This is a genomic window from Robinsoniella peoriensis (genome assembly GCF_000797495.1).
Classification (GTDB): domain Bacteria; phylum Bacillota; class Clostridia; order Lachnospirales; family Lachnospiraceae; genus Robinsoniella; species Robinsoniella peoriensis.
The window spans coordinates 1-112,885 of record NZ_JTGN01000020.1; the positions used below are offsets into that span (position 1 = coordinate 1).

Annotated in this window: 93 protein-coding genes, 2 tRNA genes, 1 rRNA gene and 1 other RNA gene; 22 read left to right on the forward strand and 75 right to left on the reverse strand. The window is 41.7% G+C overall.

Translation table 11 applies throughout. The features are described from left to right. The 4 genes from QR40_RS26730 to QR40_RS26745 all read right to left on the reverse strand — a co-directional run. Positions 1–620, reverse strand: a 16S ribosomal RNA gene (locus QR40_RS26730); the annotation flags it as partial. Between the two features lie 512 nt (positions 621–1,132). Next, complete coding sequence (locus QR40_RS26735; protein WP_044297601.1) at positions 1,133–1,924, reverse strand: CvpA family protein; 792 nt, start codon at positions 1,922–1,924, stop codon at positions 1,133–1,135. A gap of 11 nt (positions 1,925–1,935) precedes the next feature. Then, the gene (locus tag QR40_RS26740; RefSeq protein ID WP_027295839.1) at positions 1,936–3,201 is read right to left on the reverse strand and encodes a DUF5711 family protein; all 1,266 of its coding nucleotides are present in this window, start codon (positions 3,199–3,201) and stop codon (positions 1,936–1,938) included. 67 nt (positions 3,202–3,268) lie between these two features. Further along, a complete protein-coding gene (locus QR40_RS26745; protein WP_044297602.1) occupies positions 3,269–4,675 on the reverse strand; it encodes a LysM peptidoglycan-binding domain-containing protein in 1,407 nt (468 codons plus the stop codon). A 248-nt stretch (positions 4,676–4,923) separates the two neighbouring features. Between QR40_RS26745 and yyaC the strand changes: the two genes are divergently transcribed. After that, complete coding sequence (yyaC, locus tag QR40_RS31145; RefSeq protein ID WP_242849152.1) at positions 4,924–5,568, forward strand: spore protease YyaC; 645 nt, start codon at positions 4,924–4,926, stop codon at positions 5,566–5,568. Here yyaC and QR40_RS26755 read toward each other — a convergent pair. The 6 genes from QR40_RS26755 to QR40_RS26780 form a co-directional block, all read right to left on the reverse strand. Next, on the reverse strand, positions 5,460–6,107 hold the full coding sequence (locus QR40_RS26755) for an HDIG domain-containing metalloprotein (protein ID WP_063837258.1): 648 nt from the start codon (positions 6,105–6,107) through the stop codon (positions 5,460–5,462). The genes yyaC and QR40_RS26755 overlap by 109 nt on opposite strands. Before the next feature lie 237 nt (positions 6,108–6,344). After that, entirely contained in the window at positions 6,345–7,283 is a 939-nt protein-coding gene (locus tag QR40_RS26760) for a transketolase family protein (protein WP_027295838.1), read from the reverse strand. Continuing rightward, the gene (locus tag QR40_RS26765) at positions 7,271–8,110 is read right to left on the reverse strand and encodes a transketolase (protein ID WP_027295837.1); all 840 of its coding nucleotides are present in this window, start codon (positions 8,108–8,110) and stop codon (positions 7,271–7,273) included. The genes QR40_RS26760 and QR40_RS26765 overlap by 13 nt, the downstream gene beginning before the upstream one ends. A gap of 266 nt (positions 8,111–8,376) precedes the next feature. After that, entirely contained in the window at positions 8,377–9,030 is a 654-nt protein-coding gene (gene fsa / locus QR40_RS26770; protein WP_027295836.1) for a fructose-6-phosphate aldolase, read from the reverse strand. 283 nt (positions 9,031–9,313) lie between these two features. Continuing rightward, entirely contained in the window at positions 9,314–10,402 is a 1,089-nt protein-coding gene (locus QR40_RS26775; protein ID WP_027295835.1) for a LacI family DNA-binding transcriptional regulator, read from the reverse strand. 68 nt (positions 10,403–10,470) lie between these two features. After that, positions 10,471–11,040 carry a sugar O-acetyltransferase gene (locus QR40_RS26780; protein ID WP_044297604.1) on the reverse strand — a complete coding sequence of 190 codons (570 nt, stop codon included), beginning with the start codon at positions 11,038–11,040 and terminating at the stop codon, positions 10,471–10,473. A gap of 363 nt (positions 11,041–11,403) precedes the next feature. On the opposite strand from QR40_RS26780, the gene QR40_RS26785 reads away from it, so the two are divergent. Together QR40_RS26785 and QR40_RS30370 are read left to right on the forward strand one after the other, a co-directional pair. Next, on the forward strand, positions 11,404–12,117 hold the full coding sequence (locus QR40_RS26785; RefSeq protein WP_027295833.1) for a response regulator transcription factor: 714 nt from the start codon (positions 11,404–11,406) through the stop codon (positions 12,115–12,117). Beyond that, complete coding sequence (locus QR40_RS30370; protein WP_052431077.1) at positions 12,086–13,702, forward strand: sensor histidine kinase; 1,617 nt, start codon at positions 12,086–12,088, stop codon at positions 13,700–13,702. The genes QR40_RS26785 and QR40_RS30370 overlap by 32 nt, the downstream gene beginning before the upstream one ends. A 96-nt stretch (positions 13,703–13,798) precedes the next feature. Here the strand turns inward: QR40_RS30370 and QR40_RS26795 are convergent, their stop codons facing one another. Together QR40_RS26795 and QR40_RS26800 are read right to left on the reverse strand one after the other, a co-directional pair. Beyond that, on the reverse strand, positions 13,799–14,938 hold the full coding sequence (locus QR40_RS26795; protein ID WP_027295832.1) for a uroporphyrinogen decarboxylase family protein: 1,140 nt from the start codon (positions 14,936–14,938) through the stop codon (positions 13,799–13,801). Between the two features lie 12 nt (positions 14,939–14,950). Continuing rightward, positions 14,951–15,973, reverse strand: coding sequence for a uroporphyrinogen decarboxylase family protein (locus QR40_RS26800; RefSeq protein ID WP_044297605.1), 1,023 nt, complete (start codon positions 15,971–15,973; stop codon positions 14,951–14,953). 155 nt (positions 15,974–16,128) lie between these two features. Between QR40_RS26800 and QR40_RS30375 the strand changes: the two genes are divergently transcribed. Continuing rightward, positions 16,129–17,037 carry an AraC family transcriptional regulator gene (locus tag QR40_RS30375; RefSeq protein ID WP_052431078.1) on the forward strand — a complete coding sequence of 303 codons (909 nt, stop codon included), beginning with the start codon at positions 16,129–16,131 and terminating at the stop codon, positions 17,035–17,037. Here the strand turns inward: QR40_RS30375 and QR40_RS26810 are convergent. The 25 genes from QR40_RS26810 to QR40_RS26930 all read right to left on the reverse strand — a co-directional run bounded on the left by QR40_RS26810 (position 17,034) and on the right by QR40_RS26930 (position 53,110). Next, positions 17,034–17,870: a carbohydrate ABC transporter permease gene (locus tag QR40_RS26810; RefSeq protein WP_052377953.1), complete on the reverse strand. Its 837-nt coding sequence runs from the start codon at positions 17,868–17,870 to the stop codon at positions 17,034–17,036. The two genes, QR40_RS30375 and QR40_RS26810, sit on opposite strands and share 4 nt — an antisense overlap. 9 nt (positions 17,871–17,879) lie before the next feature. Further along, positions 17,880–18,806, reverse strand: coding sequence for a carbohydrate ABC transporter permease (locus QR40_RS26815; RefSeq protein ID WP_152614299.1), 927 nt, complete (start codon positions 18,804–18,806; stop codon positions 17,880–17,882). 75 nt (positions 18,807–18,881) lie between these two features. Beyond that, positions 18,882–20,219 (reverse strand): ABC transporter substrate-binding protein, encoded by a 1,338-nt coding sequence (locus QR40_RS26820; protein WP_044297607.1) that lies wholly within the window; start codon positions 20,217–20,219, stop codon positions 18,882–18,884. A 336-nt stretch (positions 20,220–20,555) separates the two neighbouring features. Then, complete coding sequence (locus tag QR40_RS26825) at positions 20,556–23,714, reverse strand: glycosyl hydrolase family 2 protein (RefSeq protein WP_044297608.1); 3,159 nt, start codon at positions 23,712–23,714, stop codon at positions 20,556–20,558. Between the two features lie 69 nt (positions 23,715–23,783). Further along, positions 23,784–25,271, reverse strand: a complete 1,488-nt coding sequence (locus QR40_RS26830; RefSeq protein ID WP_044297609.1) for a response regulator transcription factor — start codon at positions 25,269–25,271, stop codon at positions 23,784–23,786. Positions 25,272–25,291: 20 nt separating this feature from the next. Then, a complete protein-coding gene (locus QR40_RS26835) occupies positions 25,292–27,064 on the reverse strand; it encodes a sensor histidine kinase (protein WP_044297610.1) in 1,773 nt (590 codons plus the stop codon). A gap of 135 nt (positions 27,065–27,199) precedes the next feature. Continuing rightward, positions 27,200–28,030, reverse strand: coding sequence for a carbohydrate ABC transporter permease (locus QR40_RS26840; RefSeq protein ID WP_027295823.1), 831 nt, complete (start codon positions 28,028–28,030; stop codon positions 27,200–27,202). A 1-nt stretch (position 28,031) separates the two neighbouring features. After that, positions 28,032–28,934 carry a carbohydrate ABC transporter permease gene (locus QR40_RS26845; RefSeq protein WP_242849150.1) on the reverse strand — a complete coding sequence of 301 codons (903 nt, stop codon included), beginning with the start codon at positions 28,932–28,934 and terminating at the stop codon, positions 28,032–28,034. A gap of 307 nt (positions 28,935–29,241) precedes the next feature. After that, positions 29,242–30,621: an ABC transporter substrate-binding protein gene (locus QR40_RS26850; protein ID WP_044297611.1), complete on the reverse strand. Its 1,380-nt coding sequence runs from the start codon at positions 30,619–30,621 to the stop codon at positions 29,242–29,244. 270 nt (positions 30,622–30,891) lie between these two features. After that, complete coding sequence (locus QR40_RS26855; RefSeq protein ID WP_044289628.1) at positions 30,892–31,986, reverse strand: glycoside hydrolase family 172 protein; 1,095 nt, start codon at positions 31,984–31,986, stop codon at positions 30,892–30,894. Between the two features lie 180 nt (positions 31,987–32,166). Beyond that, positions 32,167–32,991: a carbohydrate ABC transporter permease gene (locus QR40_RS26860; protein ID WP_027295820.1), complete on the reverse strand. Its 825-nt coding sequence runs from the start codon at positions 32,989–32,991 to the stop codon at positions 32,167–32,169. Between the two features lie 38 nt (positions 32,992–33,029). Beyond that, the gene (locus QR40_RS26865) at positions 33,030–33,911 is read right to left on the reverse strand and encodes a carbohydrate ABC transporter permease (RefSeq protein ID WP_044297612.1); all 882 of its coding nucleotides are present in this window, start codon (positions 33,909–33,911) and stop codon (positions 33,030–33,032) included. A 75-nt stretch (positions 33,912–33,986) separates the two neighbouring features. Beyond that, on the reverse strand, positions 33,987–35,336 hold the full coding sequence (locus QR40_RS26870; protein WP_027295818.1) for an ABC transporter substrate-binding protein: 1,350 nt from the start codon (positions 35,334–35,336) through the stop codon (positions 33,987–33,989). 336 nt (positions 35,337–35,672) lie between these two features. After that, entirely contained in the window at positions 35,673–37,178 is a 1,506-nt protein-coding gene (locus QR40_RS26875) for a response regulator transcription factor (protein WP_044297613.1), read from the reverse strand. Positions 37,179–37,196: 18 nt separating this feature from the next. After that, the gene (locus QR40_RS26880; RefSeq protein ID WP_044297614.1) at positions 37,197–38,942 is read right to left on the reverse strand and encodes a sensor histidine kinase; all 1,746 of its coding nucleotides are present in this window, start codon (positions 38,940–38,942) and stop codon (positions 37,197–37,199) included. A 182-nt stretch (positions 38,943–39,124) separates the two neighbouring features. Continuing rightward, the gene (locus QR40_RS26885) at positions 39,125–39,853 is read right to left on the reverse strand and encodes a hypothetical protein (RefSeq protein WP_044297615.1); all 729 of its coding nucleotides are present in this window, start codon (positions 39,851–39,853) and stop codon (positions 39,125–39,127) included. Next, positions 39,846–41,249, reverse strand: a complete 1,404-nt coding sequence (locus tag QR40_RS26890) for an AAA family ATPase (RefSeq protein WP_044297616.1) — start codon at positions 41,247–41,249, stop codon at positions 39,846–39,848. Before QR40_RS26890 ends, QR40_RS26885 begins: the two co-directional genes overlap by 8 nt. 92 nt (positions 41,250–41,341) lie before the next feature. Continuing rightward, positions 41,342–42,304, reverse strand: a complete 963-nt coding sequence (locus QR40_RS26895) for a phosphoglycerate dehydrogenase (RefSeq protein WP_052431079.1) — start codon at positions 42,302–42,304, stop codon at positions 41,342–41,344. Positions 42,305–42,405: 101 nt separating this feature from the next. Beyond that, positions 42,406–43,326 carry a dihydrodipicolinate synthase family protein gene (locus tag QR40_RS26900; protein WP_242858594.1) on the reverse strand — a complete coding sequence of 307 codons (921 nt, stop codon included), beginning with the start codon at positions 43,324–43,326 and terminating at the stop codon, positions 42,406–42,408. Further along, on the reverse strand, positions 43,307–46,507 hold the full coding sequence (locus tag QR40_RS26905; RefSeq protein WP_044297618.1) for a hypothetical protein: 3,201 nt from the start codon (positions 46,505–46,507) through the stop codon (positions 43,307–43,309). The genes QR40_RS26900 and QR40_RS26905 overlap by 20 nt, the downstream gene beginning before the upstream one ends. Then, positions 46,497–48,041, reverse strand: a complete 1,545-nt coding sequence (locus tag QR40_RS26910) for a response regulator transcription factor (protein WP_027295807.1) — start codon at positions 48,039–48,041, stop codon at positions 46,497–46,499. The genes QR40_RS26905 and QR40_RS26910 overlap by 11 nt, the downstream gene beginning before the upstream one ends. Continuing rightward, on the reverse strand, positions 48,041–49,822 hold the full coding sequence (locus tag QR40_RS26915) for a cache domain-containing sensor histidine kinase (RefSeq protein WP_044297619.1): 1,782 nt from the start codon (positions 49,820–49,822) through the stop codon (positions 48,041–48,043). Before QR40_RS26915 ends, QR40_RS26910 begins: the two co-directional genes overlap by 1 nt. A 48-nt stretch (positions 49,823–49,870) precedes the next feature. Beyond that, positions 49,871–50,704: a carbohydrate ABC transporter permease gene (locus QR40_RS26920; protein WP_027295805.1), complete on the reverse strand. Its 834-nt coding sequence runs from the start codon at positions 50,702–50,704 to the stop codon at positions 49,871–49,873. Then, entirely contained in the window at positions 50,704–51,579 is an 876-nt protein-coding gene (locus QR40_RS26925; protein WP_044289626.1) for a carbohydrate ABC transporter permease, read from the reverse strand. Before QR40_RS26925 ends, QR40_RS26920 begins: the two co-directional genes overlap by 1 nt. Positions 51,580–51,685: 106 nt before the next feature. Further along, positions 51,686–53,110 (reverse strand): ABC transporter substrate-binding protein, encoded by a 1,425-nt coding sequence (locus QR40_RS26930; protein WP_044297620.1) that lies wholly within the window; start codon positions 53,108–53,110, stop codon positions 51,686–51,688. Between the two features lie 451 nt (positions 53,111–53,561). Between QR40_RS26930 and QR40_RS26935 the strand changes: the two genes are divergently transcribed. The 4 genes from QR40_RS26935 to QR40_RS26950 all read left to right on the forward strand — a co-directional run bounded on the left by QR40_RS26935 (position 53,562) and on the right by QR40_RS26950 (position 56,725). Next, a complete protein-coding gene (locus QR40_RS26935; RefSeq protein ID WP_044297621.1) occupies positions 53,562–54,182 on the forward strand; it encodes a TetR/AcrR family transcriptional regulator in 621 nt (206 codons plus the stop codon). Beyond that, positions 54,179–55,060, forward strand: coding sequence for an ABC transporter ATP-binding protein (locus tag QR40_RS26940; RefSeq protein WP_044297622.1), 882 nt, complete (start codon positions 54,179–54,181; stop codon positions 55,058–55,060). Before QR40_RS26935 ends, QR40_RS26940 begins: the two co-directional genes overlap by 4 nt. 13 nt (positions 55,061–55,073) lie before the next feature. Next, on the forward strand, positions 55,074–55,868 hold the full coding sequence (locus QR40_RS26945) for an ABC transporter permease subunit (protein ID WP_044297623.1): 795 nt from the start codon (positions 55,074–55,076) through the stop codon (positions 55,866–55,868). A gap of 62 nt (positions 55,869–55,930) precedes the next feature. Further along, positions 55,931–56,725 (forward strand): ABC transporter permease subunit, encoded by a 795-nt coding sequence (locus tag QR40_RS26950; protein ID WP_027295799.1) that lies wholly within the window; start codon positions 55,931–55,933, stop codon positions 56,723–56,725. Here the strand turns inward: QR40_RS26950 and QR40_RS26955 are convergent, their stop codons facing one another. The 12 genes from QR40_RS26955 to QR40_RS27010 form a co-directional block, all read right to left on the reverse strand. Beyond that, entirely contained in the window at positions 56,726–59,851 is a 3,126-nt protein-coding gene (locus QR40_RS26955; RefSeq protein WP_044297624.1) for a glycosyl hydrolase, read from the reverse strand. Positions 59,852–59,974: 123 nt separating this feature from the next. After that, positions 59,975–61,327, reverse strand: a complete 1,353-nt coding sequence (locus tag QR40_RS26960; RefSeq protein ID WP_044297625.1) for a GH1 family beta-glucosidase — start codon at positions 61,325–61,327, stop codon at positions 59,975–59,977. Next, positions 61,324–64,029, reverse strand: a complete 2,706-nt coding sequence (locus tag QR40_RS26965; RefSeq protein WP_044297626.1) for a hypothetical protein — start codon at positions 64,027–64,029, stop codon at positions 61,324–61,326. Before QR40_RS26965 ends, QR40_RS26960 begins: the two co-directional genes overlap by 4 nt. Before the next feature lie 9 nt (positions 64,030–64,038). After that, positions 64,039–64,935 carry a carbohydrate ABC transporter permease gene (locus tag QR40_RS26970; protein WP_027295795.1) on the reverse strand — a complete coding sequence of 299 codons (897 nt, stop codon included), beginning with the start codon at positions 64,933–64,935 and terminating at the stop codon, positions 64,039–64,041. A gap of 11 nt (positions 64,936–64,946) precedes the next feature. Further along, on the reverse strand, positions 64,947–65,882 hold the full coding sequence (locus tag QR40_RS26975; RefSeq protein WP_044297627.1) for an ABC transporter permease: 936 nt from the start codon (positions 65,880–65,882) through the stop codon (positions 64,947–64,949). A gap of 81 nt (positions 65,883–65,963) precedes the next feature. After that, positions 65,964–67,550 carry an extracellular solute-binding protein gene (locus tag QR40_RS26980; RefSeq protein WP_044297628.1) on the reverse strand — a complete coding sequence of 529 codons (1,587 nt, stop codon included), beginning with the start codon at positions 67,548–67,550 and terminating at the stop codon, positions 65,964–65,966. A gap of 131 nt (positions 67,551–67,681) precedes the next feature. Continuing rightward, the gene (locus QR40_RS26985) at positions 67,682–68,494 is read right to left on the reverse strand and encodes a response regulator transcription factor (protein WP_081999071.1); all 813 of its coding nucleotides are present in this window, start codon (positions 68,492–68,494) and stop codon (positions 67,682–67,684) included. Further along, a complete protein-coding gene (locus QR40_RS26990; RefSeq protein ID WP_044297630.1) occupies positions 68,464–70,104 on the reverse strand; it encodes a sensor histidine kinase in 1,641 nt (546 codons plus the stop codon). The genes QR40_RS26985 and QR40_RS26990 overlap by 31 nt, the downstream gene beginning before the upstream one ends. Positions 70,105–70,306: 202 nt before the next feature. Further along, on the reverse strand, positions 70,307–70,903 hold the full coding sequence (gene recR, locus QR40_RS26995; protein ID WP_027295790.1) for a recombination mediator RecR: 597 nt from the start codon (positions 70,901–70,903) through the stop codon (positions 70,307–70,309). Beyond that, positions 70,903–71,259, reverse strand: a complete 357-nt coding sequence (locus tag QR40_RS27000) for a YbaB/EbfC family nucleoid-associated protein (RefSeq protein ID WP_027295789.1) — start codon at positions 71,257–71,259, stop codon at positions 70,903–70,905. Before QR40_RS27000 ends, recR begins: the two co-directional genes overlap by 1 nt. 24 nt (positions 71,260–71,283) lie before the next feature. Continuing rightward, positions 71,284–72,978, reverse strand: coding sequence for a DNA polymerase III subunit gamma/tau (dnaX, locus tag QR40_RS27005; RefSeq protein WP_044297631.1), 1,695 nt, complete (start codon positions 72,976–72,978; stop codon positions 71,284–71,286). An 18-nt stretch (positions 72,979–72,996) separates the two neighbouring features. Continuing rightward, positions 72,997–74,070 (reverse strand): 6-phosphofructokinase, encoded by a 1,074-nt coding sequence (locus QR40_RS27010; RefSeq protein ID WP_027295787.1) that lies wholly within the window; start codon positions 74,068–74,070, stop codon positions 72,997–72,999. Positions 74,071–74,254: 184 nt separating this feature from the next. Here QR40_RS27010 and QR40_RS27015 point away from each other — a divergent pair. The 5 genes from QR40_RS27015 (at position 74,255) to QR40_RS27035 (ending at position 77,508) form a co-directional block, all read left to right on the forward strand. Continuing rightward, positions 74,255–74,342: transfer RNA gene (locus QR40_RS27015), tRNA-Ser, on the forward strand. A gap of 1,169 nt (positions 74,343–75,511) precedes the next feature. Continuing rightward, a complete protein-coding gene (locus QR40_RS27020) occupies positions 75,512–75,853 on the forward strand; it encodes a hypothetical protein (RefSeq protein ID WP_152614301.1) in 342 nt (113 codons plus the stop codon). Positions 75,854–75,937: 84 nt separating this feature from the next. Continuing rightward, positions 75,938–76,327 carry a hypothetical protein gene (locus QR40_RS27025; protein ID WP_044297633.1) on the forward strand — a complete coding sequence of 130 codons (390 nt, stop codon included), beginning with the start codon at positions 75,938–75,940 and terminating at the stop codon, positions 76,325–76,327. 74 nt (positions 76,328–76,401) lie between these two features. Beyond that, positions 76,402–76,611 carry a helix-turn-helix domain-containing protein gene (locus tag QR40_RS27030; RefSeq protein WP_027295784.1) on the forward strand — a complete coding sequence of 70 codons (210 nt, stop codon included), beginning with the start codon at positions 76,402–76,404 and terminating at the stop codon, positions 76,609–76,611. A 216-nt stretch (positions 76,612–76,827) separates the two neighbouring features. Further along, positions 76,828–77,508, forward strand: a complete 681-nt coding sequence (locus QR40_RS27035; RefSeq protein WP_044297634.1) for a cysteine hydrolase family protein — start codon at positions 76,828–76,830, stop codon at positions 77,506–77,508. Here QR40_RS27035 and QR40_RS27040 read toward each other — a convergent pair whose 3' ends face one another. From QR40_RS27040 to QR40_RS27065, 6 genes are all read right to left on the reverse strand, one after another. Then, on the reverse strand, positions 77,509–78,678 hold the full coding sequence (locus QR40_RS27040; RefSeq protein ID WP_027295782.1) for an iron-containing alcohol dehydrogenase: 1,170 nt from the start codon (positions 78,676–78,678) through the stop codon (positions 77,509–77,511). Between the two features lie 192 nt (positions 78,679–78,870). Beyond that, the gene (locus tag QR40_RS27045) at positions 78,871–80,127 is read right to left on the reverse strand and encodes a glycosyltransferase family 2 protein (protein WP_044297635.1); all 1,257 of its coding nucleotides are present in this window, start codon (positions 80,125–80,127) and stop codon (positions 78,871–78,873) included. After that, positions 80,114–80,821: a TVP38/TMEM64 family protein gene (locus QR40_RS27050; protein ID WP_044297636.1), complete on the reverse strand. Its 708-nt coding sequence runs from the start codon at positions 80,819–80,821 to the stop codon at positions 80,114–80,116. The genes QR40_RS27045 and QR40_RS27050 overlap by 14 nt, the downstream gene beginning before the upstream one ends. A 148-nt stretch (positions 80,822–80,969) precedes the next feature. Beyond that, on the reverse strand, positions 80,970–82,163 hold the full coding sequence (locus QR40_RS27055; RefSeq protein ID WP_052431080.1) for a HAMP domain-containing sensor histidine kinase: 1,194 nt from the start codon (positions 82,161–82,163) through the stop codon (positions 80,970–80,972). Further along, on the reverse strand, positions 82,151–82,825 hold the full coding sequence (locus tag QR40_RS27060; protein ID WP_027295780.1) for a response regulator transcription factor: 675 nt from the start codon (positions 82,823–82,825) through the stop codon (positions 82,151–82,153). The genes QR40_RS27055 and QR40_RS27060 overlap by 13 nt, the downstream gene beginning before the upstream one ends. A 283-nt stretch (positions 82,826–83,108) precedes the next feature. Continuing rightward, positions 83,109–85,163: a TIM-barrel domain-containing protein gene (locus QR40_RS27065; protein ID WP_044297637.1), complete on the reverse strand. Its 2,055-nt coding sequence runs from the start codon at positions 85,161–85,163 to the stop codon at positions 83,109–83,111. A 171-nt stretch (positions 85,164–85,334) separates the two neighbouring features. Between QR40_RS27065 and QR40_RS27070 the strand changes: the two genes are divergently transcribed. Continuing rightward, positions 85,335–86,216, forward strand: coding sequence for an AraC family transcriptional regulator (locus QR40_RS27070; protein ID WP_052377950.1), 882 nt, complete (start codon positions 85,335–85,337; stop codon positions 86,214–86,216). Between the two features lie 78 nt (positions 86,217–86,294). On the opposite strand, the gene ffs is transcribed toward QR40_RS27070, so the two are convergent. Beyond that, positions 86,295–86,556: signal recognition particle sRNA large type (gene ffs / locus QR40_RS30620), an RNA gene on the reverse strand. A gap of 117 nt (positions 86,557–86,673) precedes the next feature. Then, positions 86,674–87,183 carry a tRNA adenosine(34) deaminase TadA gene (gene tadA, locus QR40_RS27075; protein ID WP_044297638.1) on the reverse strand — a complete coding sequence of 170 codons (510 nt, stop codon included), beginning with the start codon at positions 87,181–87,183 and terminating at the stop codon, positions 86,674–86,676. 295 nt (positions 87,184–87,478) lie between these two features. On the opposite strand from tadA, the gene QR40_RS27080 reads away from it, so the two are divergent. Next, complete coding sequence (locus QR40_RS27080; RefSeq protein WP_044297639.1) at positions 87,479–88,177, forward strand: anaerobic ribonucleoside-triphosphate reductase activating protein; 699 nt, start codon at positions 87,479–87,481, stop codon at positions 88,175–88,177. A gap of 102 nt (positions 88,178–88,279) precedes the next feature. Here QR40_RS27080 and QR40_RS27085 read toward each other — a convergent pair whose 3' ends face one another. The 5 genes from QR40_RS27085 to QR40_RS27105 form a co-directional block, all read right to left on the reverse strand. Beyond that, positions 88,280–89,878 (reverse strand): DUF6128 domain-containing protein, encoded by a 1,599-nt coding sequence (locus QR40_RS27085; protein ID WP_044297640.1) that lies wholly within the window; start codon positions 89,876–89,878, stop codon positions 88,280–88,282. Positions 89,879–89,966: 88 nt separating this feature from the next. After that, complete coding sequence (locus tag QR40_RS27090) at positions 89,967–92,198, reverse strand: glycosyl hydrolase family 95 catalytic domain-containing protein (RefSeq protein ID WP_044297641.1); 2,232 nt, start codon at positions 92,196–92,198, stop codon at positions 89,967–89,969. 197 nt (positions 92,199–92,395) lie between these two features. Further along, positions 92,396–93,214, reverse strand: coding sequence for a carbohydrate ABC transporter permease (locus QR40_RS27095; protein ID WP_044289622.1), 819 nt, complete (start codon positions 93,212–93,214; stop codon positions 92,396–92,398). Continuing rightward, positions 93,214–94,092: a carbohydrate ABC transporter permease gene (locus QR40_RS27100; protein WP_027295772.1), complete on the reverse strand. Its 879-nt coding sequence runs from the start codon at positions 94,090–94,092 to the stop codon at positions 93,214–93,216. Before QR40_RS27100 ends, QR40_RS27095 begins: the two co-directional genes overlap by 1 nt. Positions 94,093–94,181: 89 nt before the next feature. Further along, complete coding sequence (locus QR40_RS27105) at positions 94,182–95,624, reverse strand: ABC transporter substrate-binding protein (protein ID WP_044297642.1); 1,443 nt, start codon at positions 95,622–95,624, stop codon at positions 94,182–94,184. Between the two features lie 213 nt (positions 95,625–95,837). Here QR40_RS27105 and QR40_RS27110 point away from each other — a divergent pair, with 213 nt between their 5' ends. Further along, a complete protein-coding gene (locus QR40_RS27110) occupies positions 95,838–97,652 on the forward strand; it encodes a sensor histidine kinase (protein ID WP_044297643.1) in 1,815 nt (604 codons plus the stop codon). Between the two features lie 134 nt (positions 97,653–97,786). Next, a complete protein-coding gene (locus QR40_RS27115) occupies positions 97,787–98,551 on the forward strand; it encodes a response regulator transcription factor (protein WP_027295769.1) in 765 nt (254 codons plus the stop codon). Between the two features lie 269 nt (positions 98,552–98,820). Here QR40_RS27115 and QR40_RS27120 read toward each other — a convergent pair whose 3' ends face one another. From QR40_RS27120 to QR40_RS27160, 9 genes are all read right to left on the reverse strand, one after another. Beyond that, positions 98,821–100,758 carry an oxidoreductase gene (locus QR40_RS27120; RefSeq protein WP_044297650.1) on the reverse strand — a complete coding sequence of 646 codons (1,938 nt, stop codon included), beginning with the start codon at positions 100,756–100,758 and terminating at the stop codon, positions 98,821–98,823. A gap of 57 nt (positions 100,759–100,815) precedes the next feature. After that, entirely contained in the window at positions 100,816–102,747 is a 1,932-nt protein-coding gene (gene baiCD, locus QR40_RS27125; RefSeq protein WP_044297644.1) for a bile acid Fe-S flavoenzyme BaiCD, read from the reverse strand. A gap of 107 nt (positions 102,748–102,854) precedes the next feature. After that, the gene (locus QR40_RS27130) at positions 102,855–104,054 is read right to left on the reverse strand and encodes an AraC family transcriptional regulator (protein WP_027295766.1); all 1,200 of its coding nucleotides are present in this window, start codon (positions 104,052–104,054) and stop codon (positions 102,855–102,857) included. Positions 104,055–104,138: 84 nt separating this feature from the next. Continuing rightward, complete coding sequence (locus QR40_RS27135) at positions 104,139–104,582, reverse strand: GNAT family N-acetyltransferase (protein WP_027295765.1); 444 nt, start codon at positions 104,580–104,582, stop codon at positions 104,139–104,141. 87 nt (positions 104,583–104,669) lie between these two features. Then, positions 104,670–104,942, reverse strand: a complete 273-nt coding sequence (locus QR40_RS27140) for an acylphosphatase (RefSeq protein WP_027295764.1) — start codon at positions 104,940–104,942, stop codon at positions 104,670–104,672. A gap of 11 nt (positions 104,943–104,953) precedes the next feature. Next, the gene (locus QR40_RS27145) at positions 104,954–105,739 is read right to left on the reverse strand and encodes a M15 family metallopeptidase (RefSeq protein ID WP_152614302.1); all 786 of its coding nucleotides are present in this window, start codon (positions 105,737–105,739) and stop codon (positions 104,954–104,956) included. Between the two features lie 108 nt (positions 105,740–105,847). Then, positions 105,848–106,798 carry a hypothetical protein gene (locus QR40_RS27150; protein WP_027295762.1) on the reverse strand — a complete coding sequence of 317 codons (951 nt, stop codon included), beginning with the start codon at positions 106,796–106,798 and terminating at the stop codon, positions 105,848–105,850. Further along, complete coding sequence (locus QR40_RS27155) at positions 106,795–108,213, reverse strand: sensor histidine kinase (RefSeq protein WP_052431082.1); 1,419 nt, start codon at positions 108,211–108,213, stop codon at positions 106,795–106,797. Before QR40_RS27155 ends, QR40_RS27150 begins: the two co-directional genes overlap by 4 nt. Beyond that, positions 108,214–108,867 carry a response regulator transcription factor gene (locus QR40_RS27160; protein ID WP_027295760.1) on the reverse strand — a complete coding sequence of 218 codons (654 nt, stop codon included), beginning with the start codon at positions 108,865–108,867 and terminating at the stop codon, positions 108,214–108,216. A 220-nt stretch (positions 108,868–109,087) separates the two neighbouring features. On the opposite strand from QR40_RS27160, the gene QR40_RS33995 reads away from it, so the two are divergent. Both QR40_RS33995 and QR40_RS31980 read left to right on the forward strand, forming a co-directional pair. Further along, a complete protein-coding gene (locus tag QR40_RS33995) occupies positions 109,088–109,213 on the forward strand; it encodes a DUF6783 domain-containing protein (RefSeq protein ID WP_416389807.1) in 126 nt (41 codons plus the stop codon). Positions 109,214–109,312: 99 nt separating this feature from the next. Next, positions 109,313–109,855: a hypothetical protein gene (locus QR40_RS31980; protein ID WP_027295759.1), complete on the forward strand. Its 543-nt coding sequence runs from the start codon at positions 109,313–109,315 to the stop codon at positions 109,853–109,855. A gap of 37 nt (positions 109,856–109,892) precedes the next feature. On the opposite strand, the gene QR40_RS27170 is transcribed toward QR40_RS31980, so the two are convergent. From QR40_RS27170 to QR40_RS27185, 4 genes are all read right to left on the reverse strand, one after another. After that, complete coding sequence (locus tag QR40_RS27170) at positions 109,893–110,978, reverse strand: hypothetical protein (protein WP_044297646.1); 1,086 nt, start codon at positions 110,976–110,978, stop codon at positions 109,893–109,895. Positions 110,979–111,170: 192 nt separating this feature from the next. Next, positions 111,171–111,398 (reverse strand): HPr family phosphocarrier protein, encoded by a 228-nt coding sequence (locus QR40_RS27175; protein WP_027295757.1) that lies wholly within the window; start codon positions 111,396–111,398, stop codon positions 111,171–111,173. A gap of 163 nt (positions 111,399–111,561) precedes the next feature. Then, positions 111,562–111,774: a hypothetical protein gene (locus tag QR40_RS27180; RefSeq protein ID WP_052431083.1), complete on the reverse strand. Its 213-nt coding sequence runs from the start codon at positions 111,772–111,774 to the stop codon at positions 111,562–111,564. Positions 111,775–111,929: 155 nt separating this feature from the next. Continuing rightward, positions 111,930–112,003, reverse strand: a tRNA-Pro gene (locus QR40_RS27185). A 306-nt stretch (positions 112,004–112,309) separates the two neighbouring features. On the opposite strand from QR40_RS27185, the gene QR40_RS34000 reads away from it, so the two are divergent. The 3 genes from QR40_RS34000 to QR40_RS27190 are packed head-to-tail and all read left to right on the forward strand — an operon-like array spanning position 112,310 to position 112,882. Further along, positions 112,310–112,375 (forward strand): DUF6783 domain-containing protein, encoded by a 66-nt coding sequence (locus tag QR40_RS34000; protein WP_394910230.1) that lies wholly within the window; start codon positions 112,310–112,312, stop codon positions 112,373–112,375. A gap of 36 nt (positions 112,376–112,411) precedes the next feature. Next, positions 112,412–112,504 (forward strand): hypothetical protein, encoded by a 93-nt coding sequence (locus QR40_RS34005; RefSeq protein ID WP_465231376.1) that lies wholly within the window; start codon positions 112,412–112,414, stop codon positions 112,502–112,504. 24 nt (positions 112,505–112,528) lie between these two features. Continuing rightward, on the forward strand, positions 112,529–112,882 hold the full coding sequence (locus tag QR40_RS27190) for an IS5 family transposase (protein ID WP_027292274.1): 354 nt from the start codon (positions 112,529–112,531) through the stop codon (positions 112,880–112,882). Positions 112,883–112,885: the final 3 nt, after the last annotated feature.

The window sequence follows — 112,885 nt, forward strand, 5'->3', positions numbered from 1 at the left end:
GTCCAGGGGTTGAGCCCCTGCCTTTCACACCAGACTTGCCATGCCGTCTACGCTCCCTTTACACCCAGTAAATCCGGATAACGCTTGCCCCCTACGTATTACCGCGGCTGCTGGCACGTAGTTAGCCGGGGCTTCTTAGTCAGGTACCGTCATTTTCTTCCCTGCTGATAGAAGTTTACATACCGAAATACTTCTTCCTTCACGCGGCGTCGCTGCATCAGGGTTTCCCCCATTGTGCAATATTCCCCACTGCTGCCTCCCGTAGGAGTTTGGGCCGTGTCTCAGTCCCAATGTGGCCGTTCACCCTCTCAGGCCGGCTACTGATCGTCGCCTTGGTAAGCCGTTACCTTACCAACTAGCTAATCAGACGCGGGTCCATCTCATACCACCGGAGTTTTTCACACTGTGCCATGCAGCACCGTGCGCTTATGCGGTATTAGCAGACATTTCTGTCTGTTATCCCCCTGTATGAGGCAGGTCACCCACGCGTTACTCACCCGTCCGCCGCTCAGTCATAAAAATTTCATTCCGAAGAAATCTGTTTTTATGCTTCGCTCGACTTGCATGTGTTAAGCACGCCGCCAGCGTTCATCCTGAGCCAGGATCAAACTCTCAAATAAAGTTTTGATCTTAGTTCAAAAATCAACTACTAGCTAATTTTATCCCTTTATTACTGTTTTAAGGTTGTATCATTTCTGATACGGTTCTTAATTTTGAAATCTCTTTTAATAGAATCTTTCAAGGTTGTTTCACTGTTCAATTATCAAGGTTCTGCTTGCTTTTCTTTGCTGTTGTACTCTTTAGCGCAACTTCTATATCTTATCACATTGCCAAGTGTTTGTCAACAACTTTTTTAATTTTTATTTTTCTCAATCTTTCGATTGAGCTGTGCTGTTTTTTAACAGCTTTGATATATTACCATTTTTGTCAAAAGATGTCAATACCTTTTTCAAAACTTTTTAAATATTTTTTTCAAGGCTTCCTCTGACACAAAACAATCCACCGCAATCACTTGCAGTGGACTGTTATAATATCATTTTTCAAAAAAACTGTCAAGATAAATCTCCCATTTTTTTAATTATTTTTTTAAGCTTTATTCTTTCCACTCAAATTGCTGCTGCATGTACTTTTCTTAGGTAAAATAAGACATGGCATCTGTCAATAATTTAAGGAATATATTGTTGTCGTATATGAGGCTTAATATCTTACTGTTGTGTATCATAAGCATAAGTTCTCTTCCCAGATCGACACTGCTGAATACGGTAATGATTAAAAATGCGATCCAAACAAACACCAGCCCCTGTACCAAACCTAAAACCAATCCCAGGATTTGATTTATCCCATGAAGAATCGGAAGATTTGCAATTACATCCAGAGTCATAACCGTAATCCATAAAAAGCTTACTACTAACAGGAAGGTTGCAACAAAAGAAATGATGTTCAATATAAGTGTAGCCATATAACTGGGTATATACTCCTCAAAACTTTGCACCGCCAGCTTTTCGTATCCTGTCTTATTGTTATTGCTTTCCAACATTTTTTGGATTGCACCGGGAAGTTTTAGGTCTTCAATCAGCTTTGCCTGTTCCAGCATTGAAATACTATTGCTGCTTTTCTGGCTTTCGGAATTCTGGCCCTCACCACTCTCCGTATCCCGGGTATCCCGGATATCCTGGATATCTTTGGTATCTTTATTCTGTTTATTAGTAACACCAAAGGCTGACTGGCATTTTTCTTCAATCATGCTGTATAAAGGGGTCTGTGTTTTTAGAAACTCCGTTACGTATGGAGTTGCTATGGAAACCAAAACAATTGATACAATTAATGAAACCATTGATACAAAAGTCTTAATAAATCCCTTTCTAAATCCATTTAATATAAAGAATAATAGCACTAACAGCACTATAATTGTAAGTAAATTCATGATGTTTTCTCCTATTTAAGCCTTATCTGATCTGTGCTGTTCTGTGTAATCATCGTGTATTTCCGAAATCCCTTGGCACTCATAACATTTATAACAGGCTTGCTATAGCTGCCGGAAAATTTTTCTTTTCCACCAGTGCTATATATCGCAAACTTACCTTCATTAAACATAATGATCTCATCGCCGTCAATCTTTATCTCCTTATAATCCAGATCGAAATATTTCTGCATTGTCTTTCTGCCGCTCAGATTATAGAGACGCATCAGATACTTATGTTCCGGGTCATCGCTTCCTACCACTACCCCAATACTATTATCACTGTAAAAGATGCTGATAATCTCTTCTTCCAGATCTACCCTGGCACTTTCCTGGGGCACCTGATTCCCTTTGAAAATTGTGAACCCGTCATTTCGAAAAGCTACTGAAGCAGAATCATTCATAAATAACGTTTTGGGAACTATCGTATTATCATAAGTTACACTGCTCACTTCATTATTAATCTGGGTCTGCCCTACAGAATCAAAATTATAGAATGCTATCTTGGTACTCATCTTTTCTTTTGCCACATTCAGATAGGATACCATCATCTTTAATCCATCCGGTGATAACGCAACATCCATTGGATATCCAAAGTCATTTACCGTAGTACGGTTTTCTGCAATTGGATTTCCTTTGGTATCATAAAAATTGATCCAGGTTGTGTCTCCTTCTTCCAGCACTGCTGCCACTACACCTTGCTCTGCAACTTTAACTTTTAAAATCGGAAGTGATGTCTGAAATGATCCGATTTGCCCATTCTCATCAAAAATATAGATCTGGGTACCCTTTTGGTCACCTACTACAGCTGTTGTTCCGCAAATATCAATTATAGGGCTCTGCATACTGAATGTTGCACTGAATAACACTTCGTTTCCGGGACTGACACAACTCACTCCATCGGGGCTGTATTTCAGCAGATTGCCGCCTAACTGCGCATATTGTGTCGCAGTTATGTCAGATCGTTTCTCGCTGCTCAGTGTGGTATAATGGTGGAATACTCTGACATAGTTATATATAGAATACCCAATTATCAGAATGGCTATTACTCCGATTATGATTCCCCAACGGGAAAAAATTAATTTTTTATGTTTCTTAATTTTAGTTGTTAAATCCAGCATTTCATCACTTTGCGTTTGAAGCTGCTTTTTTTCCAGCCTCTTATCCTTTATTTTTTGCCATTTTTCCCTGATCTTAATAAACTTAAACTTGTCCTTAAAAAAGTCTTTTATCTTTCCCATCTGTACTCTCTTTCGTATCTCCAAGTGTTATTTTGATTTATCGTTTGAAACAGTATAACATATTTTTTTATGGGAGTACAATTTTTTGTCCGGGTAAAATCGTATTTTTATCTGTAATTCCATTTAAGGAGCAGATATCTTCTACTTTATCAAGCGTTCCATAATACATTTCACTTATGGTTGCCAGAGTGTCGCCTACCTTTACTACATAAGAAGCTCGTCCCAATGTCTCTCTTGCCGGCTGCTTTGCGGGGTCTGCCTGTCCCTGCGCTTCCGGCTCTTCTGACTGGCTTGTCTTATCCTGCTGGTCTGCCTGATTTGCCTGGCTGTTCTGGCCCGCATTGCTTTCCTGACTCTCAGATACTGCCGCATTGGACTCCTTGGAAGCCTCCGTACTATTTGCTGCATCCGATTTTGACTGCCCGTTAGCTTCTGATACCTCTGTTTCTTTGTTTCCCTTTGCTCCATTGGCTTCTTCCGTAGCCGGCTGTGGTTCTGTTTCCTTAATGCTGCCTTCTTTATTTTTATCAATTGCTGCATTTTTTTCAGAAACACTTTGTTCTTTATCTGTCTTTGTCTGAGCAGGTGCCATTGCAGATACGGAATCATCAGCGCCTTCTGCCGCAGCGTCTTTGCCTCCCATGGATTCAGAAATCCCGGCAAGTGCCATCTCCATGTCTTTCATTTTATCATAATTATTAATCAGCGTAACACCTATTATAAGAACGGTAAGCACAAGAAAAGAGCTGGCTGCATACAAAAGCTTTGTAGTAATTGGCTGCTTGTCCGACTCTTTCTTTTCTTGTTTTTCTTTTTTCTCTTTTTTCTCTTCCGCTATTTTCTTTCGGAAGCTTTGTACTGCATCATCTTTTACCTCTGTCTCTTCTTCTACTGAACGATCCTTGTTCATAGCCACCATGTACTCCTGCATCATGATGTTTTTTTCATAATAAATATAGTAACCGCCCTGAGCCACGAGCCTGCCGCTTTCAACTGCAAATACCGCTGATTCATTCTCTGTAAAATCTCTCAGTATAAGTACCTGGTCTTCTCCGGGGAACTGGCTTTCATGTATCCGCTGCATCTCTTCCGTTGCGATCAGCGTGGATTCTTCCTCTCCCAGATACCAGCCGACGATTTCCCTGCCGTCAAAGTACTCCATCATCTGCTGCTGGACTTTGTCCCACATTTCTTCCCCGAAATCTAATTCGTCTACCGCCAGTGCTCCATTTATAAATATATAACGGTTCTTACCTGCCCTTTGTACTTCCCCAAGAAGAATTGCCGCTGCCCGCTGCGTCCCTTCTTTTCTATCGTTTGCTAACTGATGCATGTAAGTTACCGCGTAATCCTCAATGTAAATTTTCCTGTCTTGTCCGCCTTCTCCGATCTGCCTGATATTTTTTGGCAGTGCTACCTGTGCTTCTCCATCTTTATCCCCTTTGTGTTCCCCTTTGTAAATGACTTCTATCATACCCCTGTTCACTCCTTTATTGGTTCCATGATATTACAGAGATTATCATATTTTGAATGCAGATTTTATCAATTCGTGGTAAGGAATTCCAGAGATTTCCGACATAATATGAATTTTGGCGGCATGGTTTTTTATATTTATTTAATTAATCTCGAAATACGGTATCACATTGAGTGAATAATTTAAAAAGAATGAGGATAAACTTTAGAAAAGCATCAGAAAGGGTAAAGAACATGCATTCCGACTCATTGAAAAAAACACAATATATTAACTCAAAAGAAAAAAATGCCCCGATTGTTTTAGGCGAGCATTTACTGGATTTTTTACAAAGCCCCGATTTTAGCCAGGCTCCCCCCGTATTTGTCTGCATCGGAAGCGACCGTGTAACCGGTGACAGCCTGGGTCCTCTAATCGGAAGCCGATTAAAAAAACAATTAGGACGTCATTTTCCGGTATACGGAACTTTAGATTCGCCAATCCACGCCCTCAATCTGGATGAGGCTATACAAAATATAAAAAAGCGCCACAGCAACAATACAATCATCGCTATAGACGCTTCTCTGGGCACGAAACGGCATCAGGGATACATTTCCATTGGTAAAGGCAGCCTGCTTCCGGGAGCCGGTGTAGAAAAGAAATTAAATGCCGTAGGAGATGTATTCATTACCGGAATCATTAATACTGCAGGACGCTTCGCTCATCTGGCTCTGCAGACAACCAGGCTCTCTACTGTAATGCACCTGGCGGACTGCATGATCGACGGCATTCTGCTTGCCTGCCGTTATTATGCCCTGGATACAGACTCTCTGGAAGCTCTGTGGGATTTTGAAGACTTATACTCCCCTATGACTGCCCTGGCTCCCACTACAGGTGCTACCTTAGACGCTAACTGATACATGGTACGATAACCAAAAGGTAGTTTGATCCTCTTGGGCATTATCTTCCCGGAGTAGTGGTCGGTGATCTCGCATGCTCCGCAATATTTATCTGTAAGGCAGATAATATAAGATTCAAAATACTTTGGCGGTATGATGGTTAGCGGCCACATATGCTTTAAAATGATGTCTTTCTCCATATCATTCAGGTCAAAGTATTTTTCTGCCCTTCTCAAAGCCACTTTGGGATGCGTAAGCCCGTGGAAACGGTCGCCGGTTTTTGCTGCATGTTCTCTCCAGTCATATAGAAACAGATCATGCAGCATACCTGCCCGTGCTGCCGCTTTGGCATCCAGTCCCAGTACTTTACATATCTGATAATTATAATAAGCCACATTCATGCAATGCTGATAACAATTTGTATCACAATGATGCGGAAATTTCTTCATCAGCAGAACCACCGGATGTTCCATAATATCCCTGATACACTCGTAAAATTCCTGATTCATATCATTACGGTGGCTTCTTGCTCTCCTGGCTCTTGCATCACGTGTCATAATATCCCTTCTTTCTAAACAATAATTTTCTTTCATTTATTATACCCAAAAGGACGTTTAAATACCAGAGTGTGTTTGAATTTACCTTTATAAAGATGTGGTAATGGCACATTCAGATCCCAAAGCGGCACGTGCTGATGGCGAAACACCTCTTCTGCAGACAAAAAAATATGCCATACGGCAGCCGGATTCCATACTAATGTACAAAATCTGACTTCCATATGACATTATGATTGATTAAACAAAAGATTTAATTTTTGTATAAATTCCTTCTGCATCAAGGCCGTATTTATGCAGTAACGCTACAGCCGGACCTGATTCACCAAAGACATCGTTTACACCGATTTTCATAACCTTTGTTGGAGCATTTTCACTTAAGCAGTCACATACTGCACTGCCAAGTCCGCCGATCACAGAATGCTCTTCCACTGTCACTACTTTACCGGTTTCTTTTGCAGCTGCAATGATTAATTCTTCATCCAACGGTTTGATTGTATGGATATTAATCACTTTTGCCTCTATGCCGTCTGCTGCCAGTTTTTCTGCTGCCTCCAGACATGCCGATACCGGAAGTCCGCTTGCTACGATAGTAAGGTCTTTGCCTTCTCTTAAGACAACACCTTTTCCTAATTCAAATTTATATTCTGGTTTATCATTGATTACCGGAACGGCTAAACGGCCAAAACGTAAATATACCGGTCCATCGTATGTGGCTGCTGCAGCAACTGCTGCTCTTGCTTCTACATCATCGGAAGGATTGATTACGACCATTCCCGGAATTGTTCTCATTAACGCAATATCTTCGTTGCACTGGTGAGTTGCTCCATCTTCTCCAACGGAGATACCAGCGTGTGTTGCACCGATTTTTACATTTAAATGGGGATACCCAATGGAATTACGAACCTGTTCAAATGCGCGTCCTGCTGCGAACATTGCAAAAGAACTCATAAACGGTATTTTACCTGTTGCAGCAAGTCCTGCTGCGATTCCAGCCATGTTGCATTCTGCAATACCACAGTCAATATGACGTTCTGGAAACGCCTTTTTGAAGATACCTGTTTTGGTAGCTGCTGCAAGGTCAGCGTCGAGTACTACGAGATTATCGTATGTTGCTCCTAATTCTGCCAGAGCATTTCCATAGCTGTCTCTGGTTGCAATTTTCTTTACTTCTGACATAATGCTTCACCTGCCTTTTCTAAATCTGACATAGCCACTGCATACTGCTCATCGTTCGGAGCAGTTCCATGCCAGGCTACTGAATTTTCCATGAAGGAAACTCCCTTGCCTTTTACTGTCTTCATAACAATCGCCGTTGGCATTCCCTTTACTGTTTTTGCTTCATCGAATGCTGCTTTTAACTGATCGAAATCATTTCCGTTGGCAACATTGATTACATGGAAATTGAATGCTTCAAACTTTTTGTCAATGGGATAAGGAGAACAAACATCTGCAACATTTCCATCGATCTGCAGTCCGTTGTTATCTACGATTACAACCAGATTATCTAACTTTCTGGCACCTGCGAACATAGATGCTTCCCATACCTGTCCTTCCTGGATCTCACCATCACCAAGCAGGGTATATACACGGTAGTCTTCCTTACTTAATTTTGCAGAAAGAGCCATTCCAACTGCTGCGGAGATTCCCTGTCCCAAAGATCCGCTGGACATATCTACACCCGGAATATGTTTCATATCCGGATGCCCCTGTAAATAGGAACCAAGATGACGCAATGTTTTTAAGTCTTCTACTGGAAAATATCCTCTGTTTGCCAAAGTGGAATAGAGTCCCGGAGCGGTATGTCCTTTTGATAATACAAAACGGTCTCTGTCTGCTTTCTTTGGATCCTTCGGATCAATATTCATTTCTTCAAAATATAAATAAGTAAACACATCTGCTGCTGATAAAGATCCGCCCGGATGTCCTGCTTTAGCGCTATGCACTGCAGTTACGATCCCTTTACGGACTTCATTGGCAGTTTTCTGAAGCTCTAATTTGTTCATATAATCCTCCTGAAATTTATTCCTGCGAGCAAAGAGCCAGGCGGACATAACTGTATGTCCATCTGGCGCTGCTGCGAAGGTCAATACCCCACAGCCTGCTGCGCTGCTAATTTGAGCCCCGCCAGTTTAAGCGGGGTATTGGACCGGATAGTCACATTATAACCTTAATATATACAATATGTAAAGTACTTAATTTGATACGAATCTCCTCCCGGATGTCCGCTTTTAAATACTTCAGAACGGTTCCATATATCAGTGACCTTCTATTATTCTCCGAATACTGCTTTGTAATCTGCCTGGAATTTTTCAATACCTGCATCTGTTAACGGATGTTTTGTCATCTGTTCAATAACAGAGTAAGGAACTGTTGCAATGTCTGCACCGGCTAAAGCACAGTCAGTTACATGAATCGGGTTACGAACGCTTGCTGCGATAATTTCAGTGTCAATTCCTGCTACTGCAAACATCTCAGCAATTTCAGAGATTAGGTCAACACCTCTTACTGAGATATCATCCAGACGTCCAAGGAAAGGTGATACATAAGATGCTCCTGCTCTTGCTGCCAGTAATGCCTGGTTAGCTGAGAAGATCAATGTTACATTTGTCTTGATTCCTTCACTTGCTAAAACCTTTGTAGCTTTTAATCCTTCTACAGTCATTGGGATTTTAACTACCATATTTGGATGGATTTTCGCAATTTCTCTTCCTTCTGCGATCATTCCTTCTGCATCTGTTGTAGTAGCTTTTACTTCTCCGCTGATCGGTCCGTCTACGATGGATGTGATTTCTTTGATTACTTCAACAAAATCTCTTCCCTCTTTTGCGATCAGGGATGGGTTTGTAGTAACACCACAGATAACGCCCATATCATTTGCTTTTTTAATGTCCTCTACCTTTGCTGTGTCGATGAAAAATTTCATTTTGTTTCCTCCTTTGGAATGTGTGGTTATGAGATTTATTTTTATGAATCACTGTTTGGATTCATTTTTTCTTTGTTATTAACAGTATAGCATATGTTTTTAAATGTTCAATAGGTCCAGAATTTTATTAATTATTTTATCTATTAATAATTATATTTTTATTAATAGAAATATCATGCTTTTTCTGAGATTTACAGTTGTTCTTGGGTTTTTTGGAGTATTTTTGCAGCTATTCTTCATTTTTATTAATAATAATTTTTAAAAAAGTATTTAATTTATTTTTTTAATTCCTGGCATAGGAGGTTGTTCCCCGAACAATCAATCTGGGTTCGTACTCTACGTGATAAATACTGGTTGGCTGCAGTTCCAGGGCATCCAGGCTGTTTTTGGAATGAATTTTCCGAATAATAATATCGCAGGCATCTCTTCCCTTCAAAGGCACAAAATGTTCAATTGTAGTAAGGGACATCCGCTTCATTTTCGAAAAAAGTATGTTATCGCAGCCAATCACGGATACATCCCCCGGGACCTTTAGCTTGGCTTCATATAATGCGTCCATAATGCCAAAGGCAATCATATCATTCAGTCCTGCAATAGCCGTCAGGTCATCATGCTCTTTTAGCAGCTCCTTAGTCAGGTCGTAGCCCATCTTGTATTCCGAATCAATACTGGGCATGACGGTATCCATGTCCTCATCGGCTGATTTCACATATACCGTATCCCCAAATCCTGCTGCCCGAAACTCTTTTACAAATCCCTCTACACGCTTAAACCGCTGCCTCTGCCGGTCTGTCAGCGGAGGGGACACGAATGCCGCTCTCTGATGACCAAGTTCCAGCAGATGTTTTGCCATCAGCCTGCCTGGTTTCGAATTGTTCAGTTCTACAGCATCTACTTCCATGATATCTTCCCGGTTATTAATTACCACAAACGGAATATGTTCCGCTAATTCCTTTACCTGTTCCATAAAACAGGTACTTGGATTGCTGGTATAGATAATTCCAAGAGGCTGTACGCTATCCATCATTTTTAAATAATATTCTTCCATTTTCAGATCTCTCTGGGTATTGCAAACAAATACCGCGTAACCCTCTTCTTTGGCAACCCCTTCAATTCCCTGCAACAGCATTACATAATAGGGATTGGTCAGCGTCGGGCAGAACACGGTAATGAGCTTCCTGGCTTTATTATCTTTTCTTACTCTGCGCTTTGGAATATCATACCCCAGCTCACGGGCTGTGTTCTCCACTTTTTCAACTGTTTCTTTGGAAAAAGATACATTGTATTTCTTATTTAATATCATGGAAACAGTTGCCTGGGAAACCCCGGAAGCTTTTGCTACGTCTGATGAGGTTACTTTGTTCTTTTTCACTCTGGTTCCTTCTTTCTTTATATTTACAATACTGCTATAGAGCGTGAGTCCGGATGGAGTACCAGGTATTAATCAGCGATATCCTCATTTACTTTGCGGATTACCCTGCACGGATTGCCAACTGCCAGACTGTTTGGCGGAATGTCTTTCGTAACAACACTGCCTGCACCGATTACGCTGTTTGCACCAATCGTTACGCCAGGCAGCACCATCACCCCTGCGCAGATCCAGACGTTGTCACCGATATGAACCGGATGCGTGTATTCAAGACCTTGAATCCTCCGGGCTGCATCCATTGCATGTTCTTCTGTTATAATACATACATTGGGTGCAATAAATACGTTGTTTCCAATGGTAATCTTTCCGCTGTCCATGAGTTTGCAGTTGACGTTCAGGAAAAAATTATCGCCCACCGCAGTGTTATACCCATATGTACAGAAAAGCGGCTGCTCCACGACGCAGTTAGCACCGGTACTGCCAAGCAGTCCCTGTATGGCAGCCTGACGTGCTTCACGGTCAAGCGGGTGTATGTTGTTATAGTCATATAACTTTTTTACAGTCACGTCGCGGTCTGCCGCTAATTCAGGATCCCCCGGCTGGTATAGCATACCTGCATGTGATTTTTCTTTTTCTGTCATAAAAAACTTACTCCTTCATTATTATTGTCGTTTCTGCCCCAAGCATTGTTTTAGAATCGTTTAAATACACCGCATCCGGCTTGACTGCAGACGTAATCATTTACTTTGAAATCATTATACCAAACGAATGCAAAAAAGGCTACTTACTGCATGAATTTTATTTTGTAAGAAAAATTTCAGAAATAACACTTAAAAATGACGGTATTATGGGCTATAATAAATTTAATGAATTTTAAAACACGCTCTGGGAGGAAAGGTTGATAGAAAATTACGATTCAGAAAGGACGCCACGATGTGATTCTTTCAACCTGTTTGATTGTGGCAGTATTGCAGGCTTGCCTGCAATATGCAGTGGGAATAAATATGGAGTTTGGAAAAATACTGGTCGTGGATGACGACCGGGAAATTGTACGTGCAATTGCAAAGCTTTTAGAACTGGAGGGTTATCAGGTGCTTCGCGCCTATGATGGGATGGAGGCTCTGGATCTGGTTATGAGTAATGAAATCCATCTAATCCTGCTGGATGTGATGATGCCCCGCCTAAACGGCCTGTCGGCAATGATGAAAATCCGGGAGAGCAAAAACATACCGATTATCATTCTGTCTGCAAAAACGGAGGAGAGTGATAAAGTTCTCGGTTTATCTATGGGCGCTGATGACTATGTTTCCAAGCCCTTTAATACGGCTGAACTGATCGCAAGAGTAAAATCACAGCTTCGCCGGTATCTGGCACTTGGTACAATCGGTACAGGGGAACAGACAAATGATAATATCATCGCACTTGGGGATCTCGTTCTGGATAAGAACGGTAAAGAAATCCAGGTGAATGGCAGAAATGCAAAGCTCACTGCAACAGAATATAAGATACTGGAGCTTCTGATGAGCAATCCAGGCAGAGTTTTCTCTGCGGAAGAAATTTACAGCCGGGTATGGAACGAAGAAGCTTACTCGGTGGAGAACACGGTAATGGTGCATATCAGGCGCATTCGGGAAAAAATCGAAATTAATCCGAAGACGCCTCAATATTTAAAGGTGGTATGGGGAATTGGATATAAAATTGAAAAATTGCAACACTGACAAAGATTATAAATATGTATGGTTTGGTATTCTGACACTTGCATTGTCCGGAATCAGCGCGTCTTCAGCAGAACTTTCCTTATCAGACTCGGCTCCCGGTTTTTTAGTGTGGCTGGCTGTTTATGCCTGCGGCGCCGCAGCTGTCTTAGCTGTTATTGAATTGGTCCGGCGTTTAGGTGCAGATAGGGAAGATATGTTTATTGACTATTTTGATAACTGGAAATTAGAGACACCGATTATTCTTTTGCTGGTCTTCTACTTGTTTTATAAGGCATTTATTTTTCATGGATGGTTCTGGAATATTGTTGATAATGCCGGCAGCCTGGGTATGAGCTTTACTTTTCTGCTGACTTCCCTGAACCTGTTTTTACTTTCTATACCGTTTATGCTGGTAATCTCCGGCTTGATTCTGGTTTTCATCCGGCATATTAAAATTCTGGAATTGAGGAACAACAACCGTTACAAGACATTATTGCCAAAACTCAAAGAACGCTACCGGCAAAACAGATCTCTATATGAGCAGAATTATGATTTTCAGAAAAAACAATTCCGTCATACCGTAACCGGAGTGATCTCTATAATCATACTAATGATTACCATGCTTATATTTTTAGGGGCCTCTGATTTTATAATGTATACGGGAGGTCTGGGAGTTGCATTCATTTTCGTGTTATATATTTGCGGTTTTGTTGGTATTTTCCAATATATAGGGGGACAAAAGACGGTTGGACGTATGGGGAAAGTTCTGGATGCGGTAGAACTGATTGAATCCGGCGGCGCTTATCATCCTGATGGCACTTTAAAGAAAAATCCTGCATTTGAAAAAGCTTCCGTTCAGTTGGTCTCCATTCAGAAGCAGATGCAGAACAGCGCCACGGAACAGAAGAAAAGCGAGCGGATGAAGGTGGATCTGATAACCAATGTGTCTCACGACCTGAAAACTCCGCTGACATCGATTATCAGCTATATAGACTTACTGCAAAAGGAAGAAGGTCTCTCTGAAGAAGCAAATGATTATCTGAAGATTCTGGCACAGAAATCTGACCGGCTTAAAGATATGGTGCAGGACTTATTCGAAATTTCGAAAGCCACCAGCGGAACCATCGAACTGGAACTGGAATGCCTGAATATGAGAAAACTTCTGGAACAGACCCTGGGCGATATGGATGATCAGATCCAAAAATCCGGTCTGGTAATCAAGAAAAACTTCTGTAAAGAGGATGCCTATTTCCTGGGTGATGGAAAAAGAATGTACCGGGTTTACCAAAACCTGATTGAAAATGCACTGAAATATTCTCTTACCGGAACCAGGATCTACATTGACCTTACGGTAGAAAACACACGCGTAACAACGGTTATCAAAAATATTGCCGGATACGAAATGAACTTTACGGATGGCGATATCACCGAGCGTTTTGTACGCGGAGACAAGGAACGAAGTTCGGAAGGAAACGGGCTTGGTCTTTCCATCGCTAAGAGTTTTACGGAAATGTGTTACGGCAACCTGGATATTGATGTTGACGGTGATTTATTTAAGGTTACGGTTTCGTTCCCGGAAACGAATAAGGAATTAGGAGAACATTAAAAGGGCACAAGGTATTTGGAGTAAATTAAAAGAACAGCATGCACCGTTTGATTCAGGTCTGCTGTTCTTTTTCATTTTATGCTGTATTATGCCCGTTTAGGCTTTGGATAATGATATTTTCTGATTATATTCATCTACGATTCTGCCTACCAGGCGGATACGTTCGATATCGCCGGTTGAAGATAATTCATCGGATATCCCCAGTATCAGCTTTGGCGCAAACAACCGGATACATTCCTGAACCTGATCTGTTAATTCTTCCTCGGTAAACTCCTTGTCAAATAGGATAGCTGCGATACCATCTATCAGCCACAAATCATCACCCAGTGCTTCTTTCACTTCCTGTAATGTAACATCTCCCTGTGGTTTAGGCGTGATTGCTTCTATGCCATCTAATCCTGTCATTTTAGCGTATCTCAGAATATCTTTTGTATCACCGTCCCAATGGGAGTAGACAAACTTTCCCGCTTTATGAAGCAGCTTACACCTTTTTTGGTATGCGGGAAGTACATATTTTTCAAAATAATATGGTGGCAAAGTTTTACAATGAAGGTTATCCCCGAAATTGATCATCTCAATGGGTGATTGGTTGATAACCGCAATCATGCGCTCCTGGTTTTGTTCCAGTGCAAGAAAAAACCGTTCTACTGCTTCCGGGAAATCAGCCAGCGCATAGATTGCATTTTCCACCCCCATTAAGTCTATATACAGATACTGAATATTTACCCTGGGCATAAAAATAGCAGGAGCGCCAATTCTATTCCATTTTCCATAGATTTTATCAAATGTTTCCTGGTCCCATTCCCACTCCTGGTGGTTCACCACATAGCACATTACATCCAGATCTTCTTCCGTTTCTGCCCACCACTTTTTTGGAAAGCTTCCGGAATTTGAAGAGTTTGAGACCATAATACAATTGAGAATCCCCAACGGTGTTTCGATGATCTGCTCTGTTTCCATTTCTGATATTTTGTTTTCACTTCTTTTAATACTGCTGTCTTCCTTTATTTTAAAGCAGTCGTTATATTCATAAATCCTGTTGGAACATCCCAGTTCCCGGTAAATATCCGGAAGCTTGGCCCCCTTGAACCTGCCTGGCAGTTCTTCCTTTGCAAAATTTTTATCATCATACCAGCACCCGATTCTTGGCTGCCAGAGGATTCTTCCATTTGTCTGATTATGTATCACATCCAGTTGATACTGATAAAGATCCAGATTACAGTGGTCTGTCTGCATATAGAACCCCTCCTATTCCATTGCCTTGTTTAATCTGTCCCAGGTCTCAAAAACCGTATAAACATTCTGGGGATCAGCACCGGGTCCAAATTCACATTGTGCAATACATCCCCCATTTTTCCAAAGCTTCCGGTAAACCTGCTGAACTGCCTCTGTAACCTCTTCTTTGGTACCATCCGGTAAAATATGCTGACGGTCTATCTCCCCCCAAAACGTAATTTTTCCCCGGTATTTTTCCAGCTCATCCAGTCCAATGCAGAAAATCTGTGAATTGAAAGCGTCAAGCCCCAAATCTATCATTCTGGGATATATTTCTTTTGTGTTCCCGTCTGAATGCATAAAAGACTTTTTGCCATACTTTCTGGCTATTTCTATGTAATCTTTATACATTGGGCGAAATATCTTATCCCAGATCCTGGGATTGATTAATAAGTTATTCTGGCTTCCCCAATCATCCATAAACATGATTCCGTCAATCTCTGTCTGTGCCCATTTTTCTACCAGTCTGCAGTAAAAGTGATGCATTTTGGAAATAAACTCCGTCATCTTTTGGGGCGGATACATTAAATCCATATACAACTCTTCTGTGGTTCTTAAAAACTGGAGCTGCTCGAATGGGCGCGGACAACAGCCGCTCAGAACAAATTGATCTGTATTCCTGCAAAACCGGTTTACCGCTTCCTTATCAAAATCAAGCAATTCTTCCGGAATATGGACCCTATCGGCATCCAGCCAATCCTCATCCTTAATTAATGCTTCTTTTACTTCACCGATAATTCCCTGGTGGATATTAATAAATCTGCAGCCCCAGTCATCCACATATTCTCCCACTTCGCAGGAATTTCCCCTGGACTGCGTTGGCGTCTTTAAAATTGTGGGCGCCTCTACGATGTCATCCCGGTATTCCTTATGGATGCGTTCCACCATCTCCCGGTGATTCATATCTGCCCAGGGCAGATACCATAACTGTCTCGGAATCCTTCCATTTGTATTTCGAAACTCCAGGGTTGCATTTACTAACTCTCTTGATGTCATGTGATATCTCCTTTATTTTTAGCTCATTGCGTACTGACTGAAGCATTGATTTCTCCAGACAGTCATTACGCAGCCTTTATGTAATTATTGGATATTGCAAAAATGATTTCCATACCTTATATTAAGTCATAAGAAAACCCTTTATGGAGGTACCTATGACTGAATGCTTTGACGATGACTATATCTGGGAAAAGGATTTTAAGAAACTGAACAAACAGCATATTCAGATTCCATCTTTACACATGATCGCACGGGCTACGCTAAACCGGGCTTCTGCTCCCTTATCTGAACATTATCATAAAAACCGTTTAGAATTTGTAACCATAATTAACGGTCATCAGCAATATTCTGTCAACGGACATACCTATCATCTGTTCGGACAGGATGTATTCACTACCTTTCCTGATGAACCTCATGGTAATAACAATTCTCATCAGGCTGTTTGTGAATTCATCTGGTTTCAGATCGATATGACGAAATGCAGTAACTTTCTTGGCTTATCACCACCCCTGAGCGATATACTATATCAAAAGTTATCCTGCTACAAAAAGAGGACGAATAAGGTTGGCAATTCAGAACTTTTGCTGCTGATGCAGTCTTTTGACTACTTCTGCTCGGAAGATCCTGCCTGGAAACTTTTGGGTCACAGCCTGTTTCTTTCGTTCCTGACCAGACTCACCCTTACCGAAAACATTTCCCAGGATATTTCCTGTGATATTCAGAAAGCGATTGACTTCATTAAGGAAAATATAACCGAATACATCAACTTTTCATCCATCAGCGAAGTATGCAATCTGTCTGTTTCCAGATTAAAAACAAAGTTTAAGGAGCAGATGGGCATAACCCCCAGAGAGTATATCAACTCTCTTAAAGTGGAGTATGCAAAAAATATGCTGCTGGATGAGAACTATAATATTACAGATGTTGCTTTCGATCTGAATTTTTCCTCCAGTAATTATTTTTCTTCGGTCTTTAAACAGTTTACAGGTTTTACGCCTTCTCAGTACCGGGATCTGATCTCTCATGGTTCTGCTGCTGATGGCTCCTATCATGAGCCTGCTTAACCTTTTACCCCACCTGCCAGATTGTCCGTGAACATTTTTCTGGAACACAGGAATAATACTACTGCCGGAATAGAGATCAGAACCGCACCAGCCATAATGCCGCCCCAATCAGTTCCATGGGGTCCCTGAAATTTTGCCAGAGCCATAGAAACGGTGTATAACTTTTCGTTAGAAATAAATGATACTGCCACCAGATATTCCTGCCATATGGTGATAAATATAAATATCGCTGTAGATATTATTCCCGGCATCGCCAGGGGAAACACCACGTAGAACATAACCTTAAAATTAGAGCATCCATCAATACATGCCGCTTCTTCCAGTGAAACAGGTACATCATTAATATAATTAATCAGCAATACTACCGCGATAGGAAATGCTATTCCCAAATAGGTAATCCATAAGGATGAAAAAGTATTCAGCATTTTTAATTTACTCATGATCAGATACAACGGAATAATGTATGCAATCATCGGTATAAACTGCGTTAATAATATCGTTGAATTTAAGAACCGCTTTCCACGAAAATTTTTCCTTGCAAAGGCATATGACATTAATAATCCGGTCAGGATGCTGATGACTACCGTAATACAGGTGATAACGAGACTATTTGTTAAGCATTTCAACAAGTCAACTTTGATAAATGCATCCTGAAAATGTGCTATCGTAAAAGACTGTGGGATTAACGACAAACTACTGTTAAAAATTTCTTTGTCTGTTCGAAAGGCAGTAGAAACAATCCAATATAAGGGAAAAACTAAAAAAAGCAGCAGACCGATATATATGATATACTTCAACAGGAGATATCCTTTCTTTTTTTTCATTCCAACCATAAGCACCTCCTATAAGTCAGCGGATCTTTTTTTTAGCATCCCTGGAATTGTATTCATTGCTAATACAACTACCAGTAACACAAGTATCATCATAACAGCAAAAGCAGATGAATCCGAATAATCAAAGAATTTAAATGCTTTTCTCTGCAGCAAAACCGGCAGTGTTTCAGTAGCGCCTGCCGGTCCGCCTCCTGTCATAACATGTACTAAACCAAATGAATTAAATGTCCAGATAAAACACAATGTAAGAACAGAAGTAAACGCCGCTGCAATATGCGGCATCTCAATGGATTTAAATAAAACCCATCTGTTCGCTCCATCGATCACTGCCGCCTCCACCTGATCAGATGGAAGGGTACGAAGTTTTGCAAAAACGGTTATGGCTACTACGGGAAATCCCCGCCATATATTAGCAAAGGCAACCGCAAGCATGGCGTACACGCTGTTTGAGAATATATCTTCCCCCGCTGGAATGATATGTAATGTTTCCAGTAGATTATAATATGGTCCTGTCTGATAGTTTAAAAGCAATTTCCAGGTATATCCGGTAACAACCTCTGGTAAAATCCATGGAATCAGTAAAAAAACCTGTAATGCTCCTACTCCCTTCATAGTTCTGGAGTTTTGTAAAAATGCAGCAATTAAACCGAAGAAAGCAACAAAACTAATTACGATGGCCACATATATAAGGCTCTTGACCAATGCCCCCGCAAACTCATCTCCCTGGATAATATTGGTGTAATTTTCAATTCCAATAAGCGTAGTATCCGAATTCAGCAGGGAATAATCTGTAAAACTATAAAATATATTCTGCAAAAATGGCAGGAAAATAACCAGCAGAAGCAATAAGATACCTGGTATTATAAGTAAATAGGGAAACATTCCCCGGAATCTCTTAGATTTGAACAAAACTTCATACCCCTTTCCATCACCCACAATTTGTTATAGCCCCTATAAATATTTACCGGCCTCACGACTTTGCGTCGTCATAAACTGACGCAGTCATAAGTTTTATTTGTTTTTATCCAGGAGCTTTTGAACGCTGTCCTGCGCTTTACTGCAAGCCTCATCTACCGGTATCTTTCCATACAGAACATCGGTCCAATAGGAAAAGAAATCTTCTGACACTTCATTTAAATTAGGCACAGGTATTCCGGCAAGGTAAGCGGTTTCCAACTGATCTCTGAAAATATCATATTTTTTATCTGTATAAGGTGCCACTTTATATGCATCTTCCATTGTGGGCAGATCCGTTGCTGCCATACTTGCCATAGCTTCGGGAGTTGTAGTTATATACTTCATAAGGTTCCATGCTTCCCCTGCATTTTTCGAACCGCTTCCAATTGCCATCTGGAATCCGCCTGACGTAGATGCCTGCTCTTTTGTGCCGCTTGGAATTTTAATTAATTCATATGTGAAATCTACTTCCGGCATTAAGGAGTATTCCCAGGGGCCAAATACATACATTCCGATATTTCCGGTGGCAAAGGCTTTTCTTCCATCGTCCTCTGTCATAGTAAGGCAGTCTTTTGGCATATATTTTAGAAGTTCTACATTAAAATTCAGGAAATCTTTCATTTCCTGTGTGTCAATTTTTGCCACTGGATGTCCATCTTCTATTTCATACAGCCTACCCCCGTTACCCATTAAAAATACGCCTTGTTCATAGGTTGGAACGTATGAATTACGACACATGGAATTTACAAAACCAAAGTTTCCGTCTTTGGTCATAGCAGCTGCCGCTTCTAGCATTTCTTTCTGGGTTTCCGGATATTTCTGTCCATATTTTTCAAATAGTTCTTTATTAACCGCTAATACTCTTGTTCCCGTATTGATTGGTATTGCAAATAGCTGTCCATCAGATTTGCCCTGTTCCAGTAAAGAGGTAAATATGATATCCTCGTAATTGATTCCATCCGCCTTCACAAATTCATCTATGGGTTGTATAATATCTCCTTTTACATAAGCAAGGGTATCAACGTGATTAACGGTAATCAAATCGTAGTCATCATCCGCCTGATGGGCTGCAATTGCATTTTGATTCATTGCCACAAAGTCAGGCGCTTTTACCAGCTCCACATTCACATTGGGATTCTGTTCCAAGTATGGCGCTATGGCTGCTTCTACCGAATCAGCAGATGTTTCCTGTATTAAAATCCTTAGATTTACTTCTTCCGGTGATGCACTGTTCGTATTTTCCGGTGTTTCAATGTCTTCTGATTTCCCCTGATCTGTCCGGGCTGTATTTTGGGTACCTTTTGCTGTACCGTCCTCTCCCTGTGAGCCTCCGCAAGCGCACAGTCCGGTTGCCATTGTTAATGCCAGAACTACTGCTAATGTCTTTTTCATTTGTACCTTCCTCCATGATCTTAATTTATATTTCTCCGCATTTAACTTTTTTCTGTCAGCTATTTCTTGTTCCGCCCTCCTTTTATTGTTATTTTTTACTAATTAATTAATCTTTTCATCTCTGTTTATGATAATATTGTACACTTATCTATCCTACTTAGCATTTAAAATCGTACATAGTACTAATTCGAACATCACCCGGTCCAATTCCATTGTAAGTTATTTTACTCAATCGTGCAGGAGGTCAATTGAACCATAAAAAAAGCCCGGATTCCTTTTATCATAAAGAAATACGGACTTTTTATCTTATTCAGCTGTTAAAACAAAACTGCATACTCATGCGTTCTTATCTGTAATCACATAAATCTCCGGCGCTTTTAAAATTCCGGTCTCTTTGATAAAATATTCATAAGACCACTCTTCCTTCGTACTCCTCCATGCATTTGGACCAAACCACCGTTCCACCTCATTGCAGTTGTGTATAGCACCAAAGGTATTGACCCGGTTTCCAAAGCTGGTTATTTGAAACAGGTGAACTCCAGACGCTGCTTTCCCCAGCGAAATACGGTACGGAGAAAATGCTATATACCCTGCCTTCTCCCCATCCAGTTCCACTTTTAGTACCGGACTTCGGAATCTGGAGATCTCCATGTACACTTCACCTTCGGGAAGCGTCAGCGGAAGTTCATAGGTTACATTCCCCCCATAGAAAGGAAAGCCCTGCCGGGTGATGTCACCGAACACAAGTGTTTCCGGCTTTTCTCTCAGCACACTTCTGCTGCCTTCCACAGATACCGCAAATTCTCCCAGAAGATACATGGCTTCTATATTTCTTTTTTCATTGTAAGGTATCCTCACCAGAATTTCATTTGTGCCTTCCTGCAGTCCTCCAATGGGTACCGTACGGATATCCCGGTCCACATACCATCCGTCCAAACTTCCGGATACGAATCTTTCGTTAACCCGGATTTCAACATCCCCTGCATCTTCCAGGGAGAGATGAAGATCTTCCAGGGCCGTCAGGCACCGGACGGAAAATTTCAGAGTCAGGCTATGGTTATAGGGGTACTCTGTTTGGTCTGTCCAGGGCTGGGCAAAAGCTTCCATCCTCTTTGGATATCCCAGTTTTTCCCGGAACAGATTGTCAATACGCAGTATTTCCTCCCTGGAATGCCACGCCTCCCCGTCCATCTGATACTCTGCCATATCCAAAATGCACACATTCGGTTCTGACAGAGTATACTTCATGGGTGAATCAGGTGTAATGAAAATGTTCTCCAATTCTGCTTCTTCTCCCAAAGATAAGGTCTTTCCCCCATCGTGTGCGGTGTCCGCTTGATCCGTAACTGGTGCTAAAGGCTCCATATACAGAAGAAGACTGTCATGTTCATAGAGTGTCATTGTAATATTTGTCTTTCCCCGGTATTTGACCGATTCCAGTTTTCTGGTTTCTCCTGTGAGTGTGTCATACAAGGTCAAGTCCCAATAGCCGTCAAGAATTATGGTATTTTGCACCGGTTTGGGGATATCCTGGTTTTTCATGCGGTTCACATGGGACAGGAACAGCCAGCGGCCGGAACCGTCATTTCGCATCTGATAGATCAGATTATCCGCCCGAATCCCCCTTGCATCTCTTACTTCTACCAGTCTGCAGTTCTCCAGGCTGTTTAGCAGTTCATTGGCGCAAAATGCGGCATACCTGCATTTTTCTGCCAGCTGCCCCGGGCGGCTGTCCTTCTTTGCATCCATGTATTTTGGAAGCCTGCCGGTAAAAATCACCTGTCCTCCCTGTTCCCTGAATTTCTCCAGGCGTTCCACTGTGGTCTTTCTCAAGGTTATACAGTTTGGAACCACTACTGCATCATACTTCATCTTTCCTACCGGAAATTTACCATTTTCAATCTGTCCTGTTTCCATTTGTTCGGGAAGCAGGGATTCAGATATAAAGTCAAAGTCCTGAAGGCCGTACAGCAGCCACTCGATCACTGACCGGAAGCCGTCTTCCAGTTCCCGTCGGATTCCGCTGGTCTTTTCCTCTGTTCCCCAATATAGCCAATATGATTCGATGGGATGAATGACGCCGATTTTTACTTCCGGCGTACCACGGGTAACAGCGGTATTTACCCTTGCAAAGTGATCCTCAATCAGCTTATACTCCCTGTACCAAGGGGACTGGTAACCGATTGCGGCAGGATAATCCCGCTTGGCTTCCCCAGCCATGCTTGCCCAGTTCAGATGAGGTACGCGGACTGTGACTCCCAGGGCCGCCTGCCAGTCTCCCTGTAATTTGTGCCCCCGGAAATCAAAATCCCAGTTTGTCACACCATATAGTTCACTTGCCATGCCCTCTCGTCCGTATTGATGAACCGCACTCTGCGCCTGCTTTGCTGTAGAGAGCTCCCGGCTGTCACAGAGTATATCAATCCCCGGAATATCGAAGGCTTTATAAGACCGCATCGCCTCCCCCAGAGCTGCCGTCTGGGACATCAGCTCCGGTTCCTCCATCATATGTCCGGTCAGACGGATGCCGTGGGCTTTACACCAGTCCCCCACCTGCACTGCATAGGACTGCACAAAACGATCACAAATATGATCGTGGTACTGGTATCTGGTCTCTGACACCTGGTCTTCTCCTGCCTCCCAGAATAATTCCGGGAGCTTTTCCAGCAGGCTGTGACCATATTTCATCCGGAAGGAATCCTCCAGGTCATCCGTATAAGGAATAATAACCTGTTCCCTGGCATCAGCATAACCCAGTCTGCCTTTATGGCAGAACTGGGGCTCGTCTGTGAAGATGGCGGGTATCCGTTTTCCGAATTCCCCTCCCACTTTCTCAGCGTATTTTTCATGGGCCGCAAGAAGAAATTGTTTTACAGCCTCCGGATTCAGAGTGTCCAGATATGCCTGGTTATTGAACCAGGGATTATCTCCTGACACTTCCATGTAAGCATACCACTTTTCATATCCGGGTGATGGTTCCTGTTCCTCTTTCAGCATAACGTAATCTTCCAGCCATCCGTCCTGCAGTTTTACCCCGTAGCACTGCAAAAGCTCCCGTTCCATGCTTCGTACTGCCTGTGCACCGGATATATAGACCGGCTTAAAATACCTGCCGGTAAGATTCCACGGGCTGAACACGAGAAAACGGCTACGGTACTGATGGTCGCCTGTGACAAATCCCCCGCCATATCCCGATGGCCAGCGGTCCTCGTCATACAGCCACAGAAGCATATTCCTCTTTTTGGCCTCCTCCAGGCTGTGTTTGACCAGTTCCATAAATTCTTCACCCATATAGGGGACGTTCATTCCCGTCCGGCAATGAAGATGGGCTCCTCCCATCCCCATTTCTTCCAGCTCTGCATATGCATGTTCCACATGTTCCTGGGTCATTTTACAGTTCCACGCCCAGAATGGTGCTCCCCTGTATTCAGACGGGGGATTTTCAAATAATTCCTTAGATAAACGCTCTTCTTTGCTTTTTTCGTATAGTTTCATGCTGCCTCCCTGACATTTTCCTGTTTCTGTTTATTCCCATAGGCTATTTGACTGCCTCACTGTATGAATTCAATCATTTTTTAGTTCTTCCATGTACTCAGTAGGACTAATACCGGTCACGGACCGGAAAATCCGGCTGAAATAAAACTGGTCTCCGTAACCCACTCTGGAAGCAATATCTTTGATATATAATTCTCTTTTATCCCGCATAATCTGCTGGGCTTTTTCCACCCGGAGTATGGTAAGCCTCTTACTGAAGCTTACCGTACTGTATTTTCTGAAAAGCCGGCTCAGATATGCCTGTGAAATGCCGAAAACATCACATATCTTCTGGGGTGACAAAGGTTCTGTAAGATGTTCTTTTAGATATTTTTCTACTTTATCAAAAAATTCCGGGGTGTCGATCTTCCAGGTTCTGGATTCCTCCAGTATATTCCTGCACAGAATCTGCCGGATATCTTCTGCCAGCTTCTGCATATTTTCCGCATAATAGAAAGCCTCATCGATAAAGTACTCACACATGGCAACCGGCTCATCCAGCAGATCGGCTCTTCGGAAAACACTGAACATCTCCCGGACTTTTTCCTCTGTCCAAAGCTGAGTGTACTCTTCCCTGCTCCATTTGGCAAAACACCGGGATATCTCATCGGGAATATCCTGTCTGTTATGCTCCTTTATTAAAAATTCCAGCCTGCTCAGAGACGAATTGTCAAATTTATGTCCACCTTTTTCTGCCGCATCGAAATCTTCGTCCCGGATAATCTGATTTTTCCCGATGACCAGCTGATAATCCATCGTCTGGTAAAGCTGCCGAATCATTTCCGGAAGCTTCTCCGCCGGTACCGGCCGTTCCTTTAATACTAACGTGTGAAACGCAGCGGTATTTTTCTGCTTTTCCAGAATATGCATCATAAATTTTTCAAAGCTGCTGTGAACCATTAATTTTACCGGGCATATGTACAAGGCTTCCATTTCATCTCTCCCGTATACCATCAGCTGCTCCTCTTTGATGGAAAATATCTCAACGCCTCTGAACTCTGCAAATCTTCTCGGCAGGCTGTTTTTTCTTAACAGTGCAATATAATATCCGTCATCAGAAAAGATACGACGGAAGCGTACCGGGTCCGAAATATTTCCCAGATACATCTCCCTGATCGTCCTGTTACGCAGGCCATAATAGTACTCATCCAGCCTGCCCTGAATCATATACATACTCTCCTGGAGCGTGGATGGCTTTACCGGCTTTAAAATGTAATCGCACACCCCATAGTGCAGTGCGGACTGGGCATAATCAAATTCCTGATATCCGCTGATTATAACTGAAAGAATATCCGGATACTTCTCTTTCACCCTTTTGATGAGAAATATTCCATCCATGACAGGCATCTTTACATCCGTTATCAGCACATCCGGGCGGAGATATTCTAACTGTTCCAATGCACTTTTTCCTTCCTCCGCTGTCCCTACCACCTGAAAATTCGGGCATTTGTTCTGAATAATCGTACAAATATGCTCCAACGCAGCCGGTTCATCCTCTGCAATAAATACCTGATACATATGCTTTCATCTTTCCTTTCCTATTTTAGCGCCGCCCCAATGATAATCTCGGCTCCGCCTTCCTCCTTATTCTGAATCCGGAAGACCAGGTCATCACCATTCAGCAGATACAGCCGGGCAAAGGTGTTCAAAAGTCCCATTCCCCCGATCCTCATCTCTACATTCTGGAAATTATCTGCCAGGTCTTCTTTTAACTGATTCATCTTGTCATCCAAATCTCTTTTTACACCCGGAGAGAATCCCTCTCCGTTGTCACTGACTCTGATATACCATCGGCTTTCGTCTTTGTAGCTGCTTACCGAAATCCTCATGATCCCGCTGATATTCTGAAAGCCGTGATTGATGCTGTTTTCCACCAGCTGCTGGATAACCAGCTTGGGAAGTATCTGGTTTTCTACGGTCTTATCCAGTTCAAGGGTGTATTCCAATTTGTGCTTATACCTGTATTTGAGCAATGAGAAATATAATTCCAGGTAAGTGATCTCCGCTTTCAACGTGGCATATTTTTCTTTCGTATCGGTGGAATACCGCAGCATTCCCGCCAGTTCATCACAGATATCACAGATCACTTCATCGTCGTTCAGACTGCCTCTGCCGGAAATGACATTCAGAACATTATAGATAAAATGAGGATTCACCTGAGCCTGCAGTACGTCAAACTGGGTCTGCAGCTGCAGGGTGGACAACTGTTTTTCCCGCTGAATCGCCGTGTGCAGACGGCTCCTCATATCCTCGTACACCTGTCCCATTTTCCGGAATTCATCATTGCCGTCCTTCAGATCCAGATCCATGGACTGGGTCAGGGTTTCCAGACTGGTATTCTGAAAAGCCTCCTGCAGACGGATCATGGGTTTTGTAAGATGCCTGGTGGATACGGTTACATACAGCAGCGAAAACAGCAGCATCCCTCCTATAAGGAAAAAGCTCATATATATCACATAGGAGGAATCTTCCTGAATTACGGAACTGTTTTTATAGACCATAACCGTAGTTCCCGCATCCACGTTATATTCTCCCACAGCCAGATATCTGGCTCCCTGACTTCCTTTAAAAGTATCCGCCGGAATGTTGTCCCGCTGCAGAAGACTTCTGCAAAAATCCAGATCCACATCCCCATTCTGGTAAATAACCTCACCCTTGTCGTCCAAAAGGCATACGTTTAAGTCTGTGTCACCCAGCTGAAGTTTGTTCCGGACATCTTCCAGGCTCATCTGAACTTCGATATACCCCATATTTCTTCCCTGTATTGCCTTTACAACAGATAATACCTTCAGGTTATCCTTATCACCCCAGGTATCCGGATGCATTCCAAGTATAGTAAATGTGTCCTGGTTGTCCTTTGCCCTTTCATACCATGGCATTTTTTTATAATCAAGATGCCTGCGGATTTTCCTGTCATCCATATTGTGGTTGGCAATCGGTTCACAATTATCGTTGCAGAATACCACCCGGTAAAATTTCTTACTGATATAGTCATTGTTTTCCTGAGATAAAATCGTATCCTCTGAATTCAGGAAATACCTTTCTGTCCGCTCAGACCTTTCCATTGTAGAAATGGTAGTGATCGCCGTCAAAGTGTCCGCATCGCTGAGCAGATAGTAACTCACATCTTTCATGGACTGAATCAGCTCGTCATACTGCTGGCTCAGCTGCCGGACGCTGATGGAAAGATTCTGCATCTCCCTCTCTTTTATTTTCTCCATACTGATGGAATAATAGATATATCCTGCTACAATTGCGGTCAATATCCCCAGTATGGCATATACGGTTCTCATTTTTGTCTGAAACTTCATGCCGTTCCCTCCTCCCGGAGTGTATTCATGCAGGCTGCGGGACTGATTTTACAGACACACTCCTGGAATTATTGTATCACGAAAGCAGCTCCCGGGATAGAATCATTCCAGATACCTTTCCGGTAAATTTCGCGCTCACCCTTTAACGGAACCTGCTACCATTCCATCCATGATCTTCTTATTCAGAAAAATAAATATTATCAGCAGCGGAATTGTAACTACAAGAGCATCCGCAAACAGGAGATTGTAAGAGGTGGAGTATTTCCCCTTGAAATAATAAAGAGTCATCTGCACTGTCATATTTTCTTTTCCCGGTAAAAAATAAAGGGGAGTGGTAAAATCATTAAAATAATTTACCGAGTTTAATATTGCCACGGTTGCCGTAATCGGCTTCAGCAGAGGAAAAATGATTTTCCGGAACATAACTCTGGGATTGCAGCCATCGATACAGCCCGCTTCCTCCAGCTCCTTAGGAATACTGGAAATAAAGCCCCGGTACAGCATGGTGGTATAAGGTATTCCGGTGGCAATCTGCACTAATATTACCCCCAACAGGGTTCTGTATATATGTAATCCCTTTAGAACCCAGATCGTAGGCAGCACTGCAGGAGAGATTATAAGCCCTGTCATAATGAGCATATTTACGAAATTGGTCGTTTTATCCTGTCGCCTTTGGAGCACATATCCCGCCAAAGAGCAGACCAGCACCAGACCAGCTACAGAAAATACGGTCAGCAGAATGCTGTTTTTAAAAGCGGTAAGCAGAATGTAATTACTCTCTTTAAATACTTCCACATAATTGCTCCACATCAGCTTCTCGGGCAGCGCAAAGCTAAACTGGTTTGCTTCTTTTGCAGTTTTCAGGGAATTGATAAACATATAAATAAATGGCGTTACAAAAATTAAAATCGCAGCAAGCATCCCAATGATATCACCAAACAACAAAAGCTTTTTTTTTCGTTTCATCTCAGTCCACCTCCTTGCTCATCAGGAATTTCTGAAGCGGGAATGCAAGCAATGATACCAGTACCAGCATAATCACATTACCGGCTGTGGATATTCCATAGAATCCCGATGCATACTGTTTGTAAATAACGGAGGACAGTACATCTGTGGCAAAACCGGGTCCCCCTCCTGTCATGGACCAGATCAGCTCGAAGCTTCTTAATCCCCCAATAAAAGAAAGAATAATAATACTGTTCATTGCCGGGCGGCAGAGGGGCAAGGTAATGCTTTTCATTTTCTGCCATCCGTTGGCGCCGTCTATGGACGCTGCTTCATAGAATGTTTTGTCAATACTTACAATACCTGACACAAAAATTACAGTGGCGATGGATAGCCCTTTCCAAACATCGGTCCAGATAACTGAGTAGAGGGCTACCGAAGGTTCTCCAAGCCAGTCAACCCCGGCAATTCCGAAAAATCCGATAATTTTATTGAACAATCCCTTGGAGTAATTCATAAAAGTGGAAAACGTAATTCCTACTACAATTGCACTTACCAGATTGGGGAAAAATACAATGGAGCGGATCATATTTTTTGTTCTAATGGCACTGGTAAGAAATATAGCGATAAAAAATGAAAGTATTGTTTTTAATGCAGAGGTCAGAACTGCATAGATCAGTGTATTTCTAATACTGATGTTCAGTGACCGCTCAGAGAAGAACATCTTATAGTTATCCAGTCCCACAAAAGTTGCTCCGTTAAAATCCCATACCGTCAGGCTGAAATAAAATCCCATGACCAGAGGTGTAATAAAAAAGACCAGGAAAATAACCATCGCAGGAGCAAAAAACCAATTCGAATATGTTTTATTTTTACTCATATTTATACCCATTGCATATTGCAGGCCTGCCTGCAATACTGCCACAATAAAACAGGTTGAAAGAATCACACTGTGGCTTCCTTTCCAAATCATAATTTTCTTTCAACCTTATACCCCCTGCATATCGCAGGCCTGCCTGCGATACTGCCACAATAAAACAGGTTGAAAGAATCACAYTGTGGCTTCCTTTCCAAATCATAATTTTCTTTCAACCTTATACCTCCTGCATATCGCAGGCCTGCCTGCGATACTGTCTTAATAAGTAGTTTGAAAGCGGAACGCGCATTACGGGATATCCAAGGGTAAAAAAAGAGGTGCTGCCGACTGGGACAGCCACCTCGTTTTCTTACATTTAATTCCACATTCCAAGCTGCATAGCTGCCTTTTTGCAGTCTTCGTCATAGGCTTCTGCCGCTTCTTTGGCAGTTGTCTGTCCACTGCCGATCTCACTGCAGATCTGCGGACAGTTTGCACCCTTGATTGGTGTCAGGTATTCAAGGGCCGGAGCTGTATTTCCTTCCGTATAATATGCCTGTACCTCTTTGATCAGGTCCAGAGACTCCCCTTTTGGCTCATATCCTGTATGGAAGCCGCCGGCTGGTGTATAGAAGGAAGTCAGGGTATCCATTCCCTCATCAGATGCATACCAATCCAAGAATGCCTGAATTGCTTCCACATTTTCACTGTTTTTATTCCCATAAATACCATTGGAAGGCCAGATGGTCAGTCCGGTCTGCTCCTGTGTATCCCCCGGCAGTGCGAAGAATCCCAGTTTGTTGATATCGTCCCCATAAGTCTCACTCCAGGTAGGAATCTGGTTGGAGAAATTGATCAGGTGTCCGCATTCATTACTGAATATTCTTTCTGCAATCTCTTCGATGGTAACAGAAGCACAGTCCTCGTTAAAGTACGGAACTAGTTCCTCATATCTCTCCCAGGTTCTGAGCCCTGCCTTGGAATCTGCAAATTTGATGTTCCCTGCGGTAAATTCCTTTGCAAAGTCCGGCTCATCATGCAGGATCTGGTAATTGTCCGCCAGGAATGGAAGCTGGGCGTAGACTACATCCTTCAGCGCCGTTCCGACTCCGGTAACTCCTGCCTCTTTCAAGGTCTTCAGGTTTGACTGGAACTCATCCCAGGTCTTTGGTACTTCCAGACTATATTGTTTATACAGTTCTTTATTATAATAGACTCCGGCTCCCATGCTGTCGCACTGGGGGATGCCATATAACACGCCATCCACGCTTGCCGCCTGGCTAAACGCATCATCGAAGGTCTTCGCCATATCTGTATTGGTAAGATCAATAAAGTACTCTGCGGGATTGAGCGAAGAAAGCAGGCTTCCCGTATTATAAATCAGCAGATCCGGACAATCACCGGTAGCGAGTCTGGTCTTAACCACGTTGTCCTCCTCGCAGGGTTCAATATCGATTTTAAAACCGAATTTTTCTTCTGCAACAGCACATGCCTGATCCAGTACTCCTTTCGGTGTGGCGGATGAGCGGTTCAGCAAGGTAAGCGTTACACCTTCAAACTGTTTGTCACCTGATTGTTCCTTTCCTGATTCTTTTGATGTCTCAACCTGGCTATCATTTTTTTCTGTCTCACTGCCTTCCGAAGCAGTCTTTTGATCGTCCGCCTGTTGGGTGCTGTTTGAACCCCCGCAGCCTGTAAAGGTTACCACTGCCATTGCAGATGCTAATAATAGAGCTGTTAATTTCTTCCGTTTCATATTTGTTTCCTCCCGTTTTTTGATAATTCAATCCTATCATACGAGGTCCGCATTTGAACATGGACATTACACTAAAGAGCATAGAAAATAATTTGTTTTCTTTTCCATGAAACTTTTTATCCATGGTTTTTAGCATAATGTCCATGCCAGTACAGCGTTGCGTTGTTAACAGCAAATCGGTACGAAAAAGCACAGCACTACAACCTGTAGTTGTAATATGCTGCGCTTTTTTTAAATATAATAGTATGTTTTAGGTTTTAAAATTATTTGTTAGATTTTTCCTTCCCAATTAAACTCTTCTTCCTCTATAGGGAGCCGCTTCTCCACAGGCAGTATTTCGGCAAAGGCTGCATGCGGCTCTGTCTGATACCAATATGCAGTCGTTGACCAGTCATCGCTTCTGTGATTGTCATGTCCATGCTCAATTGTAACTTTGATGGACTGCTCAAACATAATCGGATCCTGAATATGGTAACGGTAATAGGAAATCTTCCCCTTCCAGTTATCTTCTCCCCCCAGTATTAACCCATGATAGGGAGCGCTGTACTCCTGCCGGGGGCACCATGCCATATTTACATAGTCTTCGGTTCCGGTTCCATGAAGTCTTGGAGGCCATGGCTCCCCGTCAATAAAGATCATATCATCGCCCTCACCAGGCCAGTCCCAAAGACCATTAGAATTGAGATTATGAATGTTAATATTACAGCCTGCATAATGACCTCTTCCGGAAGCTTCAAATAATACATAATTGTCTTCTCCCGTTAAATTTGCCCCTTCAAAGCACCAGTCCCTGTGGGTCTCAAAATTCTCTTCTGTCACACCCTTCGTTGGCAACTCCCGATTCCACAATGCATGGAAGCGAAGCATTTCTTCCGGTAGTTCCTCGTACTCTTCATAATCAATATAAAAATATAAGATTAATGTAGTATCACATTCATTTACGACGGTGAGATGGGCACGTTCAGCAAAAGGCATCGGAAACCAGCAGTTAAATGCCCGTCCGTCTTCCGGACTCATTTGTAAGGGAGCGCTGACAAAGTTCTTGCACATAGCATGACCCATACCAAAGAAATCCCCGATGGGTGCCAATACACTTGGTTCCTCTTCATTATCCCAGTAGAACTTAAGGACCGGTTTTCTTAGATTATACTTTTCCTGGATAAACCCGTCATTTGCCAGTGTAAACCAAATGTGGTTAATACAGCCTGCACCTTTAATGTCACAGATCGTAAAAGTTTTACCCGGCTGGATATAAACACGGTCATCATTGCCGCCCTTTTTATCATAACTGGAAACCCTCTTTCGCTTTGTATCTCTTTTAATCGCTAATGTATTTAGTGATGATGGTATGTTGGAATAGTTCATAATTTCACCTTATATTGCAGACTTTCTGCAATACCGCCCATACTGTCCGGATCCATAATCTCCCTGGGCGTTCCTTTCTTTTATAATATTTTAGTGGTATCTGATTGCAGTCATCCTTTTTCATTTAACCTTTTTCATTTATCATTTATCCGTTATCCTTTATCCGTTATCCTTTATCCGTTATCCTTTAATGCCCGCAGTTTTTATTCCGTCTGTAATATATCTCTGAAATACAAAAAATAATATGATTATGGGCAGTGCCGCGATGCAGGAAGCTGCCATAACGAGATTCCATTCTACGGACTGTGAAGTCTTGAAATTGGCAATTGCTATCTGTACCAGCCACAATGATCTGTCCTGTGCAATAATTAATGGCCAGAGATAATTGTTCCAGTTTGCCAGGAAAAAGGATATTGCCAGGGTTACCGCTATGGGCTTAGACAGTGGAAGAACCACCCGCCAAAAAACTCCAAAGTATGATGCCCCATCTATCTTTGCCGCTTCCTCCAGTTCCTTGGGAATTCCCAGGAAGAACTGCCGGAATAAAAAGATTCCATAGGCATTGGGAATCATAGGAATAATAACTCCCCAAAGGTTATTAATTAAATGCATTTTCTGTACAATAATAAACAACGGAATCATAATTACAGAAAACGGAATCATTAATGTGCTTAGTATCCAGGTGAAAATGACATTTTTCCCAAGGAAGTTCAGCCTTGCCAGTGCATATGCTGACATTGCATGAAAGATAAGGGCCACAACGGTTACTATGGTTGCCACAAAAAAGGAATTGTAAATGTATCCGCCAAAGCTTTCTTCCTGAAAAACCGTCCTGTAATTATCAAAGGATAATGTGGAAAAATCCGGAAAGATATCCATATTGAAAATATCCCCCAATGGTTTAAACGAACTGATAACCAGAAAATATATCGGAAATACAATAATAATCGCTATGATGGCAGCTATCACAATAAGAATAATCTGCTGCCTGGTCTTTTTTTTCATGATAATCTCCCATCCGCCTGCCTGCGCAGGCATAAAACTTAATCTTCCCTGCCCTTTAAAATTTTCATTTGAAGTAAGGTAAATATCATAATTACTAAGAACAATACAAATGCCAAAGCTGAAGAATATCCCATCTGGTTAGTTTCAAATGCCTGCCGGTAAGTGTATAAAACAGATGTGGTAGTAGCATTTGCCGGTCCTCCTGCCGTCATGACTTTAATCTGGTCGAATGCCTGAAAGGAAGCAATTGCGCACATTACAACTACGAATACGGTAGTATCTTTCAGCAATGGAAGCGTGATTGTAAAAAATTTGCGGATGCTGCCTGCTCCGTCAATGTCTGCCGCCTCATAATATTCTGCCGGTATGTCTTTCATGGCAGACAGAAATAAAATAGCATTATATCCCAATACCAGCCATACGCCTACCACTACTACCGAAGGCAGTGCCTGGGTGGTGGAAGCAAGAAACTTTTGATTTTCACCTCCGCAGTATTTGATAATCTGGTTTAAGAATCCTTTCATGGGATCATACATAAAGGACCACATCAGACCTGCAATAACCGTAGAAATTGCATAGGGAACAAAAAATGCTGTTCTAAAAAATGACTGCACCTTTTTGTTCAGGCTGTTTAACAGGCTTGCAACCAAGAGGCTTAAGCAAAATACAGCCGGAACATACATTAAGGTATATTTTACGGTTACCCATAAACTTTTTAAAAACAAATCATCGTTTAGCAGTTTCTGATAATTTTTCAGCCCTGCAAAAGTCATTGCGGATAATCCGGTCCAATCGTGCAGACTGATATAAAAAGCATACAGGATAGGAATAAAAACAAACACCAAAAGTCCCAGAACATCCGGTAAAAGCATAGCATACGCCGTCAGAGCTTCACCTTTATTAATTTTACGTTTTTTCATGCCGCCCCTCTTTTCTGTAATTCTGATACAGCGTTAATCACGCTGTATCAGTTCAATGATCTAATCGTTTAGAGATTATAATTCGCCGTCATAACTGGCGAGGAATTCATTGATCTTATCCTCTGCCTTAATAACCTCCTCTGTAATGTCCGTACTGGTATCAAAATATGCAGCCTGAAGCAGATCCTGTAAAATAGTTGATATTTCAGCCGGGAGCCTTTTCTCTGCCTTTTCCGTTCCAAAGATTTCATTGGTAAATACAGAGCGCAGTCCCTTCTGGTAGATGTCACTGTTGTTTTCCACAATTGACTTTCTTGGTGAGTAGGCAAATTTCACCTCAGTACACCATTCCTCCCCATGGGATACATCATCTGCAAACAGCCATGTGGCAAATCTGGCTGCCTCTTCGGGATATTTGGAATTGGCATTTGCACATACTTTCCAGCCGCCGGCAACGGTAGATGCATGACCGCCTTCCGGAATCGGAAGTGGAACCAGACCTACATTATCAATATAATCCGCATACTCCTGCTCCAGCTTCGTAATTGCCCAGGAGCCGTTTATCTGCATTGCCGTTTCTCCATCAGCCAGTATTCCGATTTCCGTATTATTTCGGCTCGGTTTCAGATTGGCAGTGCCTTCCTCCAGCATTTTCCGTTTCAGTTCTAAATTCTCTATTACTCCCGGCTGGTTCAGTTTTGCAGCTGTTTTCTCTTCATTGAACACATCATTATCCGTCTGCCACAGGAAAGGATACCATTCAAATAATTGATGGGTTCCTTTCACTGTTTCAAAGGTGAGTCCCGATCTGGTATCTGTTGTCAATGCTTTTGCCGCATCATACATCTCATTCCAGGTCTTGGGAGCCTCCTTATTTACTTCTGCCAAAGCCTTTTTATCATAATACAATCCCAAGAACTCCATTTCAAAAGGAATAGCCAGAATATCCTCTCCTATTTTCACTCCGTCCAGGGATGATTCTGAGAAATCCGATAGTACTTCCGGTTTGATGTAATCATTTAATGGTGCAAGAATATCGGAATTTGCGTATTTCAAAAATAGTCCAGGGGCTACCAGAAAGACATCCGGACCTGTGCCGGAGGCAAATGCCGTTGCCATTTTTGTACCATTGTAATCTTCCCAGGGGATCTGTTCCATTTTAACGTGTACGTCCGGGTTTTCTTCATTATACAAATCCACGTATTTCTTAAAGAAATCGTATTCCGCATTTTCCTGGAACATCCAGAATGTAATCTCTTTAGCATCTGCTGATTTAGTATCACCGGCAGCCGCTGTTGTTTTTGATTGTGTATCCCCGGTTTCTTTTCCCGTCTCTTTTCCCATACCTTTTCCACATCCCGACAGCATTCCTGCCACCATTGTCAAAGCCAACGCACCACATAATAACCTGCTTCTCTTCTTCATTTGAATCCTCCTTATTTCTCGGCATTCTGCAATGACTGGCGACGTCTTTCCAGTTCCCTGCTTCTCTTTACACTTGTATTATAGCTTTTCTGAATTTTAATTACTATTTTAAATATTTTACATTCCTTTTGTTTTTTTCATATTTTGTGTGGAATTTGTTATAAATTTGTTTTATTCAGGTATTTTGTTGGGAAGCAGACTGAATCTCACAAAGGTGGGGTGTGGAGGAATTGCACATACGTCATAGGCTTAGGAGCAGTGCTAGATCAGCATAAAAATATGGGCACAAAAGCCGCATTGCTTCTGCCCCCACACTACTATTGTTTTATAAATCCTCTATAAATACTGCCGGTATTCAGCCGGTGTTACTCCGATCTGTTTTTTAAATAACGTGGTAAAATATTGGGAGTTGGTGTATCCTACCTGTTCCGCAATATGGTAGACCTTATCATTGGTGCTGACCAGCAGCTCCTTTGCTCTCTCCATCCTTCGGTATGTAATATACTCTACAAAGTTCATGCCTGCCTCGGTCTTAAAATAATTACTCAGATACCCAACCGAAAGGTTTGCATACTCTGCCACTTCCTGCAAAGAAATATCCCGGGTAAAATTTTCATCCACATATTTCATAATATTGTTCATCCGGTAAGATTTTGTTTTATACTCTTTCATCTGGCGGATTCCTGCAGATATTTCAGCGATATTGCTGCTTAATACCTCCTCCAGCTCAGAAAAAGTTTTCATTTCTTCAATGTTGGCGGTGAAAGACAGGATATTCTTACTATATCCCGGATCTATGCCGAAGGATTCACACAACCGCTCTAAATTAGTACCCAGGAACATCATATGATTTTTAAGCCTCAGGATACTGCAGTTGCTTTCCTTATAAACGCTCATCAGATCCTTAATATGTGCACACAGCCCTTCTTCATTCAGGCTTTTCATCGCATTTACCATTCTCCCCATAATCTCGTCCGGAAACCGTATTTCCCGATTCATCCGGTCTTTGTCATAAGTGAAAATGGTCTGAAACCGCTGGTAAATGCAGTTCTTTAATGCAACCAATGCCTGCATATACTGCTCTTTCAGCATCAAATAGTCACTCGCTTCCCCACTGACCCCTACGAGTACTTTACAGTTATAATTCTGCAGAAGCAGCTCGGTTTTCTTTGCAAATTCTTCAGGGTCCCATTTCCGGTTCCAGATCAGCACGGACTGTTTATCAAAGCAGTTATAAACCTTAAGATCGGAATATATCTCCTGTTTTAGCAGCCGCTTCATTCCGCCCACTGATTTCAGTGCCGCTGCATTAACATACTGTGTCTCAATAATCATAACTCTGTGAAGTTCTTTTTTTTCGGTAAATCCCAATACATTTAAATAATGCAGTTCCTCCTCCTTAGCACTTGTCTTCAAAAGATTAAAAAAATGATTATCCTCCGCACTCTCCTGATTTTCCATCTTTTTCTCAGTTCTCTTTTTCGCAATCGCATCCAGTACCTTATAGAATTCTTCTTCCTCTACCGGCTTCAGCAAAAAATCATATACCTGATACTGCAGTGCTTTCTTTGCATATTCAAAATCACCGTATCCGCTTAAAATCACAAACTCCAGATTCTGGTAACGGTGCTTCAGATAATTAATCAGCTCCAAGCCATCCATATGAGGCATTTTAATATCGGTGATCACAACATCCGGCACTTCCCTGGTAAAAAATTCAATAGCCTCTGCCGCAGATTCACAGCAGCCTGCAAGTTCATATTTATCATCGTATTCCTGTATCAGATTGGAGATCCCTCTCCTTACTCTCGGTTCATCATCAACAACCAGTATTTTTAACATTGCTGTTCCCCCCCAATATTACATCTCTTTTGCTTTTGGCGGAAAATGTATGATAATCTCAGTGCCTTCTTCCGGCGTGCTTTCAATTATTAAACCGTATTTTTCCCCGTACAGCAGTTTTAATCTTTGATTGATGTTACTAAGTCCTATTCTGTCACTGTCTTGTGATAAGACATAAAATATTCTTTCCCTGGTCATCCCTGCTCCGTTATCGATAATCCGAAGCACAGCATCCTCCCCTTCTTTTTTCCCTATTATCTGTATATGTCCTCCTTTCATCTGACGGGAAAATCCATGGGTCAGGCTGTTTTCTACCAATGGCTGCAATAGCATTTTAAAGGTTTTATACTCCAGGATATCGGCATCGATCTGGAACTCAGAAGTAAAAGCCTTCTCATAACGCTCTTCGTAAATGTTCAGATAATTTTTAATACAGTTTATTTCCTCCTCCAGAGTTACAATATCCTCTTTCTTACTGATGGAATATCTTAAAATCCGGGAAAGAGAAGTAATCATTTTACTGATATCCTTTGCCTTTAAATCCTTTGCCATCCAATTAATAGTATCCAGTGTATTATACATAAAATGCGGATTAATCTGGGCATTCAGTGCCTGTATATGGTATTCCTTTTCTTTTTTATTCGCCTCATTATTTTTCTCAATCAGATTTAAGATCCGGCTGTTCATATCATTAAAGCTTCGATACAGGCTTCCCACCTCATCCTTCTGATCAATATACAATTTATTCTTCATAAAATCCGGATCCGGCGTATTCATCACAACCACCATTTTCTGTATCGGCTTGATAATATATACCTGTATTGCCACAGCCCCGAAAACACAGAACAGCAATACTAACAGAATCTGTGCTGCAACAACGGAAACAACCCATTCCCTTGTTTTCAGCACCTCATCTTTTTTAATCATTGATATATAATTCCAGTCATTATAAGCGGACGCCTGTTTTACAACTATGTAAGGCTTATTCCTGTAATTTTGTTCCGTATAACTATCTTCCGATTTCAGGATATCGGACAACACACTTTTATCCAGGGACTCATCTAAGGATGCATCGTTACTCCAGATGATATTCCCTATATCATCCGCTATCAATAATGTGGACTTATCTTTTACTTCCAGCTTTTCAAATAAATCTTCAAATAAATCAATGTTTATGTTCAGTATAAATTCTCCCCGTTTCGCCCAGTTATGACTGATATCTTTTACCAGCATGGCACAGGATATATAACTCATTTCCTCCTTAGTGCTTCCCTTTGGCTTCACCTGAAACGTGGAAATCCATCCAAGACTCCCATCCAGTTCATCTATTTTCTGCATCCATTCCGGATGAGAATGATAAACGTCAATATAGGATGCCCCTGAATAGCTATCCTGAAAATAGGTCTCTCCGTTCGCCGCGAAAAAGTAGGCACCGTCAATATGGTCTGCGCTCTTTAACAGATTACGCAGAAATTCCGTAATCTCCACGTAATCAATCGGGATCTTCTGATTTTTATTTAGATTCTTTAAAATATCTTCATCATTATAGATGGTGCCAATAATTCTTTCGTATTCTTTAAGCTGGATTTCGGCTGCCTTTGATACCACCGATAATTGATTATACTGGCTTTCATACTCTTTTTGCAGCCAGCTGCTGGTAATCATATTATACAGCCAGAAACTGATGCAGCAAAAAGGCAGGATAATAAACACCAGCAATATCAGAAAAAACTTTTTCTTGATGGATAGATCGTTGAATTTCAACTGCATGTCCTCCTTGACGAATATGAATTAAATTATGATTTTATTATAAACGCTCGCGGGGGTTTGTACAACTCTAATAGATGAGGAGGTTTTGGTGGAGATTAAAAAAGTGCCAGCTATACATCATATGTTCCATATAAAAAATGACTGGCAATCAGAATTATTCTGACTGCCAGCCTTTTTTATTTATTCGCTTCCGTTGCATATTCATCATCTAACTCAATTCCTAAACGTTGAAAAAATAAAGCTACATTAGAATATCGTTTAAGTGAATTACCATTTTTCATTATAAAATCCCATGATTCTTCGTAACTCCCCCCTATGGCGAACTCACCTTCTTTGAGAAATCTCAAAAATTCCATAGGTTTTTCACTATACTGATCTGCTATTTCAAAAGCTAAATCTTCTTTTTCATCATCTGTCAAATCTTTCGATATGTTATGAAGGACATGTTCCAGATTCCTTGAAAAATAATAAATTTCATATGGAAATGAATCCGGAAGTTCTGAAATTCTAGACAAATGATACACAATCTTCCTTTTACTGATATTTCTTCTTATTAACCGGTCTTTATTTTTTGCACCTATATAGTTATCATAATATTCTGTCTTGTCATTTGTTGACTGTTTTATTTGAGAACTAGATATAAAAGCTCCATCTGTATCAATAATCTGTACAATTTTAAGTATATCTTCTTTTTCAATAAATGGATTTTTCTTAAAATATAAATCCACTTCTTTCTTTATAATTTCATCGATATACTTCACTGTTATATCATCTTTGGCTGTTATATCTGTTCTGAGTACATCAAATTCTAGCTCGTGTTCTTTTGCGATTTTCGAAAAAACCAGTGCAAGAGCATCTTCATCAGTAATTCCTTCAACCATCAGCAATATAACCTTTTTACTCATTTACACCTACCCTTCCGGCCTTTCTCATTGCCATTTCTATTTCATAAATATTCGTAACATTATATAATTTTTCTTTCTGTCCACCTAATTTAATAGCCCTAAGATATGATAGTCTTGTATTTTGTGTATTTTTAATATATGATGTCTTTAAATACCTTTCTTCAGGATTTACTGTTGTGAATACTAAAGAATCATTATCTAAAACTTCTAATGGTCTTAAGTTATGAGAAGTAAATATTAATTGCCCCTTCGCCTTCTCCTGCATGGCCTCCAGACATTCTCCCAACAAGTACTCATAGATACCAGAATCCAGTTCGTCTATAACCAGGCAATAACTTTCCTTGTTATAACATGCAATTAGGTTACTGCAAATAGAGATAATCTTTTTAATGCCCGCTGACTCAAATAACAATGGTATCCTCGCACCATTTCGTATTGTAATAATTTCGAATTGTACTCCATCCTGTCCATCATCCATTAATTTATCAAATGCATTATATATTTCCAGTGTTATCTCTGAAACCATGGACTTCATTACAATATTAATCTGCTCAATAGTTTTTTCAAAGTATGGAAACACTATTTTCGGCACTATATTAATTCCTGTTAAATTTACCATTATACTCATAGCTTTGCCTTTTATACTGCTAGGCCAATCAATATTCATAGGTAAAGTATTAATATTCAAAGCTAATAATCCATAATGAGAATTTTCAACGACTGCTAAATCTTTAATCCCATATCTTTGTAATATATTACTATACTGATAAATTTTTTCACCTTCACCATGTATATCAGAAAAGATATCCTGAGCTTTTTTAGAAAATAAAAAGGAACTTATCTCTGATCTCTGCTTTTCTTCATTAAAATTCTCTGACAGTTGCCGCGCAACCCCTAATGCTACCATAGCATCTATATTTTTAGATAAAGATTGTGAATATTTCAGAGGACTAAATAACTCTTTTCTATCTCTATGATATTCGAATACCGGGGTAAGCTTTGTTCTTTTTTCATTAATATAAATTTTTGAACTTAATTTTTCCATATTGAGAACAAATTGTTTATCATCTGTTTTTAATAACTCTATTTCATATTCAACATAAAATCTTTCGGAGTTTTTCTTAATCAGAAAACAATATTTAACAGAAGCTGTTTCACTTTGATATCTTATATACTGATAAAAATGGGACGGTATCATTTTACCGCTAATCAAACATTTCAAAAGAAGCATTACATCAACCACTACAGTCTTTCCTGAACCATTCTGACCATAAATGCCTAATACGCTCCCACCTCTTTTGTCTGTATCCTTTGAAACTAAATCAATATTTCCATGGTTAACATTCTTTATATTATTAATTTCTAAATGAATCAGTCTTACTATATTTTCTTCCATAATATCACCTCGTTATATAACATTATATATTATATTATCCACGAAGTCAATTTAAATTCATTTTTTGTTAATTTTTTTAACATTTTTAATATTTAATTCAACTTATTTTCCGGCACTCTGCCCTCAAATATATCAATCAGTGCCTTCGCAGTCACCAAAGAAGTTTCTTCACAATTCTCAAACGTTTCCGCTGATGTATGAGGTGTGGCTATGTATTGCGGGAAGGAAAACAACGGATTCGTAAGATCCGCCGGTTCCTGTTCAAACACGTCCGTCCCCATCCCCCCGGCCTTACCTGACTGCAGAGCTTCTGCCAGTGCTGCCTCGTCCACCAGGCTTCCTCTTGCGGTGTTTACCAGAAGAACTCCGTCTTTCATTTCGGAAATAGTTTTTTCGTTAATGATATGCCTGGTTTCTTCATTTGCCGGCAAATGCATGGAAATAATATCACTGTTTCTTAGCACCTCTTCCATGCTGACTAATTCTACACCGTATTGCTCTGCCTGTCTGTAATCAGGGTATTTATCATACGCAATCACTCTGGGTTCAAATCCCATTAATCTCTTTGCCACATTTCTGGCTATCGCACCAAATCCCAACAACCCCACCGTACGGCTGCGCAGTTCATGAGACATGGTTCTGTCCCACCTGCCTTCTCTCACTGCATTATACAGACAGGGAATCTGCCTGGTCAGGCATAGCATCAGGCTAACCGCCTGTTCTGCTACTGCCGGGGCATTCATTCCCGGACAGTTTGTAACAGTGATTCCATGGTCTCTTGCCCCTTTAAGATCAATATTATCTACTCCTACCCCGAATCTTGCAATTCCTTTTAAGTTGGGTGACAATTTATATAATTCTTCATTCCAGGATTCTACACCTGCGATTACGCCGTCTGCATCTCCGGTCAGATCTTTTAATTCTTCAAACTGTAAAGGTCTTTGATATGGATTTTCAATGACTTCACACCCATAGTCCATCAGCAGTTTTTTACCGGGAGCACAGTACCTGGAATAGTTTGTGGCAGTTACCAATACCTTTTTCACCTTTTTCATTATTTACTCCTTTACCGGTATTCTCTATGCAAATAAGTGCTGCATCAAAAAATGTCCCGGACTTATATTGTTTTCTCATAATGTTTTCTCATAATGTTTTCTCATAATGTTTTCTCAAACCATTTTGTCAGACGGTCCAGTTGTTCCACTTCTTTTCTGCCGGTATCATTACAAAGATCCGGACTTTTCGTTCTCGTTTGAAGTGAATTAAAATTGCCAATCTGCATCTGATAATATTTGGCATTGACCGGGTATGCCTTGCATTCAATAAATGAAGCTACGGTAAGAAAATCATTCCTTAATCTTGCCTTTTCAGGCTGTTCACGGAAATGACCGGTGAGCCAGGTGTAAATTTCCGGATGGAAATTTGCCATTACGCCGCTGTACCCGCTTGCGCCCAATTCCAGAGATTCCAAAAGAGTTGCTGAATTGGCATTGAACAGTTTTAATTCTGTTCCCTTAATCACCTTTAATTTTTCCTTTATATTTTCAATATCGCAGCTGGTGTCTTTTAGAAAATAGAAACGTCCGGTTTCTGCACACCACTTTAATAACTCCGGGGATATAATTCTTTTATAAGGATAAGGACACTCATAAAATCCAAGGGGCATATCTTTTGGCAGGCGTTCCATCAGATATTTCAGATTTTCCAGCCAGATCTCATCGCTTTGTGTTTCCTCTGCTAAGCGGTTTGTTAACAAAATTACTGCATCCACACCTGTTTCTGCAATTGCCTGTAATTCCTCAGCCTGATCATCCAGAGAATCGGAGATATGCCCGGATGCTATTACCGATGCTCTTTTACCCGCCTTTTTGACTACAAATTCTGCAATGGCTGCCCGCTCTTCCAACGATAGATAAAACATCTCACTGGACTGGCACACTGCAAACAGCCCCGCAGCCCCGGCATCTATATACCAGTCCACTAATTTCCCCAATGCTTCATAATCAACCTGATTTTTCTCCGTAAATGGCGTAAGCATTACCGGATATACTCCGTCCTTAAAGTTCTTCATCATCATTTGTCTCCTTTTCTGCAATCCAATACTGCGGGGTAGTTAAAATCCCCATTTCCTTTAGCTGATATTCATAACTCCATTTATTTCCCGTGGTTCTCCAAAGATTCGGTCCATACCACTCTTCCTGTGTATCTGCGTTATGGACCGCTCCAAAAGCATTAATACGATTCCCGTACAGACGTATCGTCATTCTATGCCATCCCTCATTTACCTCGCCCAGATCCAGAATATAAGGTGCCAGTGCAATTGTTCCGCCTCTCTTTCCATCCAGATCTACCGTAATCAGCGCTCCACGGTAATGGGATGTCTCCAGACAGAGCCTGCCCTCTTTACTATAAACAGATACCTCATACTCCATGTTTCCGGCATAAAAAGGGAATCCCTGGTTTACAAAGTTTCCATAATGTAATTCGCCGGGCATTTTTATCAGCTTCTTCATTCTGCCTGATACCTGCACCCCAAATTTTCCCAGTAGATAGCACCATTCCACGTTTGTCTTCTTCTGAAACGGGATATGTATTACCAATTGGTTCTTACCTTTTTTTATCTGTCCCACCTTTCTCTTTCGGATGCACTCATCTACAAACCAGCCGGAATCCGCTCCATTTATAGGTTCACCATTCCACTCCATCCTCACATTTTCCGGATGTTCCATGGCAATTTCTGCCGATTCAACTACTGTTTCTGAATCTATGGTAAATCTTAATTTCAAAATATGTCGGGGAATTTCTTCTTCTTTCTGCGTCCAGGGCTGTGCCAGTGCCTCCATTCGAAGAGGATAACCCAATTCTTTCCGGAAAAGATTGTCAATGCGCAGGATTTCTTCCTCCGGCATGAATTCTCCATCATCAAATGCGTATTCAGCCATATCCAGCAGAAATACATTCGGCTCAGTCAGGCGATACGAATCCGGCTGGGGCAGATCTTTCTTTTCTCTCACACTTTTATCCCATGAATAGAACAAGCTAGGCTTTTCTAGCTGCTTTTTATCTTGCTGCTTTTTTTCTTCCTGCTTTTCTTTTTTCAACTCCAGCAACAGACTGTCATGCTGTGACCCATAATATATTATTTTAGTTTTTTGATCCGCATAATCAGCATGAATATCGTAAATCTCACCACTTAAGGTATCATAAACCACAGGGCTGTAAATTCCTTTCACCCAAATTTCCCACTTTTCCATATGGGTAATATGCTCATTTCGGGGTTTGTTTACATGGCAGATAAACAACCATTTTCGCTCTTCCTCTTCTCTGAGCTGATAGAACATATTTGCAGACCGTAGCCCGTTTTCTCTGTGCTCCATGCGTGTGGGGTCTTTTCCCTCTGTATTTTCCACACAGATATCAATATCTCTCCAGGGTTTTAATGCTTCTAACAGCTGGGATGATGAATACTGGATCTTTTCACATTGTTGTGAGAGGAGGACTACGGCATTACTTTCCACAGCATCTACATAACGTGGGATATTTCCCATAAATATGACTTTTCCACCATGTGCGGCGAATTCCTTTAACTTATCCACAGTAGAGGAACGCAGTGTGTGACATCCGGGGACAATTACCACTTCATAGTTCATTTCTCCCATGCAGAACTTTTCCCTGCTGCCGTGCAATGATTTTGATCCATCACTTAAGAGTGCTTCTGAAATAAAGTCAAAGTCCAGAAGCCCGTAAAGCATCCAATCGATTACATTTGAAAAATTATACTCTAATTCCTGGCGGATGACGGCAGTCTGCTTCTGATTCCCCCAGTACATCCAGTAGGATTCCACCGGATGTATCACACCGATGCGTACCCCTGGCATGCCTCTTGTCAGCACCGCTGCAAGCCTGGCAAAATGATTTTCAATATAGGAATATTCTTTATACCATGGTGACTGGTAACCGATGCTTGCCGGATAATCCCGTTTTCCCTCACCTTCCATAGATGCCCAGGTCAGATGCGGAACCCGAACCGTTACTCCAAGAGCTGCCTGCCAGTCTCCCGCAAGTTTGTGATTTCTAAAATCAAAATCCCAACCGGTTACACCATAGATTTCACTCATTACGCCTTCCCGCCCATACTGGTGTGCCACGCTCTGCGCCTGTTTTGCGGTGGACAGTTCCCGCCTGTCACATAACATGTCAATTCCCGGAAGTCCAAATTCTTTCATCGGACGCATCACTTCCCCAGCTGCCATTGTCTGGGAATGAAGTGTCCACTCATTCATCATATGACCGGTAAGTGCAATGCCATGGCTGCTGCACCACGTTCCAGCATTGTCCCCAAAAGCTTCTGAAAACCGCTGGCACACATGTAAGTGGTACAGATACCGTACCTGAGATGCCTTCTGTTCTCCCAGTTCCCAGATCAGTTCCGGAAGATGATCCAGAACCGATATGCCAAAACATTTATAAAAAGTATCCTCAAAATCATCTGTAAACGGCAGAATTACCGGTTTATATGTAAAGGGTGTATCCAGTACTTCCTTGTGGCTGGTCTGCGGTTCATCCGTAAATATAGCCGGTATCTGTCCCCCAAAATCTTTCCCCAGCTCTCTGTAATATACCTCATGGGTCAATTCTATAAACCGGTCAATTGCCTTCTTATCCAGGGTATTTACATAAGCCTGATTATTAAACCACGGCGTATCACCTGAGATCTCCAAACTGGCTGTCCATACATTTCCCCCTTCTTCTCCCGGTTTTAGAACCCGTCCGCTTATTAAATATCCTTTCGGATCCAGTTTAATCTCATATCTTGCAAGTAACTTGTTATGATTACTCCGCACTGCTTTTGCCGCTGACATAGGTGTCTCTTCTGCAGCGTCCGTCCAGTTCTCCGGCTGGAATACCAGAAACCTGGAACGGTAAGCTTGCTCCCTGGTGACCATTCCCCCTGCACTGCCGGAGGGCCAGCGGTCCTCATCATAGAGCCAGCACAGCAGATCCTGCCTTTTTGCCTCATCTTTGCAGGCTTTCACATCCTCCAGGAATTCTCTGCCCATATATCCAGTATCCAGACCTACACGGCAGTGAATATGGAATCCGCCCATCCCCATTTCTTTAAAATAAGAGATCTGTTTTAACAATTGTTTCTGATCCAGCCTGCAGTTCCACGCCCAGAACGGTGCTCCGCGGTATTCACATCCGGGATTCTGAAACTCCTCCCCGCTCAGCGCCTCTGTTTTTAATTTATAAAGCATTCCTTTTCTTCTCCTTTACCCGATATTCTAAAGGTGTTAAACCTGTTAATTTTTTAAATACCTTAAAAAAGTATTTTGGATTGGAATAGCCGATTTCATCCGAAATACGGTCTGCACTTAAATCTGTTTCCTTTAATAACTGCTTTGCCTTTTCCAGCCTGATCTCTCCCAGATACTCATTAAAGCTTTTATCCAGCTTTTCTTTTAAAAGGCTGCTGCAATACGCTGGTGTTACAAAAAATTCAGAAGAAATCATCTGAAGGGTCAGTTTACGGTGATAATTTCTTTGGATATAAGCCTGAACGGAATGAAACAGCTGATTCTGATCCGGGCTTTTCAATTGAATAGAATTTATGATCAGCGTAATATAACCTGATATTTCATTTTTCATCTTACCCAGGTCATCGCAGTAAAGATATCGTTTATAAAATACACTCATGATATCATCAGTATCCACACCCACTCCCACCGCATACTGGTTTACCATTGAAACAATGCTTTCACACGCATTTCCAATCGCTTTCAGGGAGTATCTTTTCGTATCCATTTGATCAAAATATGCCTCCATGATCTCTCTTGCCTGTTCCTGATGGTATTTGATTTTCAAAAAGACATCTTTGATATACTCCTGGTTGTATACCTCGTCCCGCTCTTCTTCATTTTCATAAAACAGCCTTTTCTGATCCTCCAGTCTGATATTACAGACCAGTTTTTCATTTTTCACATAATTCTTATGAAGCTCACCAAACCCTTTTCTCCCTTTTGCGATACAGATAAAAATCTTTCCGGCAGCATCTTTCATGATATGACCGGCTATATGCCCTGCTTTTACTTCCATTTTGGAAACCAGTTTTTCTTCCCTGCAGCTAAGCAGCAGAAATCCATTGCTGCTTCCAAATCCATTCAGCAGAAATTCATGCCTGATATCGCTTAAATAAGACCGGCATATTTGTTCTGCATTTTCAGCAATCTTCCTGTCCTTTGTATAAACAGATATTAGCAGGTAATAATGATCCAGTCCCCATCCCTTCTGACGCAGTTCTTCCTCCAGTGCCTCATTCCATGGTTCTAAAATGGCGCTGAGCAGAATGTCCTTTATTTTCCGCTGATCCAGTGATTTTGCTTTTTCCTGTAAAATGAAAAAGTTCTTCTGATTCTCAATCTGTTCAATTGCCTTTTGTAACTGCTTTTCAATTTCTTCCGGGGAAAAAGGCTTAAGTACGTATCCAATCACTCTTTTTTCGATTGCTTTATTCATGTAATCAAAAGCTTTATATCCGCTGATTACAATGATCGGCTTTTCCGGAAATCGCTCACTGATTCGTTCCAGAAATTCTACGCCGTCCATTTTTTTCATTTTCATATCAGTAATAATAATATCCGGATTTGTTTCCCCTATGACGCGAAGGCCTTCCACCCCATTTGCTGCTTCTCCCACACAAAGAGCTTTCAATGATGTGATTTCATCAATCTTACTGATTAATCCCTTCCGGATTAAAACTTCATCATCCACAATAATATAGCGGTATTCCATTACTGTTCCACCTCTTCTCCTGCATGAAATGGCAGGCAGACCTTTACTTCCACACCTCTTCCCGCCAGATTCTCAATCTCCAGTCCATACTCTTCCCCATACAGCAGCTGTATTCTTTTATAAATGTTAGACAGGCCGATGCTGGCATATCTTGCATCCTCAGCCAAATGCTCGGGATGGTAGATTCTCCTGCGGACTTCCCGTAAGGTATCTTCCTCCATCCCTATCCCGTTGTCCTGTACGGCTATGATGGTCTTCCCATCCTGCCGATAAGCCCGCACTACAATAATCCACGGCGGTTCCTCGCCCGCAAGCCCATGTTCGATAGAGTTTTCAATCACCGGCTGCAGCATAAATTTCAAAACAGGACTTTGCAGTATTTCCTCTGAACTTTCTATCTTAAGCAGAATAGGGCTTCCAAACCGGATCTCCTGTATATTGAGATATTCACGGATATGAGATATCTCCGTTGCCAGTGTCTCCTCATCTGATTCATATTCGATGCTGTACCGGAGCATATCGCCCAGGGATTTTGACATTACTGCAATCTGGTTATTCTTTTCAATTTTCGCCAGACAGTTGATATTCTCCAATGTATTAAATATAAAATGAGCGTTAATCTGTGACATCAGATTCCGCAGTCTGGACTTCAGAAATTTAATCTCCGCAACATAAGTATCTTCAATCAGGCAGTTGATTTTCTTTATCATTTTATCAAAATGCCGATATAGTGATCCAATTTCATCTTTTCTTTCCTGATAATTATGATGAAAGGTCAAATCTGTAATCGGGGTCTCATGCATGCTCCCTGAAAGTTCCACCAGCGGACGGATAAACATCCGCTCCAGCAAATACCCCAGAATAACGACAAATAAAATGATGACCATAATCAAAAGTATCAAATATTCCATGTTCTGTGTATACAGCTGTTTTTGGCTGTCAAAGGATACTTCCGATACAATCTTCCAGTCATTGATATCAAGCGTGCCATAGATATAGGCATCATTGGTATCCTTACGAAAAATAATGCCTTTGTTATTCTTCGTAATCTGATGGATATCATCCGGAGCGCGCCTGTCCGGCTCGCTGCTTGCGGGAATAGTTTTCCCGTCTGCATCCATCAAAAAGCTCTCTCCCCAGGGCAGCGTGCTTTCTCCCAATGCATCAAACATCTGATCCGTGCAGACTACTGCCAGCACCCCCGTATGTTTCCCCTTCACATCTGTAAACCGCCTCGCCATAAGAATTGACTGACTCTTGCTGTGCCTGCTCTGATAGGTTTCAATAATCTGAAATTCCCTGCTGTCCAACAGACTTTTATACCAGGATGCATTTTGATAATCCTCTTCTAAATAAAACTCTTTATTTTTTACAAACGAATATGTATAACCGCTTTCCGTAAACAGGTAAACCCCGCTGGCATAAGTATTATTCCCAATAAGATTGCTGCTCACATATTCAAATTTACGGTAGTTGGTAAGCCGCTCCATTGGCGTGGGCTCTCTGCCAGCCCCTTCCTGTTCACAAATGGACAGCATACAGCTGTCATTGTCGTACTGACTGAAAATCAATGAAGTCATAAGATCATTCAGATTCACAAAGGTACTGTTAATACCGGTTACCATTTTTTGTACTTCGTTATCACTTGCCACTGAAATCTGGCTGTTGTAATACTCCATATTGTGTTTCAGAATCACCCCGAACAATATCAGAATCGGTAAAATTGATATTCCCAGAAGACAAATTAAAAATTTAAAACGAATGCTTTTTAAAATTTTCATTACACCACCTCCAGAAATATTTTACCCAATTAACAGCCAAAACACAATTCAACCTTTGACAGCTCCCACCGTCAGTCCGCTTACGAAATACCTCTGCAGGAACATATAAATAATCAAAATTGGAATTGCACTTAAAAAACAGGCAGCAAACAGCATATTCCACTGGGTGGCGTTCTCCATGTCACCGATAAAATTCAGCATGGTAAGCGGCAGTGTTTTTTTCTCCGGTGCCGATAAAAACAGCATACCAAAGAAGAAATCGTTCCAAATCGGCACTCCCTGGGTAATAACGATAGAAGTAAGTGCGGGTTTTGTGAGGGGTGCAACAATTCTGACAAAGGTATATACCGTCCCGGCGCCGTCAATTCTGGCTGCTTCCTCAAGTACATAGGGAACACCGGACTTGATAAAATTTGTATACAAAAAAATGGAAAACGGCAGAGCCGAAGTTACATACAATGCAATTGGGGCAGCAATGGTGTTACCCATATGCAGGGCATTTACAATCCGGTACATTGGTATAATGGACATCTGTGCGGATACAATCATACCTGCAAGGAAAAAAATCTGAAAAAAGCCTCCCAGCATTCCTTTCAGCCTTGCGATAGCATATCCTGCCATTGCACAAAAAATCACCAGAATAAGTACACTGATTCCCGTTACCAGTATACTGTTGCCAAGTGCTCTGAAATAATTCATCTTTCCAAAGGCTACCCCGTAACTTTCCAGACTGAAACTATGGAATAAATTCAGATAAGAGGTACTGTCTTTTACTTCCCTGAGGGAGCCCGATAAAGCAATAATCAGAGGCGATAAAAATATTACGAAAAAGACTGCGATTCCCAGCGTCCATAAAATTTCACTTTTTGTGTTCTTTTTCATTATGCTTCCAGCTCCTTTCGTTTCATAATGCGAAGTACAATTACGGAAATAATCAGGATAAATATGAAGGCAACCGCAGCCAGTGCCTCTGCTTTTCCAAACTGGCTTTCCACAAATGCCATTTTATAAATCGAATACATTAACGTACTGGACGAATTACCCGGTCCCCCTCCCGTAAGGGCAAATACATAATCAAACGATTTAAAGCCTCCAATCAGACCAAGCATAACATTAATCGTAATCGTATTGGACAGCATTGGAATTTTGACAAAACGGATAGCCTGCCATCCCGTACATCCATCTATTTTTGCCGATTCAATAACTTCTTCGGAGATATTCTGTAATCCCGCAAGATAAATAATCGTCATGGTACCGGAAGTTTTCCAGGTTTCCACAAAGGCTGATGCCAAAAGGGAAGTTCCTTTCTGCCCCAACAGATTCGGCACAATATCCAGTCCCAGTTTGTTGAATATTTCTGAGATCATACCATAATATGGAGCATAGACATAGCTCCACAAAAATGCTACCACAATGGTGCTAAATAACGCCGGCAGATAAAATACCGTTCGGAAAAATCCCTTTGCCTTTAACTTCTTATTTAATATTAACGCCAGCGTAAGCGCCTGGATATTTCCATATGTAACTACAAATACGGCATATATTACAGTATTCTTCATAGAGTTGAACATTGTCCCGTCTTTTAACAGGTACTTAAAGTTATTCAGTCCTATAAATTTATACTCACCCATTCCGCTCCAGTTTGTGACGCCATAGAAAAAGGACATCAAAACGGGCAGTATCCAGAATGTGACATACATCAGCAATGCCGGAACGATAAACAGCAATAGCACGTTTCTCTTTTTTTTATCAAACATACCGCTTTCCTCTCCAGATTTTAAATTCAACCTCATGTTATAAAACAGGGCACTTACAAAAATGAAGATCAGATTTGTAAATGCCCAGAGCGTGTTTCAAAGGGGGTTAGTTTCCATTCAGCTCATCAAATTTGTCCTGCATCGCCTGGCAGACATCTTCTGCAGATGCATTTCCCGCAATTACTTCCTGGAATTTTGTGCACATCATATCGCTGACACCTTCCGGCCATGCATTGTTCAGGTTGTAGATACTCGGGTCCTCTTTATATTTCTCCAGATACTCTTTTACCAGCGGTCTGGAATCCTCAATCCCTTCATAACAGGAAATATCGGAACTGGTTTCTACCCATTTTTCAAACAGCGGAGTACCTTCTGTAAACCAGTACTCCAGAACCTGATCAATTGCTTCCTGGTTTGCGGAGTTTGCGCTGGCAAAAACACCATTGGATGGAGTCAGATTATATACAAAATCTTTTCCTTCATCATTGGACGGAATACAGAACATCCCTTTATCGAATTCCTCTGCCCCATTTTTATTCAACGCATCGTATCCGAAACTTCCGTCAAATATCATGGCTGCCCTGCCATCTAAGAATGCCTGACGGCTTTGTTCCTGGGACAGTCCAAGTGAATTTTCGATGATATACCCTTTGTCATATAAAGTTTTATATTTGTCGATGGTATTTACCCAGCAGTCATCCGTAAACTTAGTTTCACCGGTGAATAACTGGCTGTCAAAGTCCATATTATCTGCATAAATCTGAGAGGCACCGATCTGGTACACGCCAAACTGTACAACAAAGGACTGCTTATCTCCCATGGTAATCGGAGTATAGCCCGCTGCTTTCAGTTTTTCACAGCACTCCAGGAACTGATCCCAATTTTCCGGCATCTGGCTGATACCAGCCTTTTCAAATGCTGCTTTGTTATACCAGGTGGTCAAAAAACTGGAGCCTAACGGTATCCCGTAGTTTTTGCCATCAAACATATAAGAGTCGGCAATTTCTTTTTTAAACTTACCCAACTGGGAGAATCCGGACAGATCTTTTACATAACCTGCATCCACCAGATCCTTAGCCTGCAGCCCTGCCCACCAGGTAAAGATATCAGGCCCCTGCCCGCTGGCAAACTTTAACCGGACTGTCTGTTTGTACTGATCTGTGGGAAGCTGTTCTACTTCTACATTAATATTCGGATACTTCTCCTTCACCAGCTCCGGAAGCCAGTCCAGATAAAAATCCTTGTTATCCGTAGTGGGTCTGGTTGTCACCATAAGTGACAGGGTTACAGGCTCTCCGTCCTCAGCCTCTTTCCGGGTTTCTTCGCTGTCTTTAACATCCCCAGAGTTCTTTGCTGTTTCACCGCTCTCCTTGGTTTCAGCTTTTGTGTCTTCCGTTGATTTTGAGCTCTTTGCTGCATTTGTAGCTTCCGTTGATTTTGTTCCTTCGGCAGAACTGCTGCCGCCGCCACATGCTGTCATTGATAATACCATTGCCGCTGCCATTAAAATACTAACTAACTTTTTCTTCATGTATTCCCTCCTGGTTTTCTGATTCCATTATCTTATTGCATTACCTTATTACATTTTCATATTGCATTATTTTTGCAATATTTTATTGCATTATTTAATTCATTATTTTATTGCTATATTTTATTGCTTTGTTTATTGCTATATTTTATTGCTTTATTTTATTACTATATTTTATTGCTTTATTTTATTGCTTTGGTTTTATTCTTGGTCCCTGCAGGTTTCTTTTTCATGACCAAATCATACCATGAACGGGAGTAACTTTTATATATTAGTTGGAGTAACTTTTTTATGCAAATTTAATGTCCCTGCCCCCTTGTAAAAAATAGTCAATAGCATATAATTAGGATTAACCAGTCTAGTCAATCCTGCACAGTCAATCAAATAAAGCAAAAAAATACACTGTGGTACCCATATTTCAAATATTTTAACTATTTAAAGGAGGAGGTTTCCCATGAATGAAATGTTTTTTCGCCTGCCGGAAGAAAAACAGCAGCGTATTATCAACGCCGGAATTGAAGTGTTTTCCAATCACGAATACAAACGGGCTTCAACAGATGAAATTGCCAGAAAAGCCGGTATCTCCAAAGGGCTGCTCTTCCACTATTTTCACAATAAGAAAAGTTTTTATCTGTATTTGCTGGAATATACCGTTTCTCTTGTAAAAAATTATATTATGGATATGCATTTTGAAGATATCACCGATTTTTTTGAATTGCTTCATTACATGGCCCAAAAGAAGGCAGTTATCCTGGCAAAAACACCTCATATTATGAATTTTTTTATTAAGACTTATTATTCCCAAAATGAAACTGTCTCCGGCGAAGTACAGGATAAAATGCAGTCGCAGATTGATACTTCTTTTGAGAAATATTTAAAAAATATTGATCTGGGTAGGTTTAAAGAAGAGATTGACCCAAAAGAGATTTACCACATGTTAATCTGGATGACGGAGGGCTATATGTATGAAAAAGAACGGGTTTCGGAAACTGTACTGATACCGGAACTGATGAATCATTACACTATCTGGTCCGATTTATTAAAAAAGGTATCCTATAAGGAGGAGTTCTTATGACGAAGAACATTATTGAAATCAATAAACTGACAAAGACTTACGGCAAACACCGCGGTATCGAGGATATTACCCTTTCTATACAGGAGGGTGAAATCTTTGGATTTATTGGTCCTAACGGTGCCGGAAAGTCCACCACGATCCGATGTCTTCTGTCGCTGATTTATCCAACCAGCGGTTCTGCTTCCATCTTTGGCGCCGACTGCATCAAAAATGCCAGCGAAATTGCAAAAGAAGTAGGATACCTGCCCAGCGAGGTGTTTTATTATGACAATATGAAGGTAAAAGACCTGCTTAATTACTCTGCTTCCTTTTATAAAAAGGACTGTAAGAAAAAGATAAGGGAATTATGTGATGTTCTGGAATTGGATACCGGACGCAAGATCGAGGACCTGTCCTTTGGAAACCGCAAGAAAGTCGGTATTGTACAGGGATTGTTACATAGTCCTAAATTAATTATTCTGGATGAACCTACCAGTGGGCTGGACCCATTGATGCAGAAGAAATTCTTTGATCTGATCCAGGAGGAAAACCGTAATGGTGCCACCGTTTTCTTTTCCTCCCATATCCTGTCAGAGGTTCAGAAAATATGTGACCGTGTGGGCTTTATAAAAGAAGGAAAACTGATTAAACTAGATACCATGTCATCCTTAAAAGAAGACAGTTATAAAAAGATAGAACTGGAATCCAAAGAAGCACTTAATCCGGATGTATTTCAAATAAAGGGCCTGTCTAACCTGAAAATAGAAAAACTCCATGCATCCTTTATTTATCGTGGTAATGTTAACCGGATGACGCATCTGTTAGGCGAACTCTCCCTGCAGGATCTAAGCGTTCAGGAACCGGATCTGGAAGAGATCTTTATGCATTACTATAATTAGGAGGGGGATTTCTATGAACATATTTATTCAGGAATTTAAGTGGAATCTTAAGCCCGCACTTATATGGGCATTGTCATTAAGCTGCGCTGGCATATTCTTTATCTGCCTGTATCCTTCTTTTACCGGGGATATGGAAGCAGTTAATAAACTAATGGAACAATATCCTCCCGAAGTATTAAAGGCTCTTGGTCTGGGACCTGACGGTCTTGGCAGTTTTCACGGTTTCTACAGCTTTGTGCTGGTGTATGTGATCCTCTGTTCTTCCATTCAGGGTTTGATTTCCGGAATCCAGGTGATTGGCAAAGAAAGTGCACGCAAAACCTGTGATTTTTTATTTACCAAACCCGTAAGCCGGATCCGTATATTGGCAAATAAATATCTGGCAGTTGTGCTCTGTATTATTATATCCGGATTTATATATTTTGGTGTGAGTTTCATTTTTGCAAACCAATATGGCGGTGCATTTAACCATAAGATATTCTATCTGCTCTCTTTTGCTGTGATACTGACCGGACTTTTATTTACCGCACTGGGATTCTGTATCGGTTGTTTTTTGAAAAAGGCTAAAGCTCCTGTCTTTATTGGAATCGGAGTTGGCGCACTTTGCTTTGGGCTCCAGATGTTAGCAAATATGTTTGATGAAAGGGCACTGGATTTTATCTCTCCAATGAGCTACATCAATCCCTCTTACATTACATTAAATCAGAAGTATGACTATCCTTTGCTGATCTGTCTGATCGTGGCTGTTATTTTACTTACACTGCTAGGCTTCTGGCGTTACCAGACAAAAGATATTCACAGTGCTTAAAGCGTGTCTGAATGCTTTGACACTCCATTTTCAATTACTCTCTGGGAAGGAGACCATTTATTATGAATCTATTTATTCGTGAATGTAAATCTAATATAAAAACTTTTTCTTTCTGGTGCATCGGGATCATTTTTCTGATTATAGCAAGCGCCGGTAAGACAACCTCCATGGTGGGACAAAGCGATGCCGGTGTGAATGAGCTTTTGGAGCAGCTTCCCAAAAGCGTCCAGACAGTCTTCGGAGTAGGCGTGGTGGATTATTCAACCGCTATCGGAGTTTTTGCAATCGTATTTACTTATATCGCTCTGATCGCCGCATTCCATGCAGCTTCCCTGGGTGTCTCCATCTTCGGAAAAGAAGAACGGGATAAGACATTTGAATTTCTGTATGTTAAGTCACGTTCCAGAAATACCATCCTGGCTGATAAGCTCTGCAGTGCACTCTGCCAGCTGTTTTTACTGAATGCTGTTTCCTTTCTCATCGCCGTTGTAAGTGTGAAGATTATTTTTGATGACAATATTGTATCGGATTTTCTGCCAATGATGATCGGATTATTCTTCATCCAGCTTGTTTTCTTTGGATTTGGTTTACTCATGTCCATGCTTTGTGTCCGAATGAAAACAGCCAGCAATATCTCTATGGGCCTTGTGCTGGTTACATTTTTGATGTCCATTGCTGCTGATTTCAGTGAAAAAATTGAATGGCTGGGTTATCTCACACCTTTTAAATATTTTGATGGAAAGGAAGTTCTTACACAGGGGCTTTCGCAGCAGTATATACTGGTCTGTGCCATAGTGGCTCTCCTGTGCATTTCCGCTTCCTTTATACTTCATCAGCGCAGGGATCTGCACTGTTAACTATTGGGACCGTTTTAGCATAAGATCCTTAATTTCAGGGGATTTTAATATCCCCTGTTTCCAAAAACGGTACTCCCAGGTCCATGCCGCCCCGTCAGTCCTCCAGGAATTCGGACCACTCCAGGAATTGCTTCTGTCATTGCGGTGCAGCTGTCCAAATGTATTCACACGGCTTCCATAATATTTCAGATCAATTTTATGCCGCCCCGGCTTCAAATTATTTATACAGATCCGATAGGGAGAAAATGCAATGTTTCCCTGCTCCTCTCCATCCACATATACTTTGATTAGGTGGCCTCTGTAGTAACTGGCTTCGATCTCCAGCTTATTACCAGTCGTTTCCGCTTCCAGATGATAAGTTAAATTACCGCCATAAAAAGGCAGTCCCTGACGAGTAATGTCCCCAAATGTAAGCTCTGTTACCGGTTCGGTAAGCACACAGCAGCAGCCCAAGACCTGTACGCCAAAGTTCCCCAATAAGAAGCAGGCTTCTGCATCAGCTTTTTTTCCATATGGCATAAACAATTCTAAAATGTTTTCTCCCTTCAAAATTCCCGGGAGTTTTACGGTATGCATACATTTGTCCACATACCATCCCATTTCCTTTTCGGCCGGCTGCCCATTTAAAAGAACAGTGGCGTTTTCATCATTTTCTAAAGCCAGCATAAGGCCTTCCATATCTTTCTGACTTTGAATCGTATATCGAAGGCGGAGCGTATGTGGTGTAGATGCGTCTTCTTCCACCCATGGCTGTGCCACCGCCTCTCCCCGCAGATCCCAGCCCAGTTCTTTTCTGAACTTGTTATCAAGCCTGAGTATTTCTTCCGGCTGCCGATACGGCTCATCATCAAGCGCCGCTTCTGCAATGTCCAACATTAATACATTGGGCTCCTCAAACGTAACCGGTACTGGTTTTAAATACCGGAAATCTCTTATAAATTCTTCTTCTTCCGTTTCCTCCGCTATTACCCGATTTTGCTCTTTGGACTTTGCCAGCCGAAGAAGAAGGCTGTCATGCTCAAAAAATTGCTGCTTTATTAATGTCCAACCATTTTCACATACAGAACAGATCTGCTCTGCCTTACCATTCATAGTGTCCATAATGGTCACCTGGTAATTTCCCTTCACACGAATCAGGTATTCTGTATCCTTTATTTGAGAAATATCCTGATTAACCGGTTTATCGCTATGTGCGATAAATAACCAAAGATCGTTGCCATCTTCACGCAGCTGACAGATAAAATGCCGCATCATTTCACCATGGCTGTCCCGGATTTCTACATTTCGTACTTCTTTCAGGCTTTCCTGAACCATTCCTGAATAAAACATTACCCGTTCAGATTTTTCCCATATCTGCCGCCCTCTGCCACTTGGATATCCATCACACAAAGCAGGCGCCTCTCCAAAAAACAGAATTCTGCCACCCATTTTTTGAAATGCCTCAAGCCTGGCTAACGTTGTAGACCGCAGAGTTTCAACAGGAGGCACTACCAAAACCTTATATTCCATTTTACCTACAGGAAATCTCTTCTTCTTAATATCTTCCACCTTACACTGTTCCGGCAAAAGTGATTCGCAGATATAGTCAAAATCAAGCAGTCCTTCTAACAGCCACTTGGTTAGATTTTGAAAATTTTCATCCATCTGGCTGCGCATCAGCTGCGTAGATTCATTGCTTCCCCAATGCAGCCAATAGCTTTCAATGGGATGAATCACTCCGATATGGCATACTGCTTTCCCACGGGTCATAGCCGTATTAACCCTGGCAAAATGATTTTCTACATAGGAATACTGATCGTACCAGGGTGCCTGGTAATTAAAAGTAGCCGGATAATCACGCTTAGCTTCTCCCTTCATGGACACCCAGGAAAGGTGGGGCACACGTACCGTCACTCCCAGAGCTGCCTGCCAGTCTCCCTGCAGTTTATGTCCCCTTAAATCAAAATCCCAGTTTGTTACACCATACAGTTCACTTGCAACGCCCGGACATCCAAATTGCCTGGCTGCTGACTGTGCCTGCTTCACTGTGGTAAACTCCCTGGAATCATCCAGTATATCCACTCCAGGCAGTTGAAAAGAACGGTAGGAGCGCATAGCTTCCCCCAGCGCAGCCGTCTGGCTTTTCAGGGTAGGTTCTTCCATCATATGTCCGGTCAGCATCAGGCCATGTTCCCTGCACCATTTCCCACATTGATCGGCAAACGCAGATGCAAACCGCTCCGCAATATGATCGTGATAATGGTAACGTATGACCGACACCTGTTCTCCCGGAAGCTCCCACAGCAGTTCTGGCAGGCAGTCCAGAATTTCCTCTCCCGGATAAGCTGTCTTATATGAATCCGGAAAATCTCCGGTCCAGGGCAGTATCACATCTTTATCGGTATGATTAAATTCTAAGGTGACTTTATGAGGAAACTGCGGTTCATCCGTAAATATAGCGGGGATGGTGCTGCCAAACTCTGCCCCCACAGCGTCATAATACCGCTCATATGTAATTCTGATAAACTCTGCAACAGCCTTGGGATTCAAAGTATCGATATAAGTCTGGTGGTTAAACCAGGGGGATTCAGCCGCGATTTCTTCATAGGCATATAGCTTTATGCCTTCTGCCTGTTCTTCCGCTCCCATCCGTCTGTACTGAAGTAACATTCCCTCCGCATTCAGTGCGATATCATAGCAGGCAATCAGACTTCCATTTCCCGTACGGCCAGAAGCTGCGCTTGAGACCGCCTCATTTACATTTTCCATCTCTCCATAGGGGTGTCTGGTCAGTAAGAGGTGCCTGGAACGGTATGACTCATTACGGGTCACATATCCTCCTGCTGCTCCGGATGGCCAGCGGTCCTCATCATACAGCCAGGTCAGCATCCCGCGTGACTGCATACGCTCCGCACATGATTTTACAAGATCGATAAACTCATCACTCAGATAAGTGGTTTCCATTCCCGTACGTACATGTATATGGGCGCCTCCAAATCCCATTTTTTCAAGCTGTTCTATCTGCCAAAGCAGTTCTTTTTTCTCCAGCCGGCAGTTCCATGCCCAAAAAGGCGTGCCCCGGTACTCACTGGTGGGATTTTCAAATAATGCTGCTGAAAAAGGCTGTTCATTTTTTTGATACAACATATTCTTACCTGCTATCCTTTCCTTCTATCCATATTTCCGGTAAACCCTGGTTTATCAGTACATAAGCACCACTTCACTTTGTTTCCTTCATGCGGACCTTGTATCTTCCATCCTGTAAGCCCGTTATAAGACTATCACCAATTCTTTGGTGCCAGCTATCCCTGTATACCATTTTGCACTGTCCTTTTGGATTCTCTGCTGTGTCTCATAGTCAACATGGACCAGTCCATACCTGGGTTCATATCCAGCACTCCACTCCCAGTTGTCCAGTAAGGACCAGACATAATATCCTCTGATATCGGCCCCCTCTTCCATGGCCTTAGAAATCCAATACAGAAATCCTTTCAGATATTTTATACGCTGTTCATCATGTATCTGATTATCCGGCTGTATCTGTTCATTGCAGCCATAAGTACCATTTTCCGTGATAAAAATGGGAACTTCCACCTGATATTCTCTCTGCAGCATTTTTACCGCTTCATAGACAGCCCTGGGGTAATACTCCGTTCCATTATCCAGGTAATTGCCGCCGCCGTTTTTTTTCTTATCCGGCACAAGAAGAGGATCGGCACAGTCCAGCACCCGGTTATAACAATTCAGACCAAAAAAGTCCATAGGCTGAGCTATCTTTTCCATATCCCCGTCTTTTATCTCAGGCATACAGTTATTTTTTTCCATATATTCCATAAGTTCTTTTCGATAACATCCTTTAAATACAGGGCTTAAATAAGAATGAAATGTTTTCTCATTTTCCAGCTGCGCTTTCATACAGTCCTGTTCATGATCCGGACGCAGCGGATAATGCTGCCAGACATCTACCACAATTCCCACTTTGCTCTCTTTCAAATGTTCCTGGCGAAAACGTTTTACTCCTTCCCCGTGTGCCAGGAGTAAGTTATGATTTGCCTGTCTGCCTGATTTCTCTACTCGATATCCCGGGGCAAATCCACCTAATGCATACCCCACATAGACAGCAATCGGCTCATTGAATGTTGCCCACTGCGGCACCGAATTCCCGAATTCCCGAAAAAGCAAAGAAGCATATTCCCCATACCAATCCACAATATCCCGGTTTAGCCAGCCACCGTCCCGCTCCAGTTCGTATGGAAGATCCCAATGATATACGGTTGCACTGGGAATAATATTCCGCTTCCACATCGCATCAATAAAACGTTTATAATAATCCAGCCCCTTCTGGTTGATCCTCCCTTTTCCTTCCGGCAGAATCCTGGACCAGGAAAAAGAAAAACGAAAGGTATCCAAATTCATCTCACGAGCCAGGTCTAAATCTTTCTCATACCGGTGATACATATCACATGCTCTCTCCGGTCCCGATCCGTCTGTGATATTACTCGGGATCTTTGAAAAAGCATCCCAGATGGAAAGTCCTCTTCCATCTTCATGAGCTGCTCCTTCTACCTGTGCCGCACTGGTCGCCACTCCAAATAAAAAATTGTCAGGAAATTTTATTTTCATTTGTTTTCTCCTCCTGTGTTCTGTAAATATAATATGATGTCACCCGTTATCCCAATCGGGCGGTACTTTCCATTTTGATCATTCGTTAAAAACTGCTCGTCATCTGCCGCCGCCCGCTCTCTCTCTAAAGTAGTTGCCACTTCAATTCTGATTGTATTTTCTCCGGTAACAATCAAATCTGTAATATCAAACAGAAATGGCGGTACAATCTGTAGCCCAGCTCCTGTCCCATTAATAAATACCTCTACACCCTCATATGCATCTGTAATTTCTAATACAACACGTCCTGCCTTTTCAAAGAAAAATTGATTCTCATAACAGATAAATCCTGAAAATCCGGATTCTTCCCTGCTGATGTCATGAAGATGGAGAATATTATTTTTATCGCCAAATGCAGGATATTCTATGGCCTTACACAAGGAATACTGCCATACAGAGGAAAATTCAATCTCTGTCCCGCCTCTTTGTACCCGGTTATGATAAAGTTCCGGCTGGATTGTCTGATCAGATAACGCTATCAAGATGCAGGAATGACTGCTTTCTATATGCAGCTCCACTTTGTTTTCATCCTCTCCGACTTTCTCTCCGTCCCTCCCTTCGGCTGTGTAAATACAATTGTTCCACGCATCATACTCACAAAACCTGGTGTTGCCGGGCAGATATACCCATCCTTTGTAACATTCCGTACCCTCATTCACAAAATAATAAATTTCCCGATCCCCTGCGTAATGCAGGCATCGAATGGAAGAAGATAGCGGCTGTAATTGGATTTCCCTGAGCCCTTCCTTTTTAACAGCATCGGCCAGGCTATTCAGTGCCACTGCCGGGCAGTTTATAACATCTTCGGACAGGGATTTGTCACTGTCACACAATCCCTGGGGCAATTCCTCCAGAAAAACAACATGGCATCCCGACTCTTTTATTTTTTCTATCCCGGTCTGCAATGCCTCAGGAATGAACTGAGCATAAGGTATGATCAACATCCGGTAACAGTTTCCGTTTACATTAAGCCCTTTATCAAAACTAGTATGATACACGTTTATATCGGTAAACACATCAATGGGAATAAAGTGAAAGTCTATCTGATTCTCCGCCAGAATTCTGGCTGGTTTCTGCATGAGCATCCGTCGTCCGGTCCATTCCGCCTCTGCATGATAAAGAATTGCCGCATCAGTCCTGCTTTGTCCACCATCTATCAGACTGCAGATACGCTGCATATAATTCATCAGCGCTCCAAAATGCCTGAATAGCGGATCATGTCCTCCTGCATAAAAATGTGGCGGCGCATCACCGTCCGGATACTCTTTTGCAGAAAAAGCATGGGGTACAAACCGATTAATCCCACGAACCATAAAATGATCCGCCAGATATTTTTCAAGTCTCACTCCTTCTCTCCAACCATAAGCACCAAAGATCTCGCACATAGCTCTTCCTTTTTTTAAAGGGTCAATGGCACCGTGGGAAGCTCCTAATTTACCCAGCACAAAGTGATAAAATTCTCCATCCCTTGGAACCAGGGTATCTTCCCTTATCACATCCTCCCCCTGTGGGAACACCTGTCCTCCAATATCATCAATCCCCGCCATATCCTGTCCTGCCAGCCCACGAAAATAATGCCCCAGGCTGGAACCTGTTCTGGCATGCTGATTGTCATCCTCTATTACATGTCCAATATATTCTACTCCATGTGACCGGCACCAATCCCCTACCTGTCTGGAAAAATCTTTTTCAACCAGTCTTGTCACCTGGTCCATATAGGCATACCTTACTCTGGCTGTAAGCTCCTCATCGTCCTGTTCTTCCCAAAGGAGACGAACCCAGGAGAAATCCTCACCCAGTTTCTTTTTTAATGCCTTCTCCAGTTCCCGGCTCCATGGTAAATCCACGTCCTTGCCCAGTATATTTCCAAAACGAAGCACCCCGCCATTTCCAAGCTCCGGCTCATCTGAGAAAAAGCCTGCAATCGTACTGCCAAAGTATGCTGCATAATGTTCATAATGAGGCTCGTAAACCGCATCAAGCAGCAGCCGGCAGGAAGCAGTGTCCATCATATTAATGTAATTTCTCCGGTACCCTGCATTCCTGGTCAAAATACTAATATAGATCCTCCAACTGCCTTGCGGCACTCTCCACTCAATTTTTTTCTCCAAATCATCATAAGGCACATCTATAATCTGGCTGACTCTGTCCCCTTTTATCCTTCTGGCTGCCTTTACAGATAAAATTCTGTCATCATCAAATACATATTCCGGTTCTTTCCATTTACCTGATTCTCTTAATATTTTTTCAAGGGGACTCATCGGTATCTCCATAATTTCTTTCCCCAGCCCGCAGGTAAACAGCCCTACATCACTGTCTAAATCGATTTGCTTACAATATACACTCTGGCGATATAACTGGACAGAAGCATTCTTCATGGCACCATTGGCATACCCGGTCGGAAAATGACTGTCATCTAATATCCATACCTTCATATCCCGCTGCCTTGCTTCTTCCAGAATAATATCCATGTCCCTCCACCAGCCCGGACCGCAAAAATCCGGATGGGGACGGCTCTCTATACAAAGAGAACGGATATTGGAGTCATAAACAGCCCGAATGTATTCCCTTAATACCTTTTCTTCCTCTCCATGAATCCATAGAAAAGGAAAAATATAATCGTTTCTGCTTTGATCTGATAAAACTTCAATGATATTTTTCATCCTATGCACTTACTCCTTTACAGCTCCCAGCATAATCCCCTTAACAAAATATTTTTGAAAAAACGGATACGCAATCATAATCGGCAATATACCTACAACGGCTATTGCCATACGAACAGTGGTGGATGGAAGCATTCCCACATTGGCTCCGGCAAGCTGGGATGCATTCTTGGTCAGATAATTAATGTTTTCACTAATCTGATTCAAAAGGAGCTGTATCGTATAGTATTTGCTCCCCTCCCGCAAGGTCAGATAATACAGGCCATTCGTCCAGTCATTCCAGTATGCCAGCGCCGTCATCATTCCGATTGTAGCAAGAATGGGGCGCGACAGGGGCAGCACTATCCCGGTGTAAATCTTAATCTCTCCGGCGCCGTCAATTCTGGCAGCCTCTTTTAGCGATTCCGGAATACTGAACATGAAATAATTTTTAACCAAGATTACGTTGAATCCGCTCATAAGTAAACCAGGTAAAATCAGGGCAAGAATGGTATCTCTCACCTGAAAAATCTGATTCCAGCAATAATAAGCTGATACAATTCCACCCCCGAACAACATGGTAAATACACATAAAAAGTTCAGTATTTTACCTCCCGGAAGTTCCTTATCCGCAAGAGCATAGGCGAACATAGAAGTCACCATAAGACTGATTGCTGTCCCGGTCACCGTTACCAGAATCGTCATAAAATATGCTCTTCCAATAGTCTGCCATGACGTAGCGATATATTCATAAGCAGCCAGACTCCACTCTTTGGGAAAAAATCCGAATCCCTGCACTGTCGCATACTGATTATCCGTAAACGAAGCTATGACCAGCAGAATAAACGGAAGCAGCGCTGCCATTGTAAATAAAATCATCACTATATTTGAAATTAACTGCCACATATACGTTTCTTTTGATTTCATTTGCTCCCCTCCTAAAACAGCGCACTTTCGCTGCTATATTTTCTAACAATCTTATTTGCTATAAGTACCAGTATGAATCCCACAACAGACTGGAATACACTGGCAGCCGATGACATCCCAAAATCACTGTTTTTCATCAGCGCATTGAAAACGTACACATCAATCGTCTGGCTTACTGAATATAATGCACCTGAGTTTTTAGGAATCTGATAAAACAATCCAAAATCGGATGCGAAAATGCGGCCAATTGCCAGAATAAACATTGTGATTACCGTTGGTTTCAGCAAAGGAAGGGTAATCTTTTTAATCTGCTGCCATTTTGAAGCCCCGTCTATTCTCGCTGCTTCGTAATAATCCTGGCTGATCCCAACAATACTTGCCAAATAGATAATCATGGTATATCCGGTCCCTTTCCAGATATTACAAAGTGTTAATATGAGCGGCCAATACTTTTTCTCCTGATACCAGTTAATCGGATGCAATCCCAGATTTTTCAACATAGAATTTAACATTCCAGCATCGGAAGATAAAAGCGCATAAACCAGGTAACTTACTACCACCCAGCTGATCAGAAACGGTAGCAATATAATACTTTGATAAAATCTGGAAGCCGCCTTATTTTTCACCTCATGTAATAGAATTGCAACTGCTACAGAGATTACTGTTCCTAATACAATAAATACCAGATTATATAATACTGTATTACGGATAATGGTAAATGCAGTATTAGATTGAAATAAAAATTTAAAGTTATCTAACCCGCACCAGCTGCTGCCAAATATTCCTTCTCTGACATTGAGTTTTTTGAATGCGATTACAATTCCAAACATTGGAATGTAATTATTACATAACATATACAGGATTCCTGGCAGAGCCAAGGCATACACTGGAAGAAATCTTTTGAAGCGCAGCTTTTTTGTTTTTCGCAAAGTCGTGTTCGCTTGCATAGACATATTACCTCCTCAATATGATAGAATGGGCTGCCGATAAGATTCTTTCTTATTGGCAACCCATCTAAAATTATTATTCTACTGTTCTGCCATCCAGGTATCCAATTGCGTTTGATTTTCCTTAACAATTTCCTCAATACCTGCATCCTTCAATGCCTGTCTGAACTCGGGTAGTATTTCCGCCGGATTCTGGGCACCGGTTGATATTATTCCTGTATACTGGGAAACTACGGCATCTACTGCTGCTTTTTGTGCCGATACATTGGCAGCATTAAATACATAGCCCAGCGTACAGGATTTCCGTTTATCAGAAACACTGGAATTAAATTCTTTTAATTCCTTATAATAGTCCAGAGTCAGGGGTTCAAATACACTGATTGTGGATTTATCCCCATATACATGCAGCGGCATATGATAAGGACTGTTAGACTCATTTACTCCATCTGCAAAGCGGATCACAGCCTGTCCGGGAACTTCCCCTTTTTCAACTACCTCATAACTAATCCCCTCCAGCCCATAAGTCAGAATATTGTCCAGTTCATTATCTGCATACAGCATATTAAGGAACTGAAAGGTCTTTTCAGGATTTTCACAATTATAAGGGATTGACCACATGGTTGATTGATATTTCTGTGTTGCACAGTATTTATCTACTAAGGTAATCGGAACCATCTCTGTACCGCAGTCCCGGCTCACATTCATTTTAGCGTCAATATCGGTACCTGCAAAGTATCCCAGATAAAAGCCTGACTGTATCTGCGTAGTTGCTGCATCTGTATTGGTAGACGCATCCGGCGAGAAATAGCCAGACTGTGCCCAGTCATACATAGTGTTTGCAAATTCCTCATATTCCGGTGTACCGAACAGGTCTGTCACCTTGGTGTCTCCATCAAATCCAGCTCCAATCAGAACTCCCGTATTCATCGAAGAACCCAGATAGTCTACTGCATGAAAGCTGCTGTAATAATTAGAGGTGGATCCTGTGCCGGCAATGCCGTAATAGCCTTCTCCATATTTGTCCTTAAATGCCTTAAATAATTTACTCAAATCATCCGCTGTATAGACCTTGTCCTCTTCAAACGTGAAGCCCAGTTCATCCAGCATATCCTTTCTGGCAAAATAACCATCTACCAGAACCATTTTTTCTTCTGATGGAACAGCGTACAGCTTTCCATCGTAATACCCTCCTGCCATTGCGATTCCTTCTGCATCTTTGATGTCCTGCCCATACTGATTGTATAGATCATCCAATGAAAGAAACGCATTCTTGCTCACATAGTCTGATAAACCTCCGATTACGCTTACCAGATCCAGTTTGTCACCGGATGCTATCATCAGATTTGTCTGTGATTTCAAATCAGACACGGAAATGGGATACAGGGTAACGTTTACACCTATTTCCGGTTCTACAATTTCGTTAATGGCGGCTTCTACTTCAGCCAGACCGGATGGTTCGCTTCCCAGAGTCGGAATTTCCATCACGATATTGTAAACATCACCTTCGCTCTCCTTTTTCTCTGTTTCTCCGCTCTCATTTTTGGATTCTGCAGAAACTGTTTCTTTGCCGGCTGTGGAATTTGTCTCTCCCTCATTGTTTCCACAAGCTGTTAAAGATAACCCCATCCCCAATGACAATAAAATGGCCAACATTTTTTTCGTGTTCATAACCATCCTCCTTTATCTTTCTTGATGAGATTATTATACTCTTTTCCCTACTGTTCTGTATTAAACTATTCCAACAGAAACTTATACTATTCCCTGGAAAATTAACACTTTCCCGACATTCTTTAGCACTTTTACAACATCTCCTTATTTCGCATCTCCTGGATATATTCTCTGGGCGTTTTACCCGTACATTTTTTAAATATCTTCGTGAAATACGAATAATTATTGTATCCCGCCTTCACTGATGCGGCGCTGACCGTAATATTTCCATCCTGTAATAGCTTTTTCGCAAGACTGATCCTCTGCTCCGTAATATAATCCATGATTGACATATTATGTTTTTTACGGAAAATTCTTCCCAGATGGGCACTGCTCACATGCACATTTTTTGCAATTTCTTCGATATTTAAAGGTTCTGATATATGACTGTAAATATATTCTTCCACCTGTTCTACAATATCCGCTGCTATGGGCACCTTAACATCATCTTTCAGATTGTTCAGGTATATCTTCCCATAATTCTCATACATTTCAGCATCTCCTCTTTCTTTTACCTGCCGCTGTGCCTTTGCCAGATAATCTTCTACTTCCGACGAATCAGCCGGCTTCAGAATATAGCCCAGACACTGCATGGAAACTGCCTGTTTTGCAAAATCAAATTCACTGTGACAGGTCAAAAAAATGCACTCTGTATTTGGATAATGTTCTTTCACCCACTTTACCAGTTCAAGCCCGCTTCCAAAAGGCATTTCTATATCACACAGCAGAATATCAACTTTCTTTTGAAGAAAAATATTCACTGCCTGGGTATAACTATTCGCGGTCAGAATTTCGTCAAACTCAAAATTTCCCCAGTTAATATCATCTAATAATCCCTGTATTGCCAAGATCTCATCATCTACAATCAAGACATTCATTGTTCCTGCTCCTTTTCTTCCCTCCATGGTATTTTGATAAATATCTGTGTTCCTTCTCCCAGACAACTGGTAATATTAATGTATGCACTTTCCTGATACAGCATTTTCAACCTCCGCTTACAGTTCCAAATGCCAATGTGCTTACCAGTCTCATTTTCCGGAATTTCACCTTTTCTCAAAATCCCAAGCATTTCCTCCGTCATGCCATTTCCGGTATCACAGACACTGATGAACAGACTGTCTTCTTCTTTCCGGATGCTGACAATAATCTCTATTTCGCTGCCCATCCTCACAGCATATTTTACTGCATTCTCAACAAAATTTAATATCAGCAAGGACGGAATTTGTATTTCCATAACCTCAGCTTCAAAATTCCCAATATAGCTGAATGTTCCGGGAAAGCGAATCTTCTGAATCTCAAGATAATTTTCCACACATTTCATCTCATCTGACAAACGAATCATTCCATTGGTGTGCCACAAAGAAAATCTCAGATAATCCGCCAAATATTTGGTGAATTCCTTTATCTCCCTGTTCTTCCCGGATCTTGCCAGACTAAAAATTATATTCAGGCAGTTGACAATAAAGTGCGGATTCACCTGCAGCCTTAAATTGGTTGCTTCAATGTCCCTCTTCTCCAGTTCTGATTCATAAATCTGTATCTTAAGACTCTTTAGCTGACCTGCCATAGAATTAAACCTGCGGTTTAATTCATTAGCCTCCCGGTTCTCTCCAACTTCCGTAATCCTATATTCTGAATTTCCAGATTCTAATTCCGCCATTGCATGGTTTACCTTTTGAATTGGCCGGATCACAATTCTCTTTAAAACGATAATGATAATTGGGATAAATATCAAATAAATAGTCGGTATCAAAAACCAAATTTGCTCAGCCAGCGGTATCTGCGCCTCCAGGACTTTTTGAGAAAGAGAAATGTGCATGTAAATATCTGCTTTCGCTGATTTCACTACAATTAGTTCCCTGCCTTTCTCCTTATTATCCTGCATTTTGTTATCAAAAAAGACTTCTGATTCTTCCATAGACAGGCTGTCGGAAAATTTTTTCTCAAGGTCATTGAGATTAATGAGGGCCCCATAATAGAACCCGTCCAGAGCAAATTTACGTACCATCCACTTCTTCCCCATGATCTCCCGGCATTCCCACACAAACGGTGTATTTTCCCCGCACAAATTGAGAAGGTATTCCTTCACATCCTTCTTGTCGGCATTGTAATTACTCCGCAAAGCAATATTTAAGTAATTCTCATTTTCAATGAAGAAAAAATATCCATCAGCATCCAGCGCGTATCTTACCCGGCTGTTTAATTGCTGCCAGTAAAAATCAGCCTCTCTTATAAACGACTCTCCCTGCTTATGTTTCCTTAACTCTAAAACATGCTGATTTTCATCTATCTCAGTAATATTGTAAGTGTCTGACGAATAGATCCTGCGGTCCAATTCATACATATATATTTCAGCCGCCCTGGAAACTGATTCCACACTTTTGCTTAGAAACGCATGGTGTACCTGTGAGGAAAAAACGACTGCAATAATATTAATTGGTAAAATCAGAACTGTCATTAAAATAATCACCTGCAATGTAACTGATAACTTTCCAATTTTTGTAAATATTCTCATTTTTTATTTTCCTCCAGCTAATTTTCATTCAGAATCCCATTTTAAAGCGAGTAACATAATTATATCAGATATATTTACTATTTATCAACACTTAGCAGGAAGAAATGAAATCTATCAGAACAAACTTTGGGGGGAAATAATAAAAATCAGGGTAGAAATCCATATAGTAAGATTTCTACCCTGATTCTTTTAGCATACATTTTTATAATTCCACACGCCCTTCCAGGGCTCTTAGCAAAGTCACTTCATCGATATATTCCAGGTCACCGCCTACCGGCACTCCACTGGCAATTCTGCTGACCTTAACTCCGGTTGGTTTAATCAGCTTACTGATGTACATTGCTGTTGTCTCACCTTCCAGACTTGAATTCGTCGCAATTATAACTTCTTTTATATCCTGCTGCAAACGCTGCATTAATTCCTTTAACTTAATATCATTTGGACCTATCCCCAGCATAGGTGATATTGCACCGTGAAGTACGTGATAGACGCCCTCAAATTTACCGGTTTTTTCATATGCCGCCAGATCCCTTGTGTTTTCCACAACCATTATGGTAGTCTGGTCCCTTTTTGGATTTCTGCAAATCGGACAGAGCTCACTGTCTGTCAAAGTATAGCACTGTTTGCAGTAACGTACATTTTCCTTCGCCTCGATAATGGCATCGGAAAGCCGCTTCACCTCATCCAGGGGCCTGTTAATAATGTGAAAAGCCAAGCGCTGGGCCGATTTGGCCCCCACACCCGGCAGCTTTGACAATTCTTCAATTAATTTACTGATCTGACTGCTGTAATAATCCATTAGAACGGAAATCCTCCACCCATTCCACCAAGACCACCTGTCAGCTTCGCCATTGCAGCACCTGCTTCTTCTTCCATCTTACGAAGTGCTTCATTTGTAGCTGCCATAATCAGGTCTTCTAACATTTCAATATCATCGGGATCAACCACTTCTTCTTTTAAAGAAACCTTGGTTATTTCTTTTTTACCGGATACGGTAACTTCTACAGCACCGCCCCCTGCACTTGCAGTATATTCTTTTTCTTCTAATGCTTTCTGGTTTTCTTCCATCTGTTTCTGCATTTTCTGAGCCTGTTTCATCAGATTATTCATGTTGCCGGGCATTCCGCCTCCCGGAAATCCTCCACGTTTTGCCATTTTAATAAATCCTCCTATTTCTTATCAGTCTTCAATTACTACATCTGTGTGTATAAATTCTTTGATTGCATCTTCAACACTGATGCTGACAATATTGCCTTTATTCAGATGGCTGTCAACTTCCAGCATCATCTTCACTTCTACTTTTTTTCCAATCTTGCTGGCAATAATCCTCTCCAGCTCTTCCTTACGTTCCTCGCTTGCCACATAACGCTCACCCTGGAAATCCGGAAAACAAACAAACAGTCTGTCGTCTTCCCCCTGGGCATTGTATTTGGGTTCAGCCATGGATAAGACAATCTTAAACCGTCCTTCCGTCTCAGCAACGATACTTTTCCAGATCTTCTTTACCTCCTGAAGATCCTGCGGTGCTGCTTTTTCCAGATTACGGCCTTGTGCCGGCATTTGGGATCTTGTCACAGAACCGGCTTCCGGTGCGTTGCCCATATTTCCTGTACCTGCCGGAGGTACTTCTGCATTACCGGCATGATAAGCTCCGCCCAAAACAGCTTCTCCCGCCACTGCAGTACCAGATGGTACAGACTGAACTGACTGGATGGCTATTCCGCTTTCCAGCTTCTTTTCCAAAAGGCGTATCCGCTCAACCAGTGAAATTTCATCATTTTCCATTTCCGGCTTACACAGCTTAATCAGGGCAATCTCCAATAATATTCTTTTCGATGACGCATACTTGATCTGATTGGATAACTCAGAAAAAATACGGATAAACCGCATAAGGGTATCTTCCCTGACCATCCCGGCCTCTTCCTGAAGTTTTTTCATATTTTCTGTAGATACATCCAGAACATCTTCCATATTATCAGATGTTTTCAGAAGAAGCAAGTTTCTCATGTACCATGTGAAATCTACTACGAACTGCGTCAGTTCTCTTCCCTGCATGATCAGCTCTTCAAGCTTTGCCATAGCCCCAGCCACATCATGGCTGAGCACCATTCGCAGCAGATCGCTGAACACATCCGTATCCACAGCACCAAGCACTTCCAGCACATTATCATAGGTAAGTTTCTCACCCAGATAAAAAGCGATACACTGATCCAAGAGACTCAGGGCATCTCGCATGGAACCGTCTGCTTTTTTTGCAATGTAGTTTGTTGCCTTTGTTTCTACTTCCACCTGTTCTTCTTCCATAAGTTTATTCAGATGGGAACTAATCGTTGTCAGGGCAATTCGCTTAAAGTCATACCTCTGACACCTGGACAGAATCGTAATCGGAATCTTATGTGCCTCTGTAGTTGCCAGGATAAAGATTACATACGAAGGCGGCTCTTCCAAAGTCTTAAGAAGCGCATTAAACGCACCTATAGACAGCATATGAACCTCGTCGATAATGTATACCTTGAATCTGCCCTCGGTAGGTGAATAAGCTACCTCATCACGAATTTCACGAATATTGTCCACACCATTATTCGAAGCCGCATCGATTTCGATTACATTCATGGAACTTCCTGTTGAAATTGCCTTACAGGTTTCACATTCGTTGCAGGGATTGCCATCAATCGGATGTTCACAATTTACTGCCTTTGCCAGAATCTTGGCAATGGTTGTCTTACCTGTTCCACGGGTTCCGCAAAACAGGTAAGCATGCCCGATTCTATCTGCCTTAATTTGATTTTTCAGCGTTGTAACTATATGGTCCTGACCTTTTACATCCGCAAAAGTATCCGGACGGAATTTACGGTATAAAGCAGTATAACTCATGCTTTACTCTCCAATCTATTAATCTCCAAAACTAATGCCGATTAATTTTGCTTCCTTAATCAGCTGGTCATCCGGCGATACCATTTTTAACTTACCTGCTACATCTTCCAGTGGAATCTTCTTCGCTTTTCCATTTACGATTCCAACCATACAGCCATATTCCTTATCCAGAATACACTGTGCTGCTTCTGCGCCCAGTCTGGTAGAAAGAACCCTGTCATAAGGACATGGACTTCCGCCTCTCTGAGTATGTCCCGGAACTGTGATTCGAATCTCCATACCTGTTTCAGCCTGGATCTTCTCTGCAATTTCATATGATACAGACGGATGCCTCTTGTTCTTTAATTTTTCTTTTAATTCTTTCTTGGACAGTTTGGCATCTTCTTTTGAAATAGCACCTTCTGCAACTGCCAGAATTGTAAATCCCTTACCATCTCTGGAACGTTTGTCTATAGCTTCGATCACCTTAGAAATATCGTATGGGATCTCAGGCAGCAAAATAATATCTGCTCCGCCGGCAATACCCGCATGCAGCGTGAGCCATCCAACCTTATGCCCCATAACTTCTACGATAAATACACGGTTGTGCGATGCCGCAGTGGTATGAATGCAGTCAATGGCATCTGTTGCAATATTTGTAGCACTTTGAAAGCCAAAAGTCATGTCTGTTCCCCAGATATCATTATCAATCGTCTTGGGGAGATGTATGATATTCAAACCTTCTTCACGGAGAAGATTTGCTGTCTTTTGTGTACCATTTCCTCCCAGAATCACCAGGCAGTCCAGACGAAGTTTATAGTAGGTCTGTTTCATCGCCTCTACCTTGTCCAGTCCATTTTCATCCGGGACGCGCATAAGCTTGAATGGCTGTCTGGATGTTCCTAATATAGTCCCGCCTTTCGTCAGAATCCCGGAAAAATCCTTGCTGGTCAGCATTCTGTAGTCCCCATAAATAAGCCCTTTATATCCATTTGCGAACCCATATACTTCCAGCTCGTCCGCATTGGTACTCAGCCCCTTTACGACACCGCGCATTGTTGCATTTAAAGCCTGACAGTCGCCACCGCTTGTTAACATTCCAATTCTAATCATATGACACTACACCTTTCCTGTTATAATCAAAGTGTTACGAACCACTTTGTTAAGTTATTTTCCTCTTCAAACAGGCAGATAAACACGCCTCTTTGTTCATTATATATTATTTTTACTTTTATCACAATAACTTGAATAAAGTTTTTGCATTTTTCAAAAAATGTGATATACTATTTAAGTGCATGGAGACGTATCGAAGTGGCCATAACGAGCTTGACTCGAAATCAAGTTGTCGGGCAACCGGCACGTGGGTTCGAATCCCACCGTCTCCGCTATTAATAAATCGAGTGTTTACGCGTTTTGCCTATATTTAAAGGAACTGTTAAGAATTAAATGTACTGTAGAAGTATAAATTTTGTCACACGTGTTGCATTTTTACTTAGGAATGCAACACGAAATGCAACACGGAAAATGATATAATATGCTTAAAAAGTCCCTAGGAAACTGGGGACTTTTTATTCCATTTATTCTCATTGTATTTGTTCCTGTAAAAAAGTATATTTAAGATAAGTAAATTACTTTATGGAGAAAATATTATGAGACAAGTCCTAAATATAGAATTAGAATGCCGCACGCTCCTAAGCGGTGCACAGGAACCTGTGTTGGTTAGAACGCTACCCGATACCGCAGATAGCCATTATTATAAAATATTAGACATAAAGAACGGGAAAAAAAGTGGCACCGGGGCAAGTACATAACTATAGTAGCATGTGTTATAGCTGTGCATGGTAATCATAGGAACGTTCTGTTGCTGCATTTCCCGGAAAAATCTATGTGGAAACTCGTTATGTAACCCCGGTTAATCCGGGGTTTTCTTATTCTTCTACTTCTTCCGGGTACACATCCAACCGCATCCCCTTAAACACAGGCTGTCGCATAGCACCTTTAGTATTAGGAATGTATTCCACGGTGCAAACCTGATGCGCTACCCATATAGCATTCTCATTTCCTTTGGGCAGTATAGAAAATGGGTTCCTGCCGGTTGGAACCAGTGTCTTTATAACTCCGGCGGATACTCCCAGGGTTATGTGTCCTTTATATAGAAGTCTTCCGTTCCGGTATCTTCCTCATATTCCTGCATCAGCTCTTTAAATGGCTTTCCAAACAACGTTTTATAGATCAACTTCGTGTAGTTTGGGTACATGAAGTTTTTATGGGGGCTTGCTGTTCGAACTTCTATGGCAGCCGGCAGGGCGTTGTGCCATCCGTTCTGAGTCTTGTCGGAAATGAGGTGGTGCCGATGTACGTTACATACAGTGATTTATTTACCTTCGTAATCATGCTTACATCTGTTATAACTTTAGTTGTAACTATCAAAAATAAGCATAAAAAATAACGCCCCCACTCTGGTAAAGTAAAGCGTTATTTTTAAATACTTATTCTGCCAGAACGGATAGTCATGACCTATCCTCCGGCTGTCTTGTTAAGTATATTATAGTCAATGTTCAGATATTTGTCAATAAATTATCTAACACGAAAGATAAACTTCAATAGAAGACCTGTCTTTTTATTTATTCCTGATGAGATAATGCCCATTGTGGTATACGAAGCACTTCACGAAACAGTTACTTATTTATTAAATGAAAAACTTCCCATGAACCAAATAGATAATTTGGTTTTTCCTAATTTTGATAATAGAATTACATTTAATGGATTAATCAATATTGTGAACTCTCAACTTGTTATTGGTAGCTATCATCCTGTACATACTGTCATAATAGAAATCAGCCAATCTAAATCAGCAAATTATAAACTTGCAATTAGTATAGATCCAAAAAAATAAATACATGAATCGGTACTATTTATCTTGTACTCCAATATAAGCTTTGATATAATACTATATACAATACACCGACAAGAGCAACTTATGGCTTTGGAAAATAAATTGGGCATTACGGACGCAGCAGAGCTTGCCCGTGATGAAGAAAAAACAAGCAAGAAAAAGGCTCTCGAATTGTTTGAAATACACAAATACCAGTTCAGAGAGGGTAACGGCAGGGGTACCAGAATTTGGCTTGACTCTATCCTCAAAAAGGAACTGCACCAAGTAATTGACTGGAGCAATGTTAATAAAGACGATTATCTGCTCGCTATGGAGCGTAGCCCAATTAAGGATGTTGAGATAAAAACACTTCTTCGTGCTGCTTTAACTGATAAAATCGACGACCGTGAAGTCTATATGAAAGGCATTGACGCAAGCTACCACTATGAGGGATACAACGTCTTTAAAACGGAAGATTTGGACAATGAGAATTAATCGACCTATTCGTGCGAATTGTAGATAAAAGGTAAAGCTATGACTGAGTACAACCAGATTGAGAGGAAAATACAATGGCTGTTAGTTATAAAAAGCTCTGGAAGCTGCTTATTGATAAAGATATGAAGAAGAAAGACTTACGTGAGGCCGCGAATCTAAGTCCCTCCCTCGTTGCCAAAATGGGCAGGAATGAAAACGTCACAACCGAGGTGCTGTCAAGGATTTGTGCAGCACTTAAATGTGACATCGGTGATATTATGGAAATGGTGCCAGAGGAAGAATAAGAGCTAAACGACTTATTAAAGTGTGTCAAATCATACGAGATTATGCGGCAGATAATCCACTAAAAATGCATTAGTGATATGCCAGAAATATAAGCTGTGAATGGTAAACTTTATGTATCAGCTATATTTGATTGCTTTGATGCATAGGTCAACTTAGGGATATCTGATTCAAACTAATCAATCTATAAAATACATCCCCGGGAGGTATTATTCATCATGCAAAAACTAAAGTATATGTTCATCCATCTAATCAGCATAGCTGCATTTTTCACCCTTTGCATCATTACTCCATCCCTTGTAGCCTATTTTTTCCTGCTGCTGCTTCTTGTTCGGATCGTCATTTTCCTGATCCCTTCCAACGGGGAACGAATCCGTTTCCGGACGGAGTCGAAACGAGCGCTTCTGGTAATTGATCTGCAGGAAGGATTATGCGGGCAGCGAGGCTCCTATTCCAATAAAGAACCTTTTTTGAAAGCGGTAAATGACACCATTGAAAAAGCCAGAGCAGATGGGGATATGGTCATCTATGTAAGACAGGTATTTTCATCCCTGGACAACATTTTTGGCTGCCTGGCAATGGGTGGAAGGCTATCAGGCTGGGATCATGGCAGTGATTTTGTAGCAGGATTAAATATCATCAGTGACAATCAGTTTATTAAGCACCAGCAGGATGCGTTTTCCTGTAAAGCACTTTCCCGGCTTCTCGCGGAAAGTGAAATAAACACCTTGACCATTGTAGGACTGGATGCTTCTTCCTGCGTATATAAGACAGCAATCAGCGCTCTGAGACGGGGTTACATTGTAAATTTAAATTCAAAAGCCCTCCTGTCAAAAAGTAAGAGCGTAATGAATAAAATGCTGGATACTTTTCGCCAGAAAGGCATGTATGTTTACTAATTATTTATAGGAATCTTCTAAAATTTTAACTACATCTGCATCACTCAGTTGAACCGGATCACCTGCATAGAGTCCCCCCATGGTGGCTCTTGCATTATCCGCATATTTTTTCAGTTCTTCTTTCTTCATACCATGACTGCTCATTTTTATATCGTCAACTCCGCAGATCTTTTGCAGTTCTGTCAGGGCATCCACAAAATCCATTGCCGTCTTTGCATCTGATTTTCCAAGGGCTTTTGCCATCTGAACCATACGTTCCTCACACTGGTTTGTATTTGCAAAATGTGAATAATATGCTTTACTAATTGCAATTAAGGCTTCGCCGTGTACAAAATCCGGATGATATGCGCTGATGGCATGGGCTATGCTGTGTTCTGACGTACAGGAAGAAGTGGATTCTACCATTCCTGCAAGGGTATTGGCAAGTGCCACATCTGCTCTGGCGTCCATGTTATCGCCTTCGGCTACTGCCTTGTGAAGGCTTTTGCCAATCAGCTCAATCGCTTTTAATGCAAACATATCACTCATTACATAAGCACTATTATTTAAATACCCCTCTGTACTGTGAAACAGAGCATCAAATCCCTGATATGCCGTCAGGCGTGACGGAACCGTTGTCATCAGTTCCGGGTCTACAATGGCTAACATGGGGAATGTCTTATCATATCCGAAACCGATTTTTTCATTTGTCTCTGTCTTCGTAGTAACCGTCCATGGGTCTGCCTCTGTTCCCGTTCCGGCAGTTGTGGTAATTGCAATGATCGGAAGCGGATTATTCGGTACCGGCAGTCCCTTTCCACTGCCGCCCGATACATAATCCCAGTAATCCCCATCATTTGCAGCCATTACTGCTATCGCCTTAGCCGCATCAATACTGCTACCGCCGCCAAGTCCCACTACAAAATCAATCCCGTTCTCTTTGCAGACAGCAGCTCCTTCCATAACATGGTCTTTTATTGGGTTAGGCAGAATCTTGTCAAACAGGAGATGGGATACCCCTGCTTTCTCCAATTGTTTCTGTACTTTTTCAAGATAACCGTATTTTTTTACGGAGGTTCCTCCTGTTGTAACGATAAGTGCTTTCTTTCCCGGCATTTCCTGCTTGTGCAGATCGTTTAATGATCCTTTGCCAAATAAGATTCTGGTTGGAATGTAATAATTAAAATCCATATTGTATCCCCTTTCTATTTTACGTACAGCAGTACATCAGACTTTCGTCCGTTTGGCATCCTCACCTGTATGTACCAGCCTGTTCGTCGATAAAGAAAGTATAAGTCTTAAAGCTAACTTGAAGTCAAGCACTTTTTTCGGATCCTTCTGATCCTTCCTTTCTGTTCCTTCCGGGAAGGTCAGTACTGCCGGCTACACCTTTGACCGAACCTCATCCAGTGTCTTAGACACACCATGGTGAATCGGCTTCCATTCCACCTTTTTAAACAATGCTACGATGGAAATTGGTATATATGTAATCATAAACAGCGGAAATGTAAATATATATCCGATTTTCTTATAAGCAGGTGCATGAATCTGCCTCCATTCTGTGACAACCGTAAGCGCTCCCATTGCCAGCATCATAAGATACCCATTTACCAGAAACTCTCCTACGGACTGCAGTAATACCAGAATATCTGCATCTTTGTAAACGAGACTGACAATGAAACCAGCCGTATTCAATATGCAGCTGAGCACTGTTAAAATAATTGCCGGCATGATTGACATAACCATGTCGTAACAGGAAAAGCTTCCTTTTTCGAAAATATTTCGGATCAGCCTGCCGCCGTAATTAGCAAATACCTGCATATTTCCCTTTGCCCAGCGCAGCCGCTGATTCCATGACTGGCGAAAGGAAACCGGCTGCTCATCATACAGAACAGCATCCGGACAATAAGCGATGCGCTCACCCTGTAAAATACTATCCACTGTAAATTCAATATCTTCTGTCAGAAGGAAATGATTCCAACCCTGATTTTTTCTGACTATGTCGCTGTGAATCAAAAAACCGGTACCTGAAACTGCACAGCTGCTTCCCATTGCCATCCTTGCCTGATTTAAATACCTGGACTCTCTTAAAAACCACAGGGAGTAACCTGCCGAAATCCAGTTATCCCCAAAGTTTTTGGAATTGCGGTAACTTGTTATAATGCGGTGCCCATCAGAAAATGTACGGTTCATATTCTCTATGTAATATTCATCCAGCAGATTATCTGCATCAAAGATGAAATAACCGTCATATTTCTTATCAAGACCGGCTGCCTTGATATTCTGAAACAAAAAGCGCAGCGCATATCCTTTTCCTACCTGTCTCGTATTAAAACGTTCCCATACACAGGCATGATTGGCTCTTGCAATTTCAGCAGTCCTGTCCGAACAATTATCTGCTACTACATAAATATCTACGTACTTAGTCGGATAACTCTGATTCCGTATGCTTTTTATCAGCTGTGCTATTACAGACTCTTCATTTCTGGCGGATATCAGTACTGCATACATATGGTAATTCACTTTACCGGATGTCTTCGGTTTTTTAATCAGTGCTGCTGCCACATAGAAAAGCTGGTAAGAATAACAGCAGATAAACACCATAGCAATCAGATAATTTACATATTTAATCATTTCCATAACTTTTTCCTCCTTCTTTTGCAGCACCACGTACCGTTATAACCCGATATACCAGTAAGCCAATTATGCTGACAATGATTGTGACAGCAAATACAAGAATAGCAAATTGGTAATTCTGTACTCCCAATGCATCTCCTCCCACCGTAGATGTTATGATTGATGGAATTCTCGCTATCCCTGTTATTAAAATCCAGGTTGATAATCTCATTGTTGTAAGCCCGATAACATAGGTCATAAGGTCTTTTGGTGTCCCCGGAATCAAAAACAGTATAAAGGTCAGTGTATTCAGTTTCTTTTGATTCTGCATAATTTTAAGTGACTGGATCTTTTCTCTTGGGTAAAATACTTCTACCGCTTTCACTCCAAAATACCTGACAAAATAGAATACAACAATGCTCCCGATTAATGCCCCGATCAGGCAAAGCGCTGTCCCTTCAAATATCCCGAAGGCATAACCCGCCCCGATTTCAAGGGGTTCTCCGGGTATGATAGCTATTATAATCTGCATTGCCATCATTGCACTGAATGCAACTCGCCCCCAAATACCATGCCCATTAACCCACGCACGAAACTTTTCCGGCTGTGAAACAAATTCCAGCATTGGCCTCCCCACAAACCAAAAAACGGCTGCACTCATGAGTATAAAAATAGTAACGCATGCGATACTAATTATCTTTTTCCGTTTTAATGTCATAAAAAACTCTCCTTATCCGCCCCGGAAGTTTTCCTTCCTTAACTTTTAAGAAGAGTATAAATTACAATATTCAACAAATTATCAACTGCAACCGATAATTTTCTATAGAATTTCTTACATTATTCTTAACACACTCAAGTGCTTCGCTTTACAGCAACATTTTAAAATTAGCCTGCACAAGCCCGCCTCCATTGTGGCCATTAGCACAAAATATGGAACCTCCATGTTTTTCACTGAGAATCTTACAGATATTCAGCCCCAAACCAAAATGAGAATCGTAGACATTTTCTTTTTCTTTATAAAAGGGCTTCACTGCCTGTTCTAAGGCCTCTCTGGTAAATCCTTTTCCATCATCACCGACCGCTACGGAAAAATACTCACCATATGCAAATAGCTGCACATCCAATTCTCTTTTCGCGTATCGTACACCATTAGAGATGAGATTTTCAAAAACCTGCAGTACTAATTCCCGGTCCACTGATATTTTAGAACATTTAAAATGCGTAGTAAATTTCAGCTGCATGCCTTTTTCCCTGCAAAGTATATCGGCACAGTCTCTGATCTGCTCTGCAAATTCCTCACAATTTATTACACTAGTCTTAATATCAACATCCTCCAGCTTTTGCAGTGCATGCATACTGGAAACATAATTCTCAAGCCTGGTCACATGTGCAGACATGGTCTGTACGGTTCCAATCAGCTTTTCCTTGGAAACTTTATCATCTGGAAGATATTTGGAAAGCATGTCCACATATCCACGCAATACCGTGAGCGGCGTCCGCAAATCATGGGAAAATGCTGCATTCAGACGCTTTCTCTCTTCCATCGCCCGCCACATCTCGCGGTTATTTTGGTCTAGGGAAGATCTCATTTGTTCGAAATTACGGCACAGCCTCCCCATTTCATTGTTGCAGTTATAATAAATGTGAAAATCCAGATCCTGCTGCCCGATCTTACTTGCCGCCTCCTCCAGCAGCGTAATTGGTGTCTTTAGTTTATTACGGTAAAACAGCAAACCGGCCATTATAACGATAACTAAAAAGCTCAGTATCAAAGAGATACCGCCTCCAATATTACAGATACGTATCATTCTGGCTTCCCGGGGAGTATACTCATAATATTTTCCTTCCTTTGTATGAACCCCATAGCTCGTTGAATATTCTAACTGTTCCTTATCCGGTATTTTCCGATAGATGATGTTTTTTTCCGTATTGGTAAATACCGCCTGAATTGATATGCTGCAAAACAATGCAATCAGGGTAAAAACAACCATATAAAGCATGAAGGATTGTTTCAGGGACAGGTCTCTCAAGGAAATGCTTTTTTTCTCTACCTGCTCCATTTATAACCAACCCCCCAGACCGTTTCAATGAAAGGTTTACAGCCTATGGCTGCCATCTTAGATCGTATCCGCCTCACATGTTCTGCCACTACACTGCTGTCTCCCTGCCCGTCAAATCCCCATATTTTCTCATAAATGCGCTCTTTATCAAATATTTGCCCGGAATTCTGGGATAAAAATTCGATAATCTCAAATTCTTTTTTTACAAATCCCATTGCCTCCCCTTTATAATAAGCACACTTTTCGGTATAATCGATTGTAAAATCCTGATCGAATTTAACTCTTGAAGAACATCCATGGCGCTGCTCCCTTCTCAGATGTGCCTCAACTCTCGCCCCCAGTTCATCAATGCTAAAAGGCTTTACTATATAATCATCGCCCCCGGCACGAAAGCCTTTGATTTTATCTCCATCTTCTATTTTCGCCGTCAGAAATAAAATGGGGCAGGATACAAAATCCCGGATGCTTCTGCAGACGGTAAGTCCGTCCATATCCGGCATATTTACATCCAGCAAGATCAAATCCGGTCCCCTCTCTGCTTTTTGCAGCGCTTCCATTCCGCTGAACGCAGTCATTACCTGGTAACCGTTAAATTCAAAATAATCACCCAGCATATTCACAATATCTATTTCATCATCCACAATTAAGATTGTATGTTCCATATCTGCATTACCTCCTTATCAGGTATAGTGTAATGCATGTTTATCAAAATTTCATCAACTATTTGATCAAAACGGTCATTTTCCAGACATGCCCAATACCTATATACCAACAAAAACAGCTGGTACACAAAGTGATTCATGTACCAGCTATCGTTTAAATTTTATCTTAATCTTCTTTTTTATGTATATGCTAAGCGTATATTTTGGTTTATATGCTGAGCGTATATCTTTGTTTAAATGCTATACGTATAACTTTCTTTAAATGCTATGCGCATATCTTCTTTTATATGCTGAGCGTATATCTTCGTTCAATTATTCCCTCAGCCGTAACTGTACCATCCTGACTTACGGTAATCGTAGTGTAATGATCACTATTTTCATAATCTTTGCCATATCCATCATCATCGTAAAGCTCATAGACTGCCTTATCCTCTACATATCCAAGCAGCTCCAGACTGCCAAAATCAACTTCCGCAACGCTCTGTCCTCCTGATGACATTGGGATCACGTGGTTTGGACGGATAAAGATAACAGTCTCATCCAGATCTATGTCAACATAGTGGTGTCCCTGATCCAGATGCTCTACTGATCTCTCGGTAAGGCTCTTCATCTTCACCATTTTCATCTTCTCCGGCAGATATACATATCGTCCTTTTGCATTCTGTTCGTAAACCGGAGCAGTCATTAATCCGTCTCCAATTAAAAGCTGGTCTTCTACTCTAGCTGCAAAATCATCTTCCGGATAATCAAATGCCAACGGTCTGAAATACATTTCATCCTTTAACGCCGCTTTCATATACTCACTGTAAATGTATGGCAGCAGACCATAGCGGATGCCGATAATATTCTTGAATGCATCAATATTTTCAAACCGGTATACTTCCTGGCGTCTTGTACCCATAGCAGAATGATTGCGGAACAATGGCGTAAAGATACCAAATTCCAGCCATCTCATCATTAAATCTTCTGTTGTATCAGCTCCAAATCCTCCGATATCTGCACCGGTATAAAGTATACCAACCATATTTAGAGACGGCATCATCCGGATATTCAATAACAGATGGGACCACCAGGAAAGGTTATCTCCAGTCCATATGCCGCCGTAGCGGTGCATTCCCACATAAGAAGATCTGGAAAACATCAGAATTCGCTTGTCCGGCTCCATTTCCTCAAATGCTTCACCCGCTGCTCTGGTCATATTGTATCCAAACAGGTTATGCACTTTGTCATGACGGACTGTCTCTCCATGGAACTTGTGATAAAATCGTTTGTAATCATCCGGATTATTGGAAATGCCTCCTACCAGACTGTTAAATTTATAATACAGATCCAGATCTATATTCTTCCCTTTGAAATCTTCTAGCTGCTCAAAGACTTCATCCAGATGTTTTTCCGAATAGAATATAGCCGGTTCGTTCATATCATTCCAGAAACCTTCAATTCCCTGATCTAAGAGTACTTTGTATTTCTGTCCAAACCATTTTCTGGCATCCGGATTCAGCATATCCGGAAAATGCACTTTTCCGGGCCATACAGCAGCCACGAAATCGGTACCGTCTTCTTCTTTACAGAAATATCCCTTTTCTACGCCTTCTTCATAGACATCATAGCCTTCTTCAATTTTCACCCCTGCATCGATAATCGGCACAAGATGAATATTCTGCTCTTTCAGTTCTTCCACGAATTTGGGAAACTCTGGAAATGCCTTTTCATTAATTGTGAAATCCTTGTATCGTTCCATATAATCTATATCCATATAGACGCTGTCCAGAGGAATTCCGGCATCACGGTGCTCTTTTACAACCTCCCGGATTTCATCCTCATCCATATAACTCCACCGGCTCTGTCCATAGCCAAATGCCCATTTAGGAGCTATATAACTCCTGCCAATCATGCGGCGGAATTGTTTCACAATATCCTTGATACTTTCCCCTTCGATTATATACAGATCCAGTCCATCTTCTGCCGGAATAATGCTCACATCATTACTGCTTGTATATCCCAGATCGAAAGTCAGCATTCCGGGATAATCAAAAAATAGTCCGAATCTCTCTTTTCCTTCTATAATGATAAAGTTATGTGCTGCGTACAGGGAATTCTTTTCTTCTCTGTGGTTTGGATCATCGCTGCAATTACTGATATAACGCCATCCTCTTTTATTAATTCCCCTTACATTTTCACCCAGTCCATAAATTCTTGTATTATCGTCCATCTTATAGGTAAAGGCTAACTGGTCAGCGCCAACGCCCATAAAGGGTACCTCACCGGTTTCCTTTTCAATTTTATGTACTACTGCATCTGTCTCCATCGGATTTCCGAAGGTGTATTTACGAATCATATGCTTCTCCTTTCAAACTTTCCTGCCCTATACATGCATTATTTATTTACTTTCATGCTGAAATCTTTTATGTTATTATAGTATGGAGGCTATATTAAAACAAACATAATACCACCATCTTCTAACACAATCCTGCTAAATTAAGAATATTTAAATAGGAACGGAGTTTATATGGACAATTACTTATATCTTCATGAATGCACCCGCCATGGAACCTATTTTATGCCCTTTGCCTTCTACCGATGCAGCATACCGGACACTTTCACCGTATTGGCAACCCACTGGCATGAAGAAATGGAAATCGCAATGATCCGGGAAGGCACATGCTTCTATAATATTGATTTAAATACCTATGAAGTACATAAAGGCGACCTGATTCTGATACCACCACAGGTTCTACACGGTGTGTCACAGACAGAACGCGCGGATTCTATGGTTTCTGACAGCATCGTATTCAGTTTTTATATGCTGGGATGTCAGTATCCTGATTTTTGCACCACAAAATATCTGCAGCCCCTTGCCGGCCAGAAATGGACCCACCCCTTAATTATAAGCCCCCGGGACAGTAATTACCGGGAGTTGGCTGAATCCTTTTGGAAAATACAAAACTGCTATTTACAAAAAGAGCAGGCTTACGAACTGAATCTTAAGTCCCTGCTGTTTCACTTTTTTTATCTCCTCTTCCAGGATTCCGCCGTATCCTGCGATTTTACACCGGATAATACCGAAATTACTGAGAAAATAAAAATAGTACTCCTATATATGCAGGAGCACTATCAAAATCATATCTCGGTATCTGAGCTAGCTGGTTTATGCCATTTCAGTGATTACCATTTTATGCGTTTTTTTAAAAAGCACGTAAATATGACCTGTGTGGAATATTTAAATTATTATCGGCTTACCAGAACCCTGGGGCAGTTGGCTGGTTCAGAAATGCCGGTCACAGACATTGCTTTCGGAAATGGATTTAATAATATTTCTTATTTTAACCGGCAGTTTCGAAAGTATTTTGGAATGACTCCCAAAGAATACCGGGCTTTGCAAAAAAAATAGTGCAAGTATTCTTTGATTTCTCAAAAGAATTGCTTACACTTCCTCTCCTTTGCAGGAGTATCTATCTTTTATTTCAATCCGTGCACCGCACTTTGAATTCCTACCACGAACGTTACCTCTACAGTTAACTCAATTCAGGCTGCCTCACGGCACACAGAAGGTTCTACTTAGTGCTGCTCCATTCCTGACCTGACACGATTCATAGATTCCTGTTGCGCGAGACCCAAACGTCAACGCCACTTATAGAGGGCAGCTTCGCAATAAAAAACCCTCGGATTGGTATCACCCCTACTGTAGCGGATTGTAGGTACAGGGCACCGCTAACTCCCCGGCTGCACGGAAATTTTATGACAATTTAAATGCGTGTTACATACGCAGTATTTACTATAACTTGTTTTTGCCAATTTGTCAATTAGAACCGCACGCTTTATTGCGATATTTTTCAATTTAATTTTCTTTATTTTTCTTTTTCATTATTGCTTTTTTGTTTTTCAAGCTTTTTCTTTTCCCTTAATTCACGGAAAAAGGTGCTTAGCATCAGGCTGCACTCCTCATCCAGGATTCCCCTGGTAACTGCTGCCTGGTGATTAAATTCTTCCATTTCCAGCAGGTTTAATACAGAACCGGCACACCCTGCTTTTCCATTCATGCTTCCAATCACAACTTCGGATACTCTTGCCTGGATAATCGCCCCGGAACACATCTGACAGGGTTCCAGGGTAATATACATCGTACATCCTTCCAGCCTCCAGTCCCCCAGTTTTTTACTTGCTTTCCTGATCGCAATCAATTCTGCATGGGAAAGGGTATTCTTATCCGTATTTCTCCGGTTATAACCCCTTGCAATGATTCTGCCTTCATATACGATCACACATCCGATCGGCACCTCATCGATAGCATACGCCTTTTTCGCCTGACGGATAGCTTCCCGCATATACTTCTCATGTATCTTTGTATTTTCTTCCATTATCTTACTCTCTTCTTTATTATAATAATAATGCACACTTCATGTAGTGGTATTTCCTGGGTTTATTATAGCCTTTTAAGGATTAGAACGCAAGTAGCAGGTATTTCTAAATACCATTAGGTTGAACTTCCACCCCCTTCTCTTTCCGCGCACTACGTCTATCTACAAAGCGTCCCTTTCTGAACAAAACCCAAATTTATATGCATTTTATATGGAATCTGCTATAATAATACCAGTACAAATAACCTTAAAGCACACCAAACGATTACGATAACACAAAAATAGGAGGCTCTACATGAAAATACATGGCTTTAACAAATTAACTCTTTTAGACTATCCCGGACATCTGGGCGCTACACTTTTTCTTGGTGGCTGTAATTTCCGCTGCCCTTTCTGCCAAAATGCAGGCCTCGTTCTTAATCCGGAGGCGGAGCCTTTTATCGAGGATACGGAAGTACTCGCCTACCTGAAGAAACGCCAGGGAATTCTGGAGGGCGTCTGCGTAACCGGCGGAGAACCTACACTTTTTAAAGATCTCCCCCTGTTCATAGAAAATTTAAAAGCACTGGGATATCTCGTGAAATTAGATACCAACGGCAGCCATCCGGAGATGATACGCAGCCTGTTTGAATCCGGATTGATTGATTACGTGGCTATGGATATCAAATCTTCCCCTGAAAATTACGATAAGGTGATTGGATGCCGCAATTTCTCCATGGATGCGATTATGGAATCTGCAACTTATTTAATGAACTGCGGCGTGGATTATGAATTTCGCACCACGGTAGTTAAGGAACTGCATTCAGAAAGTGATTTCTACCGGATTGGGGAATGGCTTCACGGATGCCGACAATATTTTTTACAAGCCTACAAAGATTCTGAAAACGTAATACAGGCAGGATTTCACAGTTATAGCCGTGAGGAGCTGGAAGTGTTTGTTCAGATTTTAAAAGAACAGGGCATTGATGCAGGTATCCGTGGCATTGATGTCTGACACCTTTTTATATGGGGCTCTCGACAGTTAAAATAAAGACATATCCTTGCCCACAAAAAAGAGGAAGTGCTTCTAAAAAAGCACCTCCTCATAAATACACCTTTATCGCACAGGTCTCAGCCAATATCCAAAGTTTTCCTGCTTGCCTGGCCTTGCTTCTTTAAAATTCATGAAGCCGAACATATTCGCCATAAACCGTTCCTGATTTTCATAAAGCCCCGGAACCCCCAGGACATATCCGCCTTCCCGAAGCCTTCCCAGCAGCAGATGCTGATAATTGTAATAGCTCTGCAAGAGGAAATTATTGCGGGCAAATCTCTGGTCATCCCTTCTAAGGAACATGATATCCTTTGGTGCAATCTGTATACATTCCACAATTTCATCATCGGTAAATGGTTCCATAGCAGGGTAATGACACTGGAAATGCTCCCATTTCCGATCCAGACCGCTGTTGCCACAATTCATATTACATCTTCCATTCGCCGGCTGACGCCCGCGTGTCTGTGTCATATGTACCTGGCTACCGGTATTTGGCTGTCCATTATTTCTGACATTGTTTCTGGCATAGGCTGTAGAATTATTCCGGGAACCTGCACCGGTTACGGCTCCGCCTGTATGAGGGCTGCTATTGTTTTGACCATAATTGTCTTCTGTATCAACTGCTTTGAGTTCACTCACATTTTTTACCGAATCATCTGGCCCAACTGCTTCAACGGATTCACTAAAGACTTCCTCCGATGCAGACTGCAATGACTCACCATCCAAATCTCCGCCGCTTAATTTATCTTTCCCTGCATCTATGGATGCTTCATGAACTTCCTGTGCCTGTGCCGCTTCTATGGATGCTTCATGAACTTCCTGCGCAGCTCCTATGGATGCTTCACGAACTTCTGACTCCGCTCCTATCGATGCTTCACGAACTTCTCCCTCCGCTGCTATCGATGCTTCACGAACTACTGCCCCTGCTGCTATCGATGCTTCACGAACTTCTGCTCCTGCTGCTATCGATGCTTCAGCCTGACGAGAATCTTCCGCTTCTTTTACTTCCCTGGCATCGGCAGTTTCCTGCAGCTGTTCCTGCACCGGCTCCACTGCAGCGGGGACGGCCGCCTCAGAATTCTCTTCCATTTGAAAGCCTGCATCAGCACTTACTTCCTCATTTTCTTCCAAAACAGCACTATTTTCAGCCTTACCAGCCTGCTTTTCCATGCTGTCCTTAAACTCCAGAACCTTCTCGCCCCTGGCAGCTTTTCCCGCCTCCGGTGTTTGTTTATTTCCCTCTGATGCCTTTTGCTTCATATGAACATTTTTGGCAAATCTCTTTAATTCATCTACATCTACGGGCTCATTATCCCATGCCGTTGCAAAAACACTGCCATTTTCCCCTTCCAGAAACATACCTGCGATCTGGTCCAGGGTATAATCTGAATTTCCAAAATTACGATGGGGGGTATTTCCTTTGAATTCTGCTATATTTCCGTTCACCCTGCATATGCCCAGGGGGATTACCCCCACATGGTTCTGGGTTCTTACAAAACCATCCACCTGAAGACTCGTCTCTTCTTTTGGTACTGACTGCAAATGCAATTGTATACGACAGATACCGTTTCTGGACTCTACCTTCACAAATCCCGCATTTTCTCCTTTTATACCATTGACATACTCATATATATAAGCTACAAAACGTCGATACTCAGCCAATTACTTCTCCCCTAAAATTTTCTTTAGAGTAATATATGCCTGACTGTCATTTTTCATGCCACAGGAAATGCAAAAAATGGAGAATCTGTTAATTATACTGTAATTCTCTGGTTATCCCGGCCTTTAAAGAGATTGTCTTCCTGCTGTCACCATACTGGACCGAAATCCGCCTGTTGTTTTTTGATCTGAGATATACTTTACAGCTGCTTTGATCCCAGCTTATTTCCACCGTAACACCGCCTCTGGCGCAAAGTCCTTTTACTTCTCCTTTATACCACTGCTCCGGCAGGCAGGGAAGAATTCGGATAACACCATTATGGCTCTGCATCAGCATCTCTGCGATACAGGAGGTCAGTCCCGTATTTCCATCCAGTTCATATACATTGTCAAAGGAACCCGCCCCTCTTGTAGGTGGGTGGATAATAAATCCGTTTGGCTCCAGCAGATTGGAAAGCATACTTTCTATATGACCATAGGCCTTCTTTGGATCCCGCAGCCTGGCCTCGTACAGCATCAGCATGGATCTTGCCCAACCGGTATCTTCCCAGTTTTCCTCCGGTGTAAGCTTTGCAGTAATAACGGCCTTCGCAGCTTTTGCCAGGTCTTCTTTTTCCGGTGTAATCTGGGCAAACGGAAACAGCCCCAATAAATGGCTGGTATGCCTGTGCTGGAGGTCCGCCGCGGGGAAATCGTGGTTCCACTCTGCAATCTGCCCGTCCGCCTTAATCCGATAGGGAAGTAAACGACCTGTTTTTTCAGCTATTTCCTTTGTTCGTTTTTTCTTTCGTCCAAGTACGCGGCAAGCTTTTAGGTAAATGTCGAATAACTCACGGATCATAATTATCTCATACGTGCATCCATTGCTCATCTGGTAAACCTTGCCGTCCACCAGAAAGCTATTCTCCGGGGAAATAGACGGGCCGCAGGTGAGGCATCCACTCTTTTCGTCTTCAAACAGATACTCACAGAAAAATGCTGCTGCTTCCTCAATCACCGGAAAAGCTTCCTTTTTCAGGAAGTCCTTATCCTGGCTGGTCAGAAAATGCTCCCACATCTGTGTAATTGTCCAAACACCGCCTGTTGGGCATGGAGAGAGCGGGGATGCCCAGTAAGGCGCAGCATACCCCCAGGAATTAGATACCAGCTCTCCTACCCAACCATTTAAGCCATAACTCTCTTTGGCTGCTATTCTTCCTGCAGGTATGAGATCCTCTCTGATCCAGCGAAACAGTGGAACTGCTGTTTCCGGCAGATTTGTTACTTCTGAGGGCCAGTAGTTCATCTGAGTATTGATATCCAGATGCATATCACAGGTCCATCCGATACGGCATGCCACATTATCATTCCATATCCCCTGTAAATGTGCAGGCAGCAGGGAGTCCTCTCTGGAACTGGAATAAAGCAGATACCTTCCCATCTGGAACATGCGGTTTACCAATGGCTGACCTTCGATTTCCAGATTAACTCTGGAATATAATTCTTCCATGTCTTTTTGATGAGATTCCAGAATTTCTTCAACCGCCAGTTCATCTACTTTGACAAAGGTACGGTTCATCTTCATTTGCAGCTGCAGAATTTGTCTTTCTTTCTCCAATGCTTCTTCTTTAAAATCCGTAATTGCGGTAATATAAACGGATGCCCTGGACGCCCTCTTTATTAAGACTCCATTTTCCTTCACCTCCGGAAAACCATCTGTATGAATGGATACTTTTCCGCATAATAATGTACCGGTTGTTCCGTCGCTATGCATCGTTTCAAGTGCCTCGCAAACAAAAAAAATTCCGCCTATATGATATTTTATATATTCCCCTTCCCGCATAGACTGAAAAGAAAATAAAAGATTCATATTATTTTTATCACTGACCGCTTCATATACTATGACATTATGTACATGAGATGCAAAAGCCTGCCGGGATACCTGTTTTCCATTTTGCGTATACTTTGAAGTCACAATACCGTTTTCCAAATCCAGGCTTCGCTCATAACCGGCGGCCTCCCCCATCTCATCCACCCGTTCAATCAATAACTGTCCTACCGGAAGATTTGTTCCATAATTTCCACGTTTTCCGTAAAACTCACGGGAAGTCTCTAAAGCCGCCGCATAATCTCCTGCCGCAGTCTGCTCACGCATCTTATAAAATGCCGCATTTGCTCCGGTCTGATTATCTTCCACGCATTTATTGCCACTGAAAAACGTATTTTCTGACAAATCCAGCCGGTCCGTTTTGATACCTCCGTATACCATGGCTCCCATGTGCCCATTTCCGATAGCAAATGCTTCTCCGAACCTGGAAGCTTCCTTATTCAATGTGATCTTCATAAATTGACTCCTTTATCCAGTGCATGTCCGAATCCATATTCTCCAAACAGGCTCTGATACTCTGCTTATTTTTTGTGTTTCTATCATAACGTAAATTTCATCTGATTTCCATAGTTTTATGGACAAATGGACATTTACAGCGAAAAGCTCTCACTTTACGGTGCAAATGTCCACGTATGATAATTTTTGTTTACAAACTACTCTTTTACTGCGCCGGATGTCATTCCGCCTACAATGTATTTCTGTCCAATCAGGTAAACAATTACAACCGGAAGGCAGGTCAATACAATATCTGCAAATATATAGTTCCAATAGTTCTTATTTTTACCAAAGAACTGGTATACTGCAATGTTCATTGGGAACATGGAACTTTTGTTAGATAAATATAACGGTGTCAGGAAATCACTCCAAACTCCCATGAACTGCAGGATAAAACAGGTAACCAGCGTTGGTTTTAACATGGGTACAATAATTTTGAAAAACATGGAGATGGGTCCCGCTCCATCGATAACAGCTGCTTCATCCAATTCTACCGGAAGTGACAGCACGAAGTTTCGTATGGTGAAGATACAAAACGGTATCATCGCACTGGTAAATGCAATAATAATTCCAAATTTCGTATTTGCAAGTCCGGCAACAGTCAGCACTTTGACCAGAGTTACATAGTTCACCGGGAAGAATAATCCACATAATACGAAATAATACAGGAAGTTATTCACCTTTGTACGTTTTCTGCACATTACGAATGCCGCCATGGCACAGCTGATTACTCCAATGAGGGTTGCCACTACTGCATAGGTTACACTGTTGGCAAAACCCTGGACTAATTTACCTTTTTCAATTACTTCGGTATAATTGTTAAAAAACCATTTTGTAGGAAGGGCAAGACTCATTCTTGCTGCTTCATTCTTGCTTTTAAAAGAGTTGATGACTACCATATAAAAAGGAGCGACTACAATGATACTCATAATGATACAGACGATTTGTTTGGCAATATTGCGCACGTTCTTTTTCATTATTGCTGCACCTCCTGTTTACTCATGACTTTTACGACTACCACACCGATAATTGCGGTTATCACTAGGAGAATCGTATTAAGTGCCGTAGACATTCCATATTGTCCATTGGAATAGAGCTGATAGGAATATGTGGTAATAACTTCTGTTGCATGTCCCGGACCGCCGTTTGTCAGCACATAGACAATATCAAATACCTTCAGTCCGTATGTAAGGCCAAATACCAGATTAATCATAATTGCACCGCGCAGCATGGGCAGGGTAATGTTTTTCACTCTCTGCCAGAAATTCGCACCGTCAATCTGAGCCGCTTCATAGTAGGATTTTGGTATGGTATTAAGCCCTGCCAGGAAGATGGTCATTACATATCCGATACCTCTCCAGGCATCCACACCATAGATGGATTTCCACACAACACCCAGGTCAGAGAGCCATTTCTGCTTCAGGAACCCCAAATGTACCATGTCCAGGAAGCTGTTTAAAAGTCCTGTATTATAGTTTAAAATCGATTTAAATGTTAAGCCTATGATCAAGAATGGTAAAACGGATGGCAGGTATAAAAGTGTACGGTAAACATTTTTGCCTTTCAGACCTTCCTGCAGCATAATTGCGATTAAGAGTGCAGGAATCAGTTTTAAAACATTCGATATTATCGTAAATTTAAGAGTGTTGAAAATGCCGGATGCATAATCTTTGTTAGATGTAAAAATCTCGATATAATTCTGTAAACCAACAAACTTTGTATCTCCCAGACTCCTTGAATTCCAGTCGGTAAATGAATAAAATATACCGAGTATACTGGGAGTCAGGAAAAATAAAATATATAATGCCAATGGGACAAACAGGAACCATTGCGGATAGATTTTCTTTTTATTCATTTTACTTCACCACTTTCTTTTGATAGAGAGTGCCGGGAGGTTTCTTTCTGCTCCCGGCACCAAAAGTTCAGCCTATAATCAATTGTCCCTTATTTCCATGCAGGATCATTTGCAACTTTCGCTGCTTCTGCCCTGTTGTTATCCATATTTTTCAATACATCGTTTGCTTCCATCTGTCCGGTGCAGTATGCAACCATATCCTGTCCAAACTGCATCCAGTAATCATTTGTATACTTTGTACCGTTCTGAAGTACCGGTGTTTTCATCTGCTCATCCGTAAGAGTCTTCATAAATTCTTCTTCTTCCGGTAACCAGTGCTGCTGTAGCTTATCATCGTTTACATCCAGGTTGGTGTAAGAAGGTGAATTATCAAGTATTTCCTGTAAGCTTTCTGTTGTCGTTACAAAGCTAAAGAATTCTTTTACCAGCTCCGGATGAGTGGTTCCTTTATAGCCGAACATGGTAGGGCCTGCAGGACTTGTAGGGAAGTAAGTGTTATCTCCCAATGGTTCTAAGAATAACCCAAATTCATCTGTAGTCTCTGTTTCATCCTGGATCTGTTTGATGAAGGAAGAATTGGCAATTGCCATAGCACAATTTCTGTCTGCGAACTCATTTACCATATTGGTACTGTCTGTTCCGATCCAGTCTTCCCCAAGATATCCTTTATCAGCCAGTTCTTTGTATTGCTCTAATACTTTTATCATCAACTGGTTATCTGCAAATGTTGCTTCGTTATTATTCAGCTTGTCATATAATCCAGGCTGATCTGCTTCGTATGCTCCGCCGATCTGGAAAAATGCCAGTGGATGCTGCCATCCGTCTGCTCCCGGCTCAAACCATGGTGTGATGCCTTCTGCTGAAAGCTTCTCACAGACTTTTAACATTTCATCATAGGTCTTCGGTGCTTCTAATCCTAATTCGCCAAATAACGTTTTATTATAAACCATTACATATTCCGGTGAGTTATGCCAGATCTGTAAGCCATACAGTTTGCCGTCGTATTCACATGCGGAAAGTCTGTTTTCCGGCATTACACTCTTCCAGGATGCATCTGAAAAGTCAATACAGTATTTTTCAGGATCTACAATCTGAGATGCAATCGCAAATGGATTTGACTGAATCCAGAATATATCTGCACAGGAATCTGTAGTTAATTTGGACTGTAGCAAATCGCCGTACTGGTCAGCCGGAATTGTCTGTAAATCAACCGTTACTCCATAAGTCTCTTCGAAACGGGCAATGGTTTCATCATAACGGTTATCCATCCAGCCTGCGGATACCAGAATACTGAGCTCTTCTCCTGCAAAGTCTGTATTCGCTGCTGTAGTTTCCCCTTCTGCCTTCGTTTCTGCTGCTTCCTCTGTATCTGCAGCACTTCCTGCTTCGCTTCCATCTGTCTTAGCTGCTTGTGTTTCTTTTGTTGTACTGGTTGCTGCTGTGGTTTCTGTCTTGTCGCCTGATCCGCATCCGGCTGCCATTGTTATTACCATTGCTGCACAAAGTAAAGCGCTAATTACTTTTTTCTTCATGTTTTGTTACCTCCCTTTTTTTCATACCGATTGTTCCGCGTTTTGTTTATCTGATGAACTAATTGTACTTTTTTTCTGACGAAAAGTCCATGCACTATTCCCAACAGAATTTGGACTTTTTTCACACTTTGCCCACAAACAGTAAAATTCCTTCTTTCTTTTTGGTGATTTTTGTTATAATATAGAAAGACAAGTAAATGGGGGATTAAAAATATGAAGAAAAACCACCAAATAAAACTGCAGACAAAGTTCTTTTTAGCGTATCTTGGTCTTGCACTATTAGTTGTAATTGCCTTTTCCATCTTCTTTTACCGTTACACTTCTAACATTTTAATTGAAAGAGAAACGAAGGCTGCAGCCGATATGAATTTATCCTTTTTACAGCAGACAGAACAGATCCTGCAGGATATGGATTCTGTTTCCATTAATATTGGTTACAGTAACCTGGTAAAAGACCGTCTGGCAGAAGCCAACGACCTGCGGGTCTCCTCAGATGATTTCATGGCTCTGGCAGATCTGTTTGTAACCATTAACGGAGCAGACCTGAAAGTGGACCAGATTAACCTCTATGATTTTTCCGGCTCCGTTGTACAGGTTGGAATTAAAAATAATAGTAAAAAAATGGATATGGATACACTTCCCTGGCTGACACAGACGAAGGAGTTAGGAGGCAAGAAACTTCTAAGCCTTCCATATGCCACCACAGAGATTACCAGCAACTCCAATACCAGCCGCACACCGGTCTGGTATATGTCTTTATACCGTGTATTCCACAACCGATACAAGAAGCAGGTGGGTGCTATTGAAACTGTAAAAAAATGCAGTACTATTTTTAAATATATAACCTCCTACCAGCAGAAAAATGCAGATGCCCCCAGTGTTTACATCTATGATAAAAACGGAACCCTTGTATTCCCTTACAAATTGGAAGAATCCGAACAAAAATCCCTGCCGGATTATTTCAGCTCCATAGATTCCACGCTGGGACACGCTTCCTTTTTTAATGATGATTCCCGTACCACGGAAATACTGGTTTCCACTTCCTCCTCCTATACGGGCTGGACCTACGTAACCGTTCAGCCCCAGAATCACATTCTACAGCCTGTCAGAAACCTGATCCACGTTCTGGGACTTGGGGTTGCCGCTATGCTGGCATGCTCCGTATTTATCTCCTGGTACCTGTCAAGGAGCCTGACAAAGCCAATCAAGCAGCTTCGCAATATCATTAAAAAAACGGCATTGGATACCCTGGGCCAGCAAAAGAAAGAGCCCCTGGATGCTTCCTTTGATGAACTGGAAGAGTTAAACCAGGCATTTTTAAGCATGAGCAGTAACCTAAAGACCTCCATGGATGAATTGATTGATACCAGACAGCAGGAAATAAAATCCCGCAGCCTGGCACTCCAGTCCCAGATTAACCCGCATTTTTACTATAATACCCTCTCAGGCATAATTGTACTGGCGGAAAACAACCAATCTGATGAGGTGGTAAAAATGTGCCGTAACCTCACTAAAATCATGCGTTATATTACAAAAGGGGATTCTTCTTCAGTCACCCTGGGAGAAGAAACCGAATATATACAGGAATACCTTTACTGTATGAAAGTCCGTTACCAGTCCAGCCTGAATTATGAGATTCACGTAGATGAATCGCTGCTTTCCCTTAAGATACCCAAACTGTCCATCCAGCCCTTAGTGGAAAATGCACTGAAATATGGCACCAATTGTGAACCTCCCTGGAGTCTCACAATCCAAAGCAGGATCACAGAAGATAGCTGGCAGATTGATATCATCGATTCCGGTACCGGATTCACCGAAGAATCCATACAGCTGATTCATTCCAGGATTGAAGCTGCAGCCGCCAAGCCAGGTATGCCGGAAATAGAAATAAATGGTATGGGGATGTTAAATGTCTATTTACGATGGAAACTTTTCTGCGGAGATGATATAATCTTTGAATATGGTAATACAAAGGACGGACATGGGATTGTATCCATTGGTAGAAAAACGAGCCGGGAGCACGTTTAAATTTTTATTCCAGTGATACAAATCCGAACCTGTTTATCACACATTGCGGAGGATAATAAGTTTAAAAGTTCCTTTCAAACTACTTATGAATGCAATATCGCAGGCGGAACCTGCGATATGCGGGAGGTATAATCATGGCAATTTCCAACTATACAGTCGTCGTTGCGGAAGACGAAGAATTGTTATTAGAGAATTTGATTCGTAAGATCGAGAATACCGGTTTGGGTTTTAAAGTAACCGGGAAAGCACAGACAGGAACACAGGCTTATGAGCTTATAAAAGAACTGGAACCGGATCTGGTAATTACAGATATTAAAATGCCGCTGATGAACGGAATACAGCTTCTTGAAAAAGTACATGCACGCCTGCCTTTAACCAGATTCATTATTACCAGCGGATTTTCTGACTTTGAATACGCCAAGCGTGCAATACAGCTTCAGGTATCGGAATATCTGCTAAAACCAATAGATCCGGAGGAATTATATGCCGCTCTACAGGGCATACGAAATGATTTTGAAATACAGCGCAATGAATATGCCGATATCTTTAATCCGGAAATGACCCGGAACACACCGGAGCAGATCGCAAAGGTCCTCAAAGAATATATAATTCATAACTATAATGTAGATATCAATCTAAACATCATTGCCAGCAATATGAACTACAGTTCCAGTTATCTGACGAAAATCTTCTGCCAGAAATATGATATGACTCCCTCTAAGTACATAACCTCTCTGCGTATTACGCAGGCAAAGCAATATCTTCTGCACAAACCTGAGCTGTCCATCAGGCAGATTGGGGAAATAGTAGGGTATCACGACCAGGCATATTTCAGCAGGATTTTTAAGAAACAGACCGGGATGAGTCCGTTTGATTATCGGGAGAAGCCGGTGGAGTAATTTTTTTAATAGAATAACCGGGAATCGATAGAGCGACATGTCTTCCACCTACTTTAAGAATAAAGGTGGTGATTTTTTGAGTACATATGAAGAGTTCATGATCATTATATCAATGGTTAACTTAGTCATATCAATACTTAATTTTCAAGAAAGACATAAAAAATAGTCGCTCTCACCTTGACCAGTGAACGACTATTTTTAGTAACTAATTGGCAACCGGGGTGGCTAGGATATGTCTAGCTCCACCCTAACGCCTGCATACGGAGCACCTAAGCCTCTAAAGCAGCCTCCCACCCTTCCCGGACTGCCTCTAACGCCTGTCTTGCTCCTTTTGCATCACCGATGCAGATTACCTTTTCAAAGGAATCCTTTACTTCTTCATACAGTTTATTCTCAGCCCTGGAGCCACAGGCATATATGATGTGGGTAAATCCGGTCATCGTTTCTATGCCTGCAGGCGATTCCACTTCTGCCTCGTTTCCATTTACCGATAATAATTTAGTACCTGTCATCATCCGTATCCCCAGATGGTGAAGGCGGTTCATGGTGGGAAGTTGATTATTTGGTACCATTCCGGCTCCAATTGCATCTGCCATTTCAATCATGGTGACATTTAGTGAGCCTCTCTTTTGATGCATCAGGTGTTCGCACACTTCACAGCCTACCATACCGCCGCCTACTACCAGCACATTACCTCCAATAACCGGAACTTCATTATTCAGCACTTTTTGTGCCGTGATTGCAGAATCTTTTTCAATCCCGGAAATTGGCGGGATAATTTCCTTTGCTCCGGTTGCTATTACTACAATATCAGGTTTGTATTCCTCTAATGTTTCTTTCATTACATGGACTCCGCATTTAACCGGAATCCCAAGCCGGGCTATTTCATTTTGAAGATATACAATCCATCTGCTGAGTTCCTGTTTGTGGGGAGGGATACAGGCTGCATTCATCTGTCCGCCCAGCCTGTCGCTTTCTTCAAACAAGGTTACCTGATGTCCGCATAATGCAAATGCCCTGGCACTAGCCATACCTCCGATACCGCCTCCAACAACCGCCACTTTTTTTGATTCTTTTGCGGGTAGCAGCTCCATCTCGGCTTCCCTGCCCAATGCCGGATTAATGACGCAGGATGCCGGACGTCTCTTCGTCTGCTCGCCAATGCATCCAATTCCGCAGGATGCACAAGGTGCAATTTCATCCATCCTACCTGCCTGTGCCTTATTTACAAATTCCGGATCCGAAAGCAGTGCCCTTCCGATAACAACGCCGTCCACCAGTTCACTGTCCGTAAGATACATTGCATAAGCCGGATCATTAATCTTTCCCACAACAATTACTGGTACCGTTGCTATTTTTTTAAGCTCCTGCGCCTCAGGTACATTGACCCCCATCCTTTCTCCATGGCATGGAATAATCTTATTGCAGCGTTCATACTGGGTTCCCCCGCTCACCTCAAATGCATCGATTCCGTGAGCAATTAATTTGGGAACCAGATACTTCATGTCCTCTATGGTATTTCCCTGTTCATCTCGCTCACTGCCGCTGATTCTAAGAACAATCGGAAAATCCGGTCCGCACTTTGCTTTGATTGCATCGATTACTTCCAACAGCAGTCTTGCTCTGTTGTCCAGTGAGCCGCCATAGGCGTCTGTACGCTTATTTCTCATGGGTGAAAGGAATGATCCAAGGAGCATATATGCATGGGCACAGTGCAGCTCAATACCATCGAATCCCGCCTGCTTTGCCTGATAGGAGGTCTGTGCATATTGTGCAATTATTTCGGGAATTTCTTCTATTGCAAGTTCCCTTGTCTTCTGCCCCATCGAGTTGATATACACACTGCTTGCCTTAGGCGGCGCACCAAAAAATGCGCTTACACTTTCCGGTCCCGGATGTGTGATCTGCGGAATAATCTTTGTTCCATAGGCATGAATTTTATCTGTAAACTCCTTATAAGATGCAATACTTTCCTCATTTCGAAAGCACAGCGTATTCCCCAGATACGGAACGCCCGTGTCCACAGACAAAGCATCCAGGATAATACATCCGGTACCTCCTTTTGCCCTGGCCAGCCAGTAATCCTGCATTCTCTCATTTACAGTTCCATCCTGGCTTTCATATCCCAGAGACATAGGTGCCATAAATGTTCTGTTCTTCATCTTCATGGATCCAATTTGTAATTCTTCAAATAATTTTGATTTCATCCTAAAAATGCCCCTTTCCATTACATATCTGCCACATGATTATACATTTGCGTTAATTCAAAGATTTCGGGCTGTTTCGTACCCTTCCGCAATTGCATCCAGTGCACGCCTTGCCCTTTTTGCATCCCCAATTACATAATACGGTATCTCTAATTCATCACAGACTGCTGTAAGTGCCGTACTGTCATTCGCCCTGGAGCCTGCTGCAACTACAACACTGTCACAGGTTACTATCGATTCCCTGTCCTTCTGATACGTTACCACACCCTGAGCGCAGACCTCTTTACACACTGCTTTTGTTATAATCTCAACACCCAGACTTTGCATTTTCTGCATTACCGCAATTTTTCTCAGACTGCCCAAATCCTCACCGGCTGTTTCTTTCATTTCCATTACCTTAACCTTGTGTCCTGCCGAAGCTAATGCATCTGCCGTTTCCAGTCCCACCAGCCCTCCGCCAATCACACAGATATCCCCTTTTGGATCTGCCCTGCCATCCAGGACCTCATGTGCTTCATAGACAGGCAGGCTCTCTATGCCTTCCAGGTTCAGAACAATCGGTGATGACCCAATTGCCAGAATTACAGCATCCGGTAATTCCTCCCGAATAAGAGCGGGCGTTACTTCGGCATCGTAATGTACCGGGATACCGGCCCTTTCTACCTGTTCTGCAAAAGATATTGCTGCATTTTTCATTTCTGTCTTACCGGGTGCTTCTCCTGCTGTAATAAACTGACCGCCTAAATGATCACCGGATTCAAAAATTACAGGTAAATGTCCCCGTTCTTTTAGTACCACTGCAGCTTCCATTCCTCCCATACCTCCGCCGGCTATCAAAACTTTCCTGGGGCTTGCCGCTTTTTCTAACCGGTGCTCCTTCTCGTGTCCCAATGCCGGATTTCTCATGCAGGTAATGAACGGACGGTTTACAATATCACAGAATCCATCATAGCATCCCTGGTCACAGCCAACACAATGAATAATGTCCCTGACTCTTCCTTCCTTTGCCTTATTTGCAAATTCGGGATCTGCCAGCTGCGCCCTCCCCATAACAATCATATCTGCTTTCTCCTGCTCCAGGATATCTTCAGCCAGCTGGGCAGTGTTTATCCTTCCTACCGCAATTGTGACCATACCGGTTTCACGCCGTATACGATTGGCATTTTCCACATTAAATCCATTTGGCACATCAATGGGCGGTACCTCATACAGAGACGCTGCCGTTATGATATTTCCTCTGGAAACATCCAGGACATCTACCCCCGCATCCTGAGCCAGCCTGCTAAACCGAATTACTTCTTCGATTGTCAGACCCTGGGGAAGAAAATCGTCGTGGGCATCAATCCTCATAAACAGCGGCATATCCTCCGGTATGTTTTCCCGGATTGCCCGGATACATTCCAGCGGGAACCGGGCACGGTTTTCAAAACTTCCCCCATATTCATCCGTCCTGTGGTTCAGTCCTCCGCTTAAGAAGGAATGAGGGAGATAATTATGGGCACAATGAAACTCAATGCAGTCGTAACCTGCTGTTACACATCTGCCGGCTGCTTTTCCATAACATTCTATTATTTCCGCAATCTCTTCTTTTTCAATTGCCGGAAGTGTATAGTTTCCAAAATTCATGTCATTCACCACCAGCATTTTTGCCTTCGGATCCATTACCGTAGCAATTGACCCCTGCCACAACTGGATCCCTGCCTTCCCTCCTGCTCTGTGAATGGCATCTGTCAGCCTCTGATGACCCTCAATATAAGAATCTTCGCTGATCGAAACAAAATGAGCTGGTGCACTCGGCGTATGCACTGCAGCCACCTCTACAATATTAAGCCCGCAGCCGCCTTTTGCCCTTGCCTCATGATAATCGGTCAGTCTCTGGGTAACCTCGCTTTTCTCGCTTGCCATTCTTGTTCCCATTGCCGGCATAACAATACGATTTTGCAGTTCCATGCCCCTGATTTTAATCGGGCTGAATAATTTTTTAAACATAAAAAACCGCCTCCTGTCCGAAAGTAGCAGATATAGATTGCTCTTTTCTTACATTATAGCGATTTTATATAGATTAATATATTCAAAAACATTAGTTTTCTTCTCATTTATTCCCCTTGGAATAACTTGCGGAATTGGGAAGCAGACTGATTCATCCACTCCTGAAATGTTCTTTGAAACGTAGACAGGGATTCAAATCCACAGCGCACGGAAATTTCCAATACACTTAACTTTGTGCTCCTCAGAAATGCCGCTGCATAGCAAACCCTGATTTCATTTAACAGACTCCGGAAATCCGTTCCAAATACATTTTTAAATATCTGTTTCACCGTATACGGTTTCAGGTAAAATTCCTCACTCATCTTCTCGATATTTATTTCCTTCATGAAATTAAGATGAAGATACTGCAGGAACTGCATGCCGATACCATCACCTTCCATTTCCATTTTTCCATTTCCGATGAATTCTCTCTGATATTCCCGTGGTGTCATATTACAATGTTGTTCAAATACCCTGTAAAATGCGGGTACCGATGGAAATCCCAGTAATCCGCTTACGTATTCCATTGTCAGTTCCGTAAAATGCAGCAATGCGCAGGCGTTGATAATCCTTCCATATTGCTGTAGCTGAAAATAAGTATAACCACATGCATTTTTGATTCTCTGATTCAGCACTTTGGGGGAACAGTACATTTCCTGTGCCATATCATTTAAACTCAGATGTTCTCCGCCTGCCAGAGACACTTTTTGTATTACATTCCAGACTTCATGGTTTTCCTTTTTATTTTTTCCAATATTTTCATAGGCATAGCGGCAAAAATAATTATGAAGCTCCAATGTTTTATACAGTATCATATTCTTACTGCCAAATCGTTGCTCCTTCTTTTCCTGCAGCAGGTCAAGCACCAGTGCCTCTACCCTGGATTTCTGCCCGCCCTGTAATTCTGCCATCGGGCAGGTATCATAAACCAGCTTGGCATTGGCATTCCTGGGATGTTTTTCCCAGCACATATACATAAATAATCCAATATAAAATTTGACAACTACCGCTTCTATTTCTCTTTTAATCGTATGTATCTCATAGAAATGATGGGAATAGAGACAAAAGAAAGATCCTTCTTTCGCCGGATAATCACATCCATTTACCCGGATGATCCCATCCCCGGACAGCACATATATGATCTCAACCTGCTCATGCATATGCTGCTCCAATGGCACTGCGATTTTTTTCTTCTCAATCTGAATCTCTTTTTCCTTATAATTATCATAATAATTAATACCGGTATACCAGTCATTCTGCCGTTTCATGAATTCTCTTCCTTTACAACAGCCAGTGGCTTTTCCTGTATTGTATTATGATGGATCCTCAAAGTCAACCGGATTCATCTTACTTCATCCGCCCACAGCCATACTGCAGGACCGGTACAGCATTTTGTACTCATCTTCTCCCACTACAGGATCCTGCTTTTTCTCTTCTACGACAAATCCCTCGTCTTTATAGAATTCAATAGCCCGTTCGTTTTTGCGATAAACATGCAGGGTCAGTACCGGATATTTGTTTTTCGCTACCGTAAGAAGGCTATGTCCGATTCCCTTTGACTGCACCCTTGCATCTACAAATAATCCTGCAATATATCCGTTCACAATCCCGATAAATCCAAGGACGTTCCCATTTATTTCGTATACGTAAATCTCCGCTCCGGGCAGGCTCTCCAGAACCATATCAAAATGATCTTCCCAATAATCCCTGGAAATAAATTTATGTGCCGTCAGATTGGTATCCAGCCAGATCTGCATTACCCGTTCCAAATCGTTTTCTACAAATTCTCTGATCATATCTAACCTCCATATTCCCTGAACGTGTTTAAAATCGTTGTCTGCAAGAAGAACCGGACGGATGCATCACGTACGGCGCTCATATGCTTATCCGATTCTCAGACTTCCATCATCCGCCTCATCCATTTCCACCAGTTCGCAGCGGATATTATCCATGTTTAGATTATATTCGGCTGTAATCCGGTCTATGTACTTTTGTATTCTTCTTTCGTCCCCTTGAAATTCCGCTTCTAAAACTCCGGTACTCATGTTGATAATCCATCCTGACAGCCCCATTTTACCTGCCATAAAAAATAATCTCGGTTTTAACCTCTTTTCACTGCCTGTACCTAAAATAATAAGTCTCTTTCTTACCTTCATAGGTATCCCCCCTACTTCTTCTCAAGATATTCTTCTAATGTCAAATTGTGATCCATAATATATTGTGCTGCTTCGACTCCCACGTACCTGAAATGCCAGGATTCATAATCTATATCTGTGATATCTTCTTTCCCCTTGGGATATCTGAGAATAAATCCATACCTGGCACAATTTTCCTGCAGCCATTTATTTTCCGGTGTTTCCTCCTGCGTGTCATCCAGTTTCTGGTTGCTTAAAGCTGCAATATCTACTGCCAGTCCGGATTCATGTTCACTATAACCCGGCGGCATGACAACTCTTGTTTTTTCCTCATATGCCTCTTCGTATGTCAGCCCCTGCTGCATCAGAGCACTGATATCATGATCCAGAATTTTCTGCTGACTTTCTACACTGCGGTAGCCGGAAGCCACACAGAATTCCAACCCTTCTTCACTTCCATCTGTAAGCATTTCCTTCAATTGCTCATAAATGGAAGCAGCCACGCTGGTCAGTCCATTTTGCAGGGTCTTTAACTCCACCTGGTAATCATCCGGCAGCGGATGGTCCTTGTTAACCAGAATTAACAGATTCGATTCCGAATCCGTTGTATTCTGCCGGTTAACTGTTAATTCGTTTCCGCCGGTATTGATTTTATCATTATGGACAACTTTTGCTGCCGGTTTATTTTCCATTGGCTTAAATGCATTTGCCGCCAGCATAAATATGCCTACCATACTAAAGCATAAAACCCCTCCCACCAAAAAACGCAGGCAATGAGCCCTTAACCTTCGTATTCTCTTTTTTCGTCTTTTGTTCACAATTGTCCCTCCTTATAACAGATATCCCCTTATATTCCGTATCGTTATACATAGGATAGAACCCAACTGCATCAAAATCGTGTGAAATTTGTATCATAGTTGTATCATTTACTCATTTTTATCTGCATTCTCCACCCAGTCCGCCATTGTTTCAATGCCAACAGCAAATGCCGGCATATAATTTGCTCCAACATTTTTCCCATACCAGCTCTTTCTGACATTGGCTGAAGTATTCTTAAACTGGTATTTAATGATAGAATATAAATAATCAAAACCTATAATTTCAGAAAAATCTGCACCATAATACTGCTGGAAGCCTTCCATCAGTATTGAATTCTGAGAATTCACATAATAATAAAACTCTTCACTGCTTTCCTTCATTGAAGGATCTTCCGTTTCCGCCTCCACGCTTGATGCAATATCTTCCGTTGCACTTTCCGTAACACTTACATCATTTTGGCTATTTTTTATCCATATTTCATTCATTGCCATCTGCGACTGAAGAATATCATACTCTTTATGAAGGATGTCACATGAAATACCTGCACTATAAATCTTGTAATCATATGCATCTACACAAAATTCAAAGTCAAAAGTCGTAAAGTCACTAAACCTCATATACCAGAACAGCACATTGTCATTTGGATTCAGTGTAGAGGATTCGTTTTTCACACTGTAAAGGGAAGCATCCACAAAGTAATCCACATAGGGGTACTGCTCCACCATCCAGAAAACACCTGCTTTCTGCAGCCCAATTACCTCTTTTGCCAGACCCTCAATTAATTTTTTGTCACTGACCACATTATCTTTCGTCTGACGGACCGGCCTGAATTTTGTGTTTTCTCTGACCGGCTGCATCAAAACCTCCAGTTTACTCTCTAAGGATGTATTATAATCGTAAGACAGGGAAACCTTCTCTCTATCCACAATGGTAACATTATTCAGATATTTATTGTCATGTATCTTGCTGTAATACTGGGGAAAAAAGACAGCCATTGCAATTAATCCACCTACAAAGACTGAACTCAGGGTATACATTCCTATTTTTTTCCAATTCATCTGCCCGCTCCCCCTTCCGGGAAGGAAATCCAGATCGTCGTTCCCTCTCCTTCTTTACTTCGGATACGCCATTTGGCATCATGGATCTCCACAATTTTACTGCAAAGTGTCATTCCAAGACCCGCCCCTCCTTCTTTTCTGGCTCTGGACTTGTCCACCATATAAAATGCCTCTGTGATTTTACTGAGCTCTTCCTCTGGTATACCACAGCCATTGTCCTTTACCATAATTTCATAATCATCCTGGTTTCTCTTTCCCGTAATCCAGATGTCACCCTGTTCGTAAGACGCCTTTCTGGCATTATCGATCAGGTTCACCAGCAGGGAAACCAATAGATCTTTTTCTCCAATAATAACTCCTTCTTCCGCCTTCATATGCAGCGTAATCTGTTTCACTTCCAGAGATGCACTTACTGTCTGTACCACATTTTTCATAAACGCCTCTGCCTGAATCGGCGTCAGTTCATATTCATGCTTCTTCGTTACAATTAATTCCAGCAGCTTTAGGGAAAGGCTTTCCAGACGCTTTCCCTGGGAATAGATGTAGTTGGATGCTTCCATTATTTCTTCTTTATCCAGATCCATTGTCCGCAGCATATCTGCATATCCTATGATGGATGTAAGCGGCGTCTTCAGTTCATGGGCAAAGGAGGCCGTAAAATCTTCCTGCCGCCTGGCTGCCTGCGCCAGCTCTCCCATTTTCTGACACAGATTTTCCGCCATATCATTAAAGTCCTGGGACAGCTCTCCGATCTCATCCTCGCTCACGCGTTTTGCCCTGATCTGATAATCTCCCCTGGAAAACTTCCTGGTTACCTTCGAAAGGGTAACTACTGACCGGGTCAGATAATTGGAAAGCATCAGGGTTACAAAACCGGTCCCCACTAAAAGCACGACAATCCCAATCTGGTAACGTTGAAACAGCTGTTCACGCTCTGAATATATGTAGGAAATATCCATGATATTCTCCAGATAAAATATGCTCTCCTTACTTTCGCTTTTACACATAACGATCAGATAATAGCCGTCATTTTCATTTACTATTTCATATCCGTAATTATTATCCTGAAGTCTTGAGATAAAGTCAGTATCTGTCTTTATGTTTGCGTCACTGAACAGCACTTTTCTCTGCTTGTCATAAACTCTGATATAGCTGTTGCTTCCTCCTACACTTTTCTTCAGTGAATTGGCGATATCCTTAATCACTTTATCATCTATAACCAGATATTCTTCTCCTAATGAATTTACGGACATTTCAAATGCAAACTGGAACATTTTATTTTCGGAATTCCCACGTTCAATCTCCCGGTCCAGGGATGACTGAAATGTGGCGGTCACTATCCAAATGCCAAAAATGCTGAATACGACTGCAATCAATGCCGTAAAAATAAAGAAAATCTTCCAGCGAAATTTCATTTAAACCTCCAGTCTGTATCCCACTTTATATACGGCAACTATATAGGTCTCCCAGTTCAGCTTCTTTCGCAGCCTTTGTACATGCAAATCCACAGTCCTGCTGTCTCCCAGATAACTGCTTCCCCATACATTTTCATAGATCGTCTCCCGGTAAAGGGCTATATTCTTATTGCGTACAAATAGAAGCAGCAATTCAAATTCTTTCAAAGTCAGCAGCACTTGCTCACCTTTTTGTCTGACAATCCTGGAAGAAACATCTATCTCAATGTCTAGAATACGGATTACCTTTTCCGCTTTATTATATCGTCTCAGGGCACTTTCCACCCTGGCAAGCAGCTCTATAATTTCAAATGGCTTGGTGATATAGTCATCTGCTCCCTGGCGAAGCCCCTTCACTTTATTATCCAGAGATCCCATAGCCGTTATAAAAATAACGGGAAGATTCAGGGTCTTGGCATACTCCAGTAATTCATATCCATTAATCTTTGGCAGCATGATATCCAGAAGTACCAGATCATAATTTCCTTCTGCCATCTTATCCGCAGCATCTAAACCATCAAATGAGCACTCACACTGATATCCTGCTTTCACAAGATTCATGCGGATTAAATTAGAAATCGGCTCTTCATCTTCAACAACCAGTATTTTTATCATTTTTTCTCCCCCGTTTGTAATTGCTTCATTGTTCTTTTTCTATTTTGCGCCAAAGTTGCATCATTTTTGTATCATGTATGATGCATTTCTTCTATTTTTCGTATTTTTTAACTGTCAGTTCCAGTATATATGAAAAAAGTCGAAAAAACAAACTGATAATTATGGCAGCCCTATCCATAAAAGCCGGAAAGAACAAGATTCTTAAACCTGGCATTTTAGGATGGACTTATTTTTTATCCTATGCTACACTAGAGTATATCTTATAATTGCTTTCTGGCAGCTGTGCGTCACACTTTGTGGGAGATTCGTCCCGGATGAAGGGTGCGTAGCGGGCTACGTAACCTGAATTCGGGGCAAATATGCCGCAAAGTGGGGCGTGCAGATGGCAGAAATGAATTTTCAAACACGCTCTAGGATTATCATTTCATATAAAGGGGGTTTTCTTATGGGAAGCATAGGAGGAAAAGCCGGAAACGGCATATACTATTTATTTATAGGTCAGATATTGGGATTACTGGGCTTTATCCCGATTTTGGGAATCGTAGCGGTACTGGCAAGCTTTATCATCTGCCTGTACGCAATTTATATCCTGTCCGGGGTCAGCGAGGACTATAAGACAGCCTTTTTTATCACAATTATAAATCTTGCTGTTAATATTATTGGTATGTTTTTCAATCATGGCATTATTTCAGGCATGTTGAGCATGGCGAACACCATCTTATCATTCCTATCCGTATTTTATATCTGTAAAGCCACCGCCGGTATTTTGTGGGGCGTAGACCAGACACTGGTAAGCCGTGCAGGGCTGATCTGGAAATTATATGGATTATGTATGGTCGTTATGCTGATCTGCGAGCTGCTGATGTATATTCCAATTATTAATATTTTAGCATCTATTGTAACATTTATAATTGCAATTATTCAGTTGGTTGCCGGTATTTTGTATCTGATGTTCCTCTGGCAGAGTCAGAAAGTCTTGAGACGATAAAAACAGGTCGGATTTCTTCATAGAAATCCGACCTGTTTTACTTTGTTTTATTTAGTTTTTTAGCTCTCTTTTCGTCTGCCTTCTTCCAGCCTTCGTCATAGAACAGGGTATATTCTTCCCAGGCATCATCCCAGCTCTTGTATTCTTCGTCACCACGTTTATCCTTAAAATCATAATTTTCTGCAAGATACTTCCCCAGGTAAGCAGTCAGTTTTCTGGCTCCTTTGGAATTCAGATGATTTGTATCACAAAAATCTGAGGTAAAATCAATACCCAACTCCCGGTACATCTCTTCCGTATTGAAATTGATGCCTGGAAAACCATTCTCTTCTGCAATCTGAAATGCCCGGTTAATGTGTTCCTGGTCTCCACTCCCAATACGTGTGGGAACAGCTGTAAATAAAAGCTGAATATCATTTTCTTTGGCATAATTCATAATGTCAGTCAGAATCTTTAACTGTGTCTCACTCAGTTCCCCTATACTATTCGTAATAGTCGGTCCTTCTTTATCCCTGATCTTAAAAGCGGTCTGTTCATATACACCTTTCATCTTGGTAACCGGCTTTACAAAGTCTGTTTCACTCAATTCTTCCCACCTGGAATGATATTTCAAAAACGGAATATAATGGGATATTTTATCATCTAAATCCGTTTCATCCTTTCGGTAATTCTCTGCAAATTCAAATGCATTATTGATGGCATCAAATCTATTTTCGGAAAACTGCATACTATCTGTCAGACGCCTCACTTTATAGTCCCGCTCAATTAATTTACTCTCTCTAATTCCTCTAAGATCTATGATCGCAAGTTTTACATTCTGCTTCTTTTTTACTTCTTTTAAAACATTAACAGTCAAATTCATAGGCTGAAGATCAGTCGACATGGAATAAACCGCAATCCCATGTTCATGCCAGGCAAGAGGTGCCACCCATGCTCGTTCAACAACACTGTTGCCTATGTAAACCGCATCCCATGTATTTTCTTTTTCTTCCTTATAAAATGCACGGTAACGTGCGGTAGTCCCATCAGCAGCCGGGTGTACAAAAAGACTGTTCAATCCCCATAATATTCCGACCAGAAGCACAAAAAACACTGCTGTACGAAATGCTTGTTTCTTCGTCATACTTATGTTCTCCAATTCATAAAAGCAAATATCATCCACAACTCATTCCCTGTTATAAAGTAGATCAAATAATGGTAATACTTTTAAGAGAATATCATAATTTACGTTACTTTGCAATATTTTCCGTCAAAAATGGCAGTTGCAAGCATTTCAGCTTACAACTGCCATTATAATATTTCACCTAATTTTTTACTATGCTGCTATAGCACCCGGAACCAATGTTTCCGCTACTGCCAGATCACTGTAACAGATTATTTCCACCGTCTTTTCAATTCCCAGACTTACCAGACCCATAATTGACTTGCCATCAACCAGTACATGATCGTATTTTACATCAATATTATAATCGCATTTCTCAGCGCGGTCTACAAAAGCAAGTATGTCCTCCACGGAGGAGAATGTACAGGTGAACCGTTTCATAGAAATTCCTCCTTTCTAATCCTTATTTCTAAAATTTTTGTTTGTCTGCCTCTTTATTTTGATAGCTTTAGTATAATACTCTTTGGATCAAAAAAGAATAGAAAAATCTTCTGAAAACGTGTAATTTTTTACGATCTTTTCCTCTACAGTTCGAATTTCTAATTTAACTGAATAAAAAATACATAGCAATTACAACAACTGCTGTAATAAAGCCCGAACCGATTACATTGAAAATAGTTTGGTAAGGTCTTTTACCTGACTCCCGATTTTTTTCAATTTCATCCAGTCTTCTGCCTTCTGCAAAAGCTGCAATTTTTTTATAAGTTTGAATGTCATGGGTTGCCTTCTGCTTTTCAATACGAATTGTATAACACATGTTAATGACAAACAAAATTATCCAGATTGCAATTCCAACAAAATCTAAATAAAGAAATAATGGAATGACCGATACTTTTTACATCCTTATTTTCAAACAAAAAAAAGACCGGAAACCCTATATAACATAAGGTTTCCGGCGCCCCTGCCAAGGAATCGAAGCGACGGGATTCGAACCCACGACCTCTGCGTCCCGAACGCAGCGCTCTACCAAACTGAGCCACGCTTCGCTATTCAGCTTTATCATTATAGCATTGGATCGCTATAAAATCAAGTATTAATTTATAAACTTTTACATTTTTTTCAATTTATTTTTTATATCATTTTAGACTTTTTTTTCAGGTACCGTACCACGCTTTCTAATATGTAAGTGCCAAATTTAGGCTTGATACCTTCTGGTCTAATCACACAGAGGCAGGATTGAAATCCTTACAAAAGTATCGAATTCTGTACCCTGCCCCGTGTATTTCCGGAAGTGGTGACGTTTCTATATCACTTCCTCTACTAGAGCGTGTTTGAAAATTGCTTTCTGACAGATGTGCGTCACAGTTTGTGGTAGATTTGTCCCGGATGAAGGGCGCGTAGCGGGCTACGCAACCTGAATTCGGGGCAAATATGCCGCAAAGTGGGGCGTGCAGATGGCAGGAATGAATTTTATAACACGCTCTAGAGCGTGTTTGAAAATTAAAAGTTGCACAAAACAAATGTTTTGCATCCCCGTTTTATGGTAAAATAAAGAAAAAGGGGTGTTTTATATGTTGAGACGATATGAATTAACAGATGATGAATGGAATCATATAGTAACTTTACTTCCTCCTGAAAACACAGGAAAACCAGGTCGTCCCTCAAAAGAAAACCGTACCATGCTTAATGCAATGATTTGGCTGGCGCGAAGCGGAGCCCCATGGCGTGATCTTCCTGAGCGTTATGGGCCATGGGAAAGTGTATACAGCCGTTTTCGTAAGTGGATTGATGCTGGCGTACTGGATAATATTTTTCGCGTTCTAAGCCTTGAAGCCGCATTGGAAGAACTTTCGTTAGATGCATCTATCGTTCAGGCGCACCAACATAGTGCAGGTGCAAAAAAAGGGGGCCTTCTAGCGAAATAGGAC

What these genes read in the sequence shown, in the direction of transcription:
- QR40_RS27140 (WP_027295764.1), bottom strand. Translation starts at nt 104,942, where the DNA reads ATGAAGGTAAGAAAGAGACTTATTATTTTAGGTACAGGCAGTGAAAAG.
- QR40_RS27000 (WP_027295789.1), bottom strand. Translation starts at nt 71,259, where the DNA reads ATGGCAAAACGTGGAGGATTTCCGGGAGGCGGAATGCCCGGCAACATG.
- QR40_RS26895 (WP_052431079.1), bottom strand. Translation starts at nt 42,304, where the DNA reads ATGAAAAAGGTGAAAAAGGTATTGGTAACTGCCACAAACTATTCCAGG.
- QR40_RS26870 (WP_027295818.1), bottom strand. Translation starts at nt 35,336, where the DNA reads ATGAAGAAGAGAAGCAGGTTATTATGTGGTGCGTTGGCTTTGACAATG.
- QR40_RS27060 (WP_027295780.1), bottom strand. Translation starts at nt 82,825, where the DNA reads ATGGAACATACAATCTTAATTGTGGATGATGAAATAGATATTGTGAAT.
- QR40_RS26970 (WP_027295795.1), bottom strand. Translation starts at nt 64,935, where the DNA reads ATGAAATCAAAAGAAACGTATATGTGGCAGTTAATTTCAAATATAGTG.
- QR40_RS33995 (WP_416389807.1), top strand. Translation starts at nt 109,088, where the DNA reads ATGGACTTATTTTTTATCCTATGCTACACTAGAGTATATCTTATAATT.
- QR40_RS26940 (WP_044297622.1), top strand. Translation starts at nt 54,179, where the DNA reads ATGACGAAGAACATTATTGAAATCAATAAACTGACAAAGACTTACGGC.
- QR40_RS27190 (WP_027292274.1), top strand. Translation starts at nt 112,529, where the DNA reads ATGTTGAGACGATATGAATTAACAGATGATGAATGGAATCATATAGTA.
- QR40_RS27095 (WP_044289622.1), bottom strand. Translation starts at nt 93,214, where the DNA reads ATGAAAAAGAACGTGCGCAATATTGCCAAACAAATCGTCTGTATCATT.
- QR40_RS26965 (WP_044297626.1), bottom strand. Translation starts at nt 64,029, where the DNA reads ATGAAAAATATCATTGAAGTTTTATCAGATCAAAGCAGAAACGATTAT.
- QR40_RS26835 (WP_044297610.1), bottom strand. Translation starts at nt 27,064, where the DNA reads ATGAAGTTTCAGACAAAAATGAGAACCGTATATGCCATACTGGGGATA.
- QR40_RS26830 (WP_044297609.1), bottom strand. Translation starts at nt 25,271, where the DNA reads ATGTATCAGGTATTTATTGCAGAGGATGAACCGGCTGCGTTGGAGCAT.
- QR40_RS26875 (WP_044297613.1), bottom strand. Translation starts at nt 37,178, where the DNA reads ATGTTAAAAATACTGGTTGTTGATGATGAACCGAGAGTAAGGAGAGGG.
- QR40_RS26840 (WP_027295823.1), bottom strand. Translation starts at nt 28,030, where the DNA reads ATGAAACGAAAAAAAAAGCTTTTGTTGTTTGGTGATATCATTGGGATG.
- QR40_RS27080 (WP_044297639.1), top strand. Translation starts at nt 87,479, where the DNA reads ATGAAAATACATGGCTTTAACAAATTAACTCTTTTAGACTATCCCGGA.
- QR40_RS27120 (WP_044297650.1), bottom strand. Translation starts at nt 100,758, where the DNA reads ATGAAATCAAAATTATTTGAAGAATTACAAATTGGATCCATGAAGATG.
- QR40_RS27020 (WP_152614301.1), top strand. Translation starts at nt 75,512, where the DNA reads ATGTTCAGATATTTGTCAATAAATTATCTAACACGAAAGATAAACTTC.
- QR40_RS27135 (WP_027295765.1), bottom strand. Translation starts at nt 104,582, where the DNA reads ATGATCAGAGAATTTGTAGAAAACGATTTGGAACGGGTAATGCAGATC.
- QR40_RS26855 (WP_044289628.1), bottom strand. Translation starts at nt 31,986, where the DNA reads ATGAACTATTCCAACATACCATCATCACTAAATACATTAGCGATTAAA.
- QR40_RS27025 (WP_044297633.1), top strand. Translation starts at nt 75,938, where the DNA reads ATGGCTTTGGAAAATAAATTGGGCATTACGGACGCAGCAGAGCTTGCC.
- QR40_RS26745 (WP_044297602.1), bottom strand. Translation starts at nt 4,675, where the DNA reads ATGATAGAAGTCATTTACAAAGGGGAACACAAAGGGGATAAAGATGGA.
- QR40_RS27175 (WP_027295757.1), bottom strand. Translation starts at nt 111,398, where the DNA reads ATGAAACGGTTCACCTGTACATTCTCCTCCGTGGAGGACATACTTGCT.
- QR40_RS27050 (WP_044297636.1), bottom strand. Translation starts at nt 80,821, where the DNA reads ATGACATTAAAACGGAAAAAGATAATTAGTATCGCATGCGTTACTATT.
- QR40_RS26740 (WP_027295839.1), bottom strand. Translation starts at nt 3,201, where the DNA reads ATGGGAAAGATAAAAGACTTTTTTAAGGACAAGTTTAAGTTTATTAAG.
- QR40_RS26955 (WP_044297624.1), bottom strand. Translation starts at nt 59,851, where the DNA reads ATGTTGTATCAAAAAAATGAACAGCCTTTTTCAGCAGCATTATTTGAA.
- QR40_RS26865 (WP_044297612.1), bottom strand. Translation starts at nt 33,911, where the DNA reads ATGAAAAAACGTAAAATTAATAAAGGTGAAGCTCTGACGGCGTATGCT.
- QR40_RS26850 (WP_044297611.1), bottom strand. Translation starts at nt 30,621, where the DNA reads ATGAAACGGAAGAAATTAACAGCTCTATTATTAGCATCTGCAATGGCA.
- QR40_RS27065 (WP_044297637.1), bottom strand. Translation starts at nt 85,163, where the DNA reads ATGATTCGTAAATACACCTTCGGAAATCCGATGGAGACAGATGCAGTA.
- QR40_RS26755 (WP_063837258.1), bottom strand. Translation starts at nt 6,107, where the DNA reads ATGACACGTGATGCAAGAGCCAGGAGAGCAAGAAGCCACCGTAATGAT.
- QR40_RS26980 (WP_044297628.1), bottom strand. Translation starts at nt 67,550, where the DNA reads ATGAACACGAAAAAAATGTTGGCCATTTTATTGTCATTGGGGATGGGG.
- dnaX (WP_044297631.1), bottom strand. Translation starts at nt 72,978, where the DNA reads ATGAGTTATACTGCTTTATACCGTAAATTCCGTCCGGATACTTTTGCG.
- QR40_RS27100 (WP_027295772.1), bottom strand. Translation starts at nt 94,092, where the DNA reads ATGAATAAAAAGAAAATCTATCCGCAATGGTTCCTGTTTGTCCCATTG.
- QR40_RS27030 (WP_027295784.1), top strand. Translation starts at nt 76,402, where the DNA reads ATGGCTGTTAGTTATAAAAAGCTCTGGAAGCTGCTTATTGATAAAGAT.
- QR40_RS26765 (WP_027295837.1), bottom strand. Translation starts at nt 8,110, where the DNA reads ATGAACAAATTAGAGCTTCAGAAAACTGCCAATGAAGTCCGTAAAGGG.
- QR40_RS27155 (WP_052431082.1), bottom strand. Translation starts at nt 108,213, where the DNA reads ATGAAATTTCGCTGGAAGATTTTCTTTATTTTTACGGCATTGATTGCA.
- QR40_RS27170 (WP_044297646.1), bottom strand. Translation starts at nt 110,978, where the DNA reads ATGACGAAGAAACAAGCATTTCGTACAGCAGTGTTTTTTGTGCTTCTG.
- QR40_RS26920 (WP_027295805.1), bottom strand. Translation starts at nt 50,704, where the DNA reads ATGAAAAAGAACACAAAAAGTGAAATTTTATGGACGCTGGGAATCGCA.
- QR40_RS27105 (WP_044297642.1), bottom strand. Translation starts at nt 95,624, where the DNA reads ATGAAGAAAAAAGTAATTAGCGCTTTACTTTGTGCAGCAATGGTAATA.
- QR40_RS27055 (WP_052431080.1), bottom strand. Translation starts at nt 82,163, where the DNA reads ATGGAGCAGGTAGAGAAAAAAAGCATTTCCTTGAGAGACCTGTCCCTG.
- QR40_RS26930 (WP_044297620.1), bottom strand. Translation starts at nt 53,110, where the DNA reads ATGAAGAAAAAGTTAGTTAGTATTTTAATGGCAGCGGCAATGGTATTA.
- QR40_RS26985 (WP_081999071.1), bottom strand. Translation starts at nt 68,494, where the DNA reads ATGGAGGGAAGAAAAGGAGCAGGAACAATGAATGTCTTGATTGTAGAT.
- QR40_RS27035 (WP_044297634.1), top strand. Translation starts at nt 76,828, where the DNA reads ATGCAAAAACTAAAGTATATGTTCATCCATCTAATCAGCATAGCTGCA.
- QR40_RS26890 (WP_044297616.1), bottom strand. Translation starts at nt 41,249, where the DNA reads ATGGAAGAAAATATAGTAAGACTGATTCATTTAGAAATTAATAATATA.
- QR40_RS27115 (WP_027295769.1), top strand. Translation starts at nt 97,787, where the DNA reads ATGGCAATTTCCAACTATACAGTCGTCGTTGCGGAAGACGAAGAATTG.
- baiCD (WP_044297644.1), bottom strand. Translation starts at nt 102,747, where the DNA reads ATGTTTAAAAAATTATTCAGCCCGATTAAAATCAGGGGCATGGAACTG.
- QR40_RS26760 (WP_027295838.1), bottom strand. Translation starts at nt 7,283, where the DNA reads ATGTCAGAAGTAAAGAAAATTGCAACCAGAGACAGCTATGGAAATGCT.
- QR40_RS26960 (WP_044297625.1), bottom strand. Translation starts at nt 61,327, where the DNA reads ATGAAAATAAAATTTCCTGACAATTTTTTATTTGGAGTGGCGACCAGT.
- QR40_RS26900 (WP_242858594.1), bottom strand. Translation starts at nt 43,326, where the DNA reads ATGATGATGAAGAACTTTAAGGACGGAGTATATCCGGTAATGCTTACG.
- QR40_RS26820 (WP_044297607.1), bottom strand. Translation starts at nt 20,219, where the DNA reads ATGAAAAAGACATTAGCAGTAGTTCTGGCATTAACAATGGCAACCGGA.
- QR40_RS34005 (WP_465231376.1), top strand. Translation starts at nt 112,412, where the DNA reads ATGGCAGGAATGAATTTTATAACACGCTCTAGAGCGTGTTTGAAAATT.
- QR40_RS26800 (WP_044297605.1), bottom strand. Translation starts at nt 15,973, where the DNA reads ATGACATCAAGAGAGTTAGTAAATGCAACCCTGGAGTTTCGAAATACA.
- QR40_RS31980 (WP_027295759.1), top strand. Translation starts at nt 109,313, where the DNA reads ATGGGAAGCATAGGAGGAAAAGCCGGAAACGGCATATACTATTTATTT.
- QR40_RS27090 (WP_044297641.1), bottom strand. Translation starts at nt 92,198, where the DNA reads ATGAAGATCACATTGAATAAGGAAGCTTCCAGGTTCGGAGAAGCATTT.
- QR40_RS26735 (WP_044297601.1), bottom strand. Translation starts at nt 1,924, where the DNA reads ATGAATTTACTTACAATTATAGTGCTGTTAGTGCTATTATTCTTTATA.
- QR40_RS26975 (WP_044297627.1), bottom strand. Translation starts at nt 65,882, where the DNA reads ATGCAAGCGAACACGACTTTGCGAAAAACAAAAAAGCTGCGCTTCAAA.
- QR40_RS27160 (WP_027295760.1), bottom strand. Translation starts at nt 108,867, where the DNA reads ATGATAAAAATACTGGTTGTTGAAGATGAAGAGCCGATTTCTAATTTA.
- QR40_RS27130 (WP_027295766.1), bottom strand. Translation starts at nt 104,054, where the DNA reads ATGAAACGGCAGAATGACTGGTATACCGGTATTAATTATTATGATAAT.
- QR40_RS26910 (WP_027295807.1), bottom strand. Translation starts at nt 48,041, where the DNA reads ATGGAATACCGCTATATTATTGTGGATGATGAAGTTTTAATCCGGAAG.
- QR40_RS27010 (WP_027295787.1), bottom strand. Translation starts at nt 74,070, where the DNA reads ATGATTAGAATTGGAATGTTAACAAGCGGTGGCGACTGTCAGGCTTTA.
- QR40_RS27040 (WP_027295782.1), bottom strand. Translation starts at nt 78,678, where the DNA reads ATGGATTTTAATTATTACATTCCAACCAGAATCTTATTTGGCAAAGGA.
- QR40_RS26905 (WP_044297618.1), bottom strand. Translation starts at nt 46,507, where the DNA reads ATGCTTTATAAATTAAAAACAGAGGCGCTGAGCGGGGAGGAGTTTCAG.
- QR40_RS26950 (WP_027295799.1), top strand. Translation starts at nt 55,931, where the DNA reads ATGAATCTATTTATTCGTGAATGTAAATCTAATATAAAAACTTTTTCT.
- QR40_RS26945 (WP_044297623.1), top strand. Translation starts at nt 55,074, where the DNA reads ATGAACATATTTATTCAGGAATTTAAGTGGAATCTTAAGCCCGCACTT.
- QR40_RS26925 (WP_044289626.1), bottom strand. Translation starts at nt 51,579, where the DNA reads ATGTTTGATAAAAAAAAGAGAAACGTGCTATTGCTGTTTATCGTTCCG.
- QR40_RS26825 (WP_044297608.1), bottom strand. Translation starts at nt 23,714, where the DNA reads ATGAAACTATACGAAAAAAGCAAAGAAGAGCGTTTATCTAAGGAATTA.
- QR40_RS26785 (WP_027295833.1), top strand. Translation starts at nt 11,404, where the DNA reads ATGGAGTTTGGAAAAATACTGGTCGTGGATGACGACCGGGAAATTGTA.
- QR40_RS27070 (WP_052377950.1), top strand. Translation starts at nt 85,335, where the DNA reads ATGGACAATTACTTATATCTTCATGAATGCACCCGCCATGGAACCTAT.
- QR40_RS27045 (WP_044297635.1), bottom strand. Translation starts at nt 80,127, where the DNA reads ATGGAAATGATTAAATATGTAAATTATCTGATTGCTATGGTGTTTATC.
- QR40_RS26810 (WP_052377953.1), bottom strand. Translation starts at nt 17,870, where the DNA reads ATGGTTGGAATGAAAAAAAAGAAAGGATATCTCCTGTTGAAGTATATC.
- QR40_RS26915 (WP_044297619.1), bottom strand. Translation starts at nt 49,822, where the DNA reads ATGAAAATTTTAAAAAGCATTCGTTTTAAATTTTTAATTTGTCTTCTG.
- QR40_RS27150 (WP_027295762.1), bottom strand. Translation starts at nt 106,798, where the DNA reads ATGAATTGGAAAAAAATAGGAATGTATACCCTGAGTTCAGTCTTTGTA.
- QR40_RS30375 (WP_052431078.1), top strand. Translation starts at nt 16,129, where the DNA reads ATGACTGAATGCTTTGACGATGACTATATCTGGGAAAAGGATTTTAAG.
- QR40_RS26860 (WP_027295820.1), bottom strand. Translation starts at nt 32,991, where the DNA reads ATGAAAAAAAAGACCAGGCAGCAGATTATTCTTATTGTGATAGCTGCC.
- recR (WP_027295790.1), bottom strand. Translation starts at nt 70,903, where the DNA reads ATGGATTATTACAGCAGTCAGATCAGTAAATTAATTGAAGAATTGTCA.
- QR40_RS27110 (WP_044297643.1), top strand. Translation starts at nt 95,838, where the DNA reads ATGAAGAAAAACCACCAAATAAAACTGCAGACAAAGTTCTTTTTAGCG.
- tadA (WP_044297638.1), bottom strand. Translation starts at nt 87,183, where the DNA reads ATGGAAGAAAATACAAAGATACATGAGAAGTATATGCGGGAAGCTATC.
- QR40_RS26885 (WP_044297615.1), bottom strand. Translation starts at nt 39,853, where the DNA reads ATGAGTAAAAAGGTTATATTGCTGATGGTTGAAGGAATTACTGATGAA.
- QR40_RS27180 (WP_052431083.1), bottom strand. Translation starts at nt 111,774, where the DNA reads ATGTGTTATACAATTCGTATTGAAAAGCAGAAGGCAACCCATGACATT.
- QR40_RS26935 (WP_044297621.1), top strand. Translation starts at nt 53,562, where the DNA reads ATGAATGAAATGTTTTTTCGCCTGCCGGAAGAAAAACAGCAGCGTATT.
- QR40_RS26780 (WP_044297604.1), bottom strand. Translation starts at nt 11,040, where the DNA reads ATGACAGAAAAAGAAAAATCACATGCAGGTATGCTATACCAGCCGGGG.
- QR40_RS26990 (WP_044297630.1), bottom strand. Translation starts at nt 70,104, where the DNA reads ATGAGAATATTTACAAAAATTGGAAAGTTATCAGTTACATTGCAGGTG.
- fsa (WP_027295836.1), bottom strand. Translation starts at nt 9,030, where the DNA reads ATGAAATTTTTCATCGACACAGCAAAGGTAGAGGACATTAAAAAAGCA.
- QR40_RS26795 (WP_027295832.1), bottom strand. Translation starts at nt 14,938, where the DNA reads ATGCAGACAGACCACTGTAATCTGGATCTTTATCAGTATCAACTGGAT.